This window comes from Aminobacter ciceronei, assembly GCF_014138625.1.
Taxonomy (GTDB): domain Bacteria; phylum Pseudomonadota; class Alphaproteobacteria; order Rhizobiales; family Rhizobiaceae; genus Aminobacter; species Aminobacter ciceronei.
The window spans coordinates 1-112,769 of record NZ_JACJHY010000017.1; the positions used below are offsets into that span (position 1 = coordinate 1).

Below are 112,769 nucleotides of genomic sequence, written 5' to 3' on the forward strand. Positions count from 1 at the left end.
GCCTAGGCTATGCCGATCCTGCTACCGCTACGTTACTGAAAGCATTGGTAAAAACTTGCTCACTCGGCATAGTTCGACGGTCGGCATAAACCTGCTTATGCCGCGCGCGGCATAAACAGGTTTCGGTGAGAGAGCAAACGATCGCCCAGCGGCCGCCGCCACCATCGCTGCCGGCGAACAAGTGGTTCTTGCGGCCGAGCGCAACGGGACGGATGGCCCGCTCGACCGGGTTGGTGTCGAGCTCGACACGACCATCGGTGAGGAAGCGGGTCAGTCCGGGCCAACGCGACAGCGCATAGCGGATCGCTTCTGCAAGCGTGCTGCGTCCGGAGATGTGCTGGAGCTGCACTTCCAGCCAGGCATGGAAGGCGGCAACAACGGGTTTCGATCGCTGCAGCCGCGCCGCAAGCCTAAGGGCCGGCGACTGACCGCGCACGTCCGCCTCGACGGCGTAGATTTCACCGATCCGGCGCAGCGCCTCAGTCGCCACGGGCGATCCCGTCGCTTCGACCACGTCATAGAACTTGCGCCTGGTATGCGCCCAGCAGGCGGCAAGAACGATGTCGCCACGGGCAGCGAGTTGTTCAAAACCGGCATAACCATCGACATGCAGCACGCCCTTGAAGTGCTGAAGATGCGATACCGGGCGCTCGGCCTTTCGGTCCGGCGCAAACAGGTAGACTGCCGCTGGCGGTTCGGGTCCGGCCCAGGGTCGTTGCTCACGGGCATAGACCCACAACCGCCCCGTCTTGGTCCGCCCACGGCCCGGATCGAGCACCGGCACCGGTGTGTCGTCGGCGAACAGATGGTTGGAGGCGAACACGCTCTTCACCAGCCGCTCGTGCAGGGCTTCCAGCCACCAGCAGGCGCCGCCGACCCATCCCGCCAGCGTCGAGCGCGCCAGATCGACACCGTGGCGGGCGAAGATCTGCGATTGCCGGTAGAGCGGCGTGTGATCGCAATATTTGGAGGCCAGCACCTGCGCCAGAAGTGCCGGCGTTGCCAATCCGCCGGCGATCAACCGCTCCGGCGCAGCCACTTGCGCTACCGTCTCGCAGACACGGCAAGCGTATTTCGGGCGCGTGATGCGGACAACGCGAAGCTGTGCCGGAACCCAGTCGAGCATCTCGCTGACGCTCTCGCCGATCGCATGGAGTGCGCCGCCACAGCACCCACAATACGCTTCTTCGATGTCGAGCCGCACGTCCTCGCGCGGCAGATGATCGGGCAGTGGCTTGCGATGGGATGGCCGCTCCAACGGTGGATGGATGCTCGGTCTGCTCTCCCGGATGCGGGCGATGTCGGCGTCAAGGTCTTCCAGGGCGAGCGCCAGTTGATCGGGGTCGAGGCGCTCGGAACGCCTGCCGAACTGCGCCCGCTGGAGCTTCTTGATGATCGATTGGAGGCGTTCGATCTCGCCATCGCGGCTCTCGACGGCAGCTGCCATATCGCGCAGCAGACGCTGCAAAAGTGCTGGATCGGACGGCAGATTGTCGAGATCGATCAACATGATCCAATCTACCATGAACCGCTCAAAAACCCAAGGATTCCGGTAGTTTCCGTGTCGATCGGAGGACCGTTTTCAGCCGGCCAGAGCCGGTCTCCAGACACGCTCCGGTGTGCGCCAGTCGATGCCCTCGATCAGCATGGCAAGCTGTGCCGGCGTCAGCGTGATCGAGCCATCATAACCTGCCATACGCGGCCACACGAAGCTGCCCTGGTCGAGCCGTTTGGTGAACAGACACAGCCCGTTGCCATCCCAGAAAACGATTTTGAGCAGCGACGCCTTCTTTCCGCGGAAGGCAAACAGATGACCCGAGAACGGGTCCTGCTTCAGCGTTGCCTGGACCAGCATGGCGAGCCCGTCCAGCCCCTTCCTCATGTCGGTGTGACCCAGCGCCAGATGCACCTTCACCCCCGCCGGAACGATCATCATGATGCAGTCCCTCCGCTGTCGACGAACACTCGTACGGCAACAGGATCACTGCCCGCAGGTGCAAAGACACGCCGCCCATCCGGCAGTTCGATTGCCATCATCCCGTCAGGGGGCTGCACAAGGTTCTGCAGCGCGAATGCCGCTGCCGCGTCTGTTGCCAGCGTTACAGATGCGAGTTTCGCTTGCTTCTTCTGCGCCACGCCAAATTCCGCGCGCCAACGAAACAGGATGCCGGTCGCGATCCCATGCCGGCGCGCGACAGCCGAGACCGTTGCACCTGGAGCTTCGCTCTCCTGCACGATGGTGAGCTTCTGCGCGTCCGTGAAGAACCGGCGGCCGCGCGCGGCGGGAGTGTCATCTGGACGCCCTGTCAAGCTGTTTTCGGACGTCGCGCCGTTAGTGATATCACTAACGGTCGGGCGGGCGGAGGGATGAAGATGCGCGCGCCAGTCGATCTCAACCTCGCCATCCTCCAGGCGGTCACGCCAACGGCGCAGCGCATAGGGCGAAAGATGCAGTGCCGCGGCGTATTCGCGAACGCCCATGCCGCTCCAGTTCATCGCCTCGACATGCATTGCCCAGAACGCCTGGAGCGCACGATTGCGCACATCCGTGCTCACGCCAAAACGTTGGCGTTGACGCCGGCGCGGCCCTTTCTGGCGTTGTTGCGGACACGCTTCCCGGAGCAATTGTGCCTGCGATTCCGCATGTTTGCGCGCTACTTCCTTGCCCATCAGGTGGTCAAGCCAGCGCTCGAACGTACGCCGGTTGAGACGGTGATGGCGGCAATAGGTTGTGCGCGCCAACCCGCTCTGACGCCACGCTTCGACATGGATCACCCAGAAGGACTTACGCGCCGTGTTCTCGAAATGTCTCAAATTCACCGGAGATCCTCCATCCTACGAAGGAACTCCACATGCTGCGATTTTGCACTACGCCAACGAGGTGTCAGGACCGGACGCTTACGAAACGACTAAGGATGGCGAGATAAAAGCGCATGCCCGAAACGCGTTAAGCCATTGGCATGGCTTGCATTTTCCGGTGCATGCCGGCCGGTCGCGGGCATGCTGCCCGAATTGTTCCAATGTTTTCAATGCTTCGAGATGCACGGCCAGCCTCCGGTCACAACCGCGGGCACAGTCATGAGCGAGGGTGACCGCGACTTCCGCATCCAGCCAGGCCGCATTCGTTCGACGAAGGAGCCGAGGGCCAAGAGCTTCGTCAATCAGGTCCTCGCCGCGGCCAAGCGCGCCGGCCACATCTCTGGCGGCGCTCCATCGGGCAAGCCGGGCCGCCGGGTCGGCCACTCGACCTTCGGACGCGGGCGCAATGTCTTCGGACGCTCCCGCATCTTTTCCCCGCATCGCCGCGTCGTCATCAAGGCGCGTGTCGCTCGCCACCAGGGGCGGGCATTCCGTTCAGCGCCGCTCTCCGCCCATGTCTCGTATCTCAAGCGCGAGGGCGTCAGCCGAGATGGAGAGAAGGGCGTGATGTTCGACGCAAACACCGATCGTGCCGACGATCTCGCCTTCGCCAATCGCTGCAAGGACGACCGGCATCATTTCCGCTTCATCGTCTCGCCGGAGGACGCAGCCGAGATGACCGACCTTAAGGCCTTCACCCGAGATCTAGCGCGCCAGATGGAAGCCGATCTTGGTACGCGCCTCGACTGGATCGCCGTCGACCACTGGAACACCGACAACCCGCATGTGCATCTGCTCTTGCGCGGCGTCGACGACGCCGGCGCCGACCTCGTCGTCTCTCGCGACTATATCAGCCGCGGTCTGCGCTCCCGCGCCGACGATCTCGTCGACATCGAGCTCGGCCCGAAGCCGGAGCACGAAATCCGCAGCGCACTTGAAAAGGAAATCACGGCCGAGGGTTGGACGCGGATCGACCGGGAGATCAAGCGCGCAGCCGATGAGACCGGCTACGTCAATCTCAGGCCAGACCGTTCCGCCCCAGCTGATCCGGAGCTCCGGCGCCTCATGGTCGGCCGGCTCCAGCATATCGAGAAGTTAGGGCTCGCCATCCAGGGCAATTCTGGAGAATGGGTCGTTGGTCTCGAAGCCGAACGCACTCTGCGCGATCTCGGCATGCGCGGCGATATCATCAAGACGATGCACCGCGCCTTCACCGAGCGCGGCCAGGATCGCGGCGTCGGCGATTATGAGGTCGACGGCGGAACCTCCGGCTCGCCGATCATTGGGCGCCTTGTCGATCGCGGCCTTCACGACGAGCTGACAGGCGAGGCCTACGCCGTCATCGATGGGGTCGACGGTCGTGCTCACCATGTCCGCTTCCGGGGCGTAGAAGCCTTCGATCTGGCTCCCGCAAATGGCGGCATCGCCGAAGTCCGTCACCTCAGTGGCACGGACGGTCAACGCCCGACATTGGTGCTTGCGCTGCGGTCCGATCTCGACCTTCAAGCGCAGGTCACAGCACCCGGTGCCACCTGGATTGATCATCGCCTTGTCGAGCGCGATGCCATGCCGCTGTCGCAGGCCGGTTTTGGCCGCGAAGTACGAGAGGCCATGCAGGCGCGTGCCGAACATCTCGCCGATCAGAGCCTCGCGCGGCGCGACGGCCAGCGCATCATCGTGCAACGCGATCTCCTCGCCACGCTTCGCCGCCGCGAGCTCGATGCCGTCGGCGAGAAGCTTTCGGCCGAGACCGGACTGCCGCATGTGAAAACGATAGCCGGCCAGCACGTCGCGGGCGTCGTGCGCCAGCGGCTCGCCCTCTCTTCCGGCCGCTTCGTGATGATTGATAGCGGTCTCGGCTTCCAGCTCGTGCCGTGGTCGCGCGACCTCGATCGCAAGCTCGGCCAGCATGTCGCCGGCATGACCAAGGTCAGCGGCGGCATAGAACTCACTGTCGGCCGCAAGCGCGACCTCGGCCTCTGACAACCACGGAAAGAGATCACGCATGTCAGCGACCAAAATCCTCTGGGGCCCAATCACGGTGGTCTTCCTGATCGTGATCGTCACCACCTGGGCTGCAACCCAATATGTTGCCTGGCAGCTTGGGTATCAGTCGCAGCTCGGCACGCCCTGGTTCAGTGTCGGTGGTGTGCCGATCTACTATCCGCCCGCCTTCTTTTGGTGGTGGTATTTCTTCGACGCCTACGCGCCCGCGATCTTCAACAAGGCTGCCTTCATTGCGGCCTCAGGCGGCTTCATCGCTATCGCCGTCGCCATCGGCATGTCGGTCTGGCGAGCTCGCGAGGCCAAAAGCGTCCAGACCTACGGCTCCGCCCGATGGGCCGAAAAGAAGGAGGTGGAGGCCGCGGGACTGCTCGGCTCGGACGGGGTCGTTCTTGGCCGGCTCGATCACGACTATCTGCGCCATGACGGGCCCGAGCATGTGCTGTGTTTTGCACCGACACGTTCCGGCAAAGGCGTCGGTCTCGTGGTGCCTACGCTGCTGACCTGGCCGGGTTCGGCAATCGTTCACGACATCAAGGGCGAAAACTGGCAACTCACAGCCGGCTTCCGAAACAGGCATGGTCGCGTACTGCTATTCGATCCAACCAATCCGAAATCAGCCGCCTACAATCCCCTGCTCGAGGTTCGGCGAGGCGATTGGGAGGTGCGCGACGTGCAGAACGTTGCCGATATTCTGGTCGACCCGGAAGGTTCGCTCGATAAACGCAATCACTGGGAAAAGACCAGCCACTCCCTTCTGGTCGGCGCGATCCTGCATGTCCTCTATGCCGAGGAAGATAAAACCCTTGCCGGCGTCGCCGCCTTTCTCTCCGATCCACGCCGCCCGATCGAGGCGACGCTCGCAGCGATGATGACGACGAAGCATCTCGGCGAGGCCGGCCCGCATCCGGTTGTCGCGTCGACGGCGCGCGAGCTCCTCAACAAATCCGACAACGAACGATCCGGCGTGCTGTCTACTGCCATGTCCTTCCTCGGCCTCTATCGCGATCCGGTCATCGCGGAAGTGACTGGCCGTTGCGACTGGCGCATCGCAGATTTCACAGCCGAGGCAAAGGCGACGACGCTCTACATGGTCGTCCCGCCATCGGACATCTCCCGAACAAAGCCACTGATCCGCCTCGTCCTCAACCAGATCGGCCGACGGCTCACCGAGGACCTGCACGCCACGGAACGCAAGCACCGCGTCCTCATGATGCTAGACGAGTTTCCGGCGCTCGGCCGCCTCGATTTCTTTGAGTCCGCGCTTGCCTTCATGGCCGGCTACGGCATCAAGAGCTTTCTCATCGCCCAATCGCTCAACCAGATCGAAAAGGCCTACGGCGCCAACAACTCGATCCTCGACAATTGCCATGTGCGTGTGAGTTTCGCGACCAATGACGAGCGTACCGCCAAACGCGTCTCCGATGCTCTCGGCACAGCCACCGAAATGAAGGCGATGAAGAACTATGCCGGCCACAGGCTCTCGCCATGGCTCGGGCACCTGATGGTCTCGCGTTCAGAAACGGCACGCCCCCTTCTCACCCCGGGTGAAGTCATGCAACTACCACCGGCCGAAGAAATCGTCATGATCGCAGGTACGCCGCCGATACGGGCAAAAAAGGCGCGCTACTATGAGGATGTGCGCTTCCGCGAACGCGTCATGGAGCCGCCGGATCCATCCGAATTGGACAGGACCAGCCGAAGCGACAACTGGTCGACAGTCCTGCCGCAGGATCCCGATCCCGTATCAGCAACCGCTGATGTGCCAGACAGCGCCAATGCGGGGCTGCGCCGCGAACCGGAGCTCCCCGAACACGTGGCCATCGCAAAGGAAACCACGGATCATACGCCTGCTCAGGAGTTCGCGCATTTCCTCGACGACGAGCCGGAGGACGCCGCTCGGCGTCGTCAGGCGCTGCGCCGCCAGATGAGCGGCATCGCACGCCAGGTCGCACTCGACCCGGGCGACGGCATGGAGCTCTAGGGTATGCGTGACAGGCTCAATCTCACCCTGCCGGTGGAGCTCATCGGGCGCATCAACGAGCTTTCCGATCGCAAGAAATTGCCCAGGTCGGCCATCGTGGAGGCGGCTGTCAGTTCGTTCCTGTCGCCTGACCATGCCGATGCACGCGAAGCAGCCTTCGCACGCCGGCTCGACCGACTGTCCAGGCAGATCCAGCGAATGGAGCGTGATCTTGGTGTGACCGCGGAAACCCTCGCCCTTTTCGTGCGCTTCTGGCTTTCGATTACCCCACCACTGCCGCCTGAGGCGCAAGCTGCGGCTCAGGCCAAGGGACGAGAGCGTTTCGAAGGCTTCGTCGAAACACTCGGCAAGCGACTGCAGAAGGGCCAGAGTTTTCTGCGAGAGATTCCAGATGATGTTGATCAGCATCACACGACCGAAGGCGGCCTTTAGGAGCGACCACGATGGTTGAGGCTCACTCGGATTTCGCGGAGAGAATCCAGCGAGTATCGGTCGCGTCTCGGCAATGTCCGTGCCAGGCACCAATGTACCCGACGCCGCCCGCACCGTGCTCGACTTGATAGAGGCAGGAAGCGCAATGCTGGAGCGGGCGTTCGCTTGGATGGTCTTGTGGCGGCTATTCGATCGGCAGAGGCTGCGCATGCTTCACCTGCCCCAACGCGAAGCTCGATTCAATCGAGGCAACGCCTTCGAGGCGGGTGAGCGTTCGCTTGAGGAATGCTTCGTAAGCCTCGAGGTCCTTCACGACGATCCGAAGCAGGTAGTCGCGCTGACCCGTCATCAGGTAGCATTCTACGATCTCCGGCCAGCGCTGGACGGCCCTGGCGAACCGGTCAAGTTCTTCCTCCCGCTGCCGCTCCAGCTTGATCGAGGCGAAGACGCTGATCGGCAGGCCGACCTTCACCTGGTCGACAACGGCCACGTAACTTTTGATCACGCCCATTTCTTCCAGGTTCCGAACCCGGCGGGCGCAGGGCGACGGGGAGAGCCCGACTTCCCGGCTAATCTCGTCGCTCGTCGCATGCGCGTTAGATTGCAGGATTGTCAGGATCTTGCGGTCGATAGCATCGATGATTGGTTTTGCCATGATTTATCACATATCGGGATATTTTTCGCAAAGCCAGCCAATCCTTCCGCTCCTTGCAGTCAAAATCGACTGAAATCGCTGCGATCATCCAGTTATGGTCGTCACGAATTCGAGGGAGGATTTCGTGGAAAAAGACCAACTGGAGTTGCTGGCAGCACTGGAGAAGAAAGTACTGTGGCTCGCCACCTGGATGATCCACAACGCCAACCATATCCGTCCCAATGAGGATGGGCTTAAGGTTGGCGGCCACCAGTCGTCGTCGGCGTCCCTGGCGACGATCATGACGGCGCTTTATTTCGAAATCCTGCGGCCCGAGGACCGAGTGGCGGTCAAGCCGCATGCGAGTCCGGTGTTCCACGCAATCCAGTATCTGTTTGGCAACCAGACCTTGGAAAAGCTGCAGAATTTTCGCGGCTACAAGGGCGCACAATCCTATCCATCCCGCACCAAGGATGTGGACGACGTCGACTTCTCGACCGGTTCGGTCGGCCTCGGCGTTGCGCAGACGCTGTTTGCCTCGCTGGTCCAAGACTATCTGCACACCAAAGGGATGGCCAAGCAGCTGCCCGACGGAAAGATGATCGCGCTAATCGGCGACGCCGAGATGGACGAAGGCAACATCTTCGAGGCGCTTCTGGAAGGGTGGAAGCATGGCCTGCGTAACACCTGGTGGATCGTCGACTACAACAGGCAAAGCCTCGACGCGGTCGTGCGCGAGGGCCTGTGGGAACGGTTCGAATCCCTGTTTCAAAACTTCGGTTGGGATGTCGTTCTGCTCAAATACGGACAGTTGCAGGAGCAGGCTTTTGCCGAACCAGGGGGCGAAGCCCTTCGGCAATGGATCGACCGCTGCCCGAACCAGCTCTATTCGGCCTTGACGTTCCAAGGCGGCGCTGCCTGGAGGAAGCGCCTGCTCGACGATATGGGTGACCAAGGCGCGGTTTCACGGCTGATCGAGAGCCGCAGTGACGAGGAACTGTCGCAACTGATGACCAATCTCGGCGGCCACGACCTGCCGACGCTGATAGAAGCATTCGAAAAGGCCCGTACGCATGACCGCCCGGTCTGCTTCATCGCCTATACGATCAAGGGGTTCGGTCTTCCGCTCGCCGGCCACAAGGACAATCACGCCGGCCTCATGAACCCAGCGCAAGTCGACAGCCTGCGCGCCGCGCATGGTGTGCGGCCTGGCCACGAATGGGAGCCATTCGAAGGCCTTGTCCAACCGGCGGTGCAGGTAGCCAATTTTGTTCGCAAGGCGCCTTTCATAGCCAAGGGCAAGAGGCGCTATGCGTCGGCGCAAATCGACGTGCCCGAGGTATTGCAGGCGCCCGCCCAGCCTCAAATTTCGACCCAGCAGGGTTTTGGCCTGCTGATGCACGAGATCGGCAAACAGGACAGCGAGTTCGCACGGCGCATCGTCACAACCTCACCCGACGTCACTGTGTCTACAAATCTCGGCGCCTGGGTTAACCGCCGCGGCCTGTTCGCGCGAAACGAAATGGCCGACCTGTTTCGTAAGGAACGCATCCCGTCGACCTTCAACTGGGAATTCTCGCCCAAGGGCCAGCACATCGAGCTCGGCATCGCCGAGATGAATCTGTTCATCATGTTGTCGGCGCTGGGTCTTTCGCATTCGATCTTCGGCGAGCGCCTGTTGCCGGTTGGAACCCTCTACGACCCGTTCATCGAACGCGGTCTCGATGCGCTGAATTATGCCTGCTACCAGGACGCCCGCTTCATTGTCGCCGCGACGCCATCCGGCGTCACGCTGGCGCCGGAAGGTGGCGCTCACCAGTCGATAGCGACCCCACTGATCGGCATGGCGCAAGACGGGTTGGCGGCCTTCGAGCCCGCTTTTGTCGACGAACTGGCGACCATACTGCGCTTCTCCTTCGACTACATCCAACGCTCCGGCGAGGCCGTGCCGGACGAGGCAACCTGGCTCAGGGATGCCGTCGGCGGTTCGGTCTACCTCAGGCTTTCAACCCGATCCATCGACCAGGTGAACCGCCAGATCGGCCCCAGACTTTCGGAAGAGATCGTCAACGGCGGCTACTGGATGCGCAAGCCCGGCCCCAATGCCGAGGTGGTGGTCGTCTATATGGGCGCCGTCGCTCCCGAAGCGATCGAGGCGGTCGGGCTGATGGGGGAAGACAGGCGAGATGTCGGCCTGCTCGCCATTACCTCGGCCGACCGGCTCAACGCCGGATGGACTGCGGCCCAGCGGGCACGCGAACGCGGCCTGATACACGCCAGAAGCCATATCGAGCGCCTGCTCGAGGAGATACCGCCCCACTGCAGGCTGATCACAGTGGTCGATGGTCACCCCGCCACGCTGGCGTGGATCGGGTCTGTCCATGGCCACCGCATTCGGCCGCTCGGCGTCGAGCATTTCGGCCAGACGGGCACCATTGCCGATCTATACCGGCACTATGGCATCGACGCGCAGGGCATTGTACGCGCAGCGGAGGCGGTTTCCGGAGCCAAGCCGATACGGCATCTCGGCGTCGTTGCGATGTAAGTTCTACGCATCTAAGGCGGCCCGGCAGCACATGGTAATACGCCGCGAGCAGGCGACGGACGAGCGTTCCCTCATAGGCCGCTACCCATGTGCCATCCGCCAAAACAGCAATGTCGTTTCTGTTTCCGACAGATGCTTCCGCAAGTCATGAGATCGCATCATGCTGGTATCGATCACCAGATGCCTGGTCATAAGACGTAGCTCCCCGCCATTCGCCTGTATTTTCACGCTACTCTACTACGCCCCCTGAAACCTGTTGAACCTGCCTGATTTCTGGCTCTCTTAATCATCCCCGATCAGGGTCGCGCGGCGCGCCACCGGAACGAGAACGGGGACTACGTGGCGACTTCTCAACGACACTCAGAAGCATCCTCGCGCGGTGCGCGCATGCTGCGCACCGCACTGGGACCCGCGATCGCCGGGTTTCTGGAAGATCCGTCCATCGTCGAGGTGATGCTGAACCCCGATGGGCGGCTCTGGATCGATCGCCTCTCCGGCGGGCTTGAAGATACAGGTTGCACGCTCCTGGCCGCAGACGGCGAACGCATCATTCGCCTCGTCGCCCACCATGTCGGCGCCGAAGTACATTCCGGCAATCCGCGTGTTTCGGCGGAGTTGCCCGAAACGGGAGAGAGGTTCGAAGGGCTTCTGCCGCCTGTCGTCGCAGCACCCGCCTTCGCGATCCGAAAGCCGGCTGTCGCCGTCTTCACCCTCGACGACTATGTTGCAGCCGGCGTCATGACCGCGCAGCAGGCGACTGCGCTGCGTCAGGCAGTTGCGGCGCGCGCCAACATTCTGGTTGCTGGTGGCACGTCGACTGGCAAGACCACGCTCACCAATGCCCTTCTTGCGGAAGTCGCCAAGACCTCAGATCGCGTCGTCCTGATCGAGGACACGCGCGAACTGCAATGCGCCGCGCCCAATCTCGTGGCCCTTCGTACCAAAGAAGGCGTGATCTCCCTATCCGATCTCGTTCGATCGTCGCTTCGCCTGCGACCCGACCGCATTCCAATCGGCGAAGTGCGCGGCTCCGAAGCGCTAGATCTCCTCAAAGCCTGGGGCACCGGCCATCCCGGCGGCATCGGCACCCTCCATGCCGGCACTGGAATCGGCGCCCTGCGGCGCCTCGAGCAGCTCATTCAGGAAGCCGTCGTCACCGTCCCGCGCGCACTGATCGCGGAAACCATCGACCTCGTCGCGGTCCTTTCCGGGCGCGGTTCCGCCCGACGACTTGCTGAACTTGCTCGCGTCGAGGGGCTCGACCCCGGCGGCGACTATCGCATCGCCCCCATCAACTCCAACAACGAAGGAACCTCCTGATGACCCCACCCTTTTCCCAAGCCGGACGCCGTATCGCGGCATTTTGCTCGGTCACCGCCCTCGCACTCGCGGTCGCCCCTGTCGCACACGCCGCGGGCTCGTCCATGCCCTGGGAACAGCCACTGCAGCAGATCCTGCAGTCAATCGAGGGCCCGGTCGCCAAGATCATCGCCGTGATCATCATCATCGTGACCGGTCTGACGCTCGCTTTCGGCGACACCTCGGGCGGCTTCCGACGTCTGATCCAGATCGTCTTCGGCCTCTCGATCGCCTTCGCCGCATCGAGCTTCTTCCTCAGCTTCTTTAGCTTCGGCGGCGGAGCGCTTGTCTGATGGAGGAACCAGTCCCAGGCTTCAGCGCACCTGTTCATCGGGCGCTCACGGAACACATCCTGCTCGGCGGCGCCCCACGCTCGATCGCCATCCTGAACGCCACATTGGCTGCGGCCCTCGGGCTCGGCCTGCGGCTCTGGATCATTGGGATCGCGCTGGGGTTGATCGGGCACCTTGCTGCCGCCTGGGCCGCCAAGCGAGATCCGATGTTCGCCGAGGTTGTGCGCAGGCATCTGCGCATCCCCGGCCACCTCAGGGCGTGAGGTAATCGCCATGATGAACCTTGCCGAATACCGAAACCGAAATGCCCGCCTCTCGGACTTCCTGCCCTGGGCAGCGCTCGTGCGCGAGGGCGTTGTCCTCAACAAGGATGGCAGTCTCCAGCGCAGCGCCCGATTCCGCGGCCCGGATCTCGACAGTTCGGTCGCAGCTGAGTTGGTCAGCATCGCAAGCCGTCTTAACAACGCTTTCCGCCGCCTCGGCTCGGGCTGGGCGATCTTCGTCGAAGCCCAGCGTCATGCAGCCGGTGCCTATCCGGAAAGCACATTCGCAGACCCCGCCTCCGCCCTGGTCGATGCCGAACGCAAGGCCGGCTTCGAAGAGGCCGGAGCCCACTACGAGTCCTGCTATTTCCTGACCTTCACTTATCTGCCCCCAGCCGAGGACACCGCGCGCGCGGAAAGCTGGCTCTATGAAGGCAAAGCCGAAAGCGGCGTCGATCCGCACGAGATCGTCGCCGGCTTCATCGACCGCACCGACCGTGTGCTGCAACTCGTCGAAGGTTTCATGCCGGATTGCGCATGGCTCGACGATGTCGAGACTCTGTCTTATCTCCATGCCTGCATTTCGACCGAACGTCATCGAGTGCGCGTTCCCGAGACGCCGATGCATCTTGACGCGCTGCTCGCGGACCGGCCCCTCGCTGGCGGGCTCGAGCCACGTCTTGGCGACCAACATCTTCGTATTCTCACCATCGTCGGCTTTCCGACCGCGACCACGCCTGGAATCCTCGACGAGCTCAATCGTCTCGCATTCCCCTATCGTTGGTCGACCCGCGCAATCCTCCTCGACAAGGCTGACGCGACGAAGCTGCTGACCAAGATCAGGCGGCAATGGTTCGCCAAGCGCAAGTCGATCGCAGCAATCCTCAAGGAGGTGATGACCAACGAGGCTGCTGCTTTGGTCGACACAGACGCGGCCAACAAGGCTGCCGACGCCGATCTCGCCCTGCAGGAACTGGGCGCCGACTATGCCGCACAGGCTTATGTCACTGCGACGCTCACCGTCTGGGATGCCGATCCGCGTGTCGCCGACGAAAAGCTGCGGCTCGCCGAGAAGGTCATCCAGGGGCGCGACTTCACATGCACGCCCGAGACCATAAATGCCGTCGACGCCTGGCTAGGTTCGTTGCCCGGTCACGTCTACGCCAATGTGCGGCAACCGCCGCTCTCCACGGTCAATCTAGCCCACATGATCCCGCTTTCGGCTGTTTGGGCAGGACCACAAAAAGATGAGCATTTCGCAGCGCCCCCTCTGCTATACGGTAAGACCGAAGGCTCAACCCCGTTCCGTTTTTGCCTTCATGTCGGCGATGTCGGTCACACGCTGATCGTAGGCCCAACAGGTGCTGGCAAATCAGTGCTGCTCGCCCTGATGGCACTGCAGTTCCGCCGCTATCGCCATTCGCAGGTCTTCGCCTTCGATTTCGGCGGCTCGATCCGCGCCGCTACGCTCGCCATGGGCGGCGACTGGCACGATCTTGGTGGCGACCTGACTGGTGATACTGGCGAGCCGGTACAACTCCAGCCACTCGCGCGCATCCATCACGTACCGGAGCGTGCCTGGGCAGCTGACTGGATTGTCTCGATCCTGGTACGTGAAAGCGTCACGATCACGCCAGAGATCAAGGAGCATCTGTGGTCGGCACTGACCTCTCTCGCCAGTGCTCCGGTCCACGAGCGCACAATCACCGGCCTCAACGTCCTGCTCCAGTCAAATGACCTGAAACAGGCACTACGCCCCTACTGCGTCGGAGGTCCTTATGGCCGGCTACTTGACGCCGAGTTCGAGCGGATCGGCGAGACATCTATCCAGGCCTTCGAAACCGAGGGGCTGGTCGGTACGGCTGCCGCGCCTGCGGTGCTTTCTTATCTCTTTCACCGCATCGAGGACCGGCTCGACGGGTCGCCTACGCTCATCATCATCGACGAGGGTTGGCTCGCACTCGACGACGATGGCTTCTCCGGCCAGATCCGGGAGTGGCTGAAGACGTTGCGCAAAAAGAACGCCAGCGTCGTCTTCGCCACGCAATCGCTGTCCGACATCGACCGCTCCGCGATCGCGCCCGCTATCATCGAGAGCTGCCAGACCCGGTTCTTGCTGCCGAACGAACGCGCAATCGAACCGCAGATCACCGCTATCTACCGACGTTTCGGCCTCAACGATCGCCAGATCGAGATCCTGGCGCGCGCGACGCCTAAGCGCGACTACTATTGCCAGTCTAGGCAGGGCAACCGGCTCTTTGAACTCGGGCTTTCCGAGGTCGCTCTCGCGCTTTGCGCCGCATCCTCAAAAACCGACCAGACGCTGATTGCGCAGATCCTCGGTGAACATGGCCGCGACGGCTTCCTCGCCGCCTGGCTGCGCGCCCGCGGCGTCGATTGGGCGGTCGACCTCATCCCCAACCTCACCAATCTCGTCCCCCAGTATGAGAAGGAACCCACGCCATGACCACCCAACCCTCAACGCTTCGCGCCGCCTTGATTGCGGCAACGGTTCTTTCTGTGACCGGAGCGCTTTCGCCCGCGCTGACGAGCCCGGCGCACGCCTTCTTTGGTCGGATTGTCTACGATCCGACCAACTACGCACAGAACGTGCTCACCGCTGCCCGCACGCTTGAGCAGATCAACAACCAGATCAAAAGTCTCCAGAATGAAGCGCAGATGCTCATCAACCAGGCGAGGAACCTGGCGAGCCTACCGTACTCGTCTCTCCAGCAGCTTCAGCAGTCGGTCCAGAAGACGCAGCAGCTTCTCAGCCAGGCGCAGAACATCGCCTTTGACGTGCAGCAGATCGACCAGATGTTCGAACAGAAATATGGCAGCGTCTCCTTGTCGGCCTCCGATCAAGAGCTCGTCGCCAACGCGCGGACACGCTGGAAAAACACCGTGGGTGGCTTGCAGGACGCCATGCGAGTGCAGGCAGGTGCAGTGGAAAACATCGAGACCAATCGTGCCCAGATGTCGGCTCTGATCGGCCAGAGCCAGAATGCCGCCGGCGCGCTTCAGGCAACACAAGCCGGCAACCAGCTACTGGCGCTCCAGGCTCAGCAACTCGCCGATCTCACTGCAGTCATCGCTGCCAATGGCCGGGCGCAGGCACTCACCGACGCCGAACGTGCAGCCGCTGCCGAACAGGGCCGGGAGCAGCGCCGCCGCTTCCTGACCCCGGGTTCCGGCTATGAGCCCGGCAATGCCCGCATGTTCAACAATGGCAACTGACGGCCAGAGGAGAACATCGATGGATGGCAAGATGCTTGCGCGCCTCGGCGCAGTCGTGTTCGTCGCTGTCGCCGTCACGGCGACAGCGATTGAACTGACCCGGAAGCAACCAGTGCCCGCGACGGCGCCGGTGCTGGTTCTACGGCCCGAGGCCAATCAACTGCACGAGAGACAGCGCCGGTGCCAGCAGCTTGGACTGAAGGCGGCTGAAGACGTCGAATGCCTGCGCGTTTGGGCAGAAACACGCGACCTGTTCCTTGGTCGCACGCCCGTGCCTCCTGCTCCGCGAATTCAGGAAGAGCGGTGAAGCATGGGAGGCGCCGGCGTTATCGACAACTTCCTCGGAGTCTTCGCCCGTTACATCGACAGTGGGTTTGGCCTTTTGGGCGGAGAAGTCGCCTTCATCGCCACCACGCTGATCGTCATTGACGTGACGCTGGCAGCTCTGTTCTGGAGCTGGGGCGCTGACGACGACATCATGGCGCGGCTGGTCAAGAAGACACTGTTTGTCGGCGTCTTCGCCTATCTCATCTCCAACTGGAACAATCTCGCAAACATCGTCTTCGACAGTTTCGCGGGCCTCGGCCTCAAGGGCTCCGGCACGGGGTTCTCGACGGCGGACCTGATGCGCCCCGGCAAGGTGGCACAAACCGGCCTCGATGCAGCCAGGACGCTGCTTGCGTCCATCTCCGACTTGATGGGATGGGTGGCATTCTTCGAGAACTTCATCCAGATCGCCTGCCTGCTCTTCGCCTGGGCGCTCGTCATCCTCGCCTTCTTCATTCTGGCGATTCAGCTCTTCGTCACACTGATAGAATTCAAGCTGACCACCTTGGCCGGCTTCGTGCTGATCCCCTTCGGACTGTTCGGCAAGACGGCCTTCATGGCCGAACGTGTGCTCGGAAACGTTGTCTCCTCCGGCATCAAGGTGCTGGTGCTCGCCGTGATCATCGGCATCGGCTCGACATTGTTCAGCCAGTTCACGCAAGGTTTCGGCGGCCAGACCCCGAGCATCGACGACGCGATGGCTGTCGTGCTCGCTGCCCTGTCGCTGCTGGGTCTCGGCATCTTCGGTCCCGGCATTGCGTCGGGGCTTGTCAGCGGTGGACCCCAGCTTGGCGCCGGAGCGGCGGTGGGCACGGGTCTTGCGGCAGGTGGTATGACGCTGGCCGCTGCTGGTGCTGCTGGTCTTGCGGCCAAGGGCGGCGCTGCCGCCGTCTCGGCTGGCGCGGCAGCCGTCCGTGGCGGTGCACTCGCTTCTGGCGCGGCGTCATCTGCCTATTCGCTCGCCTCCCTCGGTCAGTCCGGCGCGGCCGGTAGCGCCTCCGGACTGGGGGGCGTTGCACATGTCGCAGGCAACGCGGCGACATCGCCGCTTCGCAGGGCTGCCGCTAGCGTCAGGTCAAGCTTCGCCGACGGCGTCAAGGCCGGCTTCAGCGCGACCGGCGGCTCCTCGACCATGGGCTCGGTCGGAGGCACGGCTGAGGCTGCGCCAGCTTCCACCATCCATGCGCCCGGCTGGGCGCAGCGTATGCGTCGGTCCGGCCACATGAGCCATGCTGTCCAGACAACCGCCCACGCCATCCGCTCCGGCGACAGCCATGCCTCCGCCTCTTCCGTCAACCTTCAGACAAGTGATCGTTCATGAACCTCTTCAGGCGACCCGCCGCGCATTACGGCAAGACACCTCAACCCGAGACCCCCTATCAAAAGGCCGCGCAGGTCTGGGACGAACGCATCGGCTCGGCCCGCGTTCAGGCCAAGAATTGGCGCTACATGGCGTTTGGATCGTTGATCCTTTCCGGCGTGTTCGCCGCGGCACTCGTCTGGCAGTCGACGCGCGGGACCGTCGTGCCCTGGATCGTGCAAGTCGACAATCTCGGTCAGGCGCAAGCTGTCGTGCCGGCAAGCGCCGACTATCGGCCAACCGATCCGCAGATCGCATGGCATCTCGCCCGCTTCATCGAACAGGTCCGCTCGATCCCGGCGGACCCGATCATCGTCCGCCAGAATTGGCTGCGTGCCTATGACTGGACCACGGATCGCGGTGCTGCGGCGCTCAACGACTATGCTCGCACCAACGACCCATTCACCAAGGTCGGCAAGCAACAAATCGCGGTTGAAGTCTCCTCGGTGATCCGCGCCTCGCCAGATTCGTTCCGCGTCGCCTGGACCGAACGCCATTACGAGAGCGGGAAGCTCTCCACGACCCAGCGCTGGACTGCAATCCTGACCAACGTGATCCAGCCGCCACGCGATGCCGAAAGGCTCCGCGCCAATCCGCTCGGCATCTATGTCAATGCCATCAACTGGTCACAGGAGATGAGCCAATGAACCGGCCGACGATCCGCAGAGGCGGCAACCCGTCCTTCCGCAAATCCGTAACTCCAGTCCTTTTGCTTTCCGCCATGCTCGCGGGCTGCGCCACCAGCAAACCGCCTGTGATCAGCTACGACGCCGACGTGCCGCCCCTCCCTGCGATCCCCATGGCTGCGGCAGATGTCAAACAGAAGGCTCTCCATATCCCGCCTGCCTGGACCCCGGCACGTGGCGGTAGTGCCGCCTTGACCCCGACAGCGCGTGTCGAGAATGCCAATGCCGCCGCGCGCGTCCAGCCACGCCGCGAAGGCTATTACAATGCCATCCAGATCTATCCCTGGAGCGAAGGCGCCCTCTACCAGGTCTATGCCGCGCCCGGGCAGATCACCAACATCGCGCTCGAACTCGGCGAGAGTCTGACCGGCGCAGGCCCGATCGCCGCCGGTGACACCGCTCGCTGGATCATCGGAGACACCGAGAGCGGTAGCGGGATCACCCGGCGTACACATGTGCTGGTAAAGCCTACACGCGCCGACATCTCGACCAACCTGGTCATCACCACCGACCGGCGCACCTACATGATCGAGCTGCGTTCCGGCGAAAAGCCATATATGCCGGCGGTGGCCTGGGCCTATCCAAAGCAGCCAGCCGGACAGCGCCAAGCCATTCCGGCAACACCACTCATTCCGGCTGTCGCAGCGCGGAACTATCGCTACGGGCTTAAGGGCGACAATCCACCTTGGCGGCCTGTCGCTGTCTATGATGACGGCCGGCGCGTCTTTGTCGAGTTTCCACGCGGCATCGTGCAGGGCGAGATGCCGCCACTGTTGATCATCGGGCCGGACGGCGAAGCCCAGATCGCCAACAGCCGCATCTACCAACACGTCCTGATCGTCGATCGCCTGTTCGGCGCAGCCGAACTTCGTCTTGGCGGCGGGGATCGGCAGCAGACCGTAAGGATTGTGCGCACTGATGGAAGGCCCTCGTCATGAGTGAGACAGACAATGTCGCTCCGATGCGCCTTCGCGCCGAAACACCGCGCATCACCCGCCTGTCGCCAAAGGTCATCGTCGGCGTCGGCGTCGTCGCCTTGCTCGGCATCGGCGGTGCACTGATTTATGCGCTTCAGACGCGCGTGCCCGGCGCCGACGACCAAGAGCTCTACTCGACCGCCAATCGGCAACCCGCCGACGGTCTCGCCGGCTTGCCGCGCGACTATGCCGGCCCGATCCTCGGGCCGGCGCTACCCGGCGATCTCGGCCGGCCTATCCTCGATGCACAGAACAGGGGGCAGCCCGTGGTACCACCCACGATCATGGCACCGCCTGTCGATGAGGCGGAACAGCGCCGGCGCGCCGAGGAAGAGGCCGCACGGACGAGCACAGTCTTTTTCCAATCACGGGGAGGATCAGCCGGGACGGTCGGGAGAGGCGAACAGGAAGCGGCTTTTCCGGGCCTTGATCTGAGCGGCCAGCTTGGGCAACAGACCATGCAAGACAAACAACTGGCTTTCCTCAACGCCGCCGCCGACAGAAATACAGTGGCGCGCGACCGCGTCATGCCACCGGCATCGCCCTTCGTCCTCCAGGCTGGCGCTGTCATCCCGGCCGCACTCATAACTGGCATCAGGTCCGATCTGCCTGGACAGGTCACCGCGCAGGTGACGGAGAACGTTTACGACAGCCCAACCGGCCGCGCCCTGCTCGTGCCGCAGGGCACCCGGATCATCGGGCAGTATGACAGCAACGTCCAATTCGGTCAGCGCCGCGCACTTCTTGTCTGGAACCGGCTCATTTTTCCGAGTGGCCGTTCCATAGTTCTCGAGCGTCTGCCGGGCGCCGATACGCAAGGCTATGCCGGCCTCGAGGATGGGGTGGACTATCACTGGTGGGATCTGGCCAAGGCCGCCGGTCTCTCCACGCTGCTCGCCGCCGGCGCGGAGTTGGCGATCAACGACGAGCACCGGCTGTTGCGCGCAATTCGCGACGGAGCGCAGGATACGATCAACGATGCCGGCCAACAGATAATTCGCAGGCAGCTCACCGTCGCGCCGACGCTGACCATCCGGCCGGGTTTCCCGGTACGCGTCATCGTCACGCGTGATCTCGTGCTGGAGCCCTATGGAGCAACGCAATGACCAAGCTGAAACTACACCCCATCGCCGACGACAGGCCCGTCAAGGTAACGTTGGAGCTTCCAGCGTCGCTGCATCGCGATCTCAAGACTTATGCCGACATCCTCAGCCGCGAGAGCGGTCAGTCGGCAACCGAGCCCATCCGTCTGATCGTACCGATGCTCCAGCGCTTTATCGCGACAGATCGCGGGTTTGCGAAGGCTCGGCGGACGCCTCATCTGAATCCGTAGCGCAGGCGCAGCCTGTTGACGGCTGTTCCAGTCCGGAGACGCCACCTAGTCCTGTATGTGCGAGATTCCCGCCGCCTGTACGACGCATTGATTTTGGTCCTTCTCCTCTCGATCACAATCGCCTTCAGTCACCTCCAACGAAAAATCGAAGGAGAGATCGATGGCCCAGGAGAGGGATTTCGCGATCAAGCGGACGATTCGACGCAAGGAGCTGCGGCAGATCATACCGCTGGCCGACAGCACCATCTACGAAATGGAGCAGCGAGGGCAATTCCCCCGCCGCTTCGCCCTCACACCGAGATGCGTGGTCTGGGATCTCAGTGAGGTTCACACCTGGCTCGCAGCCCGTAGAGCCACTCCAATCCAGCGCACACCAGCGCCGGACCTCAGCAAACGGCGACCTAGATCGTCGAAATAGACAGAGCAGGCTCGTTGACACAATCGCCTGGGGCGCAGGCCCGGTCCTCGTCAACTCATGTGCCATCCACCAGCCTTGCTGATAAACGCATCCCGCTCCCTGGCCGCGTCGGGTATTTCTATCTCCAAAGCGCCGAGCAAAGCTCTGATGTTGGACGCAATCAAGTCTGCGAAGCGCTTCTCATTTTTTTCGAGAGCCTTCAGATGGCTGGCCAGCGCAAACGCAATATCTCTCGCGTATCGCTGAGCCAGGCGCCTCCGTCCCGCAGCGTTTTCGATCCCTAGCGCTTGGAAAAACGCGTCGAGCGCGCTCGGCGTAACTTCGTCGAGCGTCTTTGCCTCACCGATGCTGTAAGGCAGTTCGTCAGTCAGGCTGTCGTCCAGTCGCGTGGGCAGAATGTCGTAGCGCGGCGCCAGGCGGACACGGCCGCCCGGCTCGTAAAGGAGAGCGAAATTCTTGGCATGGCCATCGGCATTACCCACCAAGAGATCAAATATCGTGGCTTGAATGAAGGCTTCCTTGGCCCGGGCAGGGTCAACGGTCTGTTCAAGTATCTTGCGAATGCCGGAAACATCAAAACGACGGCCTTCCCTCCCTCGCCGCTCATACTTCATCGAGGCAGGCAGCCCGAGAGCCTGGGCGAAATCCTCTTGATGCAGGCGTACGACCCTGCCCAGCCTATCTCGCCCGCGGTCGAAACGGGTGACGAGAAGGGCTTCGATTCCCCCAACCGGAAGCGCTGTAGCTTCCGCCGTCTCCATACCCAATTTCCGCGACAGATCCATCGCCTCTGCCTCATACCGCGCATCACGCTTATGCCCCTGATCCGGCACCTTCAGAATGTGCGTTGTTGGCGCACCTGATCCCGGGTTCGGTTCGGCAAACCTTCCGTCCGGAAGAACTGTCAATGCGATCTTGCTTTGCACACCAGCCAGCGGAGATGGATCCTCCATTCCGGTGGGCAAACGCGTGCGATTGTGGAGTGCCTCGACAATCGCAGCGAGCCGGTCTGGTGGTATAGGGACATAGTCCCGTTCGTAGTCGCCCGGAACCTTGGCAGGCGGCGATCCCATTGGGAGGACAGAGAGAGCCCCTGCACAGTCCTTCCCGAGATGAAACAGCAGGCCAGCGATGTCGTCTCGGGCAAGCCCCTCTCGCTCCATCACTTCCGTTAGCGCGCCGTCTCGCTCCTGAAGGAGATTGTCGAAAAAGGCCCGCGCGGCAACATCGGGGTAAGGCCCCCCAACGAGCGGAAGAGACAAAGATAAGGGGGCGGCATCGGGGTTCGCGAGATAGCGTCTGTTGTATCCGAAAGCGACGGCACCCCTTTCGTCACGTACGAAGACGCCAACAGGATCATCAAAACCATCCAGCCTTACATCAAGGGCAAGAAGATCCACGTCAGTCACCTCTGCCGAGCAAAGAGCGATATGCCGGCCGTGCGGGCGACCTTCAGAACTTTGCCCAGTTCGAGAGTCGGCTTGCCGTTTTCCAGCTCGGACAGAAACCTGCGCCCGACACCCGCCAGGTCAGCGAAGCTCTGCTGCGATAGATGGCGGGTTTCGCGTGCGCGACGCACCAGCAGTCCGAGATCTGAAGGAGAGACCACCTCCAACCCTTCCGCTTCCGTGTCACGAATAGCCCGCGACGCGATCGCATTATCGTCTCCCGTCGCCCTATTCTGCTGTTTATACGAATCCTGAACCGAATGCGGCAGGGAGACCCGTACACCTTGCGGCATGTCCGGAAGCTGAAGGTCGATCTTCGGCGCCACTTCGGAGCCCCCCCCAAACAGGGTATCTGCACCCTCAGACTGCAAGAGCGCCTTGGCGAGATCTGTTGCGTTTAGTTTGAGGCCATGGTCCGATGGCAACAATCCCTCCCCGAGGTTTGTGAGCGCATCTTTGGGAACGGTGAAATCAGCAAGGTGTTTCGCCAGGTCTTTAGTTGACTCAGGAAACGGGCGTGGCAGCGTGACCTGAACTGGTTCCAGCAAATCCGGGATCTGGAGGTCGATCTTGGGCGGTAGAGTTGGCAAATGCTTGTCAAAGTCGCTGGCAATCCCCAATCGCGAAAACGCCTTGACGAGATCTGTCGCGCTTAGAAATGGCGCGTTGATATCGGCAGCGTGCTTCGCCAGGTCTTGAGAGACAACCTGCCCAGCAAGCTTCGCAAGCTCCGTAGCGCTTTTGTCACTCAGAGTGGATTGAGGTTTCTTACTCGCCATATGTTTGCTCCCGATCGGGAACATAGCGACATGCCATCGATGTTTCAAGGGGAGGCTGATCCCGATCGGTATCATAGATCGAAATCAGCTCCCGAACGGGATCAGTTGGACGAAAAACGTTCACTTGAAACCACACCGCTACCGCTCGGGAGCAGGACACTCTGAAGGCGCGCATAAGACCGCACCCAGGGCTTACGGTGTTGCTGTCTAGTGGCTTTCCGCGGGGAAAAGCGGGCCCTTCACGTGGACCAGAGCAGCGAGAGCGGCGCCTCCTGAAGCTGTCGCCCCCCGAAAGTCATCCGCTTTATCGTTGCCAACGCCTTGAATGCCAACGGCCACGCCGATCTTCGATAATCACGTCGACTTCATCGCGGTCCTTTGTATCCGGCCAATTTAAAGCGAGATTACGTCCATTCTTAAGCAAGAGACCGTCAATCTTTCGCCTGCACAGAGCTGCCGGAACTGTCGGCACGAGACTTCGGCGCATTTGCTGCATCTGGTGCATCGGTGCCGGCGATAGGCGCCGATCACCGCGCGTTCAAAGAGATGGATCAGGCTCAAAGATCGGCAGCGAGGGCGGGATGAGAACAACCGCATGTCGCCGACCTTCGATCCAGGCGTCCACCATATCAGACCATTCCTGCATCATATGGCGGCGCTGCAGTTCGTACTCGGCCTTATTGTAGACGCCTCGTGACGAGCGACCATCTTCATGTGCGAGGCATTTTTCGATCCAATCGCTGTTGAAGCCCAGTTCATTGAGTAGCGTCGACCCCGTCCGCCTCAGATCGTGCACGGTGAAGGCCTCAAGGGGCAGACCGTCCTTCTTCGCCTGCTCGACGACAAGGTAGGTGACCCGATTAAATGTGGCCCGCGACATTGGCGCATCGGCATCATAGCGTGAAGGCAGCACGTAACGAGAGTTACCGGCGCAGGTCTTCAGCGCGATGAAGATGTCGAGCATCTGACGCGACAGATACACATTGTGCGCCTTGGACCGCTTCATGCGCTCCTTCGGGATCGACCAGACTGCGTTTCCGAAATCCACCTCATCCCAGGTCGCATCCTGAAGCTCGCTCTTTCGAACCATGGTCAACAGAAAGAGCTTCATTCCCAACCGAATGGTCGGAAGGGTTGCGATCTTCTCCAGGGTCTTCAACATCACACGGATTTCGGCCGGCGACAGCGAACGATCGCGTGGCACGAAATGCGCGATAGACGCGGGCCCCACTTCATCTGCGGGATTAGCGACCTTCTCCCCGTGCAGGATGGCAAAGCCATAAATCTGCTTCAGGATATCGCGCACATGGATTGCGGTCGCGGGTGCCCCTCGCTGGACAATCTTTGCGCAATGGGCACGCAGATCGTCAGGCGTGATTTCTGTGAGCAGGCGGTTTCGCCAGACAGGCAATAAATCGCGCTCGAAGATTGATCGGCGCATCGCGCGCGTGCTCTCGGCCATAGGCGCTCCTTCAAGCCACTTCACGCCCAACTCGCCGAAGCTCCTGGCCTCCTTCAGGCGCCGCTTATCGCGCTGCTTTTCCAGCGCAGGAGACCGCCCCTCGCGAACCGCCCGCCGGGCATCGAGACAAAGCTCGCGCGCTTTGGCAAGTGAAATACCATCCCGGCCGTACCTGCCGAGATAGACCGTCTCGCGCCGACCATTGATCCTGTAATCCAGGCGAAATGAGATCGCGCCGCTAGGCATGACGCGAACGTACATGCCGTCGCGGTCCGCCACCTTGTACATTTTTTGCTTTGGCCTCAATGACTTAAGGGCAACATCCGTCAACATGCGAGCACTTCCTCCGGAAAGTACCGTCAGGGGTATTTCAGAGGCTCGTGGCGAATAAATCTGTTTTAATTCAATGAGTTATTCGCCAAAAAGTACCGTCACGACCCTCGTTTCCTGTGACGGTACTTTCGAAAGTCGCGGAGCGCAATATGGGGGAGGCCCGTCAGAACGCACGACAGGTCCGTCTGCTGCCTGCCGATTGTCCTCGACAGGCCTAAACAGAATTTATCTTTTATTACAGGTAGTTAGATCGCAGCGTAGCGTACTTTTGGATACGGCCGGATGGGCCTGAATCATTCCCACTCGATCGTGCCGGGCGGCTTCGAGGTGACGTCGTAAACGACACGGTTGATGCCGCGGACCTCGTTGATGATGCGGGTGGCGGCCTGGCCGAGGAAGTTCATGTCGTAGTGGTAGAAATCGGCGGTCATGCCGTCGACGGAGGTTACGGCGCGCAGTGCGCAGACGAACTCATAGGTGCGGCCGTCGCCCATGACGCCGACGGTCTGGACCGGCAGCAGCACGGCAAAAGCCTGCCAGATCGCGTCGTAGAGGCCGGCCTTGCGGATCTCGTCGAGATAGATCGCATCGGCCTCGCGCAGGATTTCGAGCTTTTCGCGGGTGATGCCGCCGGGACAGCGGATGGCGAGGCCCGGTCCGGGGAACGGATGGCGGCCGATGAAGCTGTCGGGCAGGCCGAGCTCCTTGCCAAGCACGCGGACCTCGTCCTTGAACAGCTCGCGCAGCGGCTCGACCAGCTTCATGTTCATGCGGTCGGGAAGACCGCCGACATTGTGGTGCGACTTGATGGTGACCGACGGACCGCCGGTGAAGGAGACGCTCTCGATGACGTCGGGATAGAGCGTGCCCTGGGCGAGGAAGTCGGCCCCGCCGAGCTTCTTGGCCTCTTCCTCGAACACCTCGATGAACAGCCGGCCGATGGTCTTGCGCTTCTTTTCCGGATCGGACTCGCCTTCGAGCGCCGAAATGAAGCGGTCGGAGGCATCGACGAGGATCAGCGGCAGATTGTAGTGCTCGCGGAACATGGCGACCACATCGGCCGCCTCGTTCTTGCGCATCAGGCCATGGTCGACAAGGATGCAGGTCAGCTGGTCGCCGACGGCCTCGTGGATCAGCAGGGCCGCGACAGACGAGTCGACGCCGCCCGAAAGGGCGCAGATGACCTTCTTGTCGCCGACCTGCTTACGGATCGCCTCGACGGCATGCGCGCGATAGGCGTGCATGGTCCAGTCGCTGTCGATGCCGGCGATCTTGTGCACGAAATTGCGCAGCAGCTTGGCACCGTCGGGCGTGTGCACGACCTCGGGGTGGAACTGCACGGCGTAGAAATTGCGGCTCTCGTCGGCAATGGCCGCAAACGGCGCGCCATTCGAGGTGCCGATGACGCGGAAACCTGCGGGGATCTCGGTGACGCGGTCGCCGTGGCTCATCCACACCTGGTGACGGGTGCCCTTGGCCCAGACGCCCTCGAAAAGCGGGCTGTCGTCCTGGATCTCGAGAAAGGCGCGGCCGAACTCGCGGTGGTGGCCTGCCTCGACCTTGCCGCCGAGCTGGGCACACATCGTCTGCTCGCCGTAGCAAATGCCAAGCACAGGCACACCGGCGGAGAAGACGGCTTCAGGGGCGCGGGGGCTGCCGATGTCGACGGTGGAGTGCGGGCTGCCCGAGAGGATCACCGCCTTCGGGTTGATCCGCTTGAAGGCCTCTGCGGCCGACTGGAAGGGCACGATCTCGGAATAGACCCCGGCCTCTCGCACGCGACGCGCAATGAGCTGCGTCACCTGGCTGCCGAAGTCGATGATGAGGACGGTTTCGGGGTGCTCGGAGTTCTTCATGGCGGGCGTTTAAAGAAAGAATCACGTCTGTGCAATGGGCTCGATTGCATGGGTGACAAGTGCGCTGTGCAATGCCCGGCCTGGCCAGCCTATCACCGGACTTGCGGTTCAGCGAGAGCGCGCAACGCTGCCATCAGGGCATCGAAGCCGCCCTCGCCCAGATGCTGCCGGTAACGCTTTTCGATGTCGAGCTTGATGGCGTCGCCGTCGTCGAGCGCGGCAAGGCCTTTTGCGGTGTAGAGAACCAGCTTGCCGCGCTTGTCCTCAAGATCGGGCGCGCGCTCGATGACGCCCTCCGCCTCCAGCCCGTCGAGCAGTTGCTGCACCGCCTGCTTGGAGATGCCAGCGCGTTCGATGAGCGCTGCCTGCCTGGTGCCGCGGCGCGCGATGTGGCCGAGCAGGCCGGCGCGGCTTTCGCTGAACCAGCCATGGCCGGCCGCGCGCATCGCCTCGGCGAACTCGGCCTGCCAGGCGCGGCTCGCCTGCCAAAGGCGCCAGCCGACATGGTCGGGCAGCGGCTTCACCGCATTTTCGTCAAGCTGCTTGACCATTTTTCCAATCGCGCATATCGTCAAGAACCTTGACCAACTGGATAGCAAGAGGAAACGACGATGGCAATTCTCGATCAGGCCGCCCTGAAGGTGCTGATTTCAGGCACGACCCATGTGCTCGACCGCAACGGCAAGGAGGCCTATGTCTATTTCGAAACCGGCGATGTGGCGCACATGCTGCTCGACGACGGCGAGACACGCACGGGAACATGGGCGCTCGCCGAGGGCGGCTATGTCGTCGACTGGGACAATGGGGTGACCGGCCGCTGGGCGCTCGACCACGAGGCCGGTGAAATCACTTACGTGAACAGGGACCGCGACGTCAAAGTGCGGCTTGCGGGTGTCCTGTTCGGCAACGCCAAGGGCCTGCCGCGCGCTGCCTAAGGTCTCAACTCGCCGCTCGAAATGGCGCGGCCGAGCAGGTTGACGGCATGCGCCAGCTTCTCGTCGACGACGTGGAGATATTCGGTCCAGTCGTCGACATGGCCGATGTCGGCTGCACCGTCGGAGATGCCGCGCAGGCCGATGAGCGGCACGCCGAACATCTGGCAGGCGCGCAGCACGGCAAAAGTCTCCATGTCGACCATGTCCTCCGGGATCGCATCATAGGCGCTGCCCGAAATGATGGTGCCACCGGTCGAGAGGGTCGCCTCCCGGACACCGGGAATGCGCAGCGGCAAGGCCAGGGTGGCCGGCAGATCGAGGAAAGGAGTGGCGCCCTTCTCGAAGCCGAGCGCCGAGGCATCCATGTCACGATAGGCAACCGACACCGCCTGGTAGACCTCGGTCTGCTCCAGCTTGCGGCTGCCGGCCGAACCAAGGCAGACGACGAGATCGGGCAGGCCGTTGCAGGCAGCGAGCCGAGACAATTCGGCGCCGACAACGATGCCTGATTCAACCGGACCGACGCCGGTCATCAGCGGTTCGAACAGCGTGCGCAAATGCGGGCCATATTCGGCATCGACGGCCATGACGAACAGGACGTTGCGGCCGGAGAATTGGGCAACAGGCACGGTTTCAGCCCTCGATGCCGTCGCGGCCGGCAACGGCCATCATCGTTCCGGTCATGGTGGCGATCAGCTTAGCCTCGCCGTCGGCTGATATGGCATAGGCCTGACCGTCGGCGACGACGATGGTGCGGCCCGGCTTGGTGACGGAGCCGCGGAACAGGAAGCGCTCGCCCTTGCCGGGTGCCAGCAGATTGACCTTGAACTCGATGGTCAGCACGCTCGAATTCTCGGGCATCAGCGAAAAGGCCGCGTATCCGCAGGCGGAATCGAGAGCGGTGGAAATAACGCCGGCATGCAGGAAGCCATGCTGCTGGGTCAGCTCTCCGGAATAAGGCATCTCGATCTCGACGATGCCTGGAGTGACCAGCGTCAGTTCGGCGCCGATGGTGCGCATCGCGCTCTGGCGCGCGAAGGACGACCTGACGCGCTCGTCATAGTCGGCCGCGGGTACGATCTTGGCTGCCATATCGGATGTCCTCTTGGCTTCGCTTATCGCAAAGCCGGCAAAAGCTGGCAACCGGAAATGCTGCAGTGCAAAACTGAAATCAGTTCAACCACCAAAGCGCAGCATTGAGCAAGGCGGCGAAGGCGACCCAGGCGACATAAGGCGCAAACAGCCAGGCTGCGACACGGTCCGATTTCGCCGCAGTCGCCATGAAGCCGAGGATGGCGGCAAGCAAGGCCAGGATGACCAGCAGGGCCAGGCCCATCTGCTGCAGTCCGAAGAAGGTCGGCGACCACAGGAAATTGAGCACCAATTGAGCAACCCACAGGCGCATCGCAGCGCCATGAGGATCGCTGGACCAGACGCGCCAGCCGGCGAGCGCAATCAGGACATACAGCACCGACCAGACCGGGCCGAAAATCCAGTTTGGCGGATTGAAGAACGGCTTGGCGAGCCCGGCATACCATTCGCCCGGCAGCGTCAGATAGCCTATGAGCAAGCCGCCGCCGAAGACGACGACGATGAAACCGAGCAAGGCGACGTATCTGTTCATGCGACCTCCTGCACTGCGTACCCGAGGCGCAGAACGCCAAAGGCCGGATCTGGTTGCACATTTCGCTCTGCCACAGCGCAGAACGACCTGTGCTACCCGAGATCAGGCGCGACGCATCGCGGCGAAATAGAAGCCGTCGGTGCCGCTGCGGGCCGGGGTCAACGACAGGCCCTGTTCCCCGAAGCGTACGGCATCACTGCGACCAGGAAAATGCTGCGACCAGAGGGCCTGGTGGTCGACGGTTTTGAAGCGTTCGTTACGTTCGATGAACGCTGCGACCTGGTCGGCATTCTCTTCGTCGAAGACCGAACAGGTGATGTAGACGACGAGCCCGCCCGGCTTCACATAGGCGCTGGCGGTGTCGAGAATAGCCGACTGCTCGGCCTTGCGCACGTCAAGCTGGCGCTGTGTAAGTCGCCACTTGGCGTCGGGCCGGCGGCGCCAGGTGCCGCTGCCGGTGCAGGGCGCGTCGATCAGCACGAGGTCCATGTGGCCGGTCAGGGCCGAGAGTTCGGACGGCTTGGACACCACCTGGACATTGCGGTTGTCGGAGCGACGCAGCCGGTCGAACATCGGCGCTAGCCGCGACTTCTCGGAATCATGGGCGAATATCTGGCCGCGGTTTTCCATCGCCGCCGACAGCGCCAGCGTCTTGCCACCGGCACCGGCGCAATAATCGAGAACCTGCATGCCGGGCAAGGCGCCTGCCAGTTCTGCGGCAAGCTGCGAGCCCTCGTCCTGGATTTCGAACCAACCCTTCTGGAATGCCGGTTCGGCCTGGACATTGGGGTGGCGGCCGCTGCCGTCGATGGGCGGAATGCGAACGCCGTGCGGAGCAAGAGCGGTTGGTGCTGCCTGGGTGCCTTCCAGCTCGGCGATGACGCGGTCGCGATCGGCCTTCAGCGTGTTGGCACGGATGTCGAGCGGCGGACGCGCGGCAAGGGCAGCGCCCTCGGCGACCCACTCCGCGCCAAAGGCGCGTTCGAGCAGCGGCGCACACCAATCGGGGCAATCGGCGCGGACGGCGTCGGGCGCCTCGTTGAGCTTGTGGTTGGCAATCGTCGCGAGTTCGCTGGCACTCAGCGGCTCGGGTGCGAACTTGTCGCCGTCGAGCGTCTGGTTGAGTGCTTCGGCGGACTGGTCCCATTCGAGCAACAGGGCGCCGAAGCCGAGCGCACGTGAGGTCTCGTCGCCGACCAGCCAGCCGGCAGAGCGCTTGCGGCGCAAGGCGTCATAGACGATGTTGCCGATCGCAGCGCGGTCACCGGCGCCGGCGAAGCGATGGGACAGGCCCCAATCCTTCAGTGCATCCGCGGCGGGCCTGTGCCGCCTCTCGATATCGTCGAGCACTTCAATGGCCGCAGCCAGTCGTCCGCCAAGTCGCATGTTCGGTTTTCCGCTTTCGGTTGACCCGTATCAGGCCTAGCTAAACAGCAGCGGCGGAATGCACAAGCACCAGCCAGCCTTGTCGGGGCAAAAACTTCCGGCAAAGACGAGCAACAGGAAATGAAACAGGCGCGGATCGCTCCGCGCCTGCCTTGTTCGAGCGGACCGGCTTCTTATGCGAAGCGGTCGGCGTTCATCACCTTGTTCCATGCGGCGACGAAGTCCCGGGCGAACTTCGCGCCGGCGTCAGTCGAGCCATAGACCTCGGCCAGGGCGCGCAGCTGCGAGTGCGAGCCGAACAGTAGATCGACGCGGGTCGCCGTCCACCTGGCTTCACCGCTGTTGCGGTCGCGGCCCTCGAACACGTCCTTGGCGTCCGATGTCGCCTTCCACTCCGTGCCCATGTCGAGCAGGTTGACGAAGAAGTCGTTGGAGAGCGTGCCGGGACGGGCGGTAAAGACGCCGTGGGCCGAATCGCCTGTATTGGCGCCGAGCACGCGCAGGCCACCGACCAGAACGGTCAGCTCCGGTGCGGTCAGCTTCAGCAACTGCGCACGGTCGACGAGGTTCTCCTCGGCGCTCAGGCGCTGGCGGCCGCTGGTGTAGTTGCGGAAGCCGTCGGCGGTGGGTTCGAGCGGGGCGAAGGACTCGACGTCGGTCTGCTCCTGCGAGGCGTCCATACGGCCCGGCGTAAAGGCCACCTTGACGTCATTGCCGGCATCCTTGGCGGCCTTCTCGACGGCAGCGGCACCGCCGAGCACGATCAGGTCGGCGAGCGACACCTTCTTGTTGCCCGCCTGCGCCGCGTTGAACTCGTTCTGGATCGCCGTAAGCTTCTCCAGCACCGAGGCCAGTTGCGCCGGCTGGTTGACGGCCCAGTCCTTCTGCGGGGCAAGGCGGATGCGCGCGCCATTGGCGCCGCCGCGCATGTCCGAACCGCGGAAGGTCGAGGCCGAAGCCCAGGCGGTCGAGACCAGTTGCGACACTGAAAGCCCCGAACCGAGGATCTTGGCCTTGAGGGCCGCGACATCGGCATCGTCGATCAGCACGTGATCGACAGCCGGGATCGGGTCCTGCCAGATCAGCTCTTCCTTGGGCACCAGCGGGCCGCGATAGCGGGCAAGCGGGCCCATGTCGCGATGGGTGAGCTTGAACCAGGCGCGGGCGAAGGCATCGGCAAACTGGTCCGGGTTTTCCAGGAAGCGACGCGAGATCTTCTCGTATTCGGGATCGAAGCGCAGCGCGAGGTCGGTGGTCAGCATCGCCGGCGCATGGCGCTTGGACTTGTCATGCGCATCCGGCACGGTGCCGGCACCCATATTGTGCTTGGGCGTCCACTGGTGCGCGCCGGCCGGGCTCTTGGTCAGCTCCCATTCGTAGCCGAACAGGTTCCAGAAGAAGTTGTTCGTCCACTTGGTCGGCGTCGTCGTCCAGGTCACTTCGAGCCCCGAACCGATGGCGTCGCCGCCCTTGCCGGTGCCGAAGCTGTTGTGCCAGCCAAGCCCCTGCAGCTCGAGATCGGCAGCTTCAGGCTCGACGCCGACATTGGCGGCGTCGCCGGCGCCATGGGTCTTGCCGAAGGTGTGACCACCGGCGATCAGGGCGACGGTTTCCTCGTCGTTCATGGCCATGCGGGCGAAGGTGTCGCGGATGTCGCGGGCCGCTGCCAGCGGATCGGGATTGCCGTTCGGGCCTTCCGGATTGACGTAGATCAGACCCATCTGCACGGCGGCCAGCGGTCCTTCGAGCTCGCGGTCGCCGCTGTAGCGTTCGTCGGCCAGCCACTTGCCTTCCTTGCCCCAATAGATGTCCTGCTCCGGCTCCCAGACGTCGGCGCGGCCGCCGGCGAAACCGAAGGTCTTGAAGCCCATCGTCTCCAGCGCGACGTTGCCGGTCAGGATCATCAGGTCAGCCCAGGAGATCTTGCGGCCATATTTCTGCTTGATCGGCCACAAAAGGCGGCGGGCCTTGTCGAGGTTGACGTTGTCAGGCCAGCTGTTGAGCGGAGCAAAACGCTGCTGGCCCGCACCAGCGCCGCCGCGGCCATCGCCGATGCGGTAGGTGCCGGCGCTGTGCCAGGCCATGCGGATGAAGAGTGGGCCGTAGTGGCCGAAGTCGGCCGGCCACCAGTCTTGCGAATCCGTCATCAGCGCGGTCAGATCCTTGATCACCGCGTCGAGGTCGAGGCTTTCGAATTCCTTGGCATAGTCGAAGGCTTCGCCCATCGGATCGGACAGGGCGGAGTGCTGGTGCAGGACGCTGAGGTCCAGCATGTTCGGCCACCAGTCACGATTGCCGGTGCCGGTGGGCTTGTGGGCGACAGGGCACTTGCCCGCGCTCGTCTCGGTCTTGGTATCCATGTTGATCTCTTTCCGAACGTCTTTGCGTGGTTGGTTTGCGGCCTTCGGGCAGCCTGCGATCGAGGCAACGCCGGGCCAGAAGCGGTCAGGCCGATGCGGCCATGGCAGGGTCGGGCACGGGCACCCCGGCGCTCCTGAAGATCGTCGATAACGTCATGGCTTGCGCCCTCCCTCTGGATAGAACTTGCTAGACCGTTTTAGGCGGGAAACTGAATACTGTATACCGCCTTGATTGGAATAGTTCCAGTCTAGGATGCGATTCCGATAAAGCCAAATTGCCTTTTCTAAGAAGTTTGATAGTTTTTGATTATGATCCGCCTCACGATCCGACAGATGGAATATTTCGCCGCGCTGGCGCAAACGCTGCATTTCGGCCGCGCCGCCGAATATGCCGGCGTGAGCCAGCCGGCGCTGTCAACGCAGATCGCCGAGATGGAGGAACGGCTTGGCTGCACGCTGTTCGAACGCGGCGGCAAGGCCGTGCGCCTGACCGAGGATGCGCTGGAACTGCTGCCGCGCATCGACAGGATTCTCACCGAAACCCGCGAGGTCGAGGCAACGGCGCGGCGCGGCCGGCTGGCGATGGAAGGGCGGATGCGGCTCGGCATCATTCCGACTGTCGCACCCTATCTTCTGCCGCACGTTCTGCCGGCGCTGAAGGACGAATATCCGAATCTCCGGCTGGAACTGCGCGAGGCGATCACCGGGGCGCTGGTCGAGGACGCGCTCAATGGGCGTATCGACGCCTTCGTGGCAGCGCTGCCACTGGATCATGCCGGGCTCACCACCCGGGAGCTTTTCTCAGATCGCTTCTATCTCGCGGTGCCGGCCAACGACCCCGACTTCGTTGCACCGCCGGTGCCGCCGGAAAGCCCGGCGCTGGAACGGCTGATGCTGCTCGAGGAAGGGCACTGCCTGCGCGAACAGGCTCTGGCCGTGTGCGGCAGCGTCAAGCCGGTGGCGATGGCCAATTATGGCGCGACCAGCCTGACGACACTGCTGCAGATGGTGGCGCATGGCCTCGGCGTGACGCTGATACCGGAGATGGCGGCGGGCCCGGCGGGCGACCAGCGCGACCTGAAGATCGTGCCCTTCGCCGAGCCGGTGCCGGAGCGGCGCATCTGTCTTGCCTGGCGCCGCAACAGCCCGCGGCACAATGAGTGCCTGGAGCTGGCGCGGATCGTCAGCGGACTGCAGCCGCTACTGCGGCATTGAACGCGGCAAGCGTCGCCTCGTCGGCAGCATTGCGCGCCTTCAGCGACTGCACGAGGCAGGCCTGCGAACGCAGGATGACGCCGTCCGACAGGATCTTCAGATGGTTGGCGCGCAGCGTCGAGCCGGTCGAGGTGATGTCGACGATGACATCGGCGGAACCCGCTGCCGGAGCACCTTCGGTGGCGCCGAGGCTCTCGACGATGCGGTAGACCTGGATGCCGTGCATCTGGGAGAAGAATTGTTGCGTCAGCCGCCAGTATTTGGTGGCGATGCGCAGGCGGCGGCCATGGCGCTGGCGGAAATCGGCGGCGACATCATCGAGGTCGGCCATGGTGTCGACGTCGAGCCACATGTCGGGCACGGCAACGACGACATCGGCATGGCCGAAGCCGAGGCACGCCGTGATCGCTGCCTTGCGCTCCCAGTCGGCAAGGTTCTCGCGGATCAGGTCCTCGCCCGTGATGCCGAGGTCGACATTGCCCTGGCCGATCTCGCCCGAGATCTCCGACGCCGACAGGAAGGCGATTTCAATGTCGGCGCGGCCTTCGATGGTGGCGCGATAACGACGATCGTCGTCGGGCAAGTTGACGGTGAAGCCGGCCTTGGCCAGCACCTCGAGCGCCTGCTCCTTGAGCCGGCCCTTGGAAGGAAGTGCGATCGAAATGGCCATCAGCGCGCCTCCCTCAAGGCTTCGATACGGTCGAGCCAGACGGAGAAGCCGACGCCGGGAATGGGCTTGCCGGCGCCGAGCAAGGTCAGCAGGCGGTCGTAACGGCCGCCGCCGGCCAGCGGCCGGTCGGCTTCGGGACCTGATATCTCGAACACCAGGCCGGTGTAATAATCGAGCGGACGGCCGAAGGCGGCGTCGTAACGGACGGAGCCGGTGGCGAGACCGTGACCTGAGATCGCCTTGGCGCGGGCGGCGAAATTGTCGAGCGCAGCCCCCAAAGTCAGGCCGGCACCTGCAGCGAACTCCTTGAGCGCTGCCGGCGCCTCATCAAGCGCCACGTCAATGGCAAGGAAGCGTTCGAGCGCTTCGAAGGCATCGCTCGACAGCCGCACGCTGCGCAGTTCGGCCTTTTCGATCAGGCGGCGGGCAATATCGTTGGGCGTGCGGCCGGCGGAAGGCGAAAGACCGGCCTGCTCCATGCCGGCGGCGATGTGGGCGGCAAGCGCATCGTGATCGGCATCGGCGACGAGCGATGCTGCGGGCTCAGCAAGGGCCGAGATGCGGGTGGGCGCTGCGAGATCGCCGAGGGCGGCAGCCAGAAGCTCGGCCGAGCCGAAGGCGCGGGCAAGACGCATGCGCCAACCACGCGGCAGGCCGAGCGCTGCAAGAACCGCCTCGAAGATCGCCTGATCGCCAAGCGTGACGGTCAAGTCGTGCCCCGGCAGGCATAGCGACAGCAGCGCATGCGCGTCGGCCACCGAGCGCGCATCGGCCGCAGCGATGTCCTTGTCGCCGAGATCCTCGACGCCGGCCTGGAAGAACTCGTTGCCACCCTCGCGGCGCTGGCGAAACACCTCGCCGAGATAGGAATAGCGGCGCGGCGTACCGGATTGGGTGTGAATGTGGTCGAGGCAGACCGGAATTGTGAATTCCGGCCGCAGGCAAAGTGCGGCACCCGTCTCGCTTTCGGTCAGAAAGATACGGCGGCGCAGGTCTTCGCCGGCCATGTCGAGAAACGGGTCGGCTGGCTGCAATACCGGCACATCGACGGCATCGGCCCCGCGCGCGGCGAAGAGCTTCAGGATGTCGGATGCAATCGCCGGATAACGCGCGTTCATGGCCTTACTGCTTTGCCCGCTCTTCCGCCTGGGCGGCGAGTACCTTCTTCACCTCGGCGACCAGTTCGGCCTCGGGCACGGTGACCTGGGCCGGACGCGCGGCGCGCCATTCGGCATTGTCGGTGATCTCGGCCGACAAACGCGCACCCTCGATCAGGTCCTTGATCTGGACCTCACCCTTGGCGCGCTCGTCGCCGCCCTGAATGATCACGACGCCCGATCCCCTGCGGTCGGCATATTTGATCTGCGCCTTCATGCCGGCGCCGCCGAGATACATTTCGGCGCGCACGCCGGCACGACGCAGCTCGGCGACCATCTTCTGGTAGCGGCCGAGGCTTTCGGTGTCCTTGTCCATGACCAGCACGACAACGGGCGCGACCACATCAGAGGTGCCGAGCTTGCCGAGATTCTTGAGCGCGGTCATCAGCCGCGACACCCCGATGGAGAAGCCGGTCGCCGGAACCGGCTCACTGCGGAAGCGCGAGACGAGGCCATCGTAGCGGCCGCCGCCGCCGACGGAACCGAAGCGCACGACTTGGCCATCGTCATTGGGAATCTCGGCCAGCAACTCGGCTTCGAAGACCGGACCGGTGTAATATTCAAGGCCGCGCACGACCGAAGGATCGACCTTGACGCGACCGTCGTCATAGCCGGCTGCGGCGGCAAGAGCGCCGATCTGTGCAAGTTCCTCGACGCCTTCGGTGCCCCTGGCGTTGCCGGCGACGATGGCGCGCAAATTCTCGGCGGTGGTCGCCGCATCGGCAGATCCAGCCTCGGTGAAGGCGATGACGGTAGCAATCGCCGCTTCATCCAGGCCAGCACCCTTGGTGAAGTCGCCCTCGCCTTCCGCACCACCATCCCAGCGCCCCTTGCCGAGCAGCAGGCGCACGCCTTCGGGGCCGAACTTGTCGAGCTTGTCGATGGCGCGCAGCACTGTAAGGCGGCGATTGACGTTGTCGTCGCCGCCGAGACCGATGGCCTCGAGCACGCCGTCGAGCACCTTGCGGTTGTTGACGCGGATGACGTAGTCGCCGCGCTTGATGCCGAGCGCTTCCATCACGTCGGCCATCATCATCGTCATCTCGGCATCGGCCGCGACGCCTGGTGTGCCGACGGTGTCGGCGTCGAACTGCATGAACTGGCGGAAACGGCCGGGGCCGGGCTTCTCGTTGCGGAACACCCAGCCCGAGCGGTAGCTGCGGTACGGCTTGGGCAACTTCTCGTAGTTCTCGGCGACGAAGCGCGCCATCGGCGCGGTCAGGTCATAGCGCAGCGACAGCCACTGTTCGTCGTCGTCCTGAAAGGAGAAGACACCTTCGTTGGGGCGGTCCTGGTCGGGCAGGAATTTTCCAAGCGCGTCGGTGTATTCGATCAGCGGCTGGTCGACCGGCTCGAAGCCGTAGAGCTCGTAGACTTCGCGAATCCTGGCCATCATCTTCTCGACGATCCGGATGTCGTCCGCGCTGCGGTCGACGAAGCCGCGCGGCAGTCGCGCTTTCATCTTTTCCGATTTGTCGGCCATGGCGAGAATTCCGCTGTTTTCCAGAAATTTTGGCCGCGATCACGGCGCGGCGTGTCGTAACCGAAATGGGATGGAGCGGCAAGCGGTTGGCTTGCCGCCGGCAAGCCGAAACATTTCCACAATTTGACCGACATCGTGCCGATACAGCTTGAAGCGACAAGGCGCAGCATTGAATGCCAGGACGAACACCATGCCCACGATTGCAGCAGAACTCGACAAGACCGCAACGCAGCCACTGCCGGCGCGGCGCGAACAAGCCGCCCCGAAGCGGGCGTCGTCGTTCGGGGATACGCTGCTTGCAGTGGGGCTCGTGCTCTATCCGGCGCTTACCGCCGTCGGTGCCATCGCAGCCGGCATGATGTTTTCCGCATAGGACCCTTATCGGTCCCGAAAGGCACTGCCATGCCACGTATCGTCTCAACCGCAGCGCTCTGCGCGCTGTCGCTTGCCGCAGGTCTTGCAACGGCTGCGGCCTGTTCACCCGGCGACCCCAGGCTCGCCGGACATTACTATCTCAACGGCGTCATGGAGGTCGGCTCCGAACTGCTGCTCCGGCCGAACGGAAGCTTCGAATTCATGCTCGCCTATGGCGCCAACGACCAATATGGCAAGGGCTGCTGGGTCAAGCGCGGCGCGACCGTCGAGGTCATCCCGGCCGGCCGGAGTGCGGCGTCGCGCCGCCACACACCCGACGACCGCGGTTTCGGCGGTCTGGTGCTGACGGTTTCCGGCCGGTCGCTGGTCTGGAACATCGCCGGCAGCGGCTACAAGGGCCGTTACGAGCGTTAGGTTCCTTCCCCCTTTTTGAAGAAGGAACAGTGCCCCCTTACCCCGGCCGCTTGAACGCCTTGCGCTCGGCTTCGATCTTGCCGCGGCACATGCAGCCTTCGATATGATCGTTGACCATGCCCATCGCCTGCATGAAGGCATAGACGGTGGTCGGGCCGACGAAGCTCCAGCCGCGCTTCTTCAATTCCTTGGAAATGCGCGTCGAGGTGGGCGTCGTCGGGTTGGCGATCAGCGTGGGATAGTCGACGACCTTGGGCCGCTCGTCCGGGCCGGGCTCGAACTTCCAGAACCACGCCGCGAGCGATCCGGCCTCATCGGCCAGTTCGCGAGCCCGTTTGGCATTGTTGATGGTCGAGACGATCTTGCCGCGATGGCGGACGATGCCGGGATTGCCAAGCAGCCGCTCGATGTCGGTTTCGCCGTACTCGGCGACCGTGTCGAAGTTGAAGCCGGAGAAGGCCTCGCGAAAGCTCTCGCGCTTGCGCAGGATGGTCAGCCAGGACAGGCCGGACTGGAACCCTTCGAGGCAGATCTTTTCGAACAGCCTGACGTCGTTGACGACCGGCCGGCCCCATTCATTGTCATGGTAGTGCAGATAATCGGGCAGCGTGCCCGGCCAGAAGCAGCGTGTCACCCCATCCGCGCCGACCATCAGGCCTGTCTTTTTCTCGTCCATGTCTATTCCGTTCGTTAACAGTCCAGTGCATGCCCCCGAAAATCGACAGCCGATTCTCGGAAAACAATCATGCACCAACCAGAGTGCTACAGCGTCCTTTGCGCGTCCAAGAGGACGCGCGGCGCTCTAATCGCACACTGATTTACCGGTGGTTTACCAGACTCCTGAACCGGCCGGTAACCACACTGAAAGCTTTCCTGACAATCTCGCATTTTAGGCAACCCGATTCATGTTTCGGTGGGAAGGCCCGGACAACATGGCCCCGAAAAGGGAATGGGCCGTGCCCTGCCCCACTGACGATCGAGTTGAGAGCACGTCATGAGAAAACCTCTGATCCTTCTGGCATCGGCCGCCATGCTGGCCGAGCTTGTTTCGCCCGCACTGGCCTATGACCGCTACGCCGAGCGGCCGCCTGTCGTGGTGAGCCCCGACCTGTCGGCGCCCTGGGTACTGCAGCTCGGACGCAATCCTGGCGAGGTGATGCCCAGACAGCAGCGGCGCCAGCAGCGCGCCCAGGTCCAGGTCAGGCCGGCGGCACCGCGCGAGGCACCCCGCGCCGCCCAGCGCCAGAAGGTCCGTCCCGACGGCGTGCAGACGGCCGCCTTGCGCGCGCCGGAGAAGCGCAGCGTCAAGCCGCAGATCAACCCGATCTACCTGCCGCAGACTGTCGCCTATGACGGTGCCGAGAAAGCCGGCACCATCATCATCGATACGACGGAGAACTTCCTCTATCTCGTCGGGACCGACGGGCAGGCGCGGCGCTACGGCGTCGGCACCGGCAAGCCGGGCTTCGAGTGGTCGGGCACGCACAAGGTGACGTCGAAGCGCGAATGGCCGGAATGGCGGCCGCCGGCGGAGATGATCGCGCGCGAACGCGCCAAGGGCCGCGTGCTGCCGGCGATGATGACCGGCGGCCCGGAAAACCCGCTCGGCGCGCGCGCGCTCTATCTCGGCTCGACGCTCTACCGCATCCACGGCACCAACCAGCCATGGACGATCGGCGGGGCTGTGTCGTCGGGCTGCATCCGCATGCGCAACGAAGACGTCATGGATCTCTACGAGCGCGTCGCGGTCGGCACCACTGTTATCGTCAGGTAATCATCCAGTTACGGGGGCGGAGCCGGTCGCAAGGCCAGGCTCCCATGCAAAAGGGCAGCTCGGCGGAAGACCGGGCTGCCCTTTTCGCATTTGCGCGGCAGCGGCGGAATCTCATGCATTTTTCAGGAAAAATTGTTTAACATGGATAAAAATTGATCGGACCGGCCCTTTCCTTCATGAGCGCGCCGAAGTATCCCGTTTCAAGCCGATGATGACCTGCGAAGGAAGACATATGCCGCCGCTCGACGACAACCGCTATCTCAAAGGCGGCCCCGTGGCCGCCCGCATCATCGCCGAAGTCCGCGCCGCCGCGCAGCAGGCGACAGACGAGGGTTTCCGCCCCAAGCTCGTTTCGATCACCGTCGGCGACGTCGCCGCTGTCGACGTCTATGTCCGCAACCAGCGCGCCAAGGCGGAGTTGGCCGGCATCGACTTCGAGGAAAGGCGGTTTCCTGCAGAGCTGACAGCAGGCGAGCTGGAAGCGGCGATCCATGGCATGAACGCCGACCCGCGCATCACCGGCATCATCATCCAGCGGCCGGTTCCGGCGCACATCCCGATCAAGGCGATCCAGGCGGCGGTGCATCCGCTGAAGGACGTCGAGGGCATGCACCCGGCTTCGATCGGCAACATCGTCTACAACCAGCTCGACCTGGCGCCCTGCACGGCCGCTGCCTCTGTAGAACTGCTGAAGGCCACCGGACTCGACCTCAAGGGCCTCGAGGTGGTGGTCGTCGGGCACTCGGAGATCGTCGGCAAGCCGATCGCCTTCCTGTTGATGAGCGAAGGCGCCACTGTGACCGTGTGCCATCACATGACACGCTCGCTGGCGGCCCACGCGCGCCGCGCCGACGCGCTGTTTGTTGCCGTCGGCAAGCCCAGGCTGATCAAGGCCGACATGGTGAAGCCCGGGGCCGCAGTCATCGACATCGGCATCAATGCCGAGACGCTGCCCGATGGTTCGAGCCGCATCGTCGGCGACGTCGACACCGAAAGTGTCAAGGAAGTAGCGTCGTGGATCACGCCGGTGCCGGGCGGCGTCGGGCCGGTGACGGTGGCGATCCTGCTGCGCAACACCATGGTGGCGCTCAACCGCCAGCGCGCCGTCTATCGCGCCACGTTCGGAACCGCCGAGGCAACGCTGGCCGCCGAATAGGGTGTGTGCCGGCTCAGGCCGGCGCCCCCACCCTGCGGGCGCTAGAGCCGCCAGCTGTCCTGCTGGATCGGCTGCTGCGCCACCGGATTGGCGACCATCTGCAGCCCATTGGTGACGACGATCGGCGTACCGTCAGGCACGCGGCCGTAGAGGTCGATGACGTCCTGGTTGATCAGGCGGACGCAGCCCGACGATACCGACTTGCCGATCGATGCCCATTCAGGCGAGCCGTGCAGGCGATAGAGCGTGTCCTTGCCATCCTGGAAGATGTAGAGCGCGCGCGCGCCGAGCGGGTTCTGCACGCCTGGCTGCATGCCGCCTTCCCACTCGTTCTTGCCGGGGATCTGGCGGGCGCGGTACTTTTCCAGCTCGGGCTGGCGGTCGATCATCTCGTTCGGCGGGAACCAGCGCGGCCAGGTCTGCTTCCATTCGATGACGCCGCGGCCGGCCCATTCGAAACCGGCACGGCCAAGGCCGACGCCGTAGCGGATCGCCTCGCCATTGTCGGCGACGACATAGAGGAAATGGCCGGCCGTATCGATGACCACCGTTCCCGGCGCTTCGCCGGTCGGATCGGTGACGACCTGGCGGTAGTAGCGCGGATCGATCTTCTTGAACGGCACGCCCGGAATGTCATAGCCGTTGTCGTTGACCGGCGCGTACATCATCTCGGGGTCGGCGAATGACGGGTCGTTGCGCATTGTCGGCGGCGGCGGCGCGGCAGGGAAAGCCGGCACCGATGCCGCCCGCTGGCTGCTCGTGGTCGAACAGGCCGAAAGCACGGCCGAAGCTGCGCCGGTTGCGGCCAAGGCCAGCAATCGGCGGCGGGTGAATGTCGACATAGAAGCTTCCAATGCGATTTCGATCTGCTGCAACGCACGGAGCATTCGCATGTTCCACCCGCTGAGTTCAATCCCGGGCGACGCCTGGTCTGGTCAACTCTGGTTGTAGTCGCTGCGCATCGGCTGCCACATCGAGATGTCGCGCGGCGCCGCCAGTAGTTCGTCCAGTGCCGCGTGCCACTCCTCGCGATAGGGCCGATTGAGCTGCACATCCAGCACATCCTGATGATCGGCCCATGTTTCGTGCAGCAGGAACCGGTTTTCGTCGGCCGGGTCGCGGTGCAGCGTCGCGCTGACGAACATCGGCTCATGGCGCATGGCGTCGAGCACGCCATTGATCAGCTTGAGATAGCGGCTGCGCTGTTCGGGGCGGACGTTGAAGCCGATGATGTAAGTGACGCTCATTTCCAGTTCCTCTGAATTGTCCGGCAGGGCGCCGTTCGCATGACGAGGAAAATGCCAGAGCGGCGCGCAGCTTCAATGACCTCAGAGGTAATGGCTTCGATTTCCTGCGTGGCGGGCCGGCCACTGCTCACTCGAGCCCGGTGCTCACCCAGCCGCTGCCAGGCTCGGCTCGGGCAGCCCGGCGGGCTTTTCGCCGCCATAGGCCCAGTCGAGCAGCTTCACCGTGTGGACGACGGGCATGCTCGCGGCGGAGGCGATCTGGGTGATGCAGCCGATATTGCCGGTGGCGACGAGCGCCGCCCCCGTTGCCTCGATGTTCCTGACCTTGCGCTCGCGCAGCTTTGCCGAGATCTCCGGCTGCATGATGTTGTAGGTGCCGGCCGAGCCGCAGCACAGGTGGCCTTCGCGCGGTTCCTTGACGACGAAGCCTGCGCGGGCAAGCAAATCCTTCGGCTGGCGGGTGATCTTCTGGCCGTGCTGCATCGAGCAGGCCGAATGATAGGCGACCGTCAGGCCGGGTTTGCGGGCCGGTTCGGGCAGATCGAGGGTAACAAGATATTCGGTGATGTCCTTGGCCAGTGCCGACACCCGCGCCGCCTTGTCGGCATAGGCCGGATCGAGGCGGAGCATGAAGCCGTAGTCCTTGATCGTGGTGCCGCAGCCGGAGGCGGTGATGACGATGGCGTCGAGCCCGCCATTCTCGATCTCGCGGGTCCAGGCATCGACATTCTGCCTGGCCTGATCGAGCGCTGCCTGCTCGCGGCCCATGTGATGGACGAGCGCGCCGCAGCAGCCCTCGCCCCTGGGCACCACGACCTCGATGCCGAGCCGGTTGAGCAGCGATACTGTCGCCTCGTTGATGCCGGGTTCGAGCACCGGTTGGGCGCAGCCGGTGAGGATGGCGACGCGTCCGCGCCTTGTCGTCTTCGGCGCGTGCACACCCGGTTTTTCCAGCGCCGACGTCGCCGGCACCACGGCAGGCGCGAGGCGGAGCATGGCGGCCACGGGTTTCAGCGCCGCCACTTTGTCGAAGGCACCGGCGAAGGGCCGGCCGAGCTTAGCCAGCCTGAGTGCTGCGCGGAAGCGGCCGCGATGCGGCAGTACGAACGCCAGCAGTGACCGCGTCAGCCGGTTGGCCAGCGGGCGCCTGTAGGTCTTTTCGATATGGGCGCGGGCGTGGTCGACAAGATGCATGTAGTTCACGCCGGAGGGGCATGTGGTCATGCAGGCAAGGCAGGACAGGCAACGGTCGATATGGGTGACGATCTCCTTGTCGGCCGCGCGCCCATTCTCCAGCATGTCCTTGATCAGGTAGATTCTTCCCCGCGGGCTGTCCAACTCGTTGCCCAGGGTGACGTAGGTCGGGCAGGTCGCCGTGCAGAAGCCGCAATGCACGCATTTGCGCAGGATCTTTTCCGATTCCTGGACATGCGGATCGGCAAGCTGGGCTGCGGTGAAATTGGTCTGCACGGCGTTATCGCACTCTTCTCAATTGGCTAGATCAGCCAGCTTTCGGGGTTCTTGATCGGCTCGCCGCGTCCCAGCGCCTGCAGTCCCATGATGCAGCGGACGATGAACCAGACGGCGACCGCAAACATCAGGATGAAGCCGATGAAGACCATCATCAGCACGAAGGATACGAGCGCATAGAGCAGGCCGATCCAGAAGGTGCGGATCAGCCAGGTGTAGTGGCTCTCGACAAAACCGCCTGCCTTGCCCCGGTTCATGTAGGCCAGGACGATGCCGACGATGCCGCTGATGCCGATGACCAGGCCGGCAAGATAGAGGATGTAGATGACCTGGACATTGGTCGGGCCCGGATCGAGCCAGCGGTCGGTCTGGCGCGGGGTGAAGTTGGGCTGTGGATCGCTCATGGCATGGCTCCCTCTGTGGCAGCCGCCAAGCTAGCAGAGTCTGGGGAATGCACCATGCGGCCCGGATTGAGGATCGCCTTCGGGTCGAACTCGGCCTTGAGGCGGGCTGAGAGTGCCGCCAGCGCCGCCGGCTGTGGCTCGAAGACTGCCACGGAGGCGCGCCAGGCGGGCGTGGCACGGACCAAAGTGGCATGACCGCCGCCGAACTGCCTGATCAGGCCGCGCAGCAGATCCGCCTCCGGCTCGCCTTCCATGCTGAGCCAGACGAGGCCGCCCTGCCAGTCATAGAAGGCATCACACGCCGCCTGCATGCGCAGCGCCAGCACCATGTGGTGGGCGTTGGCGGGCGGCATCGAGACGCGCCAGACAGGTTTGTCGCTGCCGTCGACGAAGGGCCTGACATCGCGGACATCACGCCAGAGTGCGCGCGAGGCATCCTCTGCGACCTCCTCCAGTGGGCCGGCATTGCCGAGCATCTGCCTGAGCTGGCCGAGGCGATAGGCAACCGAAGGGCCGAAACCCTCGACCCGCAACAAGGTTGCCGGGTCGCCGCCGAGCTTGCCATCAAGCACGCGTGCCGCCATGCGCTCGGGCAAGTGCGCCGCAGACGAAACCTCGGCACTGGAGCCCATGGCGATCGACATGGCGGCAGCGGCGTTGTCGTCGAGCAGGCCACGAACAATCAGCGTGGTCTCGGTCTCGGCCGCAGGCAGCACCTTGAAGGTAACGTCGGTCGCGACCGCCAGCGTGCCCCAGGAGCCGGCCATGGCCTTGGACAGATCGTAGCCGGTGACGTTCTTGACCACGCGGCCACCCGACTTGAAGGCCTCGCCGCGTCCTGAGACGGCGTGGATACCGAGAATATGGTCGCGGGCAGCCCCCGCCTTGAGCCGGCGCGGCCCGGCGAGATTGGCTGCCAGCACGCCACCGATGGTGCCCCGTCCCGGCACCTGGCCCAGCAGCGGACCATAGTCCATGGGCTCGAAATCGAAGCGCTGGCCGTTGTCGGCGAGCAGCTTCTCGATCTCGGCCAGCGGCGTGCCCGCCCTAGCCGACAGCACCAGTTCGGCCGGCTCGTAGAGCGTGACGCCGGTAAGCTTCGAGAGATCCAAAGTGTGCTCGGCCTGCTGCGGCCGGCCGATGGCCCGCTTGGAGCCATGGCCAACGATTTCGAGCGGCGCCTCTTCGGCGGCGGCCCATTGGACGGCGGAAAGGATGTCGGCTGCTGTGGCGGGGGTGAAGGTGGTCATGGTGTGCGTGTCGCCCCTCTCCGCCTCGCTGCGCTCGGCACCTCTCCCCAGAGGGGCGAGGAAACTAGACACTGCAATGTCGCGCCACGTATCGGCTCGACAGCATGAACCGGCGTCGAAACTGGCGACGCTGCAAGTCTTGGCTTCCTCGCCCCTTTGGGGAGAGGTGCCGAGCGCAGCGAGGCGGAGAGGGATCCGATCATAGAACGTCTTCCGCTTCCGGTCGCGCCAGGACGAACCTGAGATCCGCTACCGCAACGCCCTCATTCAGCTGTCCGGCAAGGGCTGCAAGGATCGTTGAGCAGACGCTCGCCCTTGCCTTCACCGCAACCGCGCTGGAGAAGCGCAGAACCGAATAGCCCTGCCCTCGCATGAACTCATCACGCTGGCGATGGTAATCGCTGTCTGTGTGCTGCGAACCGTCTAGTTCTACGACGAGCTTTGCGGTTCGACAGGCGAAGTCGGCGAAGTACGGCCCCAGCGGCATCTGGCGAACAAAGTTGTGGCCGCCCAGGCGCTTGGCCTTGAGCTCGTCCCATAGCAACGCCTCGGCCATGTTGTCGCCATGCCTGAGGGCACGAGCACGGCGATTTGTCTCGTCTAGTCGGCGACGGGTCGCGTGCGTCATCGCCCCTCTCCGCCTCGCTGCGCTCGGCACCTCTCCCCAGAGGGGCGAGGAAGCCATGCTGGAAAAGCCCTCACCGCGATCACAACCGATGCTCCCGAAGCTTTTCGAGGGTTGCCGCGCCACGCGGGGACAGGCGGTAGCCGATGTCGAGGCTCTCGGTCAGGCCGAGTTCCTTGAGCTTGCGCACGTCCTGCTTGAATTTCAGCTTCTCGACGCCGAGGCGTTCGGCAAGAGTGGCGGCTGCCACCTCGGGGCATTGGCCGATGAGGCGGAGGATCGAGGGGAAATAGCCTGGTAAAGTGCTGTCCCATTTGGCGAAGCGGGCAGCGAGTGCGTGCCAGTCGGCATCGCTGAGGTCGGCCGCCTTGCGCAGCGCCAGCCTGTTGTCCGGCTCGATGCCGTCAAAGGCGATGCGATAGAGGGTGCCATCAGCGCGCAGGTCGTCGATCAGGGCAGCACGATCGGCGTAGCCGGCGGCGCGGGCGTGGCCGTCGGAGATGGTCGCTTCGTCAACATGCTCGACCGCGCCGATGCGGACGACGCCGATCGCCGTGCGCAAGCCGGTGCCAGCCTTGACGGTAGGCTTCTGCCAACGGCGGAAGGCGAGTGTGATGTCGCCGCGCCTGATGCCTTCGAGGGTCGCCTGCTTCAAAAGCATCAGAACCTCGGAATGTCGGGAAAGGCCACCTGCCCGCGGTGGACATGCATGCGGCCAAGCTCGGCGCAGCGGCGCAGCTGCGGGAACACCTTTCCCGGGTTGAGCAGGTGGTTGGGGTCGAAGGCGCATTTGACCCGCATCTGCTGGTCGAGGTCGATGTCGTTGAACATCTCCGGCATCAAGTCGCGCTTTTCGACGCCGACGCCATGCTCGCCGGTCAGCACGCCGCCGACCTTGACGCAGAGGCGAAGGATGTCGGCGCCGAAGGCCTCGGCCTTTTCGAGCTCGCCCGGCTTGTTGGCATCGTAGAGAATCAGCGGGTGCAGATTGCCGTCGCCGGCGTGAAAGACGTTGGCGACGCCGAGGCCATATTGCTCGGACAGCTCGCGCATGCCGGCCAGCACGCGCGGCAGTTCCTTGCGCGGGATGGTGCCGTCCATGCAGTAATAGTCGGGCGAAATGCGGCCGACAGCGGGGAATGCCGCCTTGCGACCGGCCCAGAAGGTCAGCCGCTCCTGCTCCGACTGCGAGATGCGGCAGGTGGTGGCGCCGTTGCGGTTGGCGATCGCCTCGACCAGGCCGATCAGGTGGTCGACCTCGACGGCGGGTCCGTCCAGTTCGACGATCAAAAGCGCCTCGGATTCGAGCGGATAGCCGGCATGAACAAAATCTTCGGCGGCGCGGATTGCCGGGCCATCCATCATTTCCATGCCGCCGGGGATGATGCCGGCGCCGATGATGTCGGCGACGCATTGGCCGCCCTCTTCGCTTGAGGGAAAACCGATCAGCAGCGCGCGTGCCGTCTCGGGCTTCTTGAGGATGCGGACGGTGACCTCGGTGACGACGCCGAGCAGTCCCTCCGAACCGGTCATGACGCCGAGCAGGTCGTAGCCCTCGGCGTCAAGATGCTTGCCGCCGAGGCGCACGACCTCGCCGTTCATCAGCACCATCTCGATGCCGAGCACATTGTTGGCGGTAAGCCCGTATTTCAGGCAGTGCACGCCGCCCGAATTCTCGGCGACATTGCCACCGATGGAACAGGCGATCTGCGACGATGGATCGGGGGCGTAGTAGAAGCCGTCGAGTTCCACTGATGTGGTGATGCCGAGATTGGTGACACCGGGTTGGGCTGTGACGGTGCGGTTGGGATAGTCGATCTCGAGGATGCGGTTGAAGCGGCTCATCACCAGCAGAACCGCGTCTTCCAGCGGCAGCGCGCCGCCCGACAGCGAGGTGCCGGAACCGCGCGGCACGACGCGGATGTTGCGCTCGTTGCAGTATTTGAGCAGGCGCGACACCTGGGCGACCGTCTCTGGCAGCACCACGACCAGCGGCAATTGGCGGTAGGCGGTCAGCCCGTCGCTTTCGAAGGCGCGCATCTCGTTGATCGTCTCGACCACACCCTCGCCCGGCACAATGATGCGCATGTCGGCGACGATCTCGGCGCGGCGGGCAAGCGTTGCCGCATCGGGCTTGGGCATCAATATGCCGGACATCGGTCACCTCGGTCGACAACTGGTAAAAAGCTTTTACCAGTTGGTGCCGATGCATGCAAATCGGAAGAAAGTCGTTAGCCGGGAGGCGCAGGCGCGCGGCGTTCGCAGCGTCAATCTGCCGCTGGCCTTACCTTCCGCTATGGCTCTGGGCGCTTGCCGCCGGGCGCGGCTACTCGCCCGCGTGCAGCTTGGATTCGCTGTGGGCGCGGCGGACGCGACGGACACCCCACCAGACGAGCAGGACGGCGAGCGGCACAGCCGCGGCCGTAACGATTTCCGGCGCAAAGGCGTGGTCGATGGCCGAGGCGCCCTTGGCGATGTAGCCGACGAGGCCGACGACATAATAGGAGACGGCGGCGACCGACAGACCCTCGACCGTCTGCTGCAGGCGCAGTTGCAGGCGGGCGCGGTTGTTCATCGAGGCCAGCAGGTCGCGATTCTGCTTCTCGACCTCGACATCGACCCAGGTGCGCAAGAGTGTGGTGGCGCGGGTGAGCTTACGCGACAGGTTGGCCTGGCGCTCCTCGACCGAACGGCAGGTGCGCATGGCGGGTGCGACGCGGCGCTTGAGGAAACCGGCCCAGGTGTCGTAGCCGGTGACGACCTCCTCCTCGAGCGCTTCGAGGCGCTCGCGGACGATGCCGTCATAGGCCTTGCTGGCGCCGAAGCGGTAGAGGCTCGAAGCGGCATCCGCCTCGAGCTCGGCGGCGAGTTCGGTGAGGTCGGCGAGCAGCGCCTGGCTGTCGCGCGTCTCGGTCGCCTTCATTTCGCGGGTTGCCTGGGCAAGCCGGTCCTCGATGCGACGGACGCGGCCGGACAGCGACAGCGCCATCGGCAGGCCGAGCATCGCCAGCGTGCGGTAGGTCTCGATGTCGATCAGGCGCTGCGACAGCGCACCGGTCCGCGCCGGCGTCAGGCCACGGTCGAGGATGAGGATGCGGGTCATGCCGTCGCCGTCCTGGCGGAAATCGGTGACGATGCCGGCGGCGCCTCCTTCGACAAGCGAGTAGCACAGGCTGGTCGGATCGAAGGTGGCGATCAGCTTTCCGTTGGCCGGCGTCCACTTGCGGATCTCCAGCCGGATGCCCGAGATGACCGTGCCGGGCGGGCTGAAACCGTTGCCGAAGGGCGACTCTTCGTGTGAGCGGTCGCCTTCGTCGAGCGGACCTTCCCACAGATAGGTCGAGAACTCGGTGTGGCGCTCCCAGCGCAACGTGCCCTGCCCCCACTTCATGGCGTGGTGGCGCGCCTGGCGGTCGGGTGCGGCGATGCCGAGGCGCCGGGACAGCTCAGACAGCACGGCATGGTCGACAGCGGATCCGCCCTCGGTCATGAAGGACAACTGGACCAGCACGCGCGGGCTTTCGACAAGTGGATGCGGCCGCGAATGGACCTCGCCAAGCGCACCGGGACGCCCCTCATGGGCCGGAAAGCCCAGGACGCTGCCGGTCGAACGCGGCAGGAACTCCAGTGATGACGGCTCGGCTGTCACTTCAGGCTCCCTTGATGCCAGACCTCCTGCCTCTAGGTAAGTTTGCCGCCAGTGGCAAACGCCAACTTCAGGGGTAGCTGATACTGTGCCTCACAGGGCACCAAGCTGGGAACCGCTGGACTGGATAAATAATTTGACCAGTCGGGGGGCGCGCTCCTATCCTCGCGGACAGGACAGAGCTTCCGGACAGCAGCATTGAGCGACATTTTTTCCAGGATCGAGCATTCGCGCACGGCTGACGAGGTGGTGCAGCAGATCGAAAGCCTGATCCTCGAAGGTGTGCTGCGCGCCGGCGACAGGCTGCCGGGCGAGCGCGAGATGGCCAAGCAGTTCGACGTTTCCAGGCCGATCCTGCGCGATGCGCTGAAGACGCTCGAAGCGCGCGGGCTGATGGTGACGCGTCATGGCGGCGGCACCTATGTCGCCGACGTGATCGGCGAAGTGTTTTCCAAGCCTGTCATGGAGCTGATCGTCAACCACCGCAAGGCAGCAGCCGACTATCTCGAATATCGCCGCGAGATCGAGGGGCTGGCCGCCGAATATGCGGCGCAGCGGGCGACGGCGGAGGACCTCGCCTTGCTCGACGGCATCGTGGCGCGGATGGAGGCGGCGCATAGGCGCGCCGACCCGGCGGAAGAAGGCGCGATCGACGTCGAGTTCCATCATGCTGTCGGCGAATGCGCCCACAACATCATCCTGCTGCACACATTGCGCTCGTGCTACAGGCTGCTGTCGGATGGCGTGTTCACCAACCGCCTGGTGGTGTTCACCGTCAGCGGCACGCGCGACGTGCTGCTCGAGCAGCACAAGGCGATCCATCGCGCGGTCGTCGCTGGCGATCCCGCTGCGGCGCGCAAGGCGGCGATGGACCACATCACCTATCTGGAGCGTGCCATGGCCGAGGCCGAGCGCAGCGGCGACTGGCAGCGCATCTCACGGCTCAGGCTCCGTCAGCGCACCGACAGCACCGAAACGAGCAGAAAGTCGTGACTGGAATACATTACCTCGACGCCCGCGGCCCGGACGGTATCCGCATCTACGCCATCGGCGACATTCACGGCCATCTCGACCTGCTGCGCGACATGCATGAGCGCATTGCCGGCGAGATCGCGCGCGACAAGCCGGCGGACTGGCGCATCGTCCATCTCGGTGACCTCGTTGACCGTGGGCCAGACAGCGCTGGCGTGATCGGGTTCCTGATGGCAGCTGTTGAGCGCGACCCGCGCAACATCGTGCTGGCAGGAAATCACGACGTCGGCTTCCTCGATTTCCTCACCGAGCCGGACCCGGCCGGCCTGTTCGCCTGCCATGGTGGTCGCGACACCGCCCGGTCATATGGCGTGGATCTGCATGTCGACTACGCCTCCTCGCTCGCGCGAGGCCATCGCGAACTGGCGGCGGCTGTGCCGGACGGCCACCAACGCTTCCTGCGCGCCCTGCCCCGGTCGGCGTCGTTCGGCGATTTCTTCTTCTGCCACGCCGGCATTCGCCCTGGTGTCGCCTTGGATCGGCAGGATCCAGAGGACCTCATCTGGATCCGCAACGAATTCCTGCGTCATCCCGGGCTGCACCCGAAGGTCGTCGTGCACGGGCACACACCGCAGGCGGAGCCCGAAGTGCTGGCCAACCGTGTCAATGTCGACACCGGCGTGTTCCACTCAGGCGTGTTGACCGCGCTCGTCATCGACGGCTCGGAAAAACGACTGATGTCAGTGCGAATGGCCTGACTTAGCGGGCGGCTGCGGTGACGCCGTAGCCGTCGACCGCATGATGGTCGGCCGCGGCATCCGCGGCATAAATCCCGAAGCCGCCGAGCACGATTGCCGACAGCATGGCGAAGGACAGAAGCGCTGCTTTCAAGGGAGTCATCTCAGGTTGAGCTTCCTGCATCCTGCACGAACGGAGTTACGAATAAGTTTCCGAAAAGTTTATGCTTCACCGCAGTCGCGCAGCATCACGGCCGTGCTTCTAGGGTGGTTCTGTATCGGGCTTGTGTCGCGCTGCACTCGGAGATGGTTCATTCGCGATACCATCGCCAGCTGGCGCCGGGCTGTCTTTAGAAAGGCTTCCGGGCACAATCCAGCAGGCATATGACTATGCACAGCGGTTTTTGTCCGACGTGCCAAAAATGTCACTGGACCGGCGTTGCCGCCGTCAGATGGCGGCGACCCAGGCGCGGGCCAGCGTCAGGCCGACCGCATCGGCTTCGGGGCCGTCGCGGGCGGCTTCGACCTCGTGCCGTTCGGGCCAGTCGGGGTGGCGGCTGGCGATGGTCTCGGCAAAAGCCTCGTTCCATTCACGCACCAGCGACCGGTCGGCCTCGAAATGGAACTGGATGCCATAACCGGCGCGACCGATGCGGAAAGCCTGGTTGCCGGTGACCGAACTGCCGGCGAGCCGCACCGCATCCTCCGGCAAGGTGAAGGTGTCGTCGTGCCACTGGAAGATCGGGAAACGCAGGGGCAGGTCGCTGAAGACGAGATCGTCCTGGGCCTCGTCGGTCAAGGTAATGCCGTGCCAGCCGAATTCGGTCGAGCCGCCGATCCGGTTGTGACCGCCGAAGGCACGCGCCAGGAGTTGGCCGCCGAGGCAGATGCCGAGCACGGCCTTGTCCCGTTCGACGAAGTCGCGCGCCAGTTCGAGCAGTTCGGGAAAATAAGGCGAATGCGCATCGTCACGGGCATTCTGGCCGCCGCCGAGCATGATCATCGCGTCATGGCCGTCGGCGTTCGCGGGCAAGGCATCGCCAAGATGGGCGTTGCATTGGTCGATCGTGGCCTCGACTTCGGCAAGGGCATCGCCAACCTGACCAAGGCCGGTGCCTGCATAATTCTGGACAACGAGGACGCGCATCTCGGCCTTTCCGGCGGTGACAAAGTTGCGGCGAGCCCTATCATGCGGCTTGCCACGCAGCCAAGAAGGATCGGCTATGCCACTGCAGAACCGCATCGACCCTTTCGGCGAGATCCACGCCACGCCGGAGCGCGGCATGTTCACCGGCAATCGCGGCATCATCCACGACCCCGAAACAAGGAGCTTGCTCAGCCGGCGCTGGGCGACCAAGGCATGGCTCACCTGCGCGCTCGACTTCAAGAACGCGCGCCGGGTGCCGATGGGGCGCAATCGTCCCGGCGGCAAGACCGGCTGGACCGAGCTGTTCTTTCTCGACGAGGTGACGGCGCTGGCCGCCGGGCACAGGCCCTGCTTCTATTGCCGGCGCCAGCGCGCCAAGGCCTTTGCCGCAGCCTATTCCAGCGCCTTTGGCACCGACGATCCGAAGGTCGGCGAGATGGATGGGCGACTTCACCGGGAGCGGCTGGCTTCGGGTGGCCAGCCGGTCGAGCTGGACCGGCATGGGCTGCACCTGTTGCCCGACGGGGCGATGTTTTCGGACGGCGCTTCAGACTATGCCGTGCGCGGCGGCAAGGCGCTGCGCTGGAGCTTTGGCGGCTACGATGCGGCACTCGGCTTCGACGAGATTGCCGACACCGACATGTGCATCGTCACGCCGGCGACGACGCTGGAGGTGCTGCGCCAGGGTTATTCCCCGGAATGGCACCCGAGCGCCGAGCGGCTTTCGGCAGAAGCTGTCCCTTGACCCTAGCCGCCGCCTGCCGCATTGCTCGGCCATGCGCGCAAACTACAAGATGCAACGGCTGTTCGTGGCTGATGACCTCGCTTCCGGCGCGGCCTTCGACGCCGATCCGCAGCAGAGCCACTATCTTGCCCATGTGCTTCGCCTCGGCGAAGGCGCTGAGGTATTGCTGTTCAATGGCCGCGACGGCGAGTGGTCGGCACGGATAGCCGGCAAGACCAAGAAGGCGGTGCGGCTCGAGGTTCTCGAGATCCAGCGGCCGCAGCCAGTGCATCCCGACCTGGTCTACTGCTTTGCGCCGCTCAAGGTCGGCCGGCTCGATTATCTCGTGCAGAAGGCCGTCGAGATGGGCGCCGGCACGATGGTGCCCGTCATCACCCAGCACACGCAGATGAAGCCAGGCATCGACCGCCTGCGGGCGAACGCCGTGGAAGCCGCCGAACAATGTGGCATCCTGGCCATACCCGAGGTGCGCGAGGCGGTGAAGCTGGAGCAGCTGCTCTCAGGCTGGGACAAGGAACGGCGGCTGATCTTCTGCGACGAGGACGCCTCGACCAACAATCCGACGGCTGCCTTGCAGGCCATCAAGGAACGCAAGCTCGCCCTGCTGGTCGGGCCGGAGGGCGGCTTCTCCGACGACGAGCGCCGCATGCTGCGCGCTTTGCCCTTTGTCACGGCCATTCCGCTGGGGCCGCGCATCCTGCGCGCCGACACGGCGGCGGTGGCGGCCCTTGCCGTCATCCAGGCAACGATCGGTGACTGGTAGTCGTCAGAGAACCTTGCCCGGCCATGGGTTGATGCCGTCGCGCAGCCACAAAAGCGTGTCGAGCCAGAAATCAGGCGCGTGGCGGCTGTGGAACAGGCCGAAATGGCCGATCGCCGGCCGATCGAAATCTCCAGGCGACAGCAGTAGCTGGGTCGGCTTCGCCCCGGTGTAATAGCCGAGCGCACGTCTGATGGCCTGCGGCGTGCCTATCTCGTCGTCGGTAAGGCCAACGGCCAGGATGGGCGCGGAAATCGAAGCAAAGCGACGGAGGACATCGCCTCGTTCCGCCTCGGGGTGACTCAGTTCGATGCGCGCACCACGAAAGCTCCACTCGTTGGCGACCCCTTTGGGCAGATCTTCCAGCCAGCCGAGCCGCTTGCCAGGGAAGTAACCGCAGAGGGCCGTGATGACGGGCATGGCCACATGCCATTTGAGAAACAGCCTCGGGCGGTGGGCGGCGGCATAGTCGCGCCAATAGGCATATTGCGCACCAACGGTGAGCATGCGGGTGATGCCGGTTGCGGACTCGGCCAGACCCGGCAAGGCGCCACCGATGCTGTGCCCAACCACCATCAAGGGCGCGCCTGGATCGAGGCGCCTGGCCAGACGCAGCACCGCTTCGAAATCGCGTTCGCCCCAGTCGCGCCAGCGATGGCCGCAACCGCGCAGGCGCGTCATGCGCGAAGCACCGATGCCGCGATAGTCATAGGTGACGACGTCGAAGCCGCGACCGGCGAGAAACATGGCATAGCGATGATAGTAGCTGGCAAGCACGCCGGTCGCCGGATTGACGATGACGGTCCCGGCCTTGTCGCCTCGCGCGTGCGGCCAGATGTGGCCACGCAGCACGACGCCATCGGCGCAGACGACCTCGATCGCTCTGGGCTCACTCACCAAAACCGCAATCGACATGGTGGACCTCGCTTTCCGCCCTTCAGCACTAGCGAATTCGTCTTTCCAATTACACTCACTAGTCGGTATACTTTCATGATGAGGACCTCAGGGAAGCCAACGCGCGAGCGCATCGTCGATGCCGCATCGAAGCTGTTTTATGGCGAGGGCATCCGTGCCGTCAGCGTCGATGCCGTGGCCGAGAAGTCGGGCCTCACCAAGCGCACGCTCTATTATCACTTCCAGAGCAAGGACGAGTTGATCGCTGCCTATCTCGACGGCCGCGACCAGCCCAATCTGGCGCTGTTCCAGCGCTGGTTCAGCGAGGCCGAGGGCGGGATCGATCAGAAGATTCGGGCGATCTTCCAAAACCTCGCCGAGGCCGCGCGGCATCCCAGATGGAAGGGCTGCGGCTATCTGCGCACGGCGGCAGAACTGGCCGACATGCCCGGACACCCGGCGATCAAGACCGGGATCGCGCACAAGAAGCGCGTCGAGGTCTGGCTGGCCAGCGCCTTCGCCGCCGAGGGCGTCCGCTCGCCGGAGCTTTTGGCGCGCCAGATCATTCTGTTGCTGGACGGCTGTTTTGCCGTCGTCCTGCTCAACCGCGACGCCTCCTATATGGAAACGGCCGGGGAAGCAGCGGCGACGCTGGTGAAATCAGCGTTAGCCCAAACCGGTCGCGAAAACCGCTGATTTGGGACGTGCAGTCCGCAACCGGATAATTCCAAGCATCAACATTTCACTATCGCCACCCGAAACGATCAATTCCTGTTGACGAAGGCTCAGGATTTTTCGCTTGATCGGCGAGCGCTGGATCGTCCATCAAGCGCCCGCGGTCCTTCCGCCTTCAGGAGAAGCATACATGGCGCGCGACACCACCGATTTCCGGCCTATCGAGGGGATGGACGAACTCGTCGACTATCTCGCAGCCGGCAACAAGCCGCGCGACAAGTGGCGGATCGGCACCGAGCACGAGAAATTCCCGTTCTATATCGACGGCAACGCACCGGTTCCCTATGGCGGCGATCGCGGCATCCGCGCGCTGCTCGAAGGCATGCAGAAGACGCTTGGCTGGGATCCGATCATCGATGCCGGGCGCATCATCGGCCTCGTCGAGCCGACCGGCCAGGGCGCGATCTCGCTCGAGCCGGGCGGACAGTTCGAGCTTTCCGGCGCGCCGCTGGAGACGATCCACCAGACCTGTCGCGAGGGCAACGCCCATCTGGCGCAATTGCGCGAAATCGCCGAGCCGCTCGGCATCCGCTTCCTCGGCCTCGGCGGCAGCCCGAAATGGACGCTGGCCGAAACGCCGCGCATGCCGAAATCGCGCTACGACATCATGACCGCCTACATGCCGAAGGTCGGCACCAAGGGCCTCGACATGATGTACCGGACCTGCACCATCCAGGTGAATCTCGACTTCGAGAGCGAAGCCGACATGCGTCGCAAGATGCAGGTGTCGCTCAAGCTGCAGCCGCTGTCGACGGCGCTGTTCGCCAACTCGCCCTTCACCGACGGCCGTCCCAACGGCATGCAGAGCTGGCGCGGCGACATCTGGCGCGACACCGACAATCAGCGCTCCGGCCTGCTCGAATTCTGCTTCTCGCCCGAGTTCGGCTTTGCCGACTATGTCGAATGGGCGCTCGACGTGCCGATGTATTTCGTCATTCGTGACGAGCAGTACCGCGACATGACCCACATCACCTTCCGCCAGTTCATGAATGGCGCGGCGCGCAACGAGATCCCCCAGGGGATGCCGACGATGGGCGACTGGGCCAACCACCTGTCGACCTTGTTCCCTGACGTGCGCCTCAAGCGCTTCCTCGAAATGCGCGGCGCCGATGGCGGCCCGTGGCGCCGCATCTGCGCCCTTCCCGCTTTCTGGGTCGGGCTTCTCTACGATCCGGCAACGCTCGATGCCGCCGAAGAACTCACCCGCAACTGGACCTACGCCGAAGTTCTGGCGATGCGCGACGCCGTGCCCGAGCAAGGCATTGCGGCACCGTTCCGCAACGCCACTTTGCGTGAGATCGGCCGTGAAGTGCTGGCGCTGTCGCGCCAGGGGCTGGTCAACCGCGGCCGCAAGAACCGCGAAGGTGTCGACGAATCCGGCTTCATCAACACGCTCGACGAGGTGATCGCGCGTGGCACGACGAGTGCGGAGGAAATGCTCAACGCCTACAACACGCGCTGGGGCGGTTCGATCGAGCCTGCATTCCTGGAATACGCCTACTAGGGGTTCCGATAACCCCTTCAATAGGCGCTGGAAACGCTCTACGTTTCTCCTCGGCTCAAGCTCCTGAGGAGGAAAAAATGCTGCCACTGTTCGAGATGCTGGCCAATGCCCAGAACGGCAACGGCATGGAGGCGCTGTCGCGCCAGTTCGGGCTGAGCCAGCAGCAGACACAATCGGCGATCGAAGCGCTGATGCCGGCATTCAGCCAGGGGCTGAAGCGCAATGCCTCCGACCCCTATGGCTTGGGTTCCTTCCTGCAGGCGATGGCGAGCGGCCAGCATGCCAAATATTTCGAGGACGCATCCCGCGCCTTCTCGCCCCAGGGCGTCGATGAAGGCAACGGCATCCTCGGTCACCTGTTCGGCTCCAAGGAGCTGTCGCGTGCGGTCGCCGGCCAGGCGGCGCAGGCGACCGGAATCGGCCAGGAAGTGCTCAAGCAGATGCTGCCTGTCATCGCCTCGATGATCATGGGCGGACTGTTCAAGCAGTCGACCGGGCAGATGCAGGCGGCGAGCGGCATGGGCGGCAGCAACAACCCGCTCGGCGAGATCATCGAGCAGATGATGAGGCAGGGTGGCGGCATGATGGGCGGCGGGCAGCAGCCTCGCCAGGCGCCGCAGCAGACCCAGGCGCCCGATCCCTTCGACAACCCGTTCGGCAAGGTGCTGAAAGACATGTTCGGCGGCGGCCTGGGTCAGCCGCAACCATCGCCGCGCCAGCAGGCGCCGCAGCAGAGCCCCTATGGCGACAACCCGCTCGGCAAGATCTTCGAGGAGATGCTGGGCGGAGGCCGCGCCCAGCCGGACCCGCAACCACAGGCGCGACAGCCGCAGCCGCAGGCCAATCCGAGCGGCCGGCCGCGCAATCCCTATGACGACCTGTTCGGCAAGATGTTCGAAACCGGCAGCCAGCAGCGCGACGACTACCAGAAGGGCGTCGAGTCGATCTTCGAGCAGTTCAGCAAGGGCATGGACAGGTATCGCTGAGCTAAGGCCTGACGGTCGATGCGAACCTCGCCTGAGGCTTCAGCTTGTAGCAGCGTGAACAGGTCGACGGTGCCGGTGCTCGCCAATTGCCTCGGGCATTATGACGAGCAGGCTCCGATGCCGGACCTCGACGCGCATTTCCAATGCGTATGGACCAACGCCATCCCTGACGATCATGTCGGCCCGGTCGCGGTCGTTCCGGACGGCTGCGTCGACCTGTTGTGGAAAGACGGACGGCTGATGGTGGTCGGGCCCGACATCGTTGCCGCCAGTCCCGAGTTGCATGGCGGAACGACGGTGCTCGGCATCCGCTTCCGGCCAGGCGCGGCGCTGCGCTGGTTGCGCACACCGATGAGCGCAATCGTCGGCCAGGCGGTCGATCTCGCCGACGTCTGGAATCCTGGTGTAGCCCGAGAGCTGTGTCTGCGAATCGGCGAGGCGCCAACCATCGAACGGCAGGCTGCCGTGCTGCAGCAACAGCTGCTCAAGCAGTTGCCGGACCTGGAGCGCCCGGCGCAGGGCGCAGGCGCGATCTTTGCGGCAATGGCATCGGGATCGGATGAAATCGGCGGCAGGATTTCGTTGCTGGTGGAACGGCTTGACATCAGCGAGCGCACGCTGAGACGGCGCAGCCACGACTATTTCGGCTATGGACCGAAGACGCTCGACCGCATCCTGCGTTTCCAGAACTTCCTGTCCCTGGTGCGCGCGCAAGGCAAGCAGGCCATGGCAGGCCTTGCCTATGAGGCCGGCTATGCCGACCAGGCGCATCTCGGCCGCGAAATCCAGGCGCTGTGCGGCATGACCGCCGGGAGCTTCGTGCGCCAGATCACTGGTTGACTGGGGCCAACTGGCCGTTTCGTTCAAGATTCCCGCCGCCCCGTCAGCTATCGGCGGCGATCCCACGAAACGCAGGAGAATTGCCATGGGCACGAGCGGAAACGATCGCCGGATCGACAACATCGAGTTCAACGTCAGCGACATTGCGCGGTCGCGTGAGTTCTACGGCAAGGCCTTCGGCTGGAGCTTCACCGACTACGGTCCGACCTATTGCGAGTTTACCGACGGCCGCCTGACCGGGGGACTGACGACAGGCGGTCCGGTCAGGTCGGGCGGGCCGCTGGTCATCCTCTATGCCGACGATCTCGCCGCAACCCAAAGCCGACTGGAGGCCGCCGGCGCCAGGATCGTCAAGCCCGTGTTCGAATTCCCCGGCGGGCGGCGCTTCCACTTTACCGATCCCGACGGCTACGAACTGGCGGCGTGGTCGGCGAACTGAGGTGGCGATAATGGTCGCAAGCCTCGGCTTCATTCTGTTGGGCGGCGTCTTCGTCTGCGCCGGCACTGAGCATTTCTGGAATTTCCGCATGGTCTCAGGCATGCTCGCAGACAAGGGCCTGCCTGCGGCGCAAGGTCTGCTTGCCCTGGGTTCGGTCGTCGAGATCGTTGCCGGCCTGTGCCTGGCAATGGGCGTCATGCGCCCCTACGCGGCCGTGGCGCTGATCCTGTTCACCATCGCCGCGTCACTGATGGCGCTCAATTTCTGGCGCTATTCGGGCATGGAAAGACAAGCCTTGCGCTCGGCCTTCATCATCAACGTCGCCGTCGTCGGCAGCCTCCTGCTTGCCGCGACAGCTTAGAAGGGCGGCACAAATCTGATCTGGATGCCGGAGGAGCGTCCCAAAATACGAAAAAGCCCGGTCCTGGGAGGACCGGGCAGCGTGCAGGCGAGGCCGGCGGGGACCGGCTGGGAGTGGGGAGCCTGCGAAAGCAGATTTCGGCTATGCGACGCGACGCGCCATCACTTCGATGTTCTCGCTGCGCGCCTGCCTGATCGAGCGAAGACGCACGGTCGGATCGGAGGCGAACGGCAGGTCGACAGCCACGCACAGGTCGCCGCGGGTCAGGCCGACATCGGCGAGTTCGGTGTCGCTCAATTCGCCGAGGCGATAGAAGGCGCGGCGATTTTTCCAGGCACGGAAGAGATCGGCGGTGTAGTTGACGATACGCATCGCATTCACCGGCCGCGTCGCGGAATGCGTCGTCTCAGTGGAATGGTCGAGCGTGGTCATGACGATCTCCTCTCAGATCAGGGACAAACGGGTCCCGTTCCGGTCGACGCTCCTTCAGCCGCCGCCCCGGTTCCGATTCACATGCCTCATGTGGACAATGCGAGATTGCCATCGCCGTATTGATTAATCCAACGAATGTTTCTAATCTTTACCATCAATGTTCATGATGGAAACGTCGATGGCCGCTCCTCTCGATCTTGACCAGCTCCACACCTTCATCTCCATCGTCGACACCGGCAGCTTCACGCGCGCCGCCGACGAAGTGCATCGCACGCAGTCAGCTGTGTCGATGCAGATGCGCCGTCTCGAGGACCGCATCGGCAAGGCGCTCTTCGAAAAGGAAGGGCGCATGAACAAGCTGACCGAGGAAGGCGAGCGCCTGCTCACCTATGCCAGGCGGCTGCTGCACCTCAACCGCGAGACGCTGGCTGCCTTCGACGACAAGGCGCTGGAGGGCACGGTCCGCATCGGTGTGCCGGACGATTATGCCGACCGTTTCCTGCCCGAGATCATGGCGCGCTTCTCGCGCTCCAACCCGCGCGTCGAGCTGTCGGTACTGTGCGAGCCCACCGTCAATCTCGCCGACCAGATTCGCCGCGGCAATCTCGACATCGCACTTGTGACCGAGTGCGTGGACACCCGGCCGAGCGAGATCGTGCGCAACGAACCGCTGCTGTGGGTCTCGTCGGCCAGCCATATGGTGCATGAGGAGACGATCCTGCCGATGGCTTTCGGCCGCCCGACCTGCCAGTGGCGGCAGATGGCGACGGACCTGCTCCAGGCCAGCGGCCGCGAGTACCGCGTGCTGTTCACCAGTTGGTCGGCCAATGTCATCACCGCCGCCGTTCTGGCTGGCCTCGCCGTATCAGTGCTGCCCGAATGCGCGCTGCGGCCGGGCATGCGCGTGCTTGGCGAAGCCGACGGCTTCGGCGCCCTGCCCGACTGCAAGATCGGAATCCTGCGCGGCCATTCCAGCCGGCCCGAGATCGTCGATGCGCTTGCGCGGCATATCTCGGAGAGCCTCGACAACATCTCTGTGCCGCTGACCGAGGAGAGCGGCACGTTCGATTTCGCTGCCCTTGCCGCCGCGCGTGGCCGGCGGCTCAAGCCGAGCCACATCATGCCGGGATGGTAGGCTGCGATTGACCGGCAAAGCTTGACGAGGAAGGCCACGCGGCCCTCAATCGCGCGATGAACGAACTTGCTACCGAATCACGCACCAATGCTGCCGAATACACCGTCAGCGAGATTTCCGGCGCGCTGAAGCGCACCGTCGAGGACGCCTTCGGCAATGTGCGCGTGCGCGGCGAAATCTCGGGTTATCGCGGCCCGCATTCGTCGGGCCATGCCTATTTCTCGCTGAAGGACGATCGTTCACGCATCGAAGCGGTGGTGTGGAAAGGCACGATGAGCCGGCTGAAATTCCGTCCCGAGGAAGGGATGGAGGTGATCGCCACCGGCAGGCTGACCACCTATCCCGGCTCGTCGAAATACCAGATCGTCATCGACAATCTCGAGCCCGCCGGCGCCGGCGCGCTGATGGCGCTGCTGGAAGAGCGCAAGCGCAGGCTGGCCGCCGAGGGCCTGTTCGACGACCGTCGCAAGCAGCTGTTGCCGTTCATGCCGCTGGTGATCGGCGTCGTCACCTCGCCGACCGGTGCGGTCATCCGCGACATCATCCACCGCATCAAGGACCGCTTCCCGCTGCATGTTCTGGTCTGGCCGGTGCGGGTTCAGGGCGAGACGTCGGGTGCGGAAGTGGCCGCTGCGGTCAACGGCTTCAACGAACTGTCCGAGCTCGGTGCGATCAGGCGCCCCGACCTTTTGATCGTGGCGCGCGGCGGCGGCAGCCTCGAAGACCTCTGGGGCTTCAACGACGAAGGGCTTGTCCGCGCCGTTGCCGCTTCGCACATCCCGGTCATCTCGGCCGTCGGCCACGAAACCGACTGGACGCTGATCGACCTCGCCGCCGACAGGCGGGCGCCGACGCCGACGGGTGCCGCCGAGCTTGCCGTGCCTGTCAAAGCCGAACTCGAGGCCGTGCTCGCCAATCTCGGCGCACGGCTGCGCGGCGCGGTATCGCGCATGATCGACCGGCGCAGCCAGGCTGTTCGCGCAGCCGCACGCGCCTTGCCCACTCCGGACCAGTTGCTGGCGCTACCCCGCCGCCGCTTCGACGAGGCGACAAGCCGGCTCGGCCGGGCGCTGACCGTCACCACCGAGCGCAAGCGCGCCCGGCTGTCGGCGGTGCGCCTGTCGCCGGCGACGTTGGCGCGCCGCATCAGCGAAACCCGCCGCCATCTCGACCGTGACATGCTGCGCGCCGATGCAGCGTTGCGAGCGATGGTGCGCGAAAAGCGCATCCGGTTCGACCGCACCAAAGGCCGGCTGTCGCCGGAACCACTGGTCCGCCGCCAGGAGGCATTTGGCCAGCAGCTCACGGCGCTGGAACGCCGCGCCGTGCTTGCGGTCGGGCGTAGGCTCGAACGCGCGCGGACGAGCCTGTCACAGGCGGACCGGCTGATGGCGACGCTGTCGCACAAGGCGGTGCTGGCACGCGGCTTCGCGCTTGTTCGCGATGCCGACGGCACGGTGCTCAAGCGCGCCTCCGAAGTGGCCGCGGGTGCGGCGCTGTCGATCGAATTCGCCGACGGCACGACCAATGCGATCGCCACCAGCGGCAGCGCGATTGCGGCAAGCGGCGAGGCCAAGCCAAAGCCGGTGGCCAGACCAGCAGCCAAGGTCAAGGAACCCGGCAATCAGGGCAGCCTGTTCTAAAGCGACAGGGGTCAGTCGCCCGTAGGCGACGAGATAACGGGCGCCACCAGCGGCGAAATGAACGGTGCGCTCCACGAGCCGCCGACGAAGAATGCCGTTGGCCGCACCGCCGGTGCAACAGGGGTTGTCGTCGTCGAGGAAGAGGCGGTGATCTCCTTGGCCTCGATCGCACCCGAGAGCGCGAGCCCACGACCGACATAAGGCACGATGCCGGTCAGCCAGATGCGGCTCGTCGGCGTGCGTGCCTCCGCCTTGTCGATCTTGGCAACACCGTTGGAGATGGTCGCCTTGAGCTCGACACCATCGACCGGCAGCGTACCGCCCGAGACTTCGTCGAGCGAGAAGAAACCGCGATCGGCGGTACGCTTGAGGAAGGCCGCCATGTCGAGCCCGGCAATCGCGCCGACGCCGAAGGTGGCGGCGACCGAGCCGTTGGCATTCTCCAGCAGCGTGTTCCAGTTCAGGCCCGGGCCCTGGAGGATAACCGACACGGTGCCGCGGCCGATCGGCACGATGTGGCTCATGCCCGCCGCGGTGCCGAAGGCGCCGCCGTCGATGTCGGACGCAAGCAACCGCATCTCCGCCTGTGTGCCGGCGGGCTTACGGTCGAAACGGATGCTGGCCTGGACATTGCCGCCAAAGGCTTCCGCATCGGAAATGTCGAATGCCGCCAGCCCACCCTTGACCTGTGCCGTTGCCGCGACCTCGGCGAGCGCGATGGAACCGGCCGTCGCCTTCGTCGCCGACAGCCTGAGATCGAGATTGATGCGGTCGGAAAAGCTGGTGTCGATCTCGGCCGTCGTGGGCCCGTTTGCCGGGGTCATGGGCGCGAAGGACGAGGCAAACGTCATCAGGTCGAGCGTGTCGAAAGCCAGTGTGCCCGAAAGCGCCGGCACGGGCCCATCGAGCGACAGATCGAGGATGCCCATGCCGGGATTGCCGTCGAGCGTGACTTGCGCGTTCTCGATCTTGAGGCGGGACACATCGCCCGTAATCTTGGAGGCGAGCGAAATCGATCCGACAGGGCTTCCAGGCAGGATGCCCGGCTTGGACCATTCCAGCATGCGCCGGAAGGACGGCGATACGATCTTGGCCTGGCCATCGACATGCGCATCGGGGCCCATGTCGATGGTGCCGTCGAACGAGGCTTCGACAGGCGCCGATTTCAGCGAAGCGACGATCGGTGCCTCGCCACCGGCAAACAGCATCAGCGGACGCGGCGACGACAATTCGATCGCCACCTGCTCGCCATGCCAGACACCGGTTGCCGTGAGCTTCCCGGCTTTGTTCAGCGCCGGCAGGCTGGCCTTGCCGGTGAGGTCGCTCAGGAGTTCGTCCTCGCCCTCGTCGGAAACGGCCACGACACGGCCATCGATGAACTCGACGGCGCCGAATTCGTCATCAGGCAGCGCACTGAGGTCAGGTTCGGCAGGATTCGACGCGACGGTGGCGCGGGCACGCTCGATGGCGCGGCTGAGGCGCCCGCCGGTCGAATGCGGCATCTCCACGCCGCCGTCGGCAAGCCGCTTCAGGCGCAAAGTCGGCCGGATGAAATGCGCGTCGGAGAAATCGACATTGCCGCTGAGCGCCGAAAGCGCCGACAGCTCGATTTCAACGCGTTCGGCCTCGATGACCGGCGAACCCTTCTCGTCATCCCAGTCGGTCAGGGTGACGTCGGTCAGGGTGGCGCGGAACACCGGCCAGATCTCGATGTCGGGCGTGCCTTCGATCGACACGCGGAAGCCGCTCCACGCGCTCATCTCGAAGGCGATGCGGTCCTTGACGATCTGGGTGGAAGCGATGAACGGCACGGCGGCAACGGTGGCGGCGATCAGGATGATGAGTCCTGTGATCGCCCAGATGCTGCGCCTGAACAGTGGTGATGGCATGTTGCCCTTGTGCCGCCCGTGCTGCGCCGTTGTGGCTAACGGGTGTAACCGAGTAACGCGGCATTTCAAGTCTTTGTGGCCATGCGATGACGTTTGCGCACAGCGCAATGGCGCTAATCGACATTTCCTTGATCTGCTGCAGTGCGACATGCATAACCATGCGCGTTCTGGGAGAGATGCCGATGACTGTCGAAAAGCCGCTTTGGACGCCCTCGTCAACGCAGGTGGCGCAAGCGCCCCTTACGGCGTTCATGGCTGCGGCGGGCGCGCGCGCCGGCCAGTCGTTCACCAACTATGCCGAACTGCATGCCTGGTCGATCAGCGAGCGCGAGGCGTTCTGGGATCTTGTCTGGGACTTCTGCGGCGTTATCGGCGACAAGGGCGGCCACGTGCTCGTTGATGGCAACAGCATGCCGGGAGCACAGTTCTACCCCGATGCCAGCCTGAACTTCGCGCAGAACCTGTTGCGCGGCTCGGGCAGCGGCGAGGCCATCGTCTTCCGCGGCGAGGACAAGGTCGAGCGCCGGCTCACCTGGGACGAACTTGCGGCACTGGTATCGAGGCTGCAGCAGTTGTTCGTGTCGCTTGGCGTTGCCAAGGGCGACCGCATCGCCGCGATGATGCCGAACATGCCGGAGACGGTGGCCGCAATGCTGGCAACCGCCTCGCTGGGCGCCGTCTGGTCGTCATGCTCGCCCGACTTCGGCGAACAGGGCGTGCTCGACCGCTTCGGCCAGATCGAGCCAAAGCTGTTCATCGCACCCGACGGCTACTGGTATGCCGGCAAGCATATCGAGGTCGGATCGAAGATCGCAGCCGTCGCCGGCAAGCTCGGAAGTGTGACCAAGGTGCTGGTCGTCGACTATCTCGGCACTGCGACAGACGTTGCCGCGACCATCGGCAAGGCCGAGGCGCTCGACGATGCGCTGGCGCCATTCGCGGCAAAGGCTGTGACGTTCGAGCCCCTGCCCTTTTCGCATCCGCTCTATATCCTGTTCTCGTCGGGCACGACGGGCATCCCGAAATGCATCGTGCACTCGGCCGGCGGCACGCTGATCCAGCACGTCAAGGAACTGCGCCTGCATGCCGGGCTCAAGCCGGGCGACCGCTTCTTCTACTTCACCACCTGCGGCTGGATGATGTGGAACTGGCTGGTCTCGGGTCTTGCTGCGGAAGCGACGCTGCTGCTCTATGACGGCTCGCCGTTCCATCCCGACGGCAATGTGCTGTTCGACTTCGCCGATGCCGAGAAGATGACCTATTTCGGCACCTCGGCGAAGTTCATCGACTCGGTGCGCAAGGCCGGTCTCAGGCCCATCGACAGCCACGACCTCGGCAGCGTGCGCACCATCTCGTCGACCGGCTCGCCGCTGTCGCCGGAGGGCTTTGATTTCGTCTATGACGGCATCAAGAAGGACATCCACCTCGCCTCGATCTCGGGCGGCACCGACATCGTCTCGTGCTTCGTGCTCGGCGTGCCGACCGAGCCGGTCTGGACCGGCGAGATCCAGGGCGCCGGCCTCGGCCTCGCGGTCGACGTCTGGAACGATGACGGCAAGCCGGTGCGCCGGGAGAAGGGCGAACTGGTCTGCGCCAAGGCGTTTCCGGCGATGCCGATCGGCTTCTGGAACGACCCCGACGGCAAGAAGTACCACGCCGCCTATTTCGAGCGTTTCGACAATGTCTGGTGCCATGGCGACTTCGCCGAATGGACAGCGCATGGCGGCATGATCATCCATGGCCGCTCGGACGCGACGCTGAACCCGGGCGGCGTGCGCATCGGCACCGCCGAGATCTACAACCAGGTCGAGCAGATGCCGGAGATCGCCGAGGCGATCTGCATCGGACAGGACTGGGACGGCGACGTGCGCGTCGTGCTGTTCGTTCGCCTCGCGCCCGGGGTCACCCTCGACGAGGACCTGGAGAAGCGCATTCGGACCAAGATTCGCACCGGCGCCAGCCCGCGCCACGTGCCGGCCAAAATCGTGGCGGTCACCGATATCCCGCGCACCAAGTCGGGCAAGATCACCGAACTCGCCGTCCGCGACATCGTCCATGGCCGCCCCGTCAAGAACAAGGAGGCGCTGGCCAATCCCGAAGCGCTGGATCTCTACAGCGACATCGCGCAGCTCAGGAGCTGAGACGCGGCATGCCTAACAAGACGTAACCGCCAAATTTACCTAGACTTCAGGAGTGGTACACTTTCGTAAATTTTTCATCACTGGGGTAAGGTGCTGTTAAGGTTCGACCCTGATAGTCGTTGTCAACTTGAGGGAGAAATCCCTTTCCTCATCTCTGAGGATAGCCAGTTCAGCTCAAGTCCCCGTTGAAACAGCATCTACCTTAAGGGCGCCCCAGTGGCGCCTTTTTCTTTAGCCTGGTCTAAAAAGAACTTAGAGCGATGCCTCGGCGTCGCGCACCAGCGCGCCCGAAAGCAACACCACCGGTACCATGGCGGTAATGATGATGACGATTGCCGCCACCGCCCCTTCTTCCGGGACGCCGCGTGAGGCGTTTTCATAGACATGCGTCGCCAGCGTGCTGAAGCCGAAGGGCCTGAGCAGGATGGTCGCCGACAGTTCCTTGACGGTGTCGACGAAGACGAGAACCGCAGCTGTCAGGATCGCCGGCTTGAGCAATGGCAGAAGCACGCTGGCAGCACTTTGCGCCGGCGTCTTGCCGAGGCTGCGCGCAGCTTCGTCGAGGCTGCCAGGCAGCTTCTCCATGCCGGAGCGGACCGCGCCCTCGGCCAGGGCAACGAAGCGGATGGTGCAGGCAATGATCACCGCCGCGGCCGAGCCGGTGAGCAGCAGCCCGGTCGAGAATCCGAGCCAGGCGCGCGCAAAGGTATCGAGCGAATTGTCGAAGCGTGCCAGCACGAACAGCAGGCCGAGCCCGAGGATGCCTCCGGGAAGGGCGTAGCCGACCGAGGCGAGACGCACGGTGGCGGCCATGGCCCGGCCTTTCGACAGGCGCTGGGCATTGAGCAGGAACAGCGCAATGACGACGGTGAAGATGGCCGTCAGCGACGCCGTCATCAGGCTGTTGAGGAAGGCGCTGGCCACGTCGGGCGAGACGAACTGCTCGAGCCGGCGCGAGGCATATTGGCCGAAGATGGTGATCGGCACGCCGAAGCCGCTGAGGATCGGCAACGACACGGCGGCAGGCAGGGCAAAGCGCCTCCAGCCCTTGAGGGCTGTGCGAGGCGGATGAACCTTGAGATGGGTGCCGCGCCCGGAATGGAAGCGCTGACGCCGGCGCGCCCATTGCTCGGCGACGAGCAGGAGCAGCACAAGCACCAGCATCAGGATGGCGATCTGCGCGCCGCCCTCCAGGCTGCCGCGGTTGAGCCAGGTGGTGTAGACGGCGACCGTCAGCGTGCGGACGCCGAAATATTCGGCGGCGCCGATGTCGTTGATCGTCTCCATCAGCACCAGGGCGACACCGGCAACGATGGCCGGCCGCGCCACGGGCAGAAGCACGCGCCAGAACACGCGTGCCGGCGATGCGCCGAGCGTGCGCGCGACGTCGGCGATGTTGCGGCCCTGCATCAGGAAGACGATGCGGGTGGTGAGATAGACGTAAGGATAGAGCACAGAGGCGAGTACGAAGGCCGTGCCCCAGGTCGAGCGGATATCGGGAAACCAGTAGTCGCGGATCGTCTCAAAACCGAAAATTGCGCGGACCAGGCTCTGCACCGGCCCCTGGTAATGGAAGAACTCGCCAAAGGCATAGGCCGCGAGATAGGGCGGCACGGCCAGCGGCAGCACCAGCGCCCAGGACAGGATGCGGCGGAAGGGAAAATCATAAGCGACGACCGCCCAGGCGCAGGCGACGCCGGCAATCGATGTGAGTGCGGCCACCATCGCCAGCAGCGCCAGCGTCGTGCGCGTGGCGCCGGGCAGCACGTTGGCGATCAGATGCGGCCAGTCCTCGCCCGTACCGGAAAGCGCGACGAAGGCGAGCGACAGAACCGGCAGGATGACGACGATGCCGACGGCGAGCGCCAGCGTGCCGATAAGCGGATGGCGCAGGCGCTTGACGGGCAACGGCCTGACGCCCGCGGCCGACGCCACGCCTGATGCTCCCGCCTCTGCTCCGCCTGTCGTCGGCAAAGATCAATCCTCTCTGCGGCGTCGCGCGTTCCCGTTGGACGCACATGACGCTCCATCGAATCTGCGCTTCGTCTTCAATCGATGCCGTTTTCGGGCCGCTGCGCCAATGCAGAAAAGCCGGACCGATCATCGCCCGGCCCGGCTCTTCCTCAGTTCATGTCGCTGCCTATCAGCTGCTCGGGCCGTCGTCGAGGCCGACGCGATCGACCATCTCGGACGCTGGCTTGCGGCCCTTGGCCACGTCGACCAGTGGCAAGGTGTCGGCGTTGAGCGTGCCGAACGCCTTGACCGTCTCGGATGGCTCGAGGCCCGGCTCGACCGGATATTCGTAGTTCTTCTCGGCGTAGACCTGCTGGGCCTTGTGGCTGGCGAGGAAGCGGATCAGCTTGACGGCGTTGTCACGGTTCGGCGCGTTCTTGGCGAGTGCTGCGCCTGAGATGTTGACGTGGGTCAGGCCGTTCTCGAAGGTCGGGAAGAGCACGTTGATGGCGTTGCCCCATTCCTTTTCCTTCGGGTCCTTCTCGTTGTTGCGCATCAGGCCGACATAATAGGTGTTGCCGATGGCGATGTCGCACTCGCCGGCGGCAATCGCGCCGGCCTGCGGACGGTCGCCGCCGTCAGGCTTCTTGGCGAGGTTGGCCTTGAGGCCCTTCATCCACTCTTCGGTCTTTTCCGGACCCCAGTGGGCAATGGCTGCCGAGAACAAAGCGAGGTTGTAGTCGTGCTGGCCCGAACGCATGCAGATCTTGCCCTTCCACTTGGGATCGGCAAGCTCGGCATAGGTGATGGCGGTGTCCTTGACGCGCTCCTTCGAGGCGTAGATGACGCGGGCGCGCTTGGTGACGCCGAACCAGTTGCCATCCGGATCGCGATACTCGGCCGGCAGCAGCTTGTTGACTTCCTCGTCGACCAGCGGCTGGGTGACGCCTTTTTCCTTGGCCGAGGTGAGACGGGCGATGTCGACGGTCATGATGACGTCGGCCGGCGAATTGGCGCCCTCTGCCAGGACGCGTTCCTCAAGACCCTTGTCGAGGAACAGCACTTCGGTCTTGATGCCCGTCTCGGCCGTGAAGGCCTCGAGAACCGGCTTGATCAGATCGGGCTGGCGATAGGTGTAGATGTTCACGACGCCATCGGCGAGCGCCGACGTGGTGAAGAGTGCGGCAATGGCAAGCGCACCGCCTGCGACGGCCGACCTGGCGTTTCCAATCTTCATTTTTCTCTCCTGGCCAAAGGGGGCAAATTCCCTCAGGGAACATATGGCAGCCTCGATTTCGAGACTGCTTCCCCTATGGTCATCGTGACTCTTCCGGTCAAGTTTAAAGGTCAGCCATATCAATAGTTTAGAAAACTTCTAAACTGGAGCATTTCATACCGGATTCAAGGACTTGTTCGACAATTTCTAACAATCGCATGGCTTGTTCACGAAAATGTGCGGAAATGTCGCACCTCGCTAACAAGCCACTACTCGGCAAGGACGCGCGTCGAGGGGAAAGTCACCTCGACAAGCGTGCCCTCGCCGGGCGTCGACGCGATGGCAAAACGGGCGCGATTGGCCTCGACCATCGCCTTGGTCAGCGGCAGTCCGAGACCGGTGCCGTCGCCGCGCGAGCGCTTCAGCGAGTTGATCTGCTTGAACGGCTTCAGCGCCTGCTCGATCTCGGCCTGGCTCATGCCGATGCCGGTGTCGCGCACCCGCATGACGATGTCGCCCGAGGTCTCGTAGGAGGTCGAGACGATGACCTGACCGCCGGCCTGGGTATAGCGCACGGCGTTGGACAGCACATTGAGCGCGATCTGGCGGATCGAGCGTCGGTCGGCGACGATCTCGGGCAGGCGCGAGGCAAAGCTGGAGCGGATGATGACGCGCTCGCGATTGGCCTGCGGCTGCATCATCGCCACGGTCTCGGCAAGGGTGTCGTTGAGCGACACCGCCTCGTAATCCATCTCCTGCTGGCCGGCCTCGATCTTGGAAATGTCGAGCAAGTCGTTGACCAGCGACAGCACATGGTTGCCGGAGCGGTTGATGTCGCGGAGATAGTCGCGATAGCGGTCATTGGCGACCGGGCCGAACTTCTCGTCGACCATCAGTTCGGAAAAACCGATGATGGCGTTGAGCGGAGTGCGGATCTCGTGGCTGATGCGGGCGAGAAAATCGGTCTTCTGGGACGACGACCGCTCGGCCACGGCGCGCGCCTGGGTCAGTTCCTCCTCGGCGCGCTTCCACTGGGTGATGTCGCGGACCACGGCGCAGAAGCCGCTGTCGTTGGGCAGGCGTCCGATGGTCATGAACAACGGGATGAACCGGCCTTGCGCCTCGCGGCCGATGACCTCGCGGCCATCATTGAGCACGCTTGCCACGCCATGTTCGGACAGCCCGACGAGATAGTCGCGCGCGGCACGCTGGCTCTCGATGGCGAACAGCGAATAGAACGGCTTGCCGGTAACCTCGTCGCTGTCGAAACCGAACAGGGCCTCGGCCGGACGGCTGATCGAGCGGATGGCACCGTCGCGGTCGATCAGCACAACGCCGTCCGTGGCGGTGTCGATGATCGTGCGCATCTCGGCGAGACGCTCTTCGAGTTCGGCGACCTGTTCGACGGCATCCTCGACCTCGTCGTCGGCACTGATGCGGCGGACGACCAGCATCAGCGCCTTGCCGTCCTGCCACGGCACCGAGCGCAACACAGCTTCGATTGGGAACTCGTCGCCGTCGCGGGTCTTCAGTTTCAGGTCGTGGTCGGAACCGGGCTGGTCGCCGTAGCTCTCGGCGAACAGGGCATCGAGACCGCCTGCCCGCGACAGTTCGTCGACCGAGCCGTAGCCGGTCAGGTCGAGGAACTCGGCATTGGCGTAGTGCAGCACGTCACCGGCATGGATCAGCACCGGCACCGGCAGTTGCTCGAGGATAGGTGCATCGACGGGTGTGTCGCGCCCAGCGGCCAGGGACGGGATGATTTCTTCGGCGCGCAGCGGCGGCTTTTCCGGCTCATTGCGCGTGACATCGACGGCTTCGATGACAGGCTCGACCGGCCGCACCGAAGCCAGCGAGACGATTTCCGCACTCTCGACGGCAAGCTGTTCGACGGGTGCGGGCAGAGCCGCGTCTGAAGTCGCCGGCTCCTCGGCATCCGCCGCTCCATTTGGCTCCGGCTTTTCGCCGACAGCATGCTCGGGGGATTCATCTGCCACCAGCACATGCCCGGCCGTTTCAGCGGCCGCGGCTTCAGCATAGGCCGCGATCTCGGCCGAGGCGGCTTCGCCGTTCTTTTCCGAGACTGGCTTTTCCGCCGCGGACGTCGCCTCAGGCTTCGCAGCTGTTGGAATCTCGACCGCCTCAGTGGCTGCCGCCTGCTGCCTTGTCGCGACGATCTCGTGCGCGCGCTTCAGCTTCTCGCCGATCTCGCGGAATGCGCTGCGCTCGGTGCTGGAGAGGCCCTTGCCATTGGCGGGTTCTTCAGCCGCCGTCGGCCGGTGCTCGGCCAGGCGGATCACCTTGTCGGAATAGCGCCGATCATGCTTGCGATCGATCTCGAGAGCCGGAACTTCGCCGGCGAAAGGGTCATCAGCGTTGTTCGGCTCGGCGGCTTGCCGGGTTTCAACGGAAGGTGTTTCAGCAACCTCCGGTGCCAGTTGCCTGGCTTCGGTCGGACTGGCTTCAGGCGCCAGTACAGCAGGCTCGACAGCTAAGGGATTCGCCGGTTCAACGGCGATGGCTTCGGCTGCAGGCTGCACTACGCCGGCGTCCGGCTGTGGCTCGGCCTGTTCCGGATGCTTGCCGTTGGGAACCAGCGCCAGTCCGATGCGCTCGTGGTCGACGACAGCCTCGCCGGGGCGCGCCACGCCGAAACCGCGAAAGCCTTCAAAGCTGCGATCGCGGCCATAGACCGGCAATGCGGCGAGATCGACCGGAATACGCCAGTCGGTGCCGGCGACCGGCCAGAGCACCGAGCGACCGGACCAGGTGTCGCGGCGCTGCAGCAGACCCGCGATCTCGCCCGACGGGTCGAGTTCGAAGGTGGTCGAGACATCCTGGAAACGGCGGCCGACGACATCGGCCGCATGGTCGCCGACAACAGCCGCGAATTCCGGCGAGATGGCGCTGAAACGGCCGTCGGCGTCAGTGCGCCAGACGAAGCGGACGGGGGCAGCCGAGCGATCCAGTGCCGGCCTGGCCGGCGCCAGCTGCGATGGCGCGGGCTGAGCGGCCACAGCGGGCTCTGCCGCGACGACAGGCTCTTCCAGAGGCTGCGAAACGTCAGCCGATTCGGCAACAGGCTCCGGCGCGGACGCCGGCTCGGCGGTCCGCTCTGACGGCGTGGCCGACCAGGCGACCGGCTCGGGCGCTGAGACCGGCTCGTTGGTTGGAACGTCACCTGCGGCAGGCCCGCTGACAGCCGCCTCGGTGACTTCGGCAACGACAGGCGCCGCAACCGCCCTGTCGGCCATTGCCGCGCGAACGGTGGCGCCGGCCCGGCTCTCGCGTTCCTCGGGGCTGAAATACCAGTGGTCGTGATCGGCATGGTCCTGCGACTGCACCGTCGCCGGTGCAGAAACTGGCGCGGGCGCCGGATCAGCTGGCGGTGCCTCGACGCGCGCAGCGCCGGCCGGGGCTGCCTCCTGTTGCTCGCCGGCTTCGGCGTCTTCCATGACCTCCAGGCGCTCGTCGACAACGACCAGCAGGTGGCGCGCCGGCTCGTCGGTCAGACGTGCCAGGCCCGCCGGCAGATAGCCTCCGGTCGCGGGAATGGCCCGCTTGATGATGCGGTCGCGCTCACGGCCAACCGCCGACACCAGCCCGGCCAGCGTCGATGGCGCGATGCCGAGCCTGGCAAAGCCGTCGGTTGCGGCCTCGACCTCCCCTTGGGCGTCGAGGAAAGCCAGGAAATGTCCCTGCTCGGTGAAACCGCTGATGGCATTGGCGGCGATGTCCTTGGCGCCCCGCGCGCTGGCGGGAACGGCGAGCATGATTGCGGCCGCGCCACCCGGCAGCCGGACGGAACTGGCGACGAAGGCAACGGCGGTGCTCGTCAGGCCCGACGCCACGCGCACCATGATGGAGCGGTCGCGGCCGATGTCGGGAAAGCCCGACGTTGCAGCGATCTGGCGGCGGGCGATCGGCCCCAGGCGCGACGGCGCGCCGATCACCGCATCGATGTCGTCATAGCCGAGCACGGCGGCGCCCGGACCATTGGCCCAGAGCACGTCCTCGAGATCGACCGACAGCACGACGATGGCATCGCCGGCAGCAAAACGCTGCCTGACACGATCAACGACCGCGACGTCGATAAAGGAATAGGCTGCTGACGGCATTCACATGTCCCGCAAGGCGCGCATTCTCACAATTAACGCTTTGTTAATAAAAGCCGTCATCGCCAAGGTCTAGCAAACAGCTGTCACAGAGCGAGATTATTCTCGTCACGTGGTTAACCCGCGCCAAGCCGAAATGGTGCACTGCAACATAGATATTGCAATGCACAATAGAATGCCCTATATGAGAGTTGCGAATAAACGAGACGGGTGACACCACCCCGTCCAGTCCACAGGGTGAGACAATGTCCAAGACCAAGACCGCAGAATTCGCAGATACCGTTGAACTGCCGAGCTTCGACGTTTCCAAGGCCTCCGACCAGTTCCGCGCCTTCGCAGAAAAGGGCGTCGAGCAGTCCAAGGACGCTTACACCAAGCTCAAGACCGGTGCTGAAGAAGCCCAGAAGACCATCGAGTCGAGCTACGAGACCGCCCGCAGCGTGACCAACGAGCTGTCGCTCAAGGCGATTGCCGCGCTCCGCACCAATGCCGAGGCCGGCTTCTCGCATCTCGAAGCTCTCGCCGGCGCCAAGACGCTGTCGGAGATCGTCGAGCTGCAGACCTCTTATCTGCGCAGCCGCGTCGAGCAGACCGTCGAGCAGGCCAAGGAATTCCAGGCCGTTGCCTCGAAGGCCGCCGAAGACGTCTCGAAGCCGGTCAAGACCGCTTTCGAAAAGGCGCTGAAAGACCTCAAGGCCGCCTGACAGCGACCAACAAGATACCCGGCGGGCGGTTCCTCCTCCCTCTGCCTGCCGGGCGAAGCGGCCAGCACCTCCTCCCGCTGGTCACATAAAGGAAAAGGCCGGCACCTCCTCCCGCCGGCCTTTTTCTTTTTTTGCAGGCGCCGGAAGGCCTGATTTCAACGACTTCCCACAGGCAGCGCAAATCGCCGCAGTGGAATATGCGCAAAGCTCTTGAAATGCGTCCGAAGAGTCCGTATTGACGCCGCACCAACAGGTACGCGGTTGTAGCTCAGTTGGTTAGAGCGCCGGATTGTGGATCCGGAGGTCGGTGGTTCGAGCCCACCCAACCGTACCATTTTCCTCCCCCAAGACAGCTTCAAGCATCGATGACAGGCAGCGTGGCCTTGCATAGTGCAGCCGCATTCCGGCCCGATCGTCTGCTGAAACTGCGAATCAAAGGAACATGCCCATGATCGACCTGCGCGTTGCCGCCGGCATTGCCACGACGGTGATCATCCTCGCCGGATGCCAGAAAGAGCCCGTGGCAGCACAGCCGACGTCGGGGATCTGCGATCGCGGTGCGGCAGAATCACTCGCCGGCAAGGACCGGATCGCCGACGACGAGGTGATGCGCCTCACCGGTGCAACCATCGTTCGCCAGCACAAGCCGGGCGATCCGGCGACGATGGATTTCCGCCAGGAGCGCGTCACCGTCGAAACCGATCCCACGACCGGCAAGATCGTCCGCGCGTTCTGCGGCTGATCTCGATCCCGGACGCAGACGGCCGACCATGCCCGATCCGAAGCCCCTGGATCTTTCGAGGCTGCGCGCCATCGGCTGGTCAACCTGGGACCCTATCGGACTGCGTGAGCCCGGTGCGGACTGGTGCGACCAGCCCTTCACGGATGAATATGACAGCTACCTGATCGAGGCAGCGTCCGGGCTTGGGGATGGCTGGTCGGTGGAAAAGGCCAGGGATTATCTGCTGTCGATTGCCAGCGACCACATGGGGCTGCCGCAGGTTTCGCGTGACACTGCCGAGGCAACGGCAAAGGCCATTGCGGACTACCTGCACGAGTAGAAAAACGATTGCGCGGCGCAGACAGACCTTGGCCAAACGACACTCGGTGGAAAACGAAAACCGGCGCGCTTCGGATGAAGCGCGCCGTTTTCGATGTCCCTGAGGGACGAAAATGTACCGCGATGGCGGAGGTGCTTACTGGCAGGGCGCCAGATAGGTCACCGGCTTGCCGTAGCGGTCGTACATCGGCCGGCCACGGTTGTCGTACTGGTGGTAGCGGCATTCGCCGGGCGCCGTGCCCGCGCCGATCATCGCGCCGGCAAGGCCGCCAATGACGGCGCCCGCGACGGTTGCGCCGGTGTTGCCGCCGATGGCCTGGCCGACCAGGGCACCGCCCACGGCACCGACGGCGCCGCCGCCGACCGCGCGCTCCTGCGGGGTGTTACAGGCCGTAGCGGCCAAGGCGACGAAAGACAAAGCTGCTGCTGTGGCTAGAAAACGCGTCATCGACCCTACTCCTTGAAACAATCGCCAGACGCTATCATGGCGACTTTTGCTTATCCAGTGGCATACCCTTGGAAACTCTCGCCTTTTCGGCTGCTCCAAACCTCTTTCCTGGTGCCCTATGGATCCCGTTGTGGCAGTTGCCGGCAACGACACGGGACGCCAGCTCACCCTCGCTGTGCTGCCTGTTCGTCGCGCAGGCGCTGGACCTCGCGCCGCTTGTTGACCAGCGAAGCGGCGATGACGCCGCAGGCGACGATGCCGATCAGGATTGTGCAGGCGGCATTGATCTCGGGTGTCACGCCGAGGCGCACCTGGCTGTAGATCTTCATCGGCAGCGTCGTCGCACCCGGCCCCGAGGTGAAGCTCGAAATCACCAGGTCGTCGATGGAGAGCGTGAAGGCCAGCATCCAGCCCGAGACGATCGCCGGCAGGATGACCGGCAAGGTGATCTGAAAGAAGGTTTTGACAGGCGGGGCGCCAAGATCCATCGCCGCTTCCTCGAGCGAGCGGTCGAATGTGACGAGCCGCGACTGCACCACGACGGCGACGAAGCACATCGAGAAGGTGATGTGGGCGAGCGTCAGGGTGAAGAAGCCGCGATCGAGCCCGACGGCGACGAACAGCAGCAGCAGCGACAGGCCGGTGATGACCTCGGGCATGACCAGCGGCGCAAACACCATGCCCGAAAACAGCACCCTGCCCCGGAACCTGGTGTAGCGGGTCAGCGCAAGTGCTGCGAGCGTCCCGAGAACTGTGGCCATCGTCGCCGAGATCAGGCCGACGCGGATGGTCACCCAGGCCGCGTCCATCAGGCCCTGATTGTGGAACAAGGAGACGTACCATTTGGTCGAGAACCCGCCCCAGACAGTGACGAGCTTGGATTCGTTGAAGGAGAAGACGACCAAAAGCACGATGGGCAGATAGAGGAAGGCAAAGCCCAGTACGATGGCCGTGATGTTGAAGCGGCTCCAGCTCGCATTCATCTCAGCGCCCCTGTTCCTGGGCGCGTGCCTGCGCCTGCTGGAAGAACATGATCGGCACGACAAGCAGCAGAAGCAGGATCACCGCCACTGCTGAGGAAACCGGCCAGTCACGGTTGGCGAAGAATTCGTTCCACAGCGTCTTGCCGATCATCAGCGTCTGCGAGCCGCCGAGCAGGTCGGGGATGACGAACTCGCCGACGGCAGGGATAAACACCAGCAGGCAGCCGGCGATCACGCCGGGCAGCGACAGCGGGAAGGTGACCTTCCAGAACGCCGTCATCGGCGGGCAGCCGAGGTCCTGCGCCGCCTCGATCAGCGAATAGTCCATCTTCTCCAGCGCCGAATAGAGCGGCAGGATCATGAACGGCAGGTAGGAATAGACGATGCCGATGAAGATCGCCGTATGCGTGTTGAGGATCACCAGCGGCTGGTCGATGATGCCGGTGGCGAGCAGCAGCTGGTTGAGCAGGCCCTCGGGCTTGAGGATGCCGATCCAGGCATAAACGCGGATCAGGAAGCTGGTCCAGAACGGCAGGATCACCAGCATCAGCAGCGTCGGCCGGATCGTCGCCGGCGCACGCGCCATGCCATAGGCGATGGGATAGCCGACGATCAGCGCCAGCAATGTCGAGATCCCGGCGATGATCACGCTTGAGACATAGGCGTTGAAGTAGAGCGCGTCCTGCGTCAGCCAGAGGTAATTGTCGAAGCTGAACTCGCCGATCTGCGTTATCAGGCCGGACACGCCGTCTGAAAGCCCGAGCACGGGCGTGTAGGGCGGCATGGCGATCGCCGTCGTCGACAGGGAGATCTTGAAGACGATGAAGAACGGAATGAGGAAGAAGAACAGCAGCCAGAAATAGGGAATGAGGATGACGAGGCGGTCGGTTACGGCCGAGAGCGGATGTTTCATCACCCCACCTATCGCGTCAGAACGACGCCGGCGTCGTTGCGGAAGGAGATCCAGGCCTTGTCGTCCCAGCTCAGCGGGTCCTCGGTGGCGCGCGTCGCATTGAGCGAGCTCGCCTTGACCACCTGGCCGTTGCCGATCTGGACGTGGAAGATGGTCATGTCGCCGAGATAGGCGATGTCGTAGATCTCGCCCTCCATGACATTGTCGCCGCCTTCCGGCTTCTTCGACGAAACCTTGATCTTTTCCGGCCGGATGGCGAAGGCGACTTCGCTGCCTGCGGCGGCGTCGCCGGCATTGGCCGTGCGGATGGTGACGCCATTGGCGCTGGTGATTGTCGCGCCGGCGCCGTCGCGGTCGGCGACCTTGCCTTCGAACATATTGATGTTGCCGACGAAGTCGGCGACGAAACGCGAGCCCGGTGCTTCATAGACCTCGGCGGGCGTCGCCACCTGCATCACCTCGCCCTTGTCGAGGATGGCGATGCGGTCGGCCATGGTCATGGCCTCTTCCTGATCGTGGGTGACGACGACAAATGTCAGGCCAAGCGTCTGCTGCAGGTCCATCAGCTCGAACTGGGTTTCCTCGCGCAGCTTCTTGTCGAGCGCACCGAGGGGCTCGTCCAGCAGCAGAACCTTGGGCCGCTTGGCCACCGCCCGGGCCAGCGCGACGCGCTGGCGCTGGCCGCCTGAAAGCTGGTGCGGCTTGCGCTTGGCAAACTGGCTGAGCTTGACCAGCTTGAGCATTTCGGCGACGCGGGTGTCGATGTCGGCCTTGGGCATGCCGTCCTGCTTGAGGCCGAAGGCAATGTTCTGCTCGACCGACATATGCGGGAACAGTGCATAGGACTGGAACATCATGTTGACCGGCCGACGATAGGGCGGGATGCCCCTGAGGTCCTGACCGTCTAGCAGGATCTGGCCGGAGGTCGGCTCCTCGAAGCCGGCAAGCATGCGCAACAGCGTCGACTTTCCGCAGCCCGAGGCGCCGAGCAGCGCGAAGAACTCACGCTCATAGATCGACAGCGACAGATTGTTGACGGCGGTGAAGTCACCGAACCGCTTGGTGACGTCCTTGAACTGAATGTAGGGCTTGGCGTCTGGCTTGTTCCAGGGCGCAAAGTCCCTGCGGATATTGCCGAGCGATTTCATTTCCCTCTCCCACCTGCCCCTGATGCGAAGCCCGGCGCCGATGGCGCCGGGCCGCATGCCTTGGTTATTGTCCGGTGACGATCTTGGTCCAGCTGCGGGTCACCACGCGCTGGGTCTTGGGATCGTAGGGCGGCACGGTGAAGAGCTTGGCGAGCGTCGCTTCATCGGGATAGATCGCCGGATCGCTGGAGATCTCCTTGTCGATGAACTGCTGCGACGCCTTGTTGCCGTTGGCGTAGAAGATGTAGTTCGAGGCCTTCGCCGCGACTTCCGGCTTCAGCATGTAGTTGATGAACTCATGCGCCTCGGCGACATGCTGGGCATCGGCCGGGATCGCCATCTGGTCGAACCACATCTCGGCGCCCTCCTTGGGGATGACGTAGTCGATGACGACGCCCTGGTCGGCTTCTGCGGCACGATCGCGCGCCTGGAAGACGTCACCCGACCAGCCGACGGCCAGGCAGATGTCGCCATTGGCAAGCGCGTTGATGTATTCCGAGGAATGGAACTTGCGGATCGACGGACGGACCGCGAGCAAGGTCTCTTCCGCCTTGGACAGGTCGCCCAGTTCGGTCGACTGCGGCTTGAGGCCAAGATAGTTCAGCGTCGTCGGCAGGATGTCGGTCGGAGAATCCAGCACATAGACGCCGCATTCGGCGAGCTTCGCCAGCTGTTCCGGCTTGAAGACCACGTCCCAGCTGTCGATCTTGTCGATGCCGAGCGCTTCCTTGACCTTCTTCTGATTGTAGCCGATGCCGACCGTGCCCCACATGTAGTTGACCGAATACTCGTTGCCCGGGTCGTAGGCGGCGGTACGCGAGCTCACCACATCCCAGACATTCGTCAGGTTGGGCAGCTTGGACTTGTCGAGCTTCTGGTAGACGCCGGCCTGGATCTGACGCGCCAGGAAGGGGCTGGCAGTCGGCACGACGACATCGTAGCCGCTGCCGCCGGCAAGCAGCTTGGTCTCGAGGATCTCGTTCGAATCGTAGACGTCATAGACGACCTTGATGCCGGTCTCCTTGGTGAAGTCCTCGATGATCGTCGAATCGATGTAGTCAGACCAGTTGTAGACGTTGACGACGCGCTCCTGGGCGTTGGCGGGCATCGTGAAAACGGCGATAAGGGCTGACGCGGCGGTCAGCCAAAGCGCTCTACGGTTCATGGCAGTCTCCCGTTGCGGACGCACCCGTCCCGGCGCATCCTGATCCTGTACAAAAATCGAGTGATGAAGGTAGCGCGCTCCCGCCGGCTCGCGACCCGGCGCAAACGTTACGGCGATTTACATCTGCGGACACCGAAGCCCCGGCAGTGGAACCTGGCAAGATACGCCTGTGTTGTTGTTACCCTCGACGCTCAGCCTGCCCGCCCGACGGTAGTATTGTCAATGGTAAACGACCAATTGATCAATCGGGCATCGGCATGCCGGTGACACCGGGTCTTTGCGGTTGCGCCTGGCGCCTGAACTCAAGCCCGAGATGCACGAGCAAGGCGACGAAAATGACCGCACCGCCTGAGATGGTACGGAGCGACGGCACTTCGGAATGGACGAGCCAGACCCAGATCGGCCCGAGCATCGGCTCGAAGGTGCCGATCAGCGCGGCGACGGCCGCCGGGATCAACCGCGCCCCGGTGGCGAAGAAGGCGAGGCCCAGACCGAGATTGACGACGCCGAAGGCAAACAGAAAACCCATCTCGCGCGGCGAGACGGCAAAGGCCGAGGCTTGCGAGGCGGCAAAAGCCGCCGCGATCATGGTGCCGAGGCAGGTGGCCGGCGTCATGCGCACATGGGAGAAGCGGCGGGTGATGACGGTAGCGATCGAAAACACCACTGCTATCAGCAAGGCGAGGCCGTCACCAATCGGCGAAACCTTGCCGGTGAGCGACTCCGAAACCATGATCGCCACGCCGACGATCACCGCCAGGATCGCCGCCCATGTCGCCAGCGCCACCCGCTCGCGAAACAGCACCCAGGCAAACAGCGCCGCAAGCAACGGCACGCCAGCCTGCATCAAAAGGACATTGGCGACGGTGGTGTAGGCAAGGGCAATGACGAAAGACGTCGAGGCGGTGGCAAAGCAGATTGCCACCAGCAGACCGGGCAGCCCCATGCCGCGGAACAATTGCAGCGTTCCGCGGAAGCCGTCACGCCAAACCATGAATGCCAGCAGAAAGGCTGCCGCCCAGAACGAGCGCCAGAACACCACGGTCCAGATGTCGTCGATCTCGATGAAGCGGCCGATGGCGCCACCCAGGCTCCACATCAGCGCCGACAGGAACACCAGGGCGATGCCCAAGCGCTCGTCGCGCCGAGAAACCTGCGGCGCGGTGGCGTCGGATAGCGGAACTGCCGGGTCTGTCATGGCCTCAGTATCGATGACGTTGGGGTGGCTGGATATGCTCACAACGACTTGAAACGGTCCAATTCGCTACCTCATCGCTCAAGCTACTGCGTGGTCCAGCCCATGACGATGGTTATGGCAAACCGCGCTGCATTCGAACAATCCCCCAGCGATGTCGAAGCGAACAATCCGACGGCGCTCAATTTTCTTCTTGACCTCAATATTAGTTGAGGTTTTACAGAAGCGGCTCCAACACCGATACCGAAATGGAGCCACCCCTGAAATGCCCCAGAAAATAAAGCTCGCCATCATCTATGGCAGCGCCCGTGAGGGCCGTTTCTGCGATACCGTGGTCAACTGGGTTGCCGCCGAAATTGCGGGCCACCAGCAGTTTGCCATCGACTTTATCGACCCGCGCGACCTCGGCCGAAACCGTGCCGATGTCGCCCGCCGCCTTGGCGATGCCGACGCCTTCCTGGTGGTGACGCCGGAGTATAATCACGGCTACACCGCCGACCTCAAGGCACTGATCGACGCCCACAGCATCCAGTGGCAGGCAAAGCCGCTGGCCTTCGTCTCCTATGGCGGCATTTCGGGCGGGTTGCGGGCGATCGAACAGTTGCGCCTGGTGTTTGCCGAACTGCATGTCGTGGCAATCCGCGACACGGTGAGTTTTGCCAGCGCCTGGAGCAAGTTCGACCGCAACGGCACGCTGATGGACCCGCGCGATGCGCGCAAGGCGATGTCGGCGCTGCTCGCCCGCCTGCAATGGTGGGCAATCAACCTGCGCGAGGCACGTGCCAACACGCCCTTTCTCGAGGTGGCCGCATGAGCGCGCTGCAACCGGTTCGGGTCGCGGAAGCGGCGGCTCTGCCCGACCGGCATGCCGGCCGCAACTTGACACTTCTTTTGATCAGCACATTGACGATCATGTCGGGCGCGACCATTTCGCCGTCGCTGCCGGCCATCGAAAGCCATTTCGTCGGCAGTCCCAACGTCGAGATCCTGACGAGGCTGGTGCTGACACTGCCGGCGCTCTCCATCGTCATCTGCGCCCCATTCGCCGGCGGACTGGCCGACCGCTTCGGTCGCCGGCCGCTGCTGATCGCCGCGGCCCTGCTCTATGGTCTCGGTGGCATGTCGGGGCTGGTGGCCGATAGCCTGCCCGCGCTTCTGGTCGGACGCGCGCTGCTCGGCGTCGCCGTTGCCGGCGTGATGACCACGGCAACGGCACTTGTCGGCGACTATTTCAGCGGCCCGGCGCGTGATCGTTTCATGGGCTATCAATCGGCATTTGTCGGCTTTGGCGGGCTGATCTTCCTGACCGGCGGCGGCATGCTCGCCGAAAAGCACTGGCGTGCACCCTTCGCTGTCTACGGCCTGTCGCTGCTGCTGATCCCGGCTGTCATTGCGTTCATCGACGAACCGGTCCGCAACCGCATTGCGTCGGCGACCTTTGCCGCCAAAGCCTCTGCCGGCACGGCATGGCTCGCGGTCTTCGCCGTCTACGGCGCGGCGGTGCTCAACAGCGTCGCCTTCTACCTGTTGCCGGTCCAGCTGCCGTTCCATCTCAACGCCATGGGCATCGGCTCACCGACACTGGCCGGCCTCGCCATCGGGCTCAGCAGCCTGATCGGAGCGGTTGCCGCTTTGGCCTATGCGCGCCTGCGCGCCAGACTCGGCGTGGTCGGCGTGTTCAGTCTCGCCTTCGGCCTGATGGGTACAGGCTACGTCCTGCTGGGGTTTGCCAGTGCGCTTGTCATGGTCCTGCTGGCCGCAATAGTTGTCGGCCTGGGCCTTGGCATGATGATGCCCAACATCGCAGCGGCGGCGATGGCGGCGGCGGCACCCGAAATGCGGGGACGCGTTGCCGGCGGCATGACCGCCAGCATCTTCGCGGGACACTTCATCTCGCCCTTCGCCAGCCAACCGATGATCGCGGCCTTCGGCTTCGCCGACACCTACCTCTACACCGGGCTCGTTGTCGGCGGCGTCGCCATGCTTGCCGCAGCAGCGGCCGCCTTCCGCGCAAGCACCGACCGGACAAACAGGGCAGGCCACCGCAGCTAACGGAAGCCTGCTCGGCTTCTTATTTGGCCTGTTTCGCCAGCTTCCGCACTTCCGACAGGACGGCGTCGTCGCCGGAAACGTAGCTGGCGAAGGTCTGGGCGACGGGGACCGTGGGCCGCAGGGAACCCGCGGCGGTGCCGTAGACATAGTTCGGCAGGAAACAGGTGGCCAGCTGCGATAGCCGGCAGCCGTTCTCCCAGTCGTGATAGGCGGTGGTGTAGCGAAACGCGATTTTGGAATTGGGCATGATCGTCGTGCCGCCCTCGCCCCACATCTGGCCGGCGTCACCCATCTCCTCGCCGACCAGCGTAGCACGCTCGCCGGCATAATATTTCAGCCGTGACGCGCTGCTGATCGCCGCCGAAAACGTGTTGCCGCTGGTCAGAATGAAGATGCGCCCATTGGGCACGGCCTCCGGCAGCAGGCGCGAGAAGTCGGTGCCGAGCATGTAGTTGCCGCCCGGGCTGAACCTGAGGTCGACGACGGCATGCCTGACGTCGCGCTTGCCAGCCTCCTCCAGCACGCCAGCCAGATAGTCGGCCATCGGCGCCCCGTCCGCATCGCGGAAGCGGTTGATCTGGACGTAGAGGATACCATCTTCTTCGAGATAGCTGTGCCACGCGTTCTGATCGGGACGCGAAAGATAGGGCGGCGTGACGCCGTCCAGAACATGGACCCAACCGGCGCCACCCTTTTCAGGCGCAACCGGACTGAGGTCGCGCTTCGGCCAGACGGTTCTCGTCGAAGGCTCGCCTTTCTCCGGCCCGACGCCAAGCGTGCGCACGATCTCGGAACCGTCGGCCTTGCGGAAACGAAACGCGCTCTCGTCCGCTTTGGCGGCCAGTTGGGCCGCGTGGAGCAGCTCCGGCGAAATCATGAAATTCGGCGACAGCTCGCGCACGTATGTTTCGGTGCCGCCGACATAGGGCCGCAATGCCGCGACCAGCTCGTCCGGGGTCCTTCCGTTCGTCATGAGCACTTGCGTCCCGAGAAGATCGCGATGCTCCACTGTGGCGCGAACAACGAAAAGCCCGTCGGCAAACCAGCCCAGCCGCAGCGGGATGGCGTTGAAGCCCTGCCCGCCGGCAAGACCGAGAACGTTGGTGTGGCCGTTATGGGCAAGGGCGACCGCCTTGGCCGCGCCCATCGCCAGCGCAGGCCGGTCGAGTTCTGATGCGCGGGCCGTCAGTTCATCGACTTCCTTAACAAATGCGGCACTGGTTTCAGCCGTCAAGCTGCGCTCGACCAGCTGCATGTTGCGAAGATGAGCCAAATCCTGCGCGTTCTCGTCAGCCTGCGAACTGCCGGCAGATGAAGCCGCGGCCGGATAGGACTTGAATACCGGATACAAGATGACGCCGAGCGGCAGCACAACGACGATCAGCAATGCCAGAACAGCAAGCGCCACACGCTTCGGCCACCGCCTCGACTTGGGTCGGACATCAGAATTACTCATGTGAACGTCTCCAAATACTGGGTCACCGCCCAGTTTCGGACAGCACATGGGTGCGGCGCACGCGACCTTCAATTACCTGCCAAGTCAACCACGCGCCGTGGCCCAATGGGGTGAAACGGATCGGCAAGGTTTGTCTCGGATAAAGCCGGCCAAACTCTGGAACTGCGCGTCGCGCTTTCCGAAAACGTCCCGAGTTTCGGCCGACGCGCAAGGAACCGTTCATGCTGACCGTACTCAACTGCCTCGTCACCGCCCACGACTATCGTTTTGTTGCCGCTGCCTTGGCCATCTGCGCGCTCGGCTGCGTGGTGTCGATGCGCTTGTTCGCCCGTGCCCGCAACGTCCGGCGCGCCAAGCACGTGGCCTTCGTCGTCATGGCCGGCCTGGCCGGCGGCATGACGATCTGGACGACGCATTTCCTGGCGATGCTTGGCTTCATTCCCAATGTCGAGCACGGCTTCGAGCCCAATTTCACCGTGCTGTCGTTGGCCTTTGCCATCGCCACCTCGATGGCTGGCTTCATGATCGCCGCCAGCCGCGAACGTGACTGGATGATCGAGGCCGGTGGCGGCGTGATCGGTGCCGGCATCGCGCTGATGCATTTCGCCGGAATGCGCGGTTTCGTCGTCGCCGGCACGATCAGCTACGATCCCTCCTTCGTTGCCTTTTCCGTCGCCGCGGGCGCGGCACTCGGCATGCTTGCCACCAACCGTGTGGCGCGCGGCACCACCCGCACCAGCCACTATGCCGGCATGGCAGCCCTGATCCTGGGCATCGGCATCATGCACTTCACCGCCATGGGCGCGGTGCAGATCACGCCCGACCCACGCGTCGCAGTCCCCAGCCAGCTGATGTCCGACAGCGTGCTGGCGATCCTGGTCGTCCTGGTGACCGTACTTGTGGTGATGCTCGGCGCGGTGACCCACCTGGCCGAAGAGCAGGGTCAGCAGGACGCCGTCGCGCATTTCCGGCACCTGGCCATGCACGATCCGCTGACCGGCCTGCCCAACCGCGCCGCGGTTCGCGACGAGCTGCCGATGCGGCTGAAGCAGGCAGCGGGCACCTCGTTGGCGATCCTTGCCGTCGACCTCAACCGCTTCAAGGAAATCAATGACGTCTACGGCCATGCCGCCGGCGACGCAGTGCTGGTCCAGAACCACGGCAAGGATGCGTGCAGCGCTGATCGAGGGCGAGTTTTTTGCCCGGATCGGCGGCGACGAGTTCATCGCAGTCAAGCCGTTCACCCGCGAGAACGAGGTGGAGGAGTTCGCCGCCCGCATCAGCGACGCCTTCTCGCGCCCCAACGAACTGGGCAAGGGCCGCTTCTCGATCAGCGCCAGTATCGGCATTTCGGTCTGTCCCAAGGACGGCGACAGCGTCGACGAACTGACGACTCGCGCCGACCTTGCCATGTACCGGTCCAAGAAGCTGCAGGACGGCAGTTGGTGCTGGTATGATGCCGACGCCGACGAGGACGGCCGCCGCCGCGGCCAGATCGCCATCGGCCTGCGCAGCGCCATCGCCGACAACGCACTGCGTCTCGTGTTCCAGCCGCAGATCTCGATGAAGAAACGCCAACTGCTCGGCTTCGAGGCGCTGCTGCGCTGGTCCAGCCCGCAGCTTGGCGAGGTCTCGCCTGCCGACTTCATTCCGGTTGCCGAGCAGACCGGCATCATCGTCGAGATCGGCGACTGGGTGCTGATGCAGGCCTGCCGCGAGGCGACGTTGTGGCCAACACCCATGGGCGTTGCGGTCAACGTGTCGCCGGTGCAGCTGATGCGTCCCAACTTCGCCGAGCGGCTGACCGAGATCCTAACCGAGACTGGCCTGGAGCCGACGCGGCTCGAGATCGAGATCACCGAGACCATGCTGATCGACAATCCGGGCCAGGCTCTGCTTGTGCTGCGCAAGATCAAGGCTCTTGGTGTCCGCGTCGCCATGGACGATTTCGGCACCGGCTATTCGTCGCTGTCGACGCTGTTTTCCTTCCCCTTCGACAAGATCAAGGTCGACCGCAGCTTCCTCAACGCGCTCGGCCGCCAGGCCCAGGCGACCAGTGTCATCGAAACGGTCATCGAGCTCGGCCACAAGCTGTCGATCCCGGTCCTCGCCGAGGGCGTCGAGACCGACTTCCAGGCCGCCTTCCTGAAGGACCGGCGCTGCGACGAGGCGCAGGGTTTTCTCTACGGCCGGCCGGTGGATTCCTCCACCGCGCATGCGCTCGCCCAATCGGGCACATGGGAGGACGAAAACGCCGGCAAGCTGAGCGCCTGATCCGGCGCTTACTGGAAGTCGAAGGCTGAGAGGCCAGTCACCATCTCGTCGAGACCGAGCGGCCGGGTGATCGGCGGCTCGGCGCGCGACAGGCAGCCGGACCGCTCGCAAAGCCGGCAGGCCGGGCCGACTGGTGTCGCTGCCACCAGGCCGGGCTTGGCGCCAACGGCAAGCGCCGGAAGGGCGGCGCCATAGACGATCTCGTCGCGGAAGGCGATGTCGCAGCCGAGCAGGATCGCCGTGCGCCGGGGGCGTTCGCTGAAGGCGCCCTGCGGCCCCTCGAGGGTGCGCGCAACGCAGAGAAATTCGGCGCCATCGGGCATTTCCACCGCCTCGACGAAGATCTGCCCCGGCTGGGTGAAGGCGGCATGGACCGGAAGTTTGGGGCAGCCGCCGCCGAAACGGCTCTGCGGAAAGCCTTGCGCGCCTGCCTTGCGGAAGCGGTTGCCGGCGTTGTCGACCTCGAGCATGAAGAACGGAACCGCAGCACTGCCTGAGCGCTGCAGCATGGTCAGACGGTTCGCCGCCTGTTCGAACGACACGCCGAAGCGCGAGCGCAGAACGTCAACGTCGTAGCGCGCCCGCTGGGCGGCCGAATGAAACGCCTGATAAGGCATCATCAGCGCATGGGCGGCGTAGCGGCCGAGCTCGAAGCGGGCGAGACGCTTGGCTTCGTCGGAGGAGAGTTTCAGCGCCTGGATTTCGGCGGCGACGGCGACCTGCATGCGGATCAGGCTCGCCTCCATCGCCACTTCGCGCAGCTGGTCGAAGGGCGACAGGCGCTCGGACAGGAACAAGCGCTGCGAATGGCGGTCGTAGCGACGGCGCCAGTTGGGCATGGTGGCGACCGGCAGCACCTTGACGACGATGCCATGCTCACGCCGCAACCAGCCCTTCAGCGCGCCCAACAGGTCGTCGCCGGGATCGAGCAGCGAGGTGAACGCTTCAGCTTCTTCTTCCAGCGAAGTGAAGTGGTTGGGTCGGCGCTCGAACACCTCGTGCACTTCGTCGATCGGCAACCGGGCACCCGACAGGGCCGTGGTATGCCCCTCGCGCGCCAGCAGCTCGGTCAGGTCGGACAGGCGCTCGGCCTGCTCGCGATAGGCGCGGAACAGCTTGATCACCGCAGCCGCTGCGTTGGGCGCGGCCTCGGCGATCTCGACCAGTTCCTGGTCGCCGGGCAATTCGCCCGACAGAAGCGGGTCGGCGAAAACCTCTCGAAGTGCTGCGATCGAGCCCCTCGCCTCACCCTGCAGCTCATCCGGATCGACCTTGTAGACCGAGGCCAGCTTGAGGATGAGCTGCACCGTCAGCGGGCGCTGATTGCGCTCGATGAGATTGAGATAGGACGGCGAGATGCCTAGGCCCTCGGCCATCGCCGTCTGGGTCAGGCCCTTCTGGTTACGGATGCGCCGGATGCGCGGTCCGGCGAAGATTTTCTGCTCGGCCATGGCTTTTACACCGAATTTACAACGAAAGCAGGGGGACTAGCCTACCCGACCTTTTACATTCTTTACAAATTTACAGCGGCGTTCTGTCAAACACAACACAGGTTTTCCCTATTATTTGCTGCATTTCGTTGAATTTTCTGGCTGCTTCGGCGCCGCAATGTCAAACAAGTCACATAGAAATCGCCGCAAACAAACCCAAGACGCGGTGGCCGCCCCCAGACCTAAGTGACCAGACGGAGTCGACAATGACCGATTTTTACAACCTCGTCCCTTCAGCCCCGGAAGGCCGTTTCGACGGCATCGAGCGCCCCTACTCGCCGGAGGACGTGAAGCGGCTGCGCGGCTCCGTCCAGATCAAGCAGACCCTGGCCGAAATGGGCGCCAACCGCTTGTGGAAGCTGATCCACGAGGAGAACTTCGTCAACGCGCTCGGCGCCATGTCCGGCAACCAGGCGATGCAGCAGGTCCGCGCCGGCCTGAAGGCGATTTACCTCTCGGGCTGGCAGGTCGCCGCCGACGCCAACACTGCTTCGGCAATGTATCCCGACCAGTCGCTCTACCCGGCCAACGCTGCGCCCGAACTGGTCAAGCGCATCAACCGCACGCTGCAGCGCGCCGACCAGATCGAGACCTCGGAAGGCAAGGGTCTTTCGGTCGACACCTGGTTCGCCCCGATCGTGGCTGACGCGGAAGCCGGCTTCGGCGGCCCGCTCAACGCCTTCGAGATCATGAAGGCCTTCATCGAGGCAGGTGCTGCCGGCGTCCACTTCGAGGACCAGCTGGCTTCGGAAAAGAAGTGCGGCCACCTCGGCGGCAAGGTGCTGATCCCGACTGCGGCGCACATCCGCAACCTCAACGCCGCGCGTCTCGCCGCCGACGTGATGGGCACTTCGACGCTGATCGTCGCCCGCACCGACGCCGAAGCCGCCAAGCTGCTGACCTCCGACATCGACGAGCGTGACCAGCCCTTCGTCGACTACGACGCCGGCCGGACCGTGGAAGGCTTCTACCAGGTGCGCAACGGCATCGAGCCCTGCATTGCCCGTGCCATCGCCTACGCTCCGTTCTGCGACCTGATCTGGATGGAAACCGGCAAGCCGGACCTCGAGCAGGCGAGGAAGTTCGCCGAGGCCGTGCACAAGGCGCATCCGGGCAAGAAGCTGGCCTACAACTGCTCGCCGTCATTCAACTGGAAGAAGAACCTCGACGACGCGACGATCGCCAAGTTCCAGCGCGAGCTGGGCGCGATGGGCTACAAGTTCCAGTTCATCACACTGGCTGGTTTCCACCAGCTCAACTTCGGCATGTTCGAGCTGGCCCGCGGCTACAAGGATCGCCAGATGGCGGCTTATTCGGAGCTGCAGGAAGCGGAATTCGCAGCCGAAGTGAACGGCTACACCGCGACCAAGCACCAGCGCGAAGTCGGCACCGGCTACTTCGACGCCGTCTCGATGGCGATCACCGGCGGCAAGTCGTCGACGACCGCGATGCACGAATCGACCGAACACGAACAGTTCCGCCCGGCCGCCGAATAGGCCTGGCTCCAGCTCCCCCGGAGGCACAAGGCCTCCGGGCACCGCCCGAGGCAACGCCCGCAAGGGCAAAGGCAACCACCGAGGAGAACCACAATGGCACCGCGTACCCGTGTCAAGGAACGAGCCGAAGAACAGGCGACCACCATGAGCGCCGACCAGCAGGCCGTGATCCGCATCGTCGCCAACGACCTGCACCGCCTGAACCAGTCGGTCATGAAGGCAGTCGAGGCCGGCGTGTCGGTGGAACTGGTCCGCTCGGCCCGTCACCATGGCGGCGACGGAAACTGGGGTGACCTGCTGATACCCGTCATCGTCACCCAGCAGCCACACGGCTGACAAGCGTTCCCTCTGCCCCCACGGATCCCGTCCGCAGCCCCTGCTGCGGACGGGATTTGTCTTTTAGCCACGGCTCATTTGACTACGACCCACCTGTCGAGTTTCTATCGCCTGCTACCAAAGTCGAATGTCGTTTCCAGCGTATTACTTGACACTTCCCGCAGTTGACGCGAACGTAAGGGACCGAACGCAACCCGATTGAACAGACGCCCTCAGCTGTCGGCTAAGCCAATGAAATGGAATGACCCAGATTCGGGCGGCAGTCCGGATGAGAGTGCGCGCACCCTTGAAGGCTGTGTCGCTGACCTGAGCAAGGTGCTCGTCGTCGGACGCTCCCCGATCAACCGCGTCGTCGTTGCCAAGATCGTCGAACGCTCCGGGCTGAAGACGATCTCGGAAGCGCCTGATACGGCAGCTGAGATGCTGCACGCGCTGGCTCCGGGCACGATCATCCTCGACGGCGGCAGCGACAACCGGGATTGCGACGGGCTGATGCAGTCGATCCTGTCGCTGAGGCTGGCGTCCGGCAGCAACCTGCCGTCGGTGATCCTTTTGTCCAACCGCGCCGGCACGCCCGAAAGCCTATCGCTGTCGAGTGCCGTCGACATCGTCGTCGCCAAACCAATCACCCCGGAGCGGCTGCAGCCCGTCGTCGAAAAGCTGCTCGGCCGCTGCTGAACCTCAGTCGAGGTTTTTCAACAGCTTCGACAGCTCGCCGAGATGCTGCAGCTTGCGGAAACGTGCGGCCGCTGTCGGTTCGTCGACATGCTCGTAGGCCCAGGTCAGGTCGTGGGGGATGTAGACGCCCCAGCTGCCGGCCTCGATCGCCGGCACGACGTCGGACTTGAGCGAATTGCCGATCATCATGCTGCGTGCCGGCCCATCGCCGTGGCTGCTGAAAATGCGCTCGTAGGTCGGCCGCGACTTGTCGCTGACGATCTCGACGGCATTGAAGAAATCGCCGAGGCCCGACTGCGCCAGCTTGCGCTCCTGGTCGAACAGGTCGCCCTTGGTGATCAGCACCAGCCGGTAGCGGCCGGCCAGCGCCTCGAGCGTGTCATGGACATGCGGCAGCGTCTCGATAGGATGGCTGAGCATCTCGCGGCCGGCGGCCAGGATCTTCTCGATCACAGAAGCCGGAACCCGGCCTTCCGTCACCTCGATCGCGGTCTCGATCATCGACAGGGTAAAACCCTTGATGCCGAAGCCATAGGTGCCGAGGTTGCGCTTTTCGGCCTCCAGCAGGCGTGACTTCAACTGCTCTGCCTCGCCATGATCGGCGAGCAATTCGGCGAAGTGTTCTTCCGTCATGCGGAAGAACTGCTCGTTCTGCCAGAGCGTGTCGTCGGCATCGAATCCGATGGTGGTGAGGGCGGGCAAAGCAGATGTCATGGCGGCTCTCTAGGCCGAAAATCGGACCGAAACCAGCTGATTTCAGTTCGAACCCAAGCAGAATCGCCTGATTGCCCCCCTTTTCTTATTTCATGGCGCCCGGCTATACTCGGCAATCTGCAACGACAATCTGGTGAATGATGCCGCCTGCAAAGAAGGAAGTCCGTCCGACCACTCGGGGGGCTCGCGCCCGCACGCCCGCATTTGTGAAAAACAAGCGTGGTGTGAAGAACTGGAAGGAAGCCTCCGAATGGCTCGAATGGCGCGGTATCGAGGACATAGAGTGCATCACGCCTGACCAGGCCGGCGTTGCCCGCGGCAAGATGATGCCGTCCAGCAAGTTCACCTCCAACACCTCGCTGGCCTTGCCGTCGGCACCGTTCATGATGACGATCTCGGGCGTCTATCCCGAAGATGGCAACGGCTTCGAATACCCGGAGGATGACGGCGACCTGAAGCTGGTGCCGGATCTCTCGACGCTTTCAGTGGTGCCGTGGGAAGACGATCCGACCGCCCAGGTGATCTGCGATCTCGTCCACCAGGACGGCCGCCCCGTCGAGTTCACGCCGCGCAACGTGCTGAAGCGCGTGGTGGCGGCCTACGAAAAGGTCGGCCTCAGGCCGGTTGTCGCGCCCGAAATCGAATTCTATCTCGTCCGCAAGAACCCCGATCCCGATTACCCGCTGACCCCGCCCGTCGGACGCTCCGGCCGCCCGATCGGCGGCGGTGCCGGCTATTCGATCGCCGGCGTCAACGAGTTCGACGAACTCATCGATGACATCTACCATTTCTCCGAGGCGCAGGGCCTGGAGATCGACACACTGATCCACGAGGAAGGTGCCGGCCAGCTCGAGATCAACCTGCGTCATGGCGACCCGATCGAGCTCGCCGACCAGGTGTTCCTGTTCAAGCGCACGATCCGCGAGGCGGCGCTGAAGCACGACACCTACGCCACCTTCATGGCCAAGCCGATCCAGGGCCAACCGGGCTCGGCGATGCACATCCACCAGTCGATCGTCGACAGAAAGTCCGGCAAGAACATCTTCACCGGCGAGGATGGCACGGAAACCGATGCGTTTTTCCACTTCATCGGTGGCATGCAGCAGCATGTGCCGAATGCGCTGGTGATGCTGGCGCCTTACGTGAACTCGTATCGCCGCCTGACGCAGGCGGCCTCGGCGCCGGTCAACAACAAGTGGGGCTACGACAACCGCACCACGGCCTTCCGCGTGCCGCGCTCGGACCCGGCGGGGCGGCGTGTCGAAAACCGCATCCCGTCCTCGGATGCCAATCCCTATCTGGCGCTCGCGGCATCTCTCGCCTGCGGCCTGATCGGCATGAACAACAAGCTTGTGGCCGAGCCGCCCATCCTGACCACCGCCAACGAGGACGAGATCGACCTGCCGCGCGGCCTGCTTGAGGCCGTCGACCTGTTCGAAAGCGACGACGAACTGGCAACGATGCTCGGCAAGTCCTTCGCCTCGACCTACGCGGCGATCAAGCGCGCCGAGTTCGAAACCTTCATGGAAGTGATCAGTCCGTGGGAGCGGGAGTATTTGTTGCTGAACGTGTGACGAAGCGAATAGCGAGCAGCGGAATAGCGAATAGAAGCGCTCATTTCCCTGTTCGCTACTCACGATTCCCTGTTTGCTCCCATCGCCCGAAATCCCGGAGCCATCTCCGTATCATGCTCTATCAGTCACCTATTTCCCCCGGCTTCTCCTGGTACGAGGACACGGCTGGCCCCCGCCCCGAATATCCGGCGCTTGACGGCGATCTTCAGGCCGATGTCGTCATTATCGGCGGCGGCTTCACCGGGCTTTCGGCAGCGACGCATCTTGCCAAGGCGGGCACCAATGTCGTCTTGATCGAAGCGCATCGTTTCGGCGACGGCGCCTCGGGGCGCAACGGCGGCCAGCTTGGCACCGGCCAGCGCGCCTGGGCCGAGGAGCTCGAAGGCGAGCTCGGCTTCACCCGGGCCAAGGCGCTGTTCGACCTGGCCGAGGAGGCCAAGGCGCACCTGCTCGATTTCACCGCCGCCAACGGCATCGACATCGACTATATGCCGGGCCAGATGTCGGTGGCGCACAAGCGGCGTTATGTCGACGACTACAAGGCCCATGCCGAGATCATGGCCAGCCGCTTCAACTATCCGCATGTCAGCTTCATGGACGCGAGCGAAACCGCCGAGCGGCTTGGCTCGACGCACTACTATGGCGGCACGCGCGACACCGGCACCGGCCACATTCATCCGCTCAAGCTGGTGATCGGCACGGGGCGCGCCGCGGCCGCCGCCGGCGCCCACCTCTTCGAAAACACGCCATCGACCGACATCACCTCACAGGGCGGCAAGGTCAGGGTGACGACGCCGCGCGGCACGATCACGGCACAGAAATGCCTGATCGCGGTCAACGCCTATGGCGGCAAGCTGGAGCCGGTGAGTGCCGCTCATATCATGCCGATCGGCTCGTTCATCGGCGCCACGGTGCCACTGGGCGCGGATTCGAAGGTCATCCCCGGCGGCGAGTCGGTCGACGACTCCCGCTTCGTCGTGCGCTACTTCCGCAAGTCGCGGGACGGGCGGCTGCTGTTCGGCGGGCGCGAGATCTACGGCGTCAACGACCCCAAGGACATCCACATCCACATCCGCAAGCAGATCACCGAGATTTACCCAGCACTGAAGGATGTCGAGATCACCCATGGCTGGGGCGGCTATGTCGGCATCACCGTGCCGCGCAAGCCGTTCGTGCGCGAGGTGATGCCGAACGTCATCTCGATGGGCGGCTACTCCGGTCATGGCGTGTTGCTGTCGAACTTCTTCGGCAAACTTTACGCCGAGGCGGTGGCCGGCAACCGCGACCGCCTCAAGCTGATCGAGGAGCTGAAGATCCCGCCCTTCCCCGGCGGTCGGCGTTTCCGGACGCCGCTCCTTTTCCTCGCCCTCAACTGGTTCGCGCTGCGGGACAGGATATAGCGCCATGGCGGACGAGTTGGTCGATCGTATCTACGAAGCGGCCTTTGTCCCGGATCATCGACGCTTAAGGCGATGATCGCCGCTTCCGGCTCCGCTTCAGCGGCATGCCGCTGTTCGATGGCTAGGCCCTGGGCGTCGACCGCCGAAGGGCACGGCAAGGTCCAGATCGAAACTCCATCGGCGCAGATGGCTCGGCGCAACCTTCAGCTGGTCTGCCTCGCAGCCTGCGGCTTTGCGCCCGACGTCGTCGGCTGCCACAGCGGCAGCTGTAGCCTGACGCGGGCGCCGACCCACGGGCCAACAAGGATTTCGACGCTGCCGCCATGCAGCCGGGCAATCTCGCGGGCGAGATTGAGGCCGAGGCCGGCGCCGCTGTTGCGCGGGCGCAGGCGATAGAAGGGCTGGAACACACGCTCATGCTCGTCGTCGGGGATACCCGGACCCTCGTCGTGGATTTCCACCCCACCCCTACCGTCGACCACCACCGATATGGTGCCCTCGCCGCCGCCATGATCGATGGCGTTGCGCAAGAGGTTGGTGACTGCCTGCTGGATCTGCAACGGCTGGATGTTGACCAGCACGCTCGTGGCCAACGGCTCGAACGTAAAGTCGTAGCCGGCGCCGAGCGCCAGCGGCGCGAAATCTGCGGCGAGGTGGCGTGCGAATGCAACGAGGTCGACGACCTCGCGGGCACCTGCCGACTGGTCGAGCACCTGCCGGTCGAGCAGCTGCTGCGCAAGGTTGGACAGACGCTCGATGTCCGTCAGCAGGCGCGCGCTTTCGGGATCCTCGCGCAGAAGTTCAGCGCGGGTGCGCAGGATGGCGATCGGCGTGCGCAGCTCGTGCGCCGCGTCGGTCAGGAAGCGGTTGCGCTGGTCATAACCCTGTCCGAGGCGTGACAGCGCGTTGTTGAAGGCTTCGACCAACGGCGCAATCTCGGTCGGCACCTGCTCGGTCGGCAGTTGCACGGCGCGATTGTCGATGTCGATGCGCTTGGCCTGTCCCGCCGTGGCGACCAGGCCGGCAAGCGAGCGGCGCACGACTGCCGGCGTGGTGACCAGCGTCGTCACGCCCATGACGATGATGACCGGCGAGAGCATGATCAGCACGACGAGCGCCAGGATAGGGATGATCCGGACCCAGATGGGCTGGCCGTCGGGATAGCGGACGACGTCGAAATCGAGGTCGACGTTGATTTCGAGGCCATCGGTCTGGTCGCGCGAGGCCACCGTCGCGGCGATGATCTGCATGCGGCCGGTACGGGTGTCGGCGTTCATCAGCGTCGCCTCGGGAAGGCGCAGTTCCTTATTGAAACCGAGGGTCGCCTTGTTCACGCCCCACAGCAGTTCGCCCGTGCCTTTTGCATAGGCCTCGGGAACATCCCCTTCCCTGAGCACCTCGCCCTTCTCGTCGCGGACGACGAACCAGAGGTGGGGGAACTCTTCCCGGAATTTGCGAAGGTCATCGGTATCCTCGATGACGAGACGACCTTGCGCGTCCCGCGCAATCGCCTCGGCGACAAGTCCGGCTGCCACTTCAGTATCGATGATCAGTCGGGGCTGGGCGATGAAGAACGCCGCGCACAGGAGCGCGATGAAGGTAATCAGCGTCGCCGCCTGGAGGAGAATGAGGCGGCGGACAAGGACCCATTGCAGCGAAGTCGGGCGCAGCTTCTTCATGCCACGGCGCGCAAGAGATAGCCGAGATTGCGGATCGCCCTGATCTCGACCCCGGCCGAGACATCGTCGAGCTTGCGGCGCAACCGCGAGAGGTGCGAATCGAGCGCGTTGGAACCGATCTCGTCGTCCATGGCGTAGACCGATTCTTCGAGCGTCGCGCGCAGCACGGTGCGGCCGGGCCGGCGCAGCAGCGCTTCAAGCGCCAGTTGCTCGCGCCGCAACAGCTCCAGCGGCTTGTCGCCGACGCTCGCCTCGCGATGGTGGAAATCATAAATGAGCCGGCCGACCACCGTCTGCTCGGAGCGCAGCGCGACAGGGCGGCGATGCAGCGCCCGCAGGCGCGCCATCAGCTCCTCCATGGCAAACGGCTTGACCAGATAGTCGTCGGCGCCTGCGTCGAGCCCGGTGACCCTGTCGTTGAGGCCGCTGAGTGCCGTCAGCATCAACACCGGCGCATCGACACGCAAGGCGCGCAGCTTGGGAATGAGGTCGAGGCCTTCGCCATCCGGCACGCGGCGGTCGAGCACGATGGCATCGTAAGGTCCGAACTCGGCCGCAGCCTCGGCATCGGCAAGCGTGGCAACGTGATCGACGATGACGTTGCGGCGTGCCAGCGCCGATTTGAGCACCGAGGCCATCTCCGGCTCGTCCTCAAGCAGCAAAATGCGCATGCACGTAATCCTTCGATCAATCCCCGGCCCCAGCCAAAGCCGGTAGGGGCATTGGCCCGCCACCGGCACCGGCACAGCCTCAAGCGGTTACTCGCATTCCAGCTTCGGCTTACGGAAGTTGGTGATGTACCAGCGCCCCTCGGACCTTGTGGCGTAGAATGTGTAGAAGCACTCCTGCTGCTCGACATAGCCTGGCGTGGTGTATTCCTCATAACGCGTGCCGCGCCTGGTGTCGCGATACTCGCCGCTGGTCGAGCCGGCGACGGCGTTTGTCGATATCTTGCTCCACTGGTAGGCGCGCTGGCCACGGCCGAGTTCGATCACCGAGGTGGGTGGGCCGTAGTCGATGATGACCGACTCGAGCGGCTGGCCGATATAGCCCTTCATGACGTCCGACTGGCAGCCGGCCAGGAAGATCGCGGCGGCGACGGCAAGTGTGCCGACAGCGCGGCGTGCAGTGCTGAGAGACATGTCTAATCCCAGTTTGTGGATGATGTTCCCGGGCAGCTACGCCGCCAAGATTGCATCTACATTGCAGCGGTCCCGGCGATCGCGGCCGGGATCGGGAATCTCCCTTGTCCTTGGAATTTTACGCGATGCGTTCCCCGAGCATCATCGATGATGACCTCTGCCTTCACCATGGGCAGGCGGCCGCACATTCACGGGAACCTTTTTCGATCGCTGACATCCAATGACTGAAGCCACCGCACAATGCGTTGGCGCCAGCAGGAGATATCTAGATGAAACTGGTTTCCGCCGCACTTTCCCTCGTGCTCGCGAGTGCCCTGCCCGCGCTTGCTCACGACATTCCCGCCGATGTCGCCAAGTCGCCGCCGGCCGGCGCCTTCAAGGCGGTCAGCAGCCTGGTCAAGCTGCCCGACTTCCTGCCCGGCATGGGCCAACTGTTCGTCGATCCCGCGTCGCTGCCGGCCGGACCGTTCCTCGCCTACGACCATGACGGCAAGCTGGTCAGCACCATCTACATGCTGCCGATCAAGGATCTCAATCCCGACAAGCGCTTCGACGATCTTGCTTCACCGGGCGGCAATGTCGACCACGTCAGCGTCTACTACAATGCCGGCCATCCCGGGGTGGAAGAGCCGCATGCCCATGTCGTGCTGTGGCATGTGGCCAAGGCCGACGAGGCACGGGTGGCGAAATGATCGTCACGCGCAGACGCATGATCGAAGCCGGCGGGGGATTTTTCCTCGCCGCGCTTCTGGCAAGGCCGGCGCTCTCGGCCGGCGCAGTCATCGACGTCGAGATGCACGGCAAGGATGACGGAGCGCATGTCTGGTTCGATCCGATCGGCATTCACATCGAGCCCGGCCAGACCATCCGCTGGACCAATCGCGACCCCGGCAATTCGCACACAGTGACGGCGTATCACCCCGACATGTTCGAGCGGCGGCTGCGCATTCCTGTCGACGCCAAGCCTTGGAATTCCGACTATCTGATGCCGGGCGAGACCTTCTCGGTGACGCTGACGGTGCCTGGGGTGTACGACTATTATTGCGTGCCGCACGAGCACGCCGGCATGGTCGGGCGGATCGTGGTCGGCGTGCCGCCTGCACCGGTCGAGACGGCAACAGCGGCAGACCCGACGCCGCTGCCTGACATCGCGCTGGACGCGTTTCCGCCGGTGGACGAGATCATCGCCAAGGGCATCGTCCGCAAGGCGTGAACGGCGAGCCGGAAACTGGAGCGACAACATGCAACTGGCAATCTTGTGGAAACAGGTCGACCTCGACAGGTACCGCGACGAGGAACTGGTGGCACTCGCGCGTCAAGGTGGCGAGAACGCCATCCGCGCGCTCATCAAACGCAACAACCAGCGGCTTTTCCGCATTGCCCGTGCCGTCACGCGCGACGACGCAGAGGCGGAGGACGTGGTGCAGGAGGCCTATGTCAGGGCCTTTACCCGGCTCGACAGCTTCAAGGGCAAGGCGCTGTTTTCGACATGGCTCACGAAGATCGCGCTCAACGAGGCGATCACGCGTATCCGCAAGCGACGGCCTTCCGCCGAGCTGGACGAACTGGATGCCGCCGCCAATGGAGGCCAGGTGGTCATGTTCCCGACATCGCTGACACCACCTGGAGCAGATGCCGAGCTTGGTCGCGGGCAGGTACGCGCCTTGCTCGAACAGGCGATCGACGAATTGCCGGCGGCCTTCCGCATTGTCTTCATCCTGCGCGACGTCGAGGAGATGAGTGTCGACGAGACCGCGGCACAGCTGGCGCTCAAGCCCGAGACGGTCAAGACGCGGCTGTTCCGCGCCCGCAAGCTGATGCGGGCAGCGATCGAAAAACGCCTGTCGAGCGGCTTTGCCGAGTTGTTCCCGTTCAATGGCTGGCGCTGCGAACGCATGGCCGACCGGGTGGTCGAGCGGCTGCGCGGCGAGGCTTAAAGCTTCCTGACGATCACGCTGCCGGCGGAGTAGCCGGCGCCGAAGGAGCAGATCACGCCGAGGCCGCCAGTGGGCAGGTCGTCGGAGAATTTCGAAAACGCGATGATCGAGCCGGCGGACGAGGTATTGGCGTAGTCCTGCAGCACGTTGGGCTGCTCTTCGCGGCTCGGCTCGCGACCCAGCACCTTCGAGCCGATCAGGTCGTTCATGCCCTTGTTGGCTTGGTGCAACCACAGCCGCGACAGGTTTTGCGGCTCGATGCCCTGCTCCGCCAGATGGCCGAGCATCAGTTCGGCCACCATCGGCACCACCTGCTTGAACACCTTGCGGCCTTCCTGGTGGAACTGCATGTCGCGGCGATCGGCCATGTGGCCTTCGCGGGTGCGGCGCAGGAAGCCGTTGTTGTTGCGGATGTTGTTGGAGAACTCGGTGAGACAACGGGTGGCCAGCACCTCATAAGCATAGTCCGTCTTCACCTCGTCGACGCGCTGCAGGACGACCGCCGTGCAGACATCACCGAAGATGAAGTGGCAATCGCGGTCGCGCCATTCCTGATGCCCGGAGGTGATCTCGGGATTGACCATCAGGATCGCCCGGGCCGAGCCGGTGCGGATCATGTCTGATGCCAGCTGGATGCCGAAGGTCGCCGACGAGCAGGCGACGTTCATGTCGAAGGCAAACCCCTTGATGCCGAGCGCCTGCTGCACCTCGATGGCGACAGCCGGATAGGCACGCTCGTGGTTGGAGGCAGCGCAGATGACCGCGTCGATGTCGGCGGCGGTCAAGCCCGCCTTCTTCATCGCCTCATCGGCTGCCTTGACCGAAATCTCGGCCATCAGCGACAGCTCGTCCTCGGCGCGCTCAGGCAGCACCGGGTGCATGATGCCGGGATCGAGAATGCCGAACTTGGAGACGACATGGCGGCGCTCGATGCCCGAAGCCTTGACGATGAACTCTTCCGACGACATCGCCATCGGCTCGCGCTCGCCCGCCTCGATGGCGTCGGCGTGGAGCTTGTTCTGGCGGTGGGCATATTCATTGTAGGAGGCCACCAACTCGGCGTTGGTGATGACCTCCTCCGGCGTGAAGATGCCGGTCCCGCTGATCGCAACCCTGTGCATGGCGTTTCCCATTGGTTTTGAGCCATTGGAATAGGGTTCAGGCAGCAGCGGTCAAGCTTTGTGACCACAATTTCAGGTCGAAAGCGCGGTTACCTCGCGGCAGAAATGCTCAAATGCAGCGCCCGCCATCCACTTCCATGGCCACGCCGGTGATCAGAGAGGCCTCGTCGGAGACCAGGAACAGGGCGGCGTTGGCAATGTCGAGCGGGGTCGAGAAACGGCCGAGTGGGATCGACGCCTTGAACTTTTCGCGGATCTCGGGCGTGTCCTTGCCCATGAACTTTTCCAGCATGCCTGTCTCGCCAGCGACCGGGCAGAGGCAGTTGACACGGATGTTCCTGGGCGCGAGCTCGACCGCCATCGACTTGGTCGCGGTGATCGCCCAGCCCTTGGAGGCATTGTACCAGGTCAGGCCCGGGCGCGGTCTCAGGCCGGCGGTCGAGGCAGTGGTCAGGATCGAACCGCCGCCCTGGCGCTCCATGATCGGCACGACCGCGCGCGCGGCATGGTAGATCGCCTTCATGTTGACTGCGGTGATCAGGTCGAAGACGTCTTCCTCGACATCGACGAGATCGCCGTTGCGGTGGGTGTAGCCGGCGTTGTTGACCATGATGTCGATGCGGCCGAAGGCACTTTTGGTGGCGTAGACCAGCTCGTCGAATTCGGAGCGCTGCGACACGTCGGTTGTGATTGCGATCGCGCCATTGCCGATCTCGACCGCGACCCGCTCGGCCTCCCTGGAGTTCAGATCGGCAACGACGACCTTCGCGCCCTCCTCGGCAAAACGCCTGGCCATGCCTTCGCCAAAACCGGCGGCACCGCCCGTGATGATCGCGACCTTGTCCTTGAGCCTGTCCGCCACGTTACGCCCCTTTCGAATCGAACCCTGTCACCAGCCACTCATCGAAAACGAAAACGCCTCGGTCAGCAACAGACAAGCAGTTGCCGCGGAGTGCTCGGCTTGCGGCACACTTCAAACAATTCTAAAGTAAATGTCTGCCTCTGGGTGGGGACGCAAGCATGAAACTTCGTTTCTTATTTGCATTGTTTTCAGCAAGTGCAGGTCTGTTCATCTGTTACCAGCAAGCAGCGAATGCAGCCTGCATGGTGCCGAGCTACAACCAAAAGCGCGGCATACCGCCCGGCTTCACCGAGGCGCAGGGCTTCAAGGGCCGCTTCGACTTCCCCGCAAGCACCAGTGAACCACTTCCGGCCTTCCTGTCGATCGACTTCACCCAGGACTGGCGCGCCTATATCCAGGCGGTGCTCGACTATTCGTTCGAGGGCAACATCGCCGTCGACTTCGACGTTGCCGACAACAATGTGCGCAACTGGTATCATGCGCTCTGGATGCATCCGGGCAATTCGGGACGGGAATTCCTGCACGGCTTGACCAAGGAACGCGCCACCGACCCGGAACAGCTCGCCGAGGGCGTGACCAAGTCCTTCGATACATGGGCGGTCGGCTTTTACAATGCGCTCGGCGCCACCACCTTCGCCAAGGTGTGGAACGACCCGTGCAGCCCCAAAATCGACGACATCTATTTTCCCATCGGCACGACGACGTTCAAGCTGCTGTTCACCACCGCCACGGCAACTGACATCCCCTATCTCGCCGGCGCACCGGAATGGGAAGGTGACATCGGCCGGGCGCCCAATCGCATCGGTAAGCTGCATCTCTATCAGATCGACATCGCCGTGCGCGACCCGCGCTCGCTGCAAACCGGATGGGTGTTCGGCACCTTCGTCTACCAGGGCAGCGTACCCGGCACCGATCCGTGGAAAAAGCTGGTGCCGGTCGGGCTGAGCTGGGGCAACGACCGCTTCGTGCCGCCGCCGGGACAATTGCGCCAGAACGTGCTCAACGAAACGCTCGAGGGAAAGATCTATGGCTGGGCCGGGCGCAAGGAGCTTGGCTGGGGTGGGCGCGTCAACGGCCCGGCCGACAACCAGATCAGCTCCTGCGTTTCGTGCCATGGTTCGGCGCAATATCCGCGCAGCGACGATTTCGGCAACTTGCCACGGCAGCCGGCGACGCCGGTCGATTACCAGCGCCGGCTCTTGGAGTATTTCCGCGACATCTTCGCCGGCGGCGTGTTCGACGGCGAGTCGCGTTACTTCGGCACGCAGACAGCTGTCTTGGCGCGGCCGCTCGACTACTCGCTGCAGTTGCAGGTCGGCATCGAACGCATGTGCGCTACGGTCACCGCGCGCGAGGCGCCGTTCAATGACGGCACGGTCCCGGTCCCGCCGGTTTGCCCGACACCTCCTGCTGTCGTGGCTGGCGGCCCCGAAAGCCTCTCGACCGGACCGGCGCTTGCCGATCGCGACGACACGATCGACGCCCTGCTGGAGCCGATCAGATAGTGAGCCGGGCTACATGGCGGCAGGGATGCACGGCAGCATCTCCGGCATCGGGTACATGCCTTGCAGCCCGAAACAACCTATCTTCGGCTGGCGCCACGGCTTCGTCTGGACCACTATCAAATCTTCGCGTGTGACACCGTGGCACTGGCTTTTGGGCTGGCGCTTTTAAATCGATTAGATTATATCAGGCGGCGACGCGACGACCGTCTTGAAATTGGAACGATCATGACCAGCCAGATCATCCCCGTCGATCCTTTCGACTTCATCATTTTCGGGGGCACCGGCGACCTGTCGGAACGCAAGCTGTTGCCGGCGCTCTATCACCGCCAGCGCGACCACCAGTTTTCCGAGCCGACCCGCATCATCGGGGCGTCGCGCACCAAGATGGACGACAAGGAGTTCCGGGCCTTCGCCAAGAAGGCGATCTCGGATCACGTGAAGCCCGAATATATCGAGGAAAAGGAACTCGCGACCTTCCTCGACCGGCTGAGCTACGTCACCGTCGATGCCAAGTCGGGCGACGGTTTTGCCGAACTCAAGAAGTCGCTTGCCGACAGCAAGCGCATCCGCGTCTTCTATCTCGCTGTGGCCCCCAGCCTGTTCGGCGACATCTCCGACCACCTCAAGGCGCACAAACTGGTCACTTCGGATTCCCGCATCGTCGTGGAAAAGCCGATCGGCCGCGACCTCGAGTCGGCCAGGGCGCTGAACGACATCATCGGCGACGATTTCGGCGAGCACCAGATCTTCCGCATCGACCACTATCTCGGCAAGGAGACGGTGCAGAACCTGATGGCGCTGCGCTTCGCCAACGCGCTCTACGAGCCGCTGTGGAACTCGGCCCATATCGACCACGTGCAGATCACGGTGGCCGAAACCGTCGGCCTGGAAGACCGCGTCACCTATTACGACAAGGCCGGCGCCTTGCGCGACATGGTGCAGAACCACATGCTGCAGTTGCTCTGCCTCGTCGCCATGGAGGCACCGGCCTCGATGGAGGCCAATGCCGTCCGCGACGAAAAGCTCAAGGTTCTCAATGCACTGAAGCGGGTCAACGGCAACGAGGCGCCGAAGCAGACGGTGCGCGGCCAGTATCGCGCCGGCGCATCGGCCGGTGGCCCGGTCAAGGGTTACATCGAGGAGCTGGGTGCGGAGAGCAACACCGAGACCTTCGTCGCCATCAAGGCCGAGATCGCCAACTGGCGCTGGGCCGGAGTGCCGTTCTATCTGCGCACCGGCAAGCGGCTGGCCTCGCGTGTCTCCGAGATCGTCATCGAGTTCAAACCGATCCCGCACTCGATCTTCGGCGAGAGCGCCGGTCCGATCTTCAACAACCAGTTGGTCATCCGCCTGCAGCCCGACGAGGGCGTCAAGCAGTTCATCATGATCAAGGATCCGGGCCCGGGCGGCATGCGTCTGCGCCAGATCCCGCTCGACATGAGCTTCGCCCAGTCCTTCGACGGGCGCGCGCCGGATGCCTATGAGCGCCTGATCATGGACGTGGTGCGCGGCAACCAGACGCTGTTCATGCGCCGCGACGAGGTCGAGGCGGCATGGAAGTGGATCGACCCGATCCAGCACGCCTGGGAAGGCAGCCGCCAGGAAGCCCAGGGCTATACCGCCGGCACCTGGGGTCCGTCGGCGTCGATCGCGCTGATCGAGCGTGACGGTCGCACCTGGCATGAGAGCAATTGAGCGCCATGGCTGGCATTGCGCCCCACTGGAACGAGTTTGAGACGCGCGACGCGTTGGCAGCTTCGCTGGCCGTTGCTGTCGCCGACACTCTGCGCGCGGCGATCTCGCGGCGCGGCGAAGCGTTCCTGGCCGTTTCCGGTGGCTCGACGCCCGGCCGGTTCTTCGCAGCTCTGTCGCGCGAAGAGCTCGACTGGGGCAAGGTAACGGTGACGCTTGTCGACGAGCGTTTCGTTCCAGAGACTTCATCACGTTCCAACGCATCGCTTGCCAAGGCTAACCTGCTGCAGAACGCGGCGTCCGCCGCCCGTTTCGCGCCGCTGTTCCAAGAGGCAACGAGTGTCGAGGACGGCGCGCGCCTTGCGGAGTCCGCGCTGAAGACCCTGCCCTGGCCGCTCGATGCGGCGATCCTCGGCATGGGCGGCGACGGCCACACCGCTTCGTTCTTCCCCGATGCTGTCGGGCTCGACGCCCTGCTCGACCCGGCTACGTCCCGGCTGGTGATGCCGGTTCATTCCGACAGCGCCGGCGAGCCGCGGCTGACATTGACGCTGCCTGCGCTGGTGGGCGCCGGGCTGGTCGTCGTCCATATCGAGGGCGCGGAAAAGCGCAACGTCATCGAGGCGGCACTGGCCACCGACAAGGCCTTGCCGATCCGCACCGTGATCGACCGGGCGCCGCGCGCCGCCGAGATCTACTGGGCCCCCTGATCGGGACCCGGCCGCGCCGAGCTCCACCAGGGGCCGCGGCGCCGCGAATGCCGAAATCGAGCATGGTCCGGCGCAATCGGCTGCGCCGTCTGCCGGTCCATGCCAGCCCGAAATTCCTCCCGGTTCGGGCCCCGCGTTGAAAGGACTGAGGCCATGACAACCAGGAACGACATCCAAGCCATCACCGAGCGCATCCGCGAACGCTCGAAGGTCAGCCGCGAAATCTATCTCGACCGCGTCAATGCAGCAGCCGGCAAGACCGCCAATCGCGGCGTGCTGTCCTGCGGTAACCTCGCCCACGGCTTTGCCGTCTGCAGCCCTTCGGAGAAGATCGCGCTCGGCGGCGACAAGGTCGCCAATCTCGGCATCATCACCTCCTACAACGACATGCTGTCGGCGCATCAGCCGTTCGAGACCTATCCGCAGCTGATCAAGGACGCGGCGCGCGAAGCCGGCGGCATCGCCCAGGTGGCCGGCGGCGTTCCCGCGATGTGCGACGGCGTCACGCAAGGGCAGCCCGGCATGGAGCTGTCGCTGTTTTCGCGCGATGTCATCGCCATGTCGGCCGCAATCGGCCTTAGCCACAACATGTTCGACGCCGCCGTCTATCTCGGCGTCTGCGACAAGATCGTGCCGGGCCTGGTGATCGCGGCGCTGACCTTCGGCCACCTGCCGGCAGTGTTCGTGCCGGCCGGACCGATGACGTCAGGCTTGCCGAACGATGAGAAGGCCAAGGTTCGCCAGCTCTATGCCGAAGGCAAGGTCGGCCGCGCCGAGCTGCTCGAAGCCGAGTCCAAGTCCTATCATGGACCGGGCACCTGCACCTTCTACGGCACCGCCAACTCCAACCAGATGCTGATGGAAATCATGGGCCTGCACACGCCAGGCGCCTCCTTCGTCAATCCTGGAACACCGCTGCGCGATGCGCTGACCCGCGAGGCGACAAGGCGGGCACTCGCCATTACCCATCTCGGCAACGCCTACACACCGGTCGGCCGCATGATCGACGAGCGCTCGGTGGTCAACGGTGTCGTCGGCCTGCACGCCACGGGCGGGTCGACCAACCACACCATCCACCTGATCGCCATGGCCGCCGCTGCCGGCATCCGCCTGACCTGGCAGGACATCTCCGACCTGTCGGATGCAGTGCCGCTGCTTGCCCGCGTCTACCCGAACGGCCTGTCCGACGTGAACCACTTCCAGGCAGCCGGCGGCATGGGCTTCCTGATCCGCGAACTGCTCGACGCCGGCCTGCTGCATGAGGACGTGCAGACTGTGTGGGGCGAAGGCCTGCGTCCCTATGCTGTCGAAGCCAAGCTCGGCGCCGACGGCTCGGTGGTGCGCGAGGCGGCACCCAAGGTCAGCGGCGACGAAAAGGTGCTGGCGCCCGCCGCCAAGGCGTTCCAGCCGACCGGCGGCCTCAAGGTGCTGGGCGGCAATCTCGGCCATGCCATCATCAAGACCTCGGCGGTCAAGCCCGAGCGCCGCATCATCGAGGCGCCGGCGCTGGTGTTCGACAGCCAGCAAGGCCTCAACGACGCCTTCAAGGCCGGTCTTCTCGACCGCGATTTCATCGCCGTCATCCGCTTCCAGGGCCCCAAGGCCAACGGCATGCCGGAACTGCACAAGCTGACCACCGTGCTCGGCATCCTGCAGGACCGCGGCCACAAGGTGGCGCTGGTCACCGACGGCCGCATGTCGGGTGCCTCAGGCAAGGTGCCGGCGGCGATCCATGTCACGCCGGAAGCGCTCGAAGGCGGGCCGATCGGGCGGGTCCATGACGGCGACATCGTCAGGCTCGACGCCGAGGTCGGCACGCTCGAGGTCCTGGTTCCCGCCGGAGATCTGGCGCTGCGTCCTGAACCGGTCTGCGACCTCTCGGGCAACGAGCACGGCATGGGCCGCGAGCTGTTCGCCGGCTTCCGCCAGATGGCCGGCCGCGCCGACCACGGCGCAAGTGCCTTCGGCACGGCCTAGTCCAAAAGCCGAGGCTCTACCCCGAGGTCGAGCCTCTCGCTACTTCACCACCTCGCACGACATCACCGCCGGTGCATCCTCGCCCTTGGTCAGGTCGTAGAGATCGGCATTGTCGCCCTTGGTCCACCAGACATAGTTCTGGCCGGCATATTTGGCGCCGCTGGCGCTCAGCACGGTGACGGCCACGACCGTCCGGTCACCGAGCGTGAGCACGGCGAGCGAATTGTCGCCGGCATTGACGTATTCGGCCTTCACCGTCTGGTCGCCGCATCCATAGTCGACCGCGTTGCGCTCGACCTCTGCATCCCCCGGCAGATCCAGCGTGACGGTCGAAGCCATTGCCGCACTGGTCGCGGCGGCGAGAATGATCGCAGTGACGCTCCAGCGCATGACGGTCTCCTGAAATGCTCGTCATGCGACGATAGCACGCCGAAACGGCCTGCCGAAACCAAGGCTCCGGCAGGTCATTTCGCGCGACGGCGGCTAGGCGCCGTTTTTCGCCACATCTGCAAAGAAGCCTTCCGGGCTCTCCACTTCGACCAGCCGTTTCTTCTCGATTAGCCAGAAGCGGTTGCCGACGGCGCGGACGAAGCTGCGGTCGTGCGAGACGAGCAGGCAGCTCGCCTCGTGCTTCAGCAGTTCATCCTCCAGCGCCTCCTGCCCATCGATGTCGAGATGGTTGGTCGGCTCGTCGAGCAGGTAGAAGTTCGGGTTTGTCAGCCTGAGCACCAGCATGCCCAGCCGCGCCTTCTGGCCGCCGGACAGGCGGCCGATCGGATTGCCCTGCATCTCGACGGTCAGGCCGGCGCCGGCCAGCAAGGTCCGGGCACGCTGCTCGCCGAGCTCGAACCGACGCGTCAGCATCGACAGCGGTGCGTCTTTGTCCCTGAGATCGGACAGGCCCTGGTCGCCATACCCCAGCACCAGCGAGGGCGTCGCCTTGACCACGTCCCTGGCGTTTTCCGGTGCGCCGATGGCCTGCCTGACCATGTTGACCAGCCGGGTCTTGCCGGTGCCGTTGCGGCCCAAAAGGACGACGCGGTCGCCCTGGCGAAGCCACAGTTTGCCGGTACGGAACAGCAGCGTTCCATCTGGCGTGGTGACGGGCGCGTCGTCGAAGGTGACCAGCACCTTGGCATGGGTTCCACGATTGGCGAGCCTGATGGCGCCAGCCGAACGCTCCTGATGGGCCGGCCGCGCCGCATCCTCCAGCCGGTCGGCCCGCTCCTTCAACTGCTTGGTCTTCACCACCAAGAGGTCGCTGCCCGAATTGATGCCGATGTTGTTGAGCTTGGCGGCCTGGCGGCGCAATTGCTGCGCCGTCTTCATGTCCTTCTCGAAGCGGCGGGCCTCCGATGCATCGATCTCATCAAGAGCGTCCCGTGCCCTGGTATAGGGCAGCGAAAAGACCTGCGAGTTCTCTGGCCTGAGGAACAGCGTCCGGTTGGTGACGGCGTCGAGGAAGGCGCGGTCGTGACTGCAGATCACCACCGGCACGTCGCGCGGCAGGGCGTTCAGCCAGCCTTCGAGCTGGGCGATGCGCGCGAGGTCGAGATGGTTGGTCGGCTCGTCGAGCAGCAGCATGTCAGGCTCGGTCACCCAGACGCGGGCAAGCAGGGCCAACCGCTGCCAGCCGCCACTCAGCTTCGACAAGGGCCGCTGCCGCATCTCCTCGGGCACGTCGAGATCGTCGAGAACGATGTCGACGCGCCAGCTCTCGCTCTCAGCCTGATCGGCGGGAAGCGCTGCAAGGACGGCGTCATGGAACGCCATGTCGATCAGGCTTGCCGGCACGTCCTGCTCGACATGGCCGACCCGCAGGCCGCGTGAACGGGTGATATCGCCTGATGTCGGCTCGAAGGCGCCCGTGATCGCGCGCAGCAGCGTGGACTTGCCGCGACCATTGGCGGCGACGATGCCAAGCCGGTCACCCGGTTCGACGGACAGGTTGAGATTGGAGAAGAGCGGTGCACCGAGCGTGACGCCGAGCGACCTCAGATTGATCAAAGCCATATCAGTTCTCTGGTCTGGCCGGACCTTCGCCCGCATCCGATCATACGAGATGCTTTTGGGAAACCGGGTCCGGTGATTGTCCAGATGCGGACGAGCCCAAGGCTCGAGGCCGCATCACCACTGAGGGCAGACCGGGAGAGAGATACGCAACATCGAATGCCGCATCATACTGTCCAAAAATCGTAACTGATCGTTGGGGTCGATGCTGTTGGCGCGTCGTCCGAGGTCAGCCCTGCAAACGCATCTGCAGGGCGTGGACAGGGCCGCGCTGACGGTGGTGACGAAAAAACGTGTACACGCAGCCCTCCTTTGTTGTTCGAGTTGCGCGCCCTAGATAGCCGCGACCTCGTTCCTTTGCAAGCCTACTGGATCGTCAGCTCGCTGCGCTCCGGCCTATTGGATCGTCAGCTCGCTGCGCTCCGGCCTATTGGATCGTCAGCTCGCTGCGCTCGCCGGCCCTGACGGTCGCCGAAGCCTCCTTCTTGCCGGCGTCGCCGCGATCGACCTCGACAACATAGTCGCCTGCCGGCAAGGTCGTCTGGTGCTTCTGGTCGTAGGCGTAGCCGAAACCCTGGCGATTGCCCTGGATGTCCTTCTTGGCCGCAAAGACGCGGATTTCCTTGGCGCCGGGAGCATCGATCGCCAGCACGCCGGCGCCGAGCACGGCGGTCACCTGGCCCTGCTCGCCGACCCGGACATTGAAGGGCTGTTCGGCCTCGGACTGGTCCATGCGGGCGACCAGGACATAGTCGCCGGCGGGCAGGTCGAACTTGTTGTCCGGACCATAGCCATAGGTGACCTGGTCGCGGGTGCCGTCGATCTTTTTCCTGGCCTTGTAGACCCTGACGTCGAGACCGCCGGCGTCGACCTTGTCGGCGCCCTCGGCATAGATCGCATTGACCACGACATGGCCGACGCCGACGATGATGTCCTTTTCGACGGTCTGGCCGGCAGCAAGCTGGATCGTCTCATTGGCCTCGCCCTGGCCGATGGTGACCTTCAGCCTGGTTTCGCCGGCAGGCAGCACCACCTTGGTCTGGCCGTAATAGGTCGCCGGGTGGTCGCCACCAGGGAAGTCGAGCACGACGGCCGCCCCATCGACGATGTCGGCGCCTTCGCTGGGGCGTGGCCTGACGACGAGCGTGCCGGCATTGAGCACGAACAGCGGCTTGTAGGCCTGGCCGGCCTCGACCTTCAGCGGCTGTTCGACAGCCGCTTCGCCGAGCGTTGCACGGATGATGTAGTCGCCGGCTTCAAGCGATCCCTTGTAGTTGTTGTATTCGGTGGTCAGGCGCTCGCCCTTGGAGCCGTCGGCATTGGCCTTGTAGATTTCCCAGGCGTTGCCGGCGTCCTTCAGCGGCGCGCCGCCTTCGGCCAGCGTCAGCTCGGGAGCGAAGTTGAACTCCGGCTTGGCCGGTTCCGGCGCAGGCGCAGGTTCCGGGGCCGGGGCCGGCGCGGCAACCGTCTGCACCAACGCATCTTCCAGACCCTTGGCGTCGGTTGCCTGGATGTATTTGCCGCCGGTGTTTTCGGCGAGGCAGGCGACCTGCCTGCCCTCTTCCGCCGTCAGGCCGAAGCCGACGACATGGGCGGTGAAATCGACACCCGACTGCTCCAGTTCCTTGCCCAATGCGCAAGGGTCGGCGTTGCAGGTCTCGAGCCCGTCGGTGATCAGGATCACTGTCGCCTTGTCCTCGGTGTATTTGAGGTCCTCGGCGGCCTGCTTGACGGCAGCGGACAATGGCGTCTTGCCGAGGAATTTCATGCTGTCGGCGGCAACGGTGATGGCGCTTGCCGAGCCTGACGCCGGCGGCACCACCAGTTCGATGTCGGTGCAGCTGCCCTTTTCGCGGTGGCCATAGGCCATCAGCCCGAGTTCGGTGTCGGCGGGAATGGTGGTAAGCACCGAGCGCAGCGCCTCGCGGGCGATTTCCAGCTTCGGCTTGCCGTCGATCTGTCCCCACATCGAGCCGGAGGCATCGAGTACGATGATGGCGCGGTCGGCGGCGTTGGCGCTTGCCACTCCCGACAGCATGAGGACAGACGCCAGGATGCCTCGTGTAAACGCCTTCATGCTGCCCCTCGCCGATTCAGTTGAATGACGCGAAGCTAAACAACGGCCATTGGGCTGACAACCCTGAGGCTGATCAATAGGTGGTGCGGCGTTCTTCGCTCGGCGGACGGCCGAACTGCAGCCGGTAACTTTGCGCGAAATAGGAATGCGAGGTGAAGCCGGTGGCGATCGCCACGTCGAGGATCGGCATGTTGGTCTGGCGCAGCAATTCACGCGCGCGCTCGAGCCTGAGCCGCATGTAATAACGGCCAGGCGTCACATTGAGATGGCGCAGGAACAGGCGCTCGACCTGGCGAACCGACAGCCCGGCCGTCTTTGCCAGTTGCACCGCCGACAGGGGCTCATCGAGATGGTCGGCCATCAGTTCGACGATGCGCTTGAGCTTGTCCGACTTGCCGGTGAGGTCACGTTCGGGGCCAACGCGCTGGCGGTCGCCGGCAGAACGGATGCGCTCGTGCTGAAACTGGTTGGCAACCTCGTTGGCGAGATTGGCGCCGAAATCGCGCTTGATGATCTCGAGCATCAGGTCGATCGAGGTGGTGACGCC

The 112,769-nt window shown here is 64.0% G+C and carries 106 protein-coding genes, 1 tRNA gene and 3 pseudogenes (1 of these 110 running past the window's edge); 57 read left to right on the plus strand and 53 right to left on the minus strand.

Annotated elements, in window-relative coordinates; all coding sequences use genetic code 11:
* Positions 1-103: 103 nt before the first annotated feature.
* From tnpC to tnpA, 3 genes and pseudogenes are all read right to left on the minus strand, one after another.
* Positions 104-1,510 (minus strand): annotated as a pseudogene (gene tnpC / locus HNQ95_RS17530) (IS66 family transposase); the annotation flags it as partial.
* 72 nt (positions 1,511-1,582) lie between these two features.
* A complete protein-coding gene (gene tnpB, locus HNQ95_RS17535; protein ID WP_182574749.1) occupies positions 1,583-1,936 on the minus strand; it encodes an IS66 family insertion sequence element accessory protein TnpB in 354 nt (117 codons plus the stop codon).
* Positions 1,933-2,820: an IS66-like element accessory protein TnpA gene (gene tnpA, locus HNQ95_RS17540; RefSeq protein ID WP_182574751.1), complete on the minus strand. Its 888-nt coding sequence runs from the start codon at positions 2,818-2,820 to the stop codon at positions 1,933-1,935. The genes tnpB and tnpA overlap by 4 nt, the downstream gene beginning before the upstream one ends.
* A 258-nt stretch (positions 2,821-3,078) precedes the next feature.
* Between tnpA and HNQ95_RS17545 the strand changes: the two genes are divergently transcribed.
* The 3 genes from HNQ95_RS17545 to HNQ95_RS17555 are packed head-to-tail and all read left to right on the plus strand — an operon-like array spanning position 3,079 to position 7,279.
* The gene (locus HNQ95_RS17545; protein ID WP_182574753.1) at positions 3,079-4,842 is read left to right on the plus strand and encodes a relaxase/mobilization nuclease domain-containing protein; all 1,764 of its coding nucleotides are present in this window, start codon (positions 3,079-3,081) and stop codon (positions 4,840-4,842) included.
* Between the two features lie 22 nt (positions 4,843-4,864).
* Positions 4,865-6,847: a conjugal transfer protein TraG gene (locus tag HNQ95_RS17550; RefSeq protein WP_182574754.1), complete on the plus strand. Its 1,983-nt coding sequence runs from the start codon at positions 4,865-4,867 to the stop codon at positions 6,845-6,847.
* A gap of 3 nt (positions 6,848-6,850) precedes the next feature.
* On the plus strand, positions 6,851-7,279 hold the full coding sequence (locus tag HNQ95_RS17555) for a ribbon-helix-helix domain-containing protein (protein ID WP_067965086.1): 429 nt from the start codon (positions 6,851-6,853) through the stop codon (positions 7,277-7,279).
* Between the two features lie 184 nt (positions 7,280-7,463).
* Here the strand turns inward: HNQ95_RS17555 and HNQ95_RS17560 are convergent, their stop codons facing one another.
* The gene (locus HNQ95_RS17560) at positions 7,464-7,934 is read right to left on the minus strand and encodes an Lrp/AsnC family transcriptional regulator (protein WP_067965088.1); all 471 of its coding nucleotides are present in this window, start codon (positions 7,932-7,934) and stop codon (positions 7,464-7,466) included.
* A gap of 190 nt (positions 7,935-8,124) precedes the next feature.
* Between HNQ95_RS17560 and HNQ95_RS17565 the strand changes: the two genes are divergently transcribed.
* From HNQ95_RS17565 to HNQ95_RS17625, 13 genes are all read left to right on the plus strand, one after another.
* Positions 8,125-10,458 (plus strand): thiamine pyrophosphate-binding protein, encoded by a 2,334-nt coding sequence (locus HNQ95_RS17565; RefSeq protein WP_246340844.1) that lies wholly within the window; start codon positions 8,125-8,127, stop codon positions 10,456-10,458.
* Between the two features lie 387 nt (positions 10,459-10,845).
* The gene (gene trbB, locus HNQ95_RS17570; RefSeq protein WP_154385359.1) at positions 10,846-11,778 is read left to right on the plus strand and encodes a P-type conjugative transfer ATPase TrbB; all 933 of its coding nucleotides are present in this window, start codon (positions 10,846-10,848) and stop codon (positions 11,776-11,778) included.
* On the plus strand, positions 11,778-12,110 hold the full coding sequence (locus HNQ95_RS17575; protein WP_067965093.1) for a TrbC/VirB2 family type IV secretion system protein: 333 nt from the start codon (positions 11,778-11,780) through the stop codon (positions 12,108-12,110). The genes trbB and HNQ95_RS17575 overlap by 1 nt, the downstream gene beginning before the upstream one ends.
* Complete coding sequence (locus tag HNQ95_RS17580) at positions 12,110-12,373, plus strand: VirB3 family type IV secretion system protein (RefSeq protein WP_067965095.1); 264 nt, start codon at positions 12,110-12,112, stop codon at positions 12,371-12,373. The genes HNQ95_RS17575 and HNQ95_RS17580 overlap by 1 nt, the downstream gene beginning before the upstream one ends.
* Positions 12,374-12,383: 10 nt before the next feature.
* On the plus strand, positions 12,384-14,840 hold the full coding sequence (gene trbE / locus HNQ95_RS17585; RefSeq protein ID WP_067965097.1) for a conjugal transfer protein TrbE: 2,457 nt from the start codon (positions 12,384-12,386) through the stop codon (positions 14,838-14,840).
* Positions 14,837-15,610, plus strand: a complete 774-nt coding sequence (trbJ, locus tag HNQ95_RS17590; protein ID WP_067965099.1) for a P-type conjugative transfer protein TrbJ — start codon at positions 14,837-14,839, stop codon at positions 15,608-15,610. The genes trbE and trbJ overlap by 4 nt, the downstream gene beginning before the upstream one ends.
* Before the next feature lie 19 nt (positions 15,611-15,629).
* On the plus strand, positions 15,630-15,917 hold the full coding sequence (gene trbK-alt, locus HNQ95_RS17595; RefSeq protein ID WP_067967030.1) for a putative entry exclusion protein TrbK-alt: 288 nt from the start codon (positions 15,630-15,632) through the stop codon (positions 15,915-15,917).
* A 3-nt stretch (positions 15,918-15,920) separates the two neighbouring features.
* Positions 15,921-17,258 carry a P-type conjugative transfer protein TrbL gene (gene trbL / locus HNQ95_RS17600; protein WP_182574756.1) on the plus strand — a complete coding sequence of 446 codons (1,338 nt, stop codon included), beginning with the start codon at positions 15,921-15,923 and terminating at the stop codon, positions 17,256-17,258.
* Complete coding sequence (gene trbF / locus HNQ95_RS17605; protein WP_154385358.1) at positions 17,255-17,944, plus strand: conjugal transfer protein TrbF; 690 nt, start codon at positions 17,255-17,257, stop codon at positions 17,942-17,944. The genes trbL and trbF overlap by 4 nt, the downstream gene beginning before the upstream one ends.
* Positions 17,941-18,921: a P-type conjugative transfer protein TrbG gene (gene trbG / locus HNQ95_RS17610; protein ID WP_067965104.1), complete on the plus strand. Its 981-nt coding sequence runs from the start codon at positions 17,941-17,943 to the stop codon at positions 18,919-18,921. Before trbF ends, trbG begins: the two co-directional genes overlap by 4 nt.
* Positions 18,918-20,066, plus strand: a complete 1,149-nt coding sequence (locus HNQ95_RS17615; RefSeq protein WP_154385357.1) for a TraB/TrbI/VirB10 family type IV secretion system protein — start codon at positions 18,918-18,920, stop codon at positions 20,064-20,066. The genes trbG and HNQ95_RS17615 overlap by 4 nt, the downstream gene beginning before the upstream one ends.
* Positions 20,063-20,293, plus strand: a complete 231-nt coding sequence (locus HNQ95_RS17620; RefSeq protein ID WP_067965108.1) for a DUF2274 domain-containing protein — start codon at positions 20,063-20,065, stop codon at positions 20,291-20,293. The genes HNQ95_RS17615 and HNQ95_RS17620 overlap by 4 nt, the downstream gene beginning before the upstream one ends.
* A gap of 160 nt (positions 20,294-20,453) precedes the next feature.
* On the plus strand, positions 20,454-20,711 hold the full coding sequence (locus HNQ95_RS17625; protein WP_083948686.1) for a helix-turn-helix transcriptional regulator: 258 nt from the start codon (positions 20,454-20,456) through the stop codon (positions 20,709-20,711).
* A gap of 50 nt (positions 20,712-20,761) precedes the next feature.
* Here HNQ95_RS17625 and HNQ95_RS17630 read toward each other — a convergent pair whose 3' ends face one another.
* The 5 genes from HNQ95_RS17630 to HNQ95_RS17650 form a co-directional block, all read right to left on the minus strand.
* Positions 20,762-22,111: a HipA domain-containing protein gene (locus HNQ95_RS17630; protein WP_154385356.1), complete on the minus strand. Its 1,350-nt coding sequence runs from the start codon at positions 22,109-22,111 to the stop codon at positions 20,762-20,764.
* Positions 22,112-22,116: 5 nt separating this feature from the next.
* Positions 22,117-22,938 carry a helix-turn-helix transcriptional regulator gene (locus HNQ95_RS33700; protein ID WP_246340840.1) on the minus strand — a complete coding sequence of 274 codons (822 nt, stop codon included), beginning with the start codon at positions 22,936-22,938 and terminating at the stop codon, positions 22,117-22,119.
* A 538-nt stretch (positions 22,939-23,476) separates the two neighbouring features.
* The gene (locus HNQ95_RS17640) at positions 23,477-24,733 is read right to left on the minus strand and encodes a tyrosine-type recombinase/integrase (protein ID WP_067965111.1); all 1,257 of its coding nucleotides are present in this window, start codon (positions 24,731-24,733) and stop codon (positions 23,477-23,479) included.
* Between the two features lie 293 nt (positions 24,734-25,026).
* A complete protein-coding gene (gene guaA / locus HNQ95_RS17645; protein ID WP_182574758.1) occupies positions 25,027-26,589 on the minus strand; it encodes a glutamine-hydrolyzing GMP synthase in 1,563 nt (520 codons plus the stop codon).
* A gap of 92 nt (positions 26,590-26,681) precedes the next feature.
* On the minus strand, positions 26,682-27,140 hold the full coding sequence (locus tag HNQ95_RS17650; RefSeq protein ID WP_182574760.1) for a MarR family winged helix-turn-helix transcriptional regulator: 459 nt from the start codon (positions 27,138-27,140) through the stop codon (positions 26,682-26,684).
* A 60-nt stretch (positions 27,141-27,200) separates the two neighbouring features.
* Here HNQ95_RS17650 and HNQ95_RS17655 point away from each other — a divergent pair, with 60 nt between their 5' ends.
* The gene (locus tag HNQ95_RS17655; protein WP_067965117.1) at positions 27,201-27,524 is read left to right on the plus strand and encodes a hypothetical protein; all 324 of its coding nucleotides are present in this window, start codon (positions 27,201-27,203) and stop codon (positions 27,522-27,524) included.
* Here HNQ95_RS17655 and HNQ95_RS17660 read toward each other — a convergent pair.
* The 5 genes from HNQ95_RS17660 to katG all read right to left on the minus strand — a co-directional run bounded on the left by HNQ95_RS17660 (position 27,521) and on the right by katG (position 32,894).
* On the minus strand, positions 27,521-28,153 hold the full coding sequence (locus HNQ95_RS17660; RefSeq protein ID WP_083948798.1) for a 5'-methylthioadenosine/S-adenosylhomocysteine nucleosidase: 633 nt from the start codon (positions 28,151-28,153) through the stop codon (positions 27,521-27,523). The two genes, HNQ95_RS17655 and HNQ95_RS17660, sit on opposite strands and share 4 nt — an antisense overlap.
* A gap of 4 nt (positions 28,154-28,157) precedes the next feature.
* Positions 28,158-28,616, minus strand: a complete 459-nt coding sequence (locus HNQ95_RS17665) for a PaaI family thioesterase (protein ID WP_067965119.1) — start codon at positions 28,614-28,616, stop codon at positions 28,158-28,160.
* Between the two features lie 79 nt (positions 28,617-28,695).
* On the minus strand, positions 28,696-29,148 hold the full coding sequence (locus HNQ95_RS17670; protein WP_154385355.1) for a TspO/MBR family protein: 453 nt from the start codon (positions 29,146-29,148) through the stop codon (positions 28,696-28,698).
* 102 nt (positions 29,149-29,250) lie between these two features.
* Positions 29,251-30,534 carry an RsmB/NOP family class I SAM-dependent RNA methyltransferase gene (locus HNQ95_RS17675; protein WP_182574761.1) on the minus strand — a complete coding sequence of 428 codons (1,284 nt, stop codon included), beginning with the start codon at positions 30,532-30,534 and terminating at the stop codon, positions 29,251-29,253.
* A gap of 173 nt (positions 30,535-30,707) precedes the next feature.
* Positions 30,708-32,894 (minus strand): catalase/peroxidase HPI, encoded by a 2,187-nt coding sequence (gene katG, locus HNQ95_RS17680; protein WP_182574763.1) that lies wholly within the window; start codon positions 32,892-32,894, stop codon positions 30,708-30,710.
* Between the two features lie 309 nt (positions 32,895-33,203).
* Between katG and HNQ95_RS17685 the strand changes: the two genes are divergently transcribed.
* Complete coding sequence (locus tag HNQ95_RS17685; protein ID WP_182574765.1) at positions 33,204-34,109, plus strand: hydrogen peroxide-inducible genes activator; 906 nt, start codon at positions 33,204-33,206, stop codon at positions 34,107-34,109.
* Here the strand turns inward: HNQ95_RS17685 and hisG are convergent.
* The 3 genes from hisG to hisS are packed head-to-tail and all read right to left on the minus strand — an operon-like array spanning position 34,078 to position 37,419.
* A complete protein-coding gene (hisG, locus tag HNQ95_RS17690; RefSeq protein WP_182574767.1) occupies positions 34,078-34,779 on the minus strand; it encodes an ATP phosphoribosyltransferase in 702 nt (233 codons plus the stop codon). The two genes, HNQ95_RS17685 and hisG, sit on opposite strands and share 32 nt — an antisense overlap.
* Entirely contained in the window at positions 34,779-35,897 is a 1,119-nt protein-coding gene (locus HNQ95_RS17695) for an ATP phosphoribosyltransferase regulatory subunit (protein ID WP_067965135.1), read from the minus strand. The genes hisG and HNQ95_RS17695 overlap by 1 nt, the downstream gene beginning before the upstream one ends.
* Before the next feature lie 4 nt (positions 35,898-35,901).
* Entirely contained in the window at positions 35,902-37,419 is a 1,518-nt protein-coding gene (gene hisS, locus HNQ95_RS17700) for a histidine--tRNA ligase (protein ID WP_182574769.1), read from the minus strand.
* 190 nt (positions 37,420-37,609) lie between these two features.
* Here hisS and HNQ95_RS17705 point away from each other — a divergent pair, with 190 nt between their 5' ends.
* Positions 37,610-37,792 (plus strand): hypothetical protein, encoded by a 183-nt coding sequence (locus tag HNQ95_RS17705; protein WP_182574770.1) that lies wholly within the window; start codon positions 37,610-37,612, stop codon positions 37,790-37,792.
* 29 nt (positions 37,793-37,821) lie between these two features.
* Positions 37,822-38,208, plus strand: a complete 387-nt coding sequence (locus HNQ95_RS17710) for a hypothetical protein (protein ID WP_154385351.1) — start codon at positions 37,822-37,824, stop codon at positions 38,206-38,208.
* Between the two features lie 37 nt (positions 38,209-38,245).
* Here the strand turns inward: HNQ95_RS17710 and HNQ95_RS17715 are convergent, their stop codons facing one another.
* Positions 38,246-38,884, minus strand: coding sequence for a DNA-3-methyladenine glycosylase I (locus HNQ95_RS17715; RefSeq protein ID WP_182574772.1), 639 nt, complete (start codon positions 38,882-38,884; stop codon positions 38,246-38,248).
* A gap of 318 nt (positions 38,885-39,202) precedes the next feature.
* Between HNQ95_RS17715 and HNQ95_RS17720 the strand changes: the two genes are divergently transcribed.
* Positions 39,203-39,982: a L,D-transpeptidase gene (locus HNQ95_RS17720; RefSeq protein WP_154385349.1), complete on the plus strand. Its 780-nt coding sequence runs from the start codon at positions 39,203-39,205 to the stop codon at positions 39,980-39,982.
* Positions 39,983-40,214: 232 nt separating this feature from the next.
* Positions 40,215-41,138 carry a bifunctional 5,10-methylenetetrahydrofolate dehydrogenase/5,10-methenyltetrahydrofolate cyclohydrolase gene (locus tag HNQ95_RS17725; RefSeq protein WP_067965145.1) on the plus strand — a complete coding sequence of 308 codons (924 nt, stop codon included), beginning with the start codon at positions 40,215-40,217 and terminating at the stop codon, positions 41,136-41,138.
* Positions 41,139-41,179: 41 nt separating this feature from the next.
* Here HNQ95_RS17725 and HNQ95_RS17730 read toward each other — a convergent pair whose 3' ends face one another.
* Positions 41,180-41,839 (minus strand): L,D-transpeptidase, encoded by a 660-nt coding sequence (locus HNQ95_RS17730; protein ID WP_376769262.1) that lies wholly within the window; start codon positions 41,837-41,839, stop codon positions 41,180-41,182.
* Here HNQ95_RS17730 and HNQ95_RS33705 point away from each other — a divergent pair.
* Positions 41,832-42,089 carry a hypothetical protein gene (locus HNQ95_RS33705; protein ID WP_246719255.1) on the plus strand — a complete coding sequence of 86 codons (258 nt, stop codon included), beginning with the start codon at positions 41,832-41,834 and terminating at the stop codon, positions 42,087-42,089. The genes HNQ95_RS17730 and HNQ95_RS33705 overlap by 8 nt on opposite strands.
* Here the strand turns inward: HNQ95_RS33705 and HNQ95_RS17735 are convergent.
* The 8 genes from HNQ95_RS17735 to HNQ95_RS17770 form a co-directional block, all read right to left on the minus strand.
* Complete coding sequence (locus tag HNQ95_RS17735; RefSeq protein WP_067965146.1) at positions 42,074-42,385, minus strand: putative quinol monooxygenase; 312 nt, start codon at positions 42,383-42,385, stop codon at positions 42,074-42,076. The two genes, HNQ95_RS33705 and HNQ95_RS17735, sit on opposite strands and share 16 nt — an antisense overlap.
* A 144-nt stretch (positions 42,386-42,529) precedes the next feature.
* Positions 42,530-43,855, minus strand: coding sequence for a glycolate oxidase subunit GlcF (glcF, locus tag HNQ95_RS17740; protein WP_182574773.1), 1,326 nt, complete (start codon positions 43,853-43,855; stop codon positions 42,530-42,532).
* A gap of 26 nt (positions 43,856-43,881) precedes the next feature.
* On the minus strand, positions 43,882-44,259 hold the full coding sequence (locus tag HNQ95_RS17745) for a DUF4870 family protein (protein ID WP_067965150.1): 378 nt from the start codon (positions 44,257-44,259) through the stop codon (positions 43,882-43,884).
* Positions 44,256-45,509, minus strand: coding sequence for a glycolate oxidase subunit GlcE (gene glcE / locus HNQ95_RS17750; RefSeq protein WP_182574775.1), 1,254 nt, complete (start codon positions 45,507-45,509; stop codon positions 44,256-44,258). The genes HNQ95_RS17745 and glcE overlap by 4 nt, the downstream gene beginning before the upstream one ends.
* 199 nt (positions 45,510-45,708) lie before the next feature.
* Positions 45,709-46,065 carry an endonuclease domain-containing protein gene (locus HNQ95_RS17755; protein ID WP_376769263.1) on the minus strand — a complete coding sequence of 119 codons (357 nt, stop codon included), beginning with the start codon at positions 46,063-46,065 and terminating at the stop codon, positions 45,709-45,711.
* Positions 46,066-46,216: 151 nt separating this feature from the next.
* A complete protein-coding gene (locus HNQ95_RS17760; RefSeq protein ID WP_067965155.1) occupies positions 46,217-46,795 on the minus strand; it encodes an ASCH domain-containing protein in 579 nt (192 codons plus the stop codon).
* The gene (locus tag HNQ95_RS17765; RefSeq protein ID WP_067965158.1) at positions 46,795-48,291 is read right to left on the minus strand and encodes an FAD-linked oxidase C-terminal domain-containing protein; all 1,497 of its coding nucleotides are present in this window, start codon (positions 48,289-48,291) and stop codon (positions 46,795-46,797) included. Before HNQ95_RS17765 ends, HNQ95_RS17760 begins: the two co-directional genes overlap by 1 nt.
* Positions 48,292-48,460: 169 nt before the next feature.
* Positions 48,461-49,783, minus strand: a complete 1,323-nt coding sequence (locus tag HNQ95_RS17770; protein WP_067965160.1) for a DUF3422 family protein — start codon at positions 49,781-49,783, stop codon at positions 48,461-48,463.
* A 195-nt stretch (positions 49,784-49,978) separates the two neighbouring features.
* Between HNQ95_RS17770 and HNQ95_RS17775 the strand changes: the two genes are divergently transcribed.
* Both HNQ95_RS17775 and HNQ95_RS17780 read left to right on the plus strand, forming a co-directional pair.
* Positions 49,979-50,773 (plus strand): FCD domain-containing protein, encoded by a 795-nt coding sequence (locus tag HNQ95_RS17775; protein ID WP_067965161.1) that lies wholly within the window; start codon positions 49,979-49,981, stop codon positions 50,771-50,773.
* Positions 50,770-51,510 (plus strand): metallophosphoesterase family protein, encoded by a 741-nt coding sequence (locus tag HNQ95_RS17780; RefSeq protein ID WP_246787005.1) that lies wholly within the window; start codon positions 50,770-50,772, stop codon positions 51,508-51,510. Before HNQ95_RS17775 ends, HNQ95_RS17780 begins: the two co-directional genes overlap by 4 nt.
* Position 51,511: 1 nt before the next feature.
* On the opposite strand, the gene HNQ95_RS17785 is transcribed toward HNQ95_RS17780, so the two are convergent.
* Entirely contained in the window at positions 51,512-51,652 is a 141-nt protein-coding gene (locus HNQ95_RS17785; RefSeq protein WP_165915765.1) for a hypothetical protein, read from the minus strand.
* A gap of 285 nt (positions 51,653-51,937) precedes the next feature.
* Positions 51,938-52,636, minus strand: a complete 699-nt coding sequence (locus HNQ95_RS17790; protein ID WP_067965163.1) for a type 1 glutamine amidotransferase — start codon at positions 52,634-52,636, stop codon at positions 51,938-51,940.
* A gap of 76 nt (positions 52,637-52,712) precedes the next feature.
* Between HNQ95_RS17790 and HNQ95_RS17795 the strand changes: the two genes are divergently transcribed.
* Together HNQ95_RS17795 and HNQ95_RS17800 are read left to right on the plus strand one after the other, a co-directional pair.
* Positions 52,713-53,381 carry a hypothetical protein gene (locus tag HNQ95_RS17795; RefSeq protein WP_182574779.1) on the plus strand — a complete coding sequence of 223 codons (669 nt, stop codon included), beginning with the start codon at positions 52,713-52,715 and terminating at the stop codon, positions 53,379-53,381.
* A gap of 31 nt (positions 53,382-53,412) precedes the next feature.
* Complete coding sequence (locus HNQ95_RS17800; protein WP_154385346.1) at positions 53,413-54,144, plus strand: 16S rRNA (uracil(1498)-N(3))-methyltransferase; 732 nt, start codon at positions 53,413-53,415, stop codon at positions 54,142-54,144.
* 3 nt (positions 54,145-54,147) lie between these two features.
* On the opposite strand, the gene HNQ95_RS17805 is transcribed toward HNQ95_RS17800, so the two are convergent.
* Positions 54,148-55,056: an alpha/beta hydrolase family protein gene (locus HNQ95_RS17805; RefSeq protein ID WP_154385345.1), complete on the minus strand. Its 909-nt coding sequence runs from the start codon at positions 55,054-55,056 to the stop codon at positions 54,148-54,150.
* Positions 55,057-55,134: 78 nt separating this feature from the next.
* Here HNQ95_RS17805 and HNQ95_RS17810 point away from each other — a divergent pair, with 78 nt between their 5' ends.
* From HNQ95_RS17810 to HNQ95_RS17835, 6 genes are all read left to right on the plus strand, one after another.
* On the plus strand, positions 55,135-55,731 hold the full coding sequence (locus HNQ95_RS17810; RefSeq protein WP_182574846.1) for a TetR/AcrR family transcriptional regulator: 597 nt from the start codon (positions 55,135-55,137) through the stop codon (positions 55,729-55,731).
* A gap of 169 nt (positions 55,732-55,900) precedes the next feature.
* Positions 55,901-57,274: a glutamate--cysteine ligase gene (locus HNQ95_RS17815; protein WP_182574780.1), complete on the plus strand. Its 1,374-nt coding sequence runs from the start codon at positions 55,901-55,903 to the stop codon at positions 57,272-57,274.
* A gap of 77 nt (positions 57,275-57,351) precedes the next feature.
* A complete protein-coding gene (locus HNQ95_RS17820) occupies positions 57,352-58,260 on the plus strand; it encodes a DUF937 domain-containing protein (protein ID WP_067965169.1) in 909 nt (302 codons plus the stop codon).
* 54 nt (positions 58,261-58,314) lie between these two features.
* A complete protein-coding gene (locus HNQ95_RS34105) occupies positions 58,315-59,100 on the plus strand; it encodes a helix-turn-helix domain-containing protein (protein ID WP_067965172.1) in 786 nt (261 codons plus the stop codon).
* Between the two features lie 85 nt (positions 59,101-59,185).
* Entirely contained in the window at positions 59,186-59,539 is a 354-nt protein-coding gene (locus HNQ95_RS17830) for a VOC family protein (protein ID WP_182574781.1), read from the plus strand.
* 10 nt (positions 59,540-59,549) lie between these two features.
* The gene (locus tag HNQ95_RS17835) at positions 59,550-59,900 is read left to right on the plus strand and encodes a DoxX family protein (RefSeq protein ID WP_154385342.1); all 351 of its coding nucleotides are present in this window, start codon (positions 59,550-59,552) and stop codon (positions 59,898-59,900) included.
* Between the two features lie 141 nt (positions 59,901-60,041).
* Here the strand turns inward: HNQ95_RS17835 and HNQ95_RS17840 are convergent, their stop codons facing one another.
* Positions 60,042-60,332 (minus strand): DUF1127 domain-containing protein, encoded by a 291-nt coding sequence (locus tag HNQ95_RS17840; RefSeq protein ID WP_067965178.1) that lies wholly within the window; start codon positions 60,330-60,332, stop codon positions 60,042-60,044.
* 178 nt (positions 60,333-60,510) lie between these two features.
* Between HNQ95_RS17840 and HNQ95_RS17845 the strand changes: the two genes are divergently transcribed.
* Both HNQ95_RS17845 and xseA read left to right on the plus strand, forming a co-directional pair.
* Positions 60,511-61,467 (plus strand): LysR substrate-binding domain-containing protein, encoded by a 957-nt coding sequence (locus tag HNQ95_RS17845; protein WP_067967050.1) that lies wholly within the window; start codon positions 60,511-60,513, stop codon positions 61,465-61,467.
* 56 nt (positions 61,468-61,523) lie between these two features.
* Complete coding sequence (xseA, locus tag HNQ95_RS17850) at positions 61,524-63,110, plus strand: exodeoxyribonuclease VII large subunit (protein ID WP_154385341.1); 1,587 nt, start codon at positions 61,524-61,526, stop codon at positions 63,108-63,110.
* Between the two features lie 11 nt (positions 63,111-63,121).
* Here xseA and HNQ95_RS17855 read toward each other — a convergent pair whose 3' ends face one another.
* On the minus strand, positions 63,122-64,999 hold the full coding sequence (locus HNQ95_RS17855; protein WP_154385340.1) for an AsmA family protein: 1,878 nt from the start codon (positions 64,997-64,999) through the stop codon (positions 63,122-63,124).
* Positions 65,000-65,181: 182 nt separating this feature from the next.
* On the opposite strand from HNQ95_RS17855, the gene HNQ95_RS17860 reads away from it, so the two are divergent.
* Positions 65,182-67,140: an acetoacetate--CoA ligase gene (locus HNQ95_RS17860; protein ID WP_154385339.1), complete on the plus strand. Its 1,959-nt coding sequence runs from the start codon at positions 65,182-65,184 to the stop codon at positions 67,138-67,140.
* Positions 67,141-67,392: 252 nt separating this feature from the next.
* Here HNQ95_RS17860 and HNQ95_RS17865 read toward each other — a convergent pair whose 3' ends face one another.
* The 3 genes from HNQ95_RS17865 to HNQ95_RS17875 form a co-directional block, all read right to left on the minus strand.
* Positions 67,393-68,865 (minus strand): ABC transporter permease, encoded by a 1,473-nt coding sequence (locus HNQ95_RS17865; RefSeq protein ID WP_246340853.1) that lies wholly within the window; start codon positions 68,863-68,865, stop codon positions 67,393-67,395.
* Between the two features lie 418 nt (positions 68,866-69,283).
* A complete protein-coding gene (locus tag HNQ95_RS17870; protein ID WP_154385337.1) occupies positions 69,284-70,330 on the minus strand; it encodes a Fe(3+) ABC transporter substrate-binding protein in 1,047 nt (348 codons plus the stop codon).
* Between the two features lie 248 nt (positions 70,331-70,578).
* Complete coding sequence (locus HNQ95_RS17875; RefSeq protein ID WP_154385336.1) at positions 70,579-74,427, minus strand: PAS domain S-box protein; 3,849 nt, start codon at positions 74,425-74,427, stop codon at positions 70,579-70,581.
* 242 nt (positions 74,428-74,669) lie between these two features.
* Between HNQ95_RS17875 and HNQ95_RS17880 the strand changes: the two genes are divergently transcribed.
* From HNQ95_RS17880 to HNQ95_RS17895, 4 genes are all read left to right on the plus strand, one after another.
* Entirely contained in the window at positions 74,670-75,128 is a 459-nt protein-coding gene (locus HNQ95_RS17880) for a phasin (RefSeq protein WP_067965195.1), read from the plus strand.
* A 257-nt stretch (positions 75,129-75,385) separates the two neighbouring features.
* A tRNA-His gene (locus tag HNQ95_RS17885) sits at positions 75,386-75,462 on the plus strand.
* A 114-nt stretch (positions 75,463-75,576) separates the two neighbouring features.
* The gene (locus HNQ95_RS17890; protein ID WP_067965198.1) at positions 75,577-75,870 is read left to right on the plus strand and encodes an I78 family peptidase inhibitor; all 294 of its coding nucleotides are present in this window, start codon (positions 75,577-75,579) and stop codon (positions 75,868-75,870) included.
* A 28-nt stretch (positions 75,871-75,898) separates the two neighbouring features.
* On the plus strand, positions 75,899-76,189 hold the full coding sequence (locus HNQ95_RS17895; protein ID WP_067965201.1) for a hypothetical protein: 291 nt from the start codon (positions 75,899-75,901) through the stop codon (positions 76,187-76,189).
* Positions 76,190-76,324: 135 nt separating this feature from the next.
* Here HNQ95_RS17895 and HNQ95_RS17900 read toward each other — a convergent pair whose 3' ends face one another.
* From HNQ95_RS17900 to HNQ95_RS17925, 6 genes are all read right to left on the minus strand, one after another.
* Complete coding sequence (locus HNQ95_RS17900) at positions 76,325-76,636, minus strand: YMGG-like glycine zipper-containing protein (RefSeq protein WP_067965203.1); 312 nt, start codon at positions 76,634-76,636, stop codon at positions 76,325-76,327.
* Positions 76,637-76,800: 164 nt separating this feature from the next.
* Positions 76,801-77,619 (minus strand): ABC transporter permease, encoded by an 819-nt coding sequence (locus tag HNQ95_RS17905; protein ID WP_067965207.1) that lies wholly within the window; start codon positions 77,617-77,619, stop codon positions 76,801-76,803.
* A 1-nt stretch (position 77,620) separates the two neighbouring features.
* Positions 77,621-78,532 (minus strand): ABC transporter permease subunit, encoded by a 912-nt coding sequence (locus tag HNQ95_RS17910; RefSeq protein WP_067965209.1) that lies wholly within the window; start codon positions 78,530-78,532, stop codon positions 77,621-77,623.
* A gap of 8 nt (positions 78,533-78,540) precedes the next feature.
* Positions 78,541-79,680 (minus strand): ABC transporter ATP-binding protein, encoded by a 1,140-nt coding sequence (locus HNQ95_RS17915; RefSeq protein ID WP_067965211.1) that lies wholly within the window; start codon positions 79,678-79,680, stop codon positions 78,541-78,543.
* A gap of 64 nt (positions 79,681-79,744) precedes the next feature.
* Positions 79,745-80,845, minus strand: a complete 1,101-nt coding sequence (locus tag HNQ95_RS17920) for a polyamine ABC transporter substrate-binding protein (RefSeq protein ID WP_067965212.1) — start codon at positions 80,843-80,845, stop codon at positions 79,745-79,747.
* Between the two features lie 241 nt (positions 80,846-81,086).
* A complete protein-coding gene (locus tag HNQ95_RS17925) occupies positions 81,087-82,043 on the minus strand; it encodes a DMT family transporter (protein ID WP_067967053.1) in 957 nt (318 codons plus the stop codon).
* Between the two features lie 262 nt (positions 82,044-82,305).
* On the opposite strand from HNQ95_RS17925, the gene HNQ95_RS17930 reads away from it, so the two are divergent.
* Positions 82,306-82,854 (plus strand): NADPH-dependent FMN reductase, encoded by a 549-nt coding sequence (locus HNQ95_RS17930; RefSeq protein ID WP_182574782.1) that lies wholly within the window; start codon positions 82,306-82,308, stop codon positions 82,852-82,854.
* On the plus strand, positions 82,851-84,092 hold the full coding sequence (locus tag HNQ95_RS17935; protein WP_182574784.1) for an MFS transporter: 1,242 nt from the start codon (positions 82,851-82,853) through the stop codon (positions 84,090-84,092). Before HNQ95_RS17930 ends, HNQ95_RS17935 begins: the two co-directional genes overlap by 4 nt.
* 19 nt (positions 84,093-84,111) lie before the next feature.
* On the opposite strand, the gene HNQ95_RS17940 is transcribed toward HNQ95_RS17935, so the two are convergent.
* The gene (locus HNQ95_RS17940) at positions 84,112-85,548 is read right to left on the minus strand and encodes a S41 family peptidase (RefSeq protein ID WP_157097161.1); all 1,437 of its coding nucleotides are present in this window, start codon (positions 85,546-85,548) and stop codon (positions 84,112-84,114) included.
* Positions 85,549-85,943: 395 nt separating this feature from the next.
* On the opposite strand from HNQ95_RS17940, the pseudogene HNQ95_RS34210 reads away from it, so the two are divergent.
* From HNQ95_RS34210 to HNQ95_RS17950, 3 genes and pseudogenes are all read left to right on the plus strand, one after another.
* Positions 85,944-86,687 (plus strand): annotated as a pseudogene (locus HNQ95_RS34210) (MHYT domain-containing protein); the annotation flags it as partial.
* Positions 86,688-86,715: 28 nt separating this feature from the next.
* Positions 86,716-86,919: pseudogene (locus tag HNQ95_RS34215) on the plus strand (diguanylate cyclase domain-containing protein); the annotation flags it as partial.
* A 39-nt stretch (positions 86,920-86,958) separates the two neighbouring features.
* Positions 86,959-87,822 (plus strand): putative bifunctional diguanylate cyclase/phosphodiesterase, encoded by an 864-nt coding sequence (locus tag HNQ95_RS17950; protein WP_182574787.1) that lies wholly within the window; start codon positions 86,959-86,961, stop codon positions 87,820-87,822.
* An 8-nt stretch (positions 87,823-87,830) separates the two neighbouring features.
* On the opposite strand, the gene HNQ95_RS17955 is transcribed toward HNQ95_RS17950, so the two are convergent.
* Positions 87,831-89,273, minus strand: a complete 1,443-nt coding sequence (locus HNQ95_RS17955; RefSeq protein WP_154385328.1) for a helix-turn-helix domain-containing protein — start codon at positions 89,271-89,273, stop codon at positions 87,831-87,833.
* A 245-nt stretch (positions 89,274-89,518) separates the two neighbouring features.
* On the opposite strand from HNQ95_RS17955, the gene aceA reads away from it, so the two are divergent.
* The 3 genes from aceA (at position 89,519) to HNQ95_RS17970 (ending at position 91,822) form a co-directional block, all read left to right on the plus strand.
* The gene (aceA, locus tag HNQ95_RS17960) at positions 89,519-90,808 is read left to right on the plus strand and encodes an isocitrate lyase (RefSeq protein ID WP_067965225.1); all 1,290 of its coding nucleotides are present in this window, start codon (positions 89,519-89,521) and stop codon (positions 90,806-90,808) included.
* Positions 90,809-90,901: 93 nt separating this feature from the next.
* Positions 90,902-91,144, plus strand: a complete 243-nt coding sequence (locus tag HNQ95_RS17965; protein WP_067965227.1) for an SMc00767 family acetate metabolism repressor — start codon at positions 90,902-90,904, stop codon at positions 91,142-91,144.
* A gap of 231 nt (positions 91,145-91,375) precedes the next feature.
* A complete protein-coding gene (locus HNQ95_RS17970) occupies positions 91,376-91,822 on the plus strand; it encodes an ANTAR domain-containing protein (RefSeq protein ID WP_154385327.1) in 447 nt (148 codons plus the stop codon).
* A 3-nt stretch (positions 91,823-91,825) separates the two neighbouring features.
* On the opposite strand, the gene HNQ95_RS17975 is transcribed toward HNQ95_RS17970, so the two are convergent.
* Positions 91,826-92,536: an HAD family hydrolase gene (locus tag HNQ95_RS17975; protein ID WP_154385326.1), complete on the minus strand. Its 711-nt coding sequence runs from the start codon at positions 92,534-92,536 to the stop codon at positions 91,826-91,828.
* Positions 92,537-92,673: 137 nt separating this feature from the next.
* Here HNQ95_RS17975 and HNQ95_RS17980 point away from each other — a divergent pair, with 137 nt between their 5' ends.
* Complete coding sequence (locus tag HNQ95_RS17980; RefSeq protein ID WP_182574789.1) at positions 92,674-94,110, plus strand: glutamine synthetase family protein; 1,437 nt, start codon at positions 92,674-92,676, stop codon at positions 94,108-94,110.
* A 113-nt stretch (positions 94,111-94,223) separates the two neighbouring features.
* Positions 94,224-95,510 (plus strand): NAD(P)/FAD-dependent oxidoreductase, encoded by a 1,287-nt coding sequence (locus HNQ95_RS17985; RefSeq protein ID WP_182574791.1) that lies wholly within the window; start codon positions 94,224-94,226, stop codon positions 95,508-95,510.
* A gap of 203 nt (positions 95,511-95,713) precedes the next feature.
* Here HNQ95_RS17985 and HNQ95_RS17990 read toward each other — a convergent pair whose 3' ends face one another.
* The 3 genes from HNQ95_RS17990 to HNQ95_RS18000 all read right to left on the minus strand — a co-directional run bounded on the left by HNQ95_RS17990 (position 95,714) and on the right by HNQ95_RS18000 (position 98,331).
* Positions 95,714-97,189 carry a sensor histidine kinase gene (locus HNQ95_RS17990; protein ID WP_182574793.1) on the minus strand — a complete coding sequence of 492 codons (1,476 nt, stop codon included), beginning with the start codon at positions 97,187-97,189 and terminating at the stop codon, positions 95,714-95,716.
* Positions 97,186-97,860 (minus strand): response regulator, encoded by a 675-nt coding sequence (locus tag HNQ95_RS17995; protein WP_182574794.1) that lies wholly within the window; start codon positions 97,858-97,860, stop codon positions 97,186-97,188. Before HNQ95_RS17995 ends, HNQ95_RS17990 begins: the two co-directional genes overlap by 4 nt.
* 87 nt (positions 97,861-97,947) lie before the next feature.
* A complete protein-coding gene (locus HNQ95_RS18000; protein ID WP_067965241.1) occupies positions 97,948-98,331 on the minus strand; it encodes a hypothetical protein in 384 nt (127 codons plus the stop codon).
* A gap of 269 nt (positions 98,332-98,600) precedes the next feature.
* On the opposite strand from HNQ95_RS18000, the gene HNQ95_RS18005 reads away from it, so the two are divergent.
* Genes HNQ95_RS18005 through HNQ95_RS18015 form a run of 3 tightly spaced genes read left to right on the plus strand, consistent with a single transcriptional unit; the run spans position 98,601 to position 100,268 of the window.
* The gene (locus HNQ95_RS18005; protein ID WP_154385323.1) at positions 98,601-99,023 is read left to right on the plus strand and encodes a DUF5602 domain-containing protein; all 423 of its coding nucleotides are present in this window, start codon (positions 98,601-98,603) and stop codon (positions 99,021-99,023) included.
* Complete coding sequence (locus tag HNQ95_RS18010; RefSeq protein WP_182574796.1) at positions 99,020-99,544, plus strand: plastocyanin/azurin family copper-binding protein; 525 nt, start codon at positions 99,020-99,022, stop codon at positions 99,542-99,544. The genes HNQ95_RS18005 and HNQ95_RS18010 overlap by 4 nt, the downstream gene beginning before the upstream one ends.
* A 28-nt stretch (positions 99,545-99,572) precedes the next feature.
* Positions 99,573-100,268 carry an RNA polymerase sigma factor gene (locus HNQ95_RS18015; RefSeq protein WP_182574798.1) on the plus strand — a complete coding sequence of 232 codons (696 nt, stop codon included), beginning with the start codon at positions 99,573-99,575 and terminating at the stop codon, positions 100,266-100,268.
* On the opposite strand, the gene HNQ95_RS18020 is transcribed toward HNQ95_RS18015, so the two are convergent.
* Together HNQ95_RS18020 and HNQ95_RS18025 are read right to left on the minus strand one after the other, a co-directional pair.
* Entirely contained in the window at positions 100,265-101,389 is a 1,125-nt protein-coding gene (locus tag HNQ95_RS18020) for a beta-ketoacyl-ACP synthase III (RefSeq protein ID WP_182574800.1), read from the minus strand. The two genes, HNQ95_RS18015 and HNQ95_RS18020, sit on opposite strands and share 4 nt — an antisense overlap.
* A 109-nt stretch (positions 101,390-101,498) precedes the next feature.
* Complete coding sequence (locus tag HNQ95_RS18025) at positions 101,499-102,251, minus strand: SDR family oxidoreductase (RefSeq protein ID WP_067965251.1); 753 nt, start codon at positions 102,249-102,251, stop codon at positions 101,499-101,501.
* Positions 102,252-102,409: 158 nt separating this feature from the next.
* On the opposite strand from HNQ95_RS18025, the gene HNQ95_RS18030 reads away from it, so the two are divergent.
* The 4 genes from HNQ95_RS18030 (at position 102,410) to edd (ending at position 108,135) form a co-directional block, all read left to right on the plus strand.
* Positions 102,410-103,756, plus strand: coding sequence for a hypothetical protein (locus HNQ95_RS18030; protein WP_182574802.1), 1,347 nt, complete (start codon positions 102,410-102,412; stop codon positions 103,754-103,756).
* 225 nt (positions 103,757-103,981) lie between these two features.
* Positions 103,982-105,451, plus strand: coding sequence for a glucose-6-phosphate dehydrogenase (gene zwf / locus HNQ95_RS18035; protein ID WP_067965256.1), 1,470 nt, complete (start codon positions 103,982-103,984; stop codon positions 105,449-105,451).
* Positions 105,452-105,456: 5 nt separating this feature from the next.
* On the plus strand, positions 105,457-106,158 hold the full coding sequence (gene pgl / locus HNQ95_RS18040) for a 6-phosphogluconolactonase (protein WP_154385391.1): 702 nt from the start codon (positions 105,457-105,459) through the stop codon (positions 106,156-106,158).
* A 153-nt stretch (positions 106,159-106,311) separates the two neighbouring features.
* Positions 106,312-108,135, plus strand: coding sequence for a phosphogluconate dehydratase (gene edd / locus HNQ95_RS18045; protein WP_182574804.1), 1,824 nt, complete (start codon positions 106,312-106,314; stop codon positions 108,133-108,135).
* A 39-nt stretch (positions 108,136-108,174) separates the two neighbouring features.
* Here the strand turns inward: edd and HNQ95_RS18050 are convergent, their stop codons facing one another.
* The 4 genes from HNQ95_RS18050 to HNQ95_RS18065 all read right to left on the minus strand — a co-directional run.
* Positions 108,175-108,525: an MliC family protein gene (locus HNQ95_RS18050; protein ID WP_182574806.1), complete on the minus strand. Its 351-nt coding sequence runs from the start codon at positions 108,523-108,525 to the stop codon at positions 108,175-108,177.
* Positions 108,526-108,618: 93 nt separating this feature from the next.
* Positions 108,619-110,148: an ABC-F family ATP-binding cassette domain-containing protein gene (locus HNQ95_RS18055; protein WP_182574808.1), complete on the minus strand. Its 1,530-nt coding sequence runs from the start codon at positions 110,146-110,148 to the stop codon at positions 108,619-108,621.
* 424 nt (positions 110,149-110,572) lie between these two features.
* Positions 110,573-112,222, minus strand: coding sequence for a vWA domain-containing protein (locus HNQ95_RS18060; RefSeq protein WP_154385316.1), 1,650 nt, complete (start codon positions 112,220-112,222; stop codon positions 110,573-110,575).
* 73 nt (positions 112,223-112,295) lie between these two features.
* Positions 112,296-112,769, minus strand: the 3' end of a protein-coding gene (locus tag HNQ95_RS18065; RefSeq protein ID WP_067967057.1) for a GlxA family transcriptional regulator. It continues 489 nt past the right edge of the window; 474 of the gene's 963 nt are visible here — the last part of the coding sequence; its start codon lies beyond the right edge, outside the window — the gene reads right to left on this strand; it ends in the stop codon at positions 112,296-112,298.

Bases quoted from the DNA above. Each gene is read 5' to 3' on its own strand.
- tnpB (WP_182574749.1), bottom strand. From the start codon at position 1,936: ATGATGATCGTTCCGGCGGGGGTGAAGGTGCATCTGGCGCTGGGTCAC.
- HNQ95_RS17545 (WP_182574753.1), top strand. From the start codon at position 3,079: ATGAGCGAGGGTGACCGCGACTTCCGCATCCAGCCAGGCCGCATTCGT.
- HNQ95_RS17550 (WP_182574754.1), top strand. From the start codon at position 4,865: ATGTCAGCGACCAAAATCCTCTGGGGCCCAATCACGGTGGTCTTCCTG.
- HNQ95_RS17555 (WP_067965086.1), top strand. From the start codon at position 6,851: ATGCGTGACAGGCTCAATCTCACCCTGCCGGTGGAGCTCATCGGGCGC.
- HNQ95_RS17560 (WP_067965088.1), bottom strand. From the start codon at position 7,934: ATGGCAAAACCAATCATCGATGCTATCGACCGCAAGATCCTGACAATC.
- HNQ95_RS17565 (WP_246340844.1), top strand. From the start codon at position 8,125: ATGATCCACAACGCCAACCATATCCGTCCCAATGAGGATGGGCTTAAG.
- trbB (WP_154385359.1), top strand. From the start codon at position 10,846: ATGCTGCGCACCGCACTGGGACCCGCGATCGCCGGGTTTCTGGAAGAT.
- HNQ95_RS17575 (WP_067965093.1), top strand. From the start codon at position 11,778: ATGACCCCACCCTTTTCCCAAGCCGGACGCCGTATCGCGGCATTTTGC.
- HNQ95_RS17580 (WP_067965095.1), top strand. From the start codon at position 12,110: ATGGAGGAACCAGTCCCAGGCTTCAGCGCACCTGTTCATCGGGCGCTC.
- trbE (WP_067965097.1), top strand. From the start codon at position 12,384: ATGATGAACCTTGCCGAATACCGAAACCGAAATGCCCGCCTCTCGGAC.
- trbJ (WP_067965099.1), top strand. From the start codon at position 14,837: ATGACCACCCAACCCTCAACGCTTCGCGCCGCCTTGATTGCGGCAACG.
- trbK-alt (WP_067967030.1), top strand. From the start codon at position 15,630: ATGGATGGCAAGATGCTTGCGCGCCTCGGCGCAGTCGTGTTCGTCGCT.
- trbL (WP_182574756.1), top strand. From the start codon at position 15,921: ATGGGAGGCGCCGGCGTTATCGACAACTTCCTCGGAGTCTTCGCCCGT.
- trbF (WP_154385358.1), top strand. From the start codon at position 17,255: ATGAACCTCTTCAGGCGACCCGCCGCGCATTACGGCAAGACACCTCAA.
- trbG (WP_067965104.1), top strand. From the start codon at position 17,941: ATGAACCGGCCGACGATCCGCAGAGGCGGCAACCCGTCCTTCCGCAAA.
- HNQ95_RS17615 (WP_154385357.1), top strand. From the start codon at position 18,918: ATGAGTGAGACAGACAATGTCGCTCCGATGCGCCTTCGCGCCGAAACA.
- HNQ95_RS17620 (WP_067965108.1), top strand. From the start codon at position 20,063: ATGACCAAGCTGAAACTACACCCCATCGCCGACGACAGGCCCGTCAAG.
- HNQ95_RS17625 (WP_083948686.1), top strand. From the start codon at position 20,454: ATGGCCCAGGAGAGGGATTTCGCGATCAAGCGGACGATTCGACGCAAG.
- HNQ95_RS33700 (WP_246340840.1), bottom strand. From the start codon at position 22,938: ATGGCGAGTAAGAAACCTCAATCCACTCTGAGTGACAAAAGCGCTACG.
- HNQ95_RS17640 (WP_067965111.1), bottom strand. From the start codon at position 24,733: ATGTTGACGGATGTTGCCCTTAAGTCATTGAGGCCAAAGCAAAAAATG.
- guaA (WP_182574758.1), bottom strand. From the start codon at position 26,589: ATGAAGAACTCCGAGCACCCCGAAACCGTCCTCATCATCGACTTCGGC.
- HNQ95_RS17650 (WP_182574760.1), bottom strand. From the start codon at position 27,140: ATGGTCAAGCAGCTTGACGAAAATGCGGTGAAGCCGCTGCCCGACCAT.
- HNQ95_RS17655 (WP_067965117.1), top strand. From the start codon at position 27,201: ATGGCAATTCTCGATCAGGCCGCCCTGAAGGTGCTGATTTCAGGCACG.
- HNQ95_RS17665 (WP_067965119.1), bottom strand. From the start codon at position 28,616: ATGGCAGCCAAGATCGTACCCGCGGCCGACTATGACGAGCGCGTCAGG.
- HNQ95_RS17670 (WP_154385355.1), bottom strand. From the start codon at position 29,148: ATGAACAGATACGTCGCCTTGCTCGGTTTCATCGTCGTCGTCTTCGGC.
- HNQ95_RS17675 (WP_182574761.1), bottom strand. From the start codon at position 30,534: ATGCGACTTGGCGGACGACTGGCTGCGGCCATTGAAGTGCTCGACGAT.
- katG (WP_182574763.1), bottom strand. From the start codon at position 32,894: ATGGATACCAAGACCGAGACGAGCGCGGGCAAGTGCCCTGTCGCCCAC.
- HNQ95_RS17685 (WP_182574765.1), top strand. From the start codon at position 33,204: ATGATCCGCCTCACGATCCGACAGATGGAATATTTCGCCGCGCTGGCG.
- hisG (WP_182574767.1), bottom strand. From the start codon at position 34,779: ATGGCCATTTCGATCGCACTTCCTTCCAAGGGCCGGCTCAAGGAGCAG.
- HNQ95_RS17695 (WP_067965135.1), bottom strand. From the start codon at position 35,897: ATGAACGCGCGTTATCCGGCGATTGCATCCGACATCCTGAAGCTCTTC.
- hisS (WP_182574769.1), bottom strand. From the start codon at position 37,419: ATGGCCGACAAATCGGAAAAGATGAAAGCGCGACTGCCGCGCGGCTTC.
- HNQ95_RS17705 (WP_182574770.1), top strand. From the start codon at position 37,610: ATGCCCACGATTGCAGCAGAACTCGACAAGACCGCAACGCAGCCACTG.
- HNQ95_RS17710 (WP_154385351.1), top strand. From the start codon at position 37,822: ATGCCACGTATCGTCTCAACCGCAGCGCTCTGCGCGCTGTCGCTTGCC.
- HNQ95_RS17715 (WP_182574772.1), bottom strand. From the start codon at position 38,884: ATGGACGAGAAAAAGACAGGCCTGATGGTCGGCGCGGATGGGGTGACA.
- HNQ95_RS17720 (WP_154385349.1), top strand. From the start codon at position 39,203: ATGAGAAAACCTCTGATCCTTCTGGCATCGGCCGCCATGCTGGCCGAG.
- HNQ95_RS17725 (WP_067965145.1), top strand. From the start codon at position 40,215: ATGCCGCCGCTCGACGACAACCGCTATCTCAAAGGCGGCCCCGTGGCC.
- HNQ95_RS17730 (WP_376769262.1), bottom strand. From the start codon at position 41,839: ATGCGCAACGACCCGTCATTCGCCGACCCCGAGATGATGTACGCGCCG.
- HNQ95_RS17735 (WP_067965146.1), bottom strand. From the start codon at position 42,385: ATGAGCGTCACTTACATCATCGGCTTCAACGTCCGCCCCGAACAGCGC.
- HNQ95_RS17745 (WP_067965150.1), bottom strand. From the start codon at position 44,259: ATGAGCGATCCACAGCCCAACTTCACCCCGCGCCAGACCGACCGCTGG.
- glcE (WP_182574775.1), bottom strand. From the start codon at position 45,509: ATGACCACCTTCACCCCCGCCACAGCAGCCGACATCCTTTCCGCCGTC.
- HNQ95_RS17755 (WP_376769263.1), bottom strand. From the start codon at position 46,065: ATGGCCGAGGCGTTGCTATGGGACGAGCTCAAGGCCAAGCGCCTGGGC.
- HNQ95_RS17760 (WP_067965155.1), bottom strand. From the start codon at position 46,795: ATGCTTTTGAAGCAGGCGACCCTCGAAGGCATCAGGCGCGGCGACATC.
- HNQ95_RS17765 (WP_067965158.1), bottom strand. From the start codon at position 48,291: ATGTCCGGCATATTGATGCCCAAGCCCGATGCGGCAACGCTTGCCCGC.
- HNQ95_RS17785 (WP_165915765.1), bottom strand. From the start codon at position 51,652: ATGACTCCCTTGAAAGCAGCGCTTCTGTCCTTCGCCATGCTGTCGGCA.
- HNQ95_RS17790 (WP_067965163.1), bottom strand. From the start codon at position 52,636: ATGCGCGTCCTCGTTGTCCAGAATTATGCAGGCACCGGCCTTGGTCAG.
- HNQ95_RS17795 (WP_182574779.1), top strand. From the start codon at position 52,713: ATGCCACTGCAGAACCGCATCGACCCTTTCGGCGAGATCCACGCCACG.
- HNQ95_RS17800 (WP_154385346.1), top strand. From the start codon at position 53,413: ATGCGCGCAAACTACAAGATGCAACGGCTGTTCGTGGCTGATGACCTC.
- HNQ95_RS17805 (WP_154385345.1), bottom strand. From the start codon at position 55,056: ATGTCGATTGCGGTTTTGGTGAGTGAGCCCAGAGCGATCGAGGTCGTC.
- HNQ95_RS17810 (WP_182574846.1), top strand. From the start codon at position 55,135: ATGAGGACCTCAGGGAAGCCAACGCGCGAGCGCATCGTCGATGCCGCA.
- HNQ95_RS17815 (WP_182574780.1), top strand. From the start codon at position 55,901: ATGGCGCGCGACACCACCGATTTCCGGCCTATCGAGGGGATGGACGAA.
- HNQ95_RS17820 (WP_067965169.1), top strand. From the start codon at position 57,352: ATGCTGCCACTGTTCGAGATGCTGGCCAATGCCCAGAACGGCAACGGC.
- HNQ95_RS17830 (WP_182574781.1), top strand. From the start codon at position 59,186: ATGGGCACGAGCGGAAACGATCGCCGGATCGACAACATCGAGTTCAAC.
- HNQ95_RS17835 (WP_154385342.1), top strand. From the start codon at position 59,550: ATGGTCGCAAGCCTCGGCTTCATTCTGTTGGGCGGCGTCTTCGTCTGC.
- HNQ95_RS17840 (WP_067965178.1), bottom strand. From the start codon at position 60,332: ATGACCACGCTCGACCATTCCACTGAGACGACGCATTCCGCGACGCGG.
- HNQ95_RS17845 (WP_067967050.1), top strand. From the start codon at position 60,511: ATGGCCGCTCCTCTCGATCTTGACCAGCTCCACACCTTCATCTCCATC.
- xseA (WP_154385341.1), top strand. From the start codon at position 61,524: ATGAACGAACTTGCTACCGAATCACGCACCAATGCTGCCGAATACACC.
- HNQ95_RS17855 (WP_154385340.1), bottom strand. From the start codon at position 64,999: ATGCCATCACCACTGTTCAGGCGCAGCATCTGGGCGATCACAGGACTC.
- HNQ95_RS17860 (WP_154385339.1), top strand. From the start codon at position 65,182: ATGACTGTCGAAAAGCCGCTTTGGACGCCCTCGTCAACGCAGGTGGCG.
- HNQ95_RS17865 (WP_246340853.1), bottom strand. From the start codon at position 68,865: ATGGTGGCCGCACTCACATCGATTGCCGGCGTCGCCTGCGCCTGGGCG.
- HNQ95_RS17870 (WP_154385337.1), bottom strand. From the start codon at position 70,330: ATGAAGATTGGAAACGCCAGGTCGGCCGTCGCAGGCGGTGCGCTTGCC.
- HNQ95_RS17875 (WP_154385336.1), bottom strand. From the start codon at position 74,427: ATGCCGTCAGCAGCCTATTCCTTTATCGACGTCGCGGTCGTTGATCGT.
- HNQ95_RS17880 (WP_067965195.1), top strand. From the start codon at position 74,670: ATGTCCAAGACCAAGACCGCAGAATTCGCAGATACCGTTGAACTGCCG.
- HNQ95_RS17890 (WP_067965198.1), top strand. From the start codon at position 75,577: ATGATCGACCTGCGCGTTGCCGCCGGCATTGCCACGACGGTGATCATC.
- HNQ95_RS17895 (WP_067965201.1), top strand. From the start codon at position 75,899: ATGCCCGATCCGAAGCCCCTGGATCTTTCGAGGCTGCGCGCCATCGGC.
- HNQ95_RS17900 (WP_067965203.1), bottom strand. From the start codon at position 76,636: ATGACGCGTTTTCTAGCCACAGCAGCAGCTTTGTCTTTCGTCGCCTTG.
- HNQ95_RS17905 (WP_067965207.1), bottom strand. From the start codon at position 77,619: ATGAATGCGAGCTGGAGCCGCTTCAACATCACGGCCATCGTACTGGGC.
- HNQ95_RS17910 (WP_067965209.1), bottom strand. From the start codon at position 78,532: ATGAAACATCCGCTCTCGGCCGTAACCGACCGCCTCGTCATCCTCATT.
- HNQ95_RS17915 (WP_067965211.1), bottom strand. From the start codon at position 79,680: ATGAAATCGCTCGGCAATATCCGCAGGGACTTTGCGCCCTGGAACAAG.
- HNQ95_RS17920 (WP_067965212.1), bottom strand. From the start codon at position 80,845: ATGAACCGTAGAGCGCTTTGGCTGACCGCCGCGTCAGCCCTTATCGCC.
- HNQ95_RS17925 (WP_067967053.1), bottom strand. From the start codon at position 82,043: ATGACAGACCCGGCAGTTCCGCTATCCGACGCCACCGCGCCGCAGGTT.
- HNQ95_RS17930 (WP_182574782.1), top strand. From the start codon at position 82,306: ATGCCCCAGAAAATAAAGCTCGCCATCATCTATGGCAGCGCCCGTGAG.
- HNQ95_RS17935 (WP_182574784.1), top strand. From the start codon at position 82,851: ATGAGCGCGCTGCAACCGGTTCGGGTCGCGGAAGCGGCGGCTCTGCCC.
- HNQ95_RS17940 (WP_157097161.1), bottom strand. From the start codon at position 85,548: ATGAGTAATTCTGATGTCCGACCCAAGTCGAGGCGGTGGCCGAAGCGT.
- HNQ95_RS17950 (WP_182574787.1), top strand. From the start codon at position 86,959: ATGTACCGGTCCAAGAAGCTGCAGGACGGCAGTTGGTGCTGGTATGAT.
- HNQ95_RS17955 (WP_154385328.1), bottom strand. From the start codon at position 89,273: ATGGCCGAGCAGAAAATCTTCGCCGGACCGCGCATCCGGCGCATCCGT.
- aceA (WP_067965225.1), top strand. From the start codon at position 89,519: ATGACCGATTTTTACAACCTCGTCCCTTCAGCCCCGGAAGGCCGTTTC.
- HNQ95_RS17965 (WP_067965227.1), top strand. From the start codon at position 90,902: ATGGCACCGCGTACCCGTGTCAAGGAACGAGCCGAAGAACAGGCGACC.
- HNQ95_RS17970 (WP_154385327.1), top strand. From the start codon at position 91,376: ATGAAATGGAATGACCCAGATTCGGGCGGCAGTCCGGATGAGAGTGCG.
- HNQ95_RS17975 (WP_154385326.1), bottom strand. From the start codon at position 92,536: ATGACATCTGCTTTGCCCGCCCTCACCACCATCGGATTCGATGCCGAC.
- HNQ95_RS17980 (WP_182574789.1), top strand. From the start codon at position 92,674: ATGATGCCGCCTGCAAAGAAGGAAGTCCGTCCGACCACTCGGGGGGCT.
- HNQ95_RS17985 (WP_182574791.1), top strand. From the start codon at position 94,224: ATGCTCTATCAGTCACCTATTTCCCCCGGCTTCTCCTGGTACGAGGAC.
- HNQ95_RS17990 (WP_182574793.1), bottom strand. From the start codon at position 97,189: ATGAAGAAGCTGCGCCCGACTTCGCTGCAATGGGTCCTTGTCCGCCGC.
- HNQ95_RS17995 (WP_182574794.1), bottom strand. From the start codon at position 97,860: ATGCGCATTTTGCTGCTTGAGGACGAGCCGGAGATGGCCTCGGTGCTC.
- HNQ95_RS18000 (WP_067965241.1), bottom strand. From the start codon at position 98,331: ATGTCTCTCAGCACTGCACGCCGCGCTGTCGGCACACTTGCCGTCGCC.
- HNQ95_RS18005 (WP_154385323.1), top strand. From the start codon at position 98,601: ATGAAACTGGTTTCCGCCGCACTTTCCCTCGTGCTCGCGAGTGCCCTG.
- HNQ95_RS18010 (WP_182574796.1), top strand. From the start codon at position 99,020: ATGATCGTCACGCGCAGACGCATGATCGAAGCCGGCGGGGGATTTTTC.
- HNQ95_RS18015 (WP_182574798.1), top strand. From the start codon at position 99,573: ATGCAACTGGCAATCTTGTGGAAACAGGTCGACCTCGACAGGTACCGC.
- HNQ95_RS18020 (WP_182574800.1), bottom strand. From the start codon at position 101,389: ATGCACAGGGTTGCGATCAGCGGGACCGGCATCTTCACGCCGGAGGAG.
- HNQ95_RS18030 (WP_182574802.1), top strand. From the start codon at position 102,410: ATGAAACTTCGTTTCTTATTTGCATTGTTTTCAGCAAGTGCAGGTCTG.
- zwf (WP_067965256.1), top strand. From the start codon at position 103,982: ATGACCAGCCAGATCATCCCCGTCGATCCTTTCGACTTCATCATTTTC.
- pgl (WP_154385391.1), top strand. From the start codon at position 105,457: ATGGCTGGCATTGCGCCCCACTGGAACGAGTTTGAGACGCGCGACGCG.
- edd (WP_182574804.1), top strand. From the start codon at position 106,312: ATGACAACCAGGAACGACATCCAAGCCATCACCGAGCGCATCCGCGAA.
- HNQ95_RS18050 (WP_182574806.1), bottom strand. From the start codon at position 108,525: ATGCGCTGGAGCGTCACTGCGATCATTCTCGCCGCCGCGACCAGTGCG.
- HNQ95_RS18055 (WP_182574808.1), bottom strand. From the start codon at position 110,148: ATGGCTTTGATCAATCTGAGGTCGCTCGGCGTCACGCTCGGTGCACCG.
- HNQ95_RS18060 (WP_154385316.1), bottom strand. From the start codon at position 112,222: ATGAAGGCGTTTACACGAGGCATCCTGGCGTCTGTCCTCATGCTGTCG.